This is a genomic window from Streptomyces sp. NBC_00663, assembly GCF_036226885.1.
GTDB lineage: Bacteria > Actinomycetota > Actinomycetes > Streptomycetales > Streptomycetaceae > Streptomyces.
Genome location: NZ_CP109027.1, coordinates 9,008,444 through 9,121,926 on the forward strand (window position 1 = coordinate 9,008,444; position 113,483 = coordinate 9,121,926).

Annotated in this window: 101 protein-coding genes (1 of these 101 cut by a window edge); 42 read left to right on the forward strand and 59 right to left on the reverse strand. The window is 72.3% G+C overall.

The genetic code is table 11. From position 1 onward, the window contains the following. A protein-coding gene (locus tag OG866_RS41005; protein ID WP_329342741.1) for a serine/threonine-protein kinase crosses the window boundary here: on the forward strand, window positions 1-1,399 show its 3' portion. The gene continues 482 nt to the left of window position 1, outside the view; 1,399 of the gene's 1,881 nt are visible here — the last part of the coding sequence; its start codon lies beyond the left edge, outside the window; the stop codon is at window positions 1,397-1,399. 21 nt (window positions 1,400-1,420) lie between these two features. On the opposite strand, the gene OG866_RS41010 is transcribed toward OG866_RS41005, so the two are convergent. Further along, window positions 1,421-2,092 (reverse strand): response regulator transcription factor, encoded by a 672-nt coding sequence (locus OG866_RS41010; protein ID WP_329342744.1) that lies wholly within the window; start codon window positions 2,090-2,092, stop codon window positions 1,421-1,423. 150 nt (window positions 2,093-2,242) lie between these two features. Continuing rightward, on the reverse strand, window positions 2,243-3,475 hold the full coding sequence (locus tag OG866_RS41015) for a sensor histidine kinase (RefSeq protein WP_329342746.1): 1,233 nt from the start codon (window positions 3,473-3,475) through the stop codon (window positions 2,243-2,245). 232 nt (window positions 3,476-3,707) lie between these two features. On the opposite strand from OG866_RS41015, the gene OG866_RS41020 reads away from it, so the two are divergent. Continuing rightward, window positions 3,708-4,286 (forward strand): GlcG/HbpS family heme-binding protein, encoded by a 579-nt coding sequence (locus OG866_RS41020; RefSeq protein WP_329342748.1) that lies wholly within the window; start codon window positions 3,708-3,710, stop codon window positions 4,284-4,286. An 8-nt stretch (window positions 4,287-4,294) separates the two neighbouring features. On the opposite strand, the gene OG866_RS41025 is transcribed toward OG866_RS41020, so the two are convergent. Then, window positions 4,295-4,687: an Imm32 family immunity protein gene (locus OG866_RS41025; RefSeq protein WP_329342749.1), complete on the reverse strand. Its 393-nt coding sequence runs from the start codon at window positions 4,685-4,687 to the stop codon at window positions 4,295-4,297. 156 nt (window positions 4,688-4,843) lie between these two features. Between OG866_RS41025 and OG866_RS41030 the strand changes: the two genes are divergently transcribed. The 8 genes from OG866_RS41030 to OG866_RS41065 all read left to right on the forward strand — a co-directional run bounded on the left by OG866_RS41030 (window position 4,844) and on the right by OG866_RS41065 (window position 11,379). After that, window positions 4,844-5,074, forward strand: a complete 231-nt coding sequence (locus OG866_RS41030; RefSeq protein WP_329342750.1) for a hypothetical protein — start codon at window positions 4,844-4,846, stop codon at window positions 5,072-5,074. Continuing rightward, complete coding sequence (locus OG866_RS41035) at window positions 5,052-5,639, forward strand: RNA polymerase sigma factor (protein WP_329342752.1); 588 nt, start codon at window positions 5,052-5,054, stop codon at window positions 5,637-5,639. The genes OG866_RS41030 and OG866_RS41035 overlap by 23 nt, the downstream gene beginning before the upstream one ends. Continuing rightward, the gene (locus tag OG866_RS41040) at window positions 5,639-6,625 is read left to right on the forward strand and encodes a hypothetical protein (RefSeq protein WP_329344529.1); all 987 of its coding nucleotides are present in this window, start codon (window positions 5,639-5,641) and stop codon (window positions 6,623-6,625) included. The genes OG866_RS41035 and OG866_RS41040 overlap by 1 nt, the downstream gene beginning before the upstream one ends. 71 nt (window positions 6,626-6,696) lie before the next feature. Continuing rightward, window positions 6,697-8,280, forward strand: coding sequence for an MFS transporter (locus OG866_RS41045; protein ID WP_329342754.1), 1,584 nt, complete (start codon window positions 6,697-6,699; stop codon window positions 8,278-8,280). Window positions 8,281-8,313: 33 nt separating this feature from the next. Further along, a complete protein-coding gene (locus tag OG866_RS41050) occupies window positions 8,314-9,147 on the forward strand; it encodes a metalloregulator ArsR/SmtB family transcription factor (RefSeq protein WP_329342756.1) in 834 nt (277 codons plus the stop codon). A gap of 12 nt (window positions 9,148-9,159) precedes the next feature. Beyond that, a complete protein-coding gene (locus tag OG866_RS41055; RefSeq protein WP_329342758.1) occupies window positions 9,160-9,759 on the forward strand; it encodes a dihydrofolate reductase family protein in 600 nt (199 codons plus the stop codon). Window positions 9,760-9,854: 95 nt separating this feature from the next. After that, on the forward strand, window positions 9,855-10,454 hold the full coding sequence (locus tag OG866_RS41060; RefSeq protein ID WP_329342760.1) for a cysteine hydrolase family protein: 600 nt from the start codon (window positions 9,855-9,857) through the stop codon (window positions 10,452-10,454). Window positions 10,455-10,464: 10 nt separating this feature from the next. Further along, on the forward strand, window positions 10,465-11,379 hold the full coding sequence (locus OG866_RS41065) for a GlxA family transcriptional regulator (RefSeq protein WP_329342762.1): 915 nt from the start codon (window positions 10,465-10,467) through the stop codon (window positions 11,377-11,379). Here the strand turns inward: OG866_RS41065 and OG866_RS41070 are convergent. Further along, a complete protein-coding gene (locus OG866_RS41070) occupies window positions 11,376-13,088 on the reverse strand; it encodes an IlvD/Edd family dehydratase (protein WP_329342764.1) in 1,713 nt (570 codons plus the stop codon). The genes OG866_RS41065 and OG866_RS41070 overlap by 4 nt on opposite strands. 50 nt (window positions 13,089-13,138) lie before the next feature. Here OG866_RS41070 and OG866_RS41075 point away from each other — a divergent pair, with 50 nt between their 5' ends. From OG866_RS41075 to OG866_RS41085, 3 genes are read left to right on the forward strand one after another with little or no spacing between them, the layout of a single operon-like run. Beyond that, window positions 13,139-13,984 carry an IclR family transcriptional regulator gene (locus tag OG866_RS41075; protein WP_329342766.1) on the forward strand — a complete coding sequence of 282 codons (846 nt, stop codon included), beginning with the start codon at window positions 13,139-13,141 and terminating at the stop codon, window positions 13,982-13,984. A gap of 3 nt (window positions 13,985-13,987) precedes the next feature. Continuing rightward, window positions 13,988-14,848: a fumarylacetoacetate hydrolase family protein gene (locus OG866_RS41080; RefSeq protein ID WP_329342767.1), complete on the forward strand. Its 861-nt coding sequence runs from the start codon at window positions 13,988-13,990 to the stop codon at window positions 14,846-14,848. An 11-nt stretch (window positions 14,849-14,859) separates the two neighbouring features. Then, window positions 14,860-15,876 carry a zinc-dependent alcohol dehydrogenase gene (locus tag OG866_RS41085; protein WP_329342769.1) on the forward strand — a complete coding sequence of 339 codons (1,017 nt, stop codon included), beginning with the start codon at window positions 14,860-14,862 and terminating at the stop codon, window positions 15,874-15,876. A 226-nt stretch (window positions 15,877-16,102) separates the two neighbouring features. Here the strand turns inward: OG866_RS41085 and OG866_RS41090 are convergent, their stop codons facing one another. Both OG866_RS41090 and OG866_RS41095 read right to left on the reverse strand, forming a co-directional pair. After that, a complete protein-coding gene (locus OG866_RS41090) occupies window positions 16,103-16,435 on the reverse strand; it encodes a hypothetical protein (RefSeq protein WP_329342771.1) in 333 nt (110 codons plus the stop codon). 11 nt (window positions 16,436-16,446) lie between these two features. Then, complete coding sequence (locus tag OG866_RS41095; protein ID WP_329342772.1) at window positions 16,447-17,214, reverse strand: hypothetical protein; 768 nt, start codon at window positions 17,212-17,214, stop codon at window positions 16,447-16,449. A gap of 777 nt (window positions 17,215-17,991) precedes the next feature. Here OG866_RS41095 and OG866_RS41100 point away from each other — a divergent pair. Further along, window positions 17,992-18,762 carry a carbonic anhydrase gene (locus OG866_RS41100; protein ID WP_329342773.1) on the forward strand — a complete coding sequence of 257 codons (771 nt, stop codon included), beginning with the start codon at window positions 17,992-17,994 and terminating at the stop codon, window positions 18,760-18,762. Between the two features lie 78 nt (window positions 18,763-18,840). On the opposite strand, the gene OG866_RS41105 is transcribed toward OG866_RS41100, so the two are convergent. Then, a complete protein-coding gene (locus OG866_RS41105) occupies window positions 18,841-20,100 on the reverse strand; it encodes a MalY/PatB family protein (protein ID WP_329342774.1) in 1,260 nt (419 codons plus the stop codon). Between the two features lie 141 nt (window positions 20,101-20,241). On the opposite strand from OG866_RS41105, the gene OG866_RS41110 reads away from it, so the two are divergent. The 5 genes from OG866_RS41110 to OG866_RS41130 all read left to right on the forward strand — a co-directional run bounded on the left by OG866_RS41110 (window position 20,242) and on the right by OG866_RS41130 (window position 25,018). Continuing rightward, entirely contained in the window at window positions 20,242-21,963 is a 1,722-nt protein-coding gene (locus tag OG866_RS41110; protein ID WP_329342776.1) for a serine/threonine-protein kinase, read from the forward strand. Window positions 21,964-22,180: 217 nt separating this feature from the next. After that, a complete protein-coding gene (locus OG866_RS41115; RefSeq protein ID WP_329342777.1) occupies window positions 22,181-22,753 on the forward strand; it encodes a DUF6928 family protein in 573 nt (190 codons plus the stop codon). A gap of 34 nt (window positions 22,754-22,787) precedes the next feature. Then, window positions 22,788-23,438, forward strand: a complete 651-nt coding sequence (locus OG866_RS41120) for a DUF6461 domain-containing protein (protein WP_329342779.1) — start codon at window positions 22,788-22,790, stop codon at window positions 23,436-23,438. A gap of 30 nt (window positions 23,439-23,468) precedes the next feature. Then, window positions 23,469-23,891: a hypothetical protein gene (locus OG866_RS41125; protein ID WP_329344530.1), complete on the forward strand. Its 423-nt coding sequence runs from the start codon at window positions 23,469-23,471 to the stop codon at window positions 23,889-23,891. 371 nt (window positions 23,892-24,262) lie between these two features. Continuing rightward, the gene (locus OG866_RS41130; RefSeq protein ID WP_329342780.1) at window positions 24,263-25,018 is read left to right on the forward strand and encodes a hypothetical protein; all 756 of its coding nucleotides are present in this window, start codon (window positions 24,263-24,265) and stop codon (window positions 25,016-25,018) included. A 226-nt stretch (window positions 25,019-25,244) separates the two neighbouring features. On the opposite strand, the gene OG866_RS41135 is transcribed toward OG866_RS41130, so the two are convergent. From OG866_RS41135 to OG866_RS41150, 4 genes are all read right to left on the reverse strand, one after another. Then, window positions 25,245-25,991 (reverse strand): SDR family oxidoreductase, encoded by a 747-nt coding sequence (locus OG866_RS41135; protein WP_329342782.1) that lies wholly within the window; start codon window positions 25,989-25,991, stop codon window positions 25,245-25,247. A 106-nt stretch (window positions 25,992-26,097) separates the two neighbouring features. Continuing rightward, window positions 26,098-26,481 carry a VOC family protein gene (locus OG866_RS41140; RefSeq protein WP_329342783.1) on the reverse strand — a complete coding sequence of 128 codons (384 nt, stop codon included), beginning with the start codon at window positions 26,479-26,481 and terminating at the stop codon, window positions 26,098-26,100. 35 nt (window positions 26,482-26,516) lie between these two features. Continuing rightward, on the reverse strand, window positions 26,517-27,413 hold the full coding sequence (locus OG866_RS41145; protein ID WP_329342784.1) for an RNA polymerase sigma-70 factor: 897 nt from the start codon (window positions 27,411-27,413) through the stop codon (window positions 26,517-26,519). Window positions 27,414-27,477: 64 nt separating this feature from the next. After that, a complete protein-coding gene (locus tag OG866_RS41150; RefSeq protein ID WP_329342785.1) occupies window positions 27,478-28,596 on the reverse strand; it encodes an ABC transporter substrate-binding protein in 1,119 nt (372 codons plus the stop codon). 169 nt (window positions 28,597-28,765) lie between these two features. Between OG866_RS41150 and OG866_RS41155 the strand changes: the two genes are divergently transcribed. The 5 genes from OG866_RS41155 (at window position 28,766) to OG866_RS41175 (ending at window position 33,691) form a co-directional block, all read left to right on the forward strand. Next, the gene (locus OG866_RS41155) at window positions 28,766-29,716 is read left to right on the forward strand and encodes a peptidoglycan-binding protein (protein ID WP_329342786.1); all 951 of its coding nucleotides are present in this window, start codon (window positions 28,766-28,768) and stop codon (window positions 29,714-29,716) included. A gap of 70 nt (window positions 29,717-29,786) precedes the next feature. Continuing rightward, on the forward strand, window positions 29,787-31,718 hold the full coding sequence (locus OG866_RS41160) for an SMI1/KNR4 family protein (RefSeq protein WP_329342787.1): 1,932 nt from the start codon (window positions 29,787-29,789) through the stop codon (window positions 31,716-31,718). A 201-nt stretch (window positions 31,719-31,919) separates the two neighbouring features. Continuing rightward, complete coding sequence (locus OG866_RS41165) at window positions 31,920-32,450, forward strand: SigE family RNA polymerase sigma factor (protein ID WP_329342788.1); 531 nt, start codon at window positions 31,920-31,922, stop codon at window positions 32,448-32,450. A gap of 4 nt (window positions 32,451-32,454) precedes the next feature. Further along, window positions 32,455-33,195, forward strand: coding sequence for a hypothetical protein (locus tag OG866_RS41170; RefSeq protein WP_329342789.1), 741 nt, complete (start codon window positions 32,455-32,457; stop codon window positions 33,193-33,195). A 61-nt stretch (window positions 33,196-33,256) separates the two neighbouring features. Beyond that, on the forward strand, window positions 33,257-33,691 hold the full coding sequence (locus OG866_RS41175) for an OsmC family protein (RefSeq protein WP_329342791.1): 435 nt from the start codon (window positions 33,257-33,259) through the stop codon (window positions 33,689-33,691). Between the two features lie 70 nt (window positions 33,692-33,761). On the opposite strand, the gene OG866_RS41180 is transcribed toward OG866_RS41175, so the two are convergent. From OG866_RS41180 to OG866_RS41225, 10 genes are all read right to left on the reverse strand, one after another. Beyond that, window positions 33,762-34,151 (reverse strand): VOC family protein, encoded by a 390-nt coding sequence (locus OG866_RS41180; protein ID WP_329342793.1) that lies wholly within the window; start codon window positions 34,149-34,151, stop codon window positions 33,762-33,764. A gap of 120 nt (window positions 34,152-34,271) precedes the next feature. Then, a complete protein-coding gene (locus OG866_RS41185) occupies window positions 34,272-36,077 on the reverse strand; it encodes an RICIN domain-containing protein (RefSeq protein WP_329342795.1) in 1,806 nt (601 codons plus the stop codon). Between the two features lie 32 nt (window positions 36,078-36,109). After that, window positions 36,110-38,236, reverse strand: coding sequence for a beta-galactosidase (locus OG866_RS41190; protein ID WP_329342797.1), 2,127 nt, complete (start codon window positions 38,234-38,236; stop codon window positions 36,110-36,112). 29 nt (window positions 38,237-38,265) lie between these two features. Next, a complete protein-coding gene (locus OG866_RS41195; protein WP_329342799.1) occupies window positions 38,266-39,195 on the reverse strand; it encodes a carbohydrate ABC transporter permease in 930 nt (309 codons plus the stop codon). Continuing rightward, complete coding sequence (locus OG866_RS41200; RefSeq protein ID WP_329342800.1) at window positions 39,192-40,070, reverse strand: carbohydrate ABC transporter permease; 879 nt, start codon at window positions 40,068-40,070, stop codon at window positions 39,192-39,194. The genes OG866_RS41195 and OG866_RS41200 overlap by 4 nt, the downstream gene beginning before the upstream one ends. Before the next feature lies 1 nt (window position 40,071). Next, a complete protein-coding gene (locus OG866_RS41205) occupies window positions 40,072-41,463 on the reverse strand; it encodes an ABC transporter substrate-binding protein (RefSeq protein WP_329342802.1) in 1,392 nt (463 codons plus the stop codon). 325 nt (window positions 41,464-41,788) lie between these two features. Continuing rightward, window positions 41,789-42,856: a LacI family DNA-binding transcriptional regulator gene (locus OG866_RS41210; protein ID WP_443063618.1), complete on the reverse strand. Its 1,068-nt coding sequence runs from the start codon at window positions 42,854-42,856 to the stop codon at window positions 41,789-41,791. A 192-nt stretch (window positions 42,857-43,048) separates the two neighbouring features. After that, window positions 43,049-43,561, reverse strand: a complete 513-nt coding sequence (locus OG866_RS41215; RefSeq protein WP_329342803.1) for a DinB family protein — start codon at window positions 43,559-43,561, stop codon at window positions 43,049-43,051. A 47-nt stretch (window positions 43,562-43,608) separates the two neighbouring features. After that, entirely contained in the window at window positions 43,609-44,253 is a 645-nt protein-coding gene (locus tag OG866_RS41220; RefSeq protein ID WP_329342804.1) for a dihydrofolate reductase family protein, read from the reverse strand. Window positions 44,254-44,332: 79 nt separating this feature from the next. Continuing rightward, window positions 44,333-45,265 (reverse strand): LysR substrate-binding domain-containing protein, encoded by a 933-nt coding sequence (locus OG866_RS41225; protein ID WP_329342805.1) that lies wholly within the window; start codon window positions 45,263-45,265, stop codon window positions 44,333-44,335. A 107-nt stretch (window positions 45,266-45,372) separates the two neighbouring features. Between OG866_RS41225 and OG866_RS41230 the strand changes: the two genes are divergently transcribed. Beyond that, window positions 45,373-47,076 (forward strand): NAD-dependent malic enzyme, encoded by a 1,704-nt coding sequence (locus tag OG866_RS41230; RefSeq protein ID WP_329342807.1) that lies wholly within the window; start codon window positions 45,373-45,375, stop codon window positions 47,074-47,076. A gap of 26 nt (window positions 47,077-47,102) precedes the next feature. On the opposite strand, the gene OG866_RS41235 is transcribed toward OG866_RS41230, so the two are convergent. From OG866_RS41235 to OG866_RS41285, 11 genes are all read right to left on the reverse strand, one after another. After that, window positions 47,103-47,843: a metallophosphoesterase family protein gene (locus OG866_RS41235; RefSeq protein WP_329342809.1), complete on the reverse strand. Its 741-nt coding sequence runs from the start codon at window positions 47,841-47,843 to the stop codon at window positions 47,103-47,105. Next, window positions 47,840-48,097 (reverse strand): BON domain-containing protein, encoded by a 258-nt coding sequence (locus OG866_RS41240; protein ID WP_329342811.1) that lies wholly within the window; start codon window positions 48,095-48,097, stop codon window positions 47,840-47,842. The genes OG866_RS41235 and OG866_RS41240 overlap by 4 nt, the downstream gene beginning before the upstream one ends. After that, the gene (locus tag OG866_RS41245; protein WP_329342812.1) at window positions 48,094-48,816 is read right to left on the reverse strand and encodes a nucleotidyltransferase family protein; all 723 of its coding nucleotides are present in this window, start codon (window positions 48,814-48,816) and stop codon (window positions 48,094-48,096) included. Before OG866_RS41245 ends, OG866_RS41240 begins: the two co-directional genes overlap by 4 nt. A 580-nt stretch (window positions 48,817-49,396) precedes the next feature. Then, window positions 49,397-51,286: a hypothetical protein gene (locus OG866_RS41250; RefSeq protein ID WP_329342814.1), complete on the reverse strand. Its 1,890-nt coding sequence runs from the start codon at window positions 51,284-51,286 to the stop codon at window positions 49,397-49,399. Then, on the reverse strand, window positions 51,283-54,891 hold the full coding sequence (locus OG866_RS41255; RefSeq protein ID WP_329342815.1) for a vWA domain-containing protein: 3,609 nt from the start codon (window positions 54,889-54,891) through the stop codon (window positions 51,283-51,285). Before OG866_RS41255 ends, OG866_RS41250 begins: the two co-directional genes overlap by 4 nt. Next, window positions 54,888-56,048 (reverse strand): ATP-binding protein, encoded by a 1,161-nt coding sequence (locus OG866_RS41260; RefSeq protein ID WP_329342816.1) that lies wholly within the window; start codon window positions 56,046-56,048, stop codon window positions 54,888-54,890. Before OG866_RS41260 ends, OG866_RS41255 begins: the two co-directional genes overlap by 4 nt. A gap of 128 nt (window positions 56,049-56,176) precedes the next feature. Then, entirely contained in the window at window positions 56,177-61,084 is a 4,908-nt protein-coding gene (locus OG866_RS41265) for a DNA-binding protein (RefSeq protein WP_329342818.1), read from the reverse strand. Further along, entirely contained in the window at window positions 61,081-61,947 is an 867-nt protein-coding gene (locus OG866_RS41270; RefSeq protein WP_329342820.1) for a DUF4132 domain-containing protein, read from the reverse strand. The genes OG866_RS41265 and OG866_RS41270 overlap by 4 nt, the downstream gene beginning before the upstream one ends. 284 nt (window positions 61,948-62,231) lie before the next feature. Continuing rightward, window positions 62,232-62,723 carry a hypothetical protein gene (locus OG866_RS41275; protein ID WP_329342822.1) on the reverse strand — a complete coding sequence of 164 codons (492 nt, stop codon included), beginning with the start codon at window positions 62,721-62,723 and terminating at the stop codon, window positions 62,232-62,234. A gap of 68 nt (window positions 62,724-62,791) precedes the next feature. After that, a complete protein-coding gene (locus OG866_RS41280) occupies window positions 62,792-64,783 on the reverse strand; it encodes a DUF1996 domain-containing protein (RefSeq protein ID WP_329344532.1) in 1,992 nt (663 codons plus the stop codon). 282 nt (window positions 64,784-65,065) lie between these two features. Then, the gene (locus tag OG866_RS41285) at window positions 65,066-66,151 is read right to left on the reverse strand and encodes a helix-turn-helix domain-containing protein (RefSeq protein ID WP_329342824.1); all 1,086 of its coding nucleotides are present in this window, start codon (window positions 66,149-66,151) and stop codon (window positions 65,066-65,068) included. Window positions 66,152-66,249: 98 nt separating this feature from the next. Here OG866_RS41285 and OG866_RS41290 point away from each other — a divergent pair, with 98 nt between their 5' ends. Next, entirely contained in the window at window positions 66,250-67,557 is a 1,308-nt protein-coding gene (locus tag OG866_RS41290) for an MFS transporter (protein WP_329342826.1), read from the forward strand. Beyond that, window positions 67,547-68,035 (forward strand): DUF5709 domain-containing protein, encoded by a 489-nt coding sequence (locus OG866_RS41295; protein ID WP_329342827.1) that lies wholly within the window; start codon window positions 67,547-67,549, stop codon window positions 68,033-68,035. The genes OG866_RS41290 and OG866_RS41295 overlap by 11 nt, the downstream gene beginning before the upstream one ends. A 114-nt stretch (window positions 68,036-68,149) precedes the next feature. On the opposite strand, the gene OG866_RS41300 is transcribed toward OG866_RS41295, so the two are convergent. Continuing rightward, window positions 68,150-69,193, reverse strand: coding sequence for a Glu/Leu/Phe/Val dehydrogenase dimerization domain-containing protein (locus tag OG866_RS41300; protein ID WP_329342828.1), 1,044 nt, complete (start codon window positions 69,191-69,193; stop codon window positions 68,150-68,152). A 79-nt stretch (window positions 69,194-69,272) separates the two neighbouring features. On the opposite strand from OG866_RS41300, the gene OG866_RS41305 reads away from it, so the two are divergent. After that, window positions 69,273-69,728 carry an Lrp/AsnC family transcriptional regulator gene (locus OG866_RS41305; RefSeq protein WP_329342830.1) on the forward strand — a complete coding sequence of 152 codons (456 nt, stop codon included), beginning with the start codon at window positions 69,273-69,275 and terminating at the stop codon, window positions 69,726-69,728. Between the two features lie 71 nt (window positions 69,729-69,799). On the opposite strand, the gene OG866_RS41310 is transcribed toward OG866_RS41305, so the two are convergent. Then, window positions 69,800-70,720, reverse strand: coding sequence for a glycoside hydrolase family 16 protein (locus OG866_RS41310; RefSeq protein WP_329342832.1), 921 nt, complete (start codon window positions 70,718-70,720; stop codon window positions 69,800-69,802). 178 nt (window positions 70,721-70,898) lie between these two features. Between OG866_RS41310 and OG866_RS41315 the strand changes: the two genes are divergently transcribed. Then, on the forward strand, window positions 70,899-72,056 hold the full coding sequence (locus tag OG866_RS41315; protein ID WP_329342833.1) for an FUSC family protein: 1,158 nt from the start codon (window positions 70,899-70,901) through the stop codon (window positions 72,054-72,056). A gap of 139 nt (window positions 72,057-72,195) precedes the next feature. After that, window positions 72,196-72,630, forward strand: a complete 435-nt coding sequence (locus OG866_RS41320) for a VOC family protein (protein ID WP_329342835.1) — start codon at window positions 72,196-72,198, stop codon at window positions 72,628-72,630. 6 nt (window positions 72,631-72,636) lie between these two features. Here the strand turns inward: OG866_RS41320 and OG866_RS41325 are convergent, their stop codons facing one another. Then, window positions 72,637-73,485 (reverse strand): YhjD/YihY/BrkB family envelope integrity protein, encoded by an 849-nt coding sequence (locus OG866_RS41325; RefSeq protein ID WP_329342837.1) that lies wholly within the window; start codon window positions 73,483-73,485, stop codon window positions 72,637-72,639. Between the two features lie 338 nt (window positions 73,486-73,823). Between OG866_RS41325 and OG866_RS41330 the strand changes: the two genes are divergently transcribed. Continuing rightward, window positions 73,824-75,647 carry a glycoside hydrolase family 15 protein gene (locus tag OG866_RS41330; protein ID WP_329342838.1) on the forward strand — a complete coding sequence of 608 codons (1,824 nt, stop codon included), beginning with the start codon at window positions 73,824-73,826 and terminating at the stop codon, window positions 75,645-75,647. 12 nt (window positions 75,648-75,659) lie between these two features. Here OG866_RS41330 and OG866_RS41335 read toward each other — a convergent pair whose 3' ends face one another. Together OG866_RS41335 and OG866_RS41340 are read right to left on the reverse strand one after the other, a co-directional pair. Next, window positions 75,660-76,505 (reverse strand): alpha/beta hydrolase, encoded by an 846-nt coding sequence (locus tag OG866_RS41335; protein WP_329342839.1) that lies wholly within the window; start codon window positions 76,503-76,505, stop codon window positions 75,660-75,662. A gap of 49 nt (window positions 76,506-76,554) precedes the next feature. Beyond that, a complete protein-coding gene (locus OG866_RS41340) occupies window positions 76,555-77,229 on the reverse strand; it encodes a phosphotransferase family protein (protein WP_329342841.1) in 675 nt (224 codons plus the stop codon). Between the two features lie 135 nt (window positions 77,230-77,364). Here OG866_RS41340 and OG866_RS41345 point away from each other — a divergent pair, with 135 nt between their 5' ends. After that, on the forward strand, window positions 77,365-78,147 hold the full coding sequence (locus tag OG866_RS41345; protein ID WP_329342843.1) for a DUF899 domain-containing protein: 783 nt from the start codon (window positions 77,365-77,367) through the stop codon (window positions 78,145-78,147). 30 nt (window positions 78,148-78,177) lie between these two features. Here the strand turns inward: OG866_RS41345 and OG866_RS41350 are convergent, their stop codons facing one another. The 6 genes from OG866_RS41350 to OG866_RS41375 all read right to left on the reverse strand — a co-directional run bounded on the left by OG866_RS41350 (window position 78,178) and on the right by OG866_RS41375 (window position 83,857). After that, entirely contained in the window at window positions 78,178-78,861 is a 684-nt protein-coding gene (locus tag OG866_RS41350; protein ID WP_329342845.1) for a DNA alkylation repair protein, read from the reverse strand. Between the two features lie 95 nt (window positions 78,862-78,956). Beyond that, complete coding sequence (locus tag OG866_RS41355; protein WP_329342846.1) at window positions 78,957-79,781, reverse strand: DUF1684 domain-containing protein; 825 nt, start codon at window positions 79,779-79,781, stop codon at window positions 78,957-78,959. 46 nt (window positions 79,782-79,827) lie between these two features. Further along, window positions 79,828-81,228 carry an NtaA/DmoA family FMN-dependent monooxygenase gene (locus tag OG866_RS41360; protein ID WP_329342848.1) on the reverse strand — a complete coding sequence of 467 codons (1,401 nt, stop codon included), beginning with the start codon at window positions 81,226-81,228 and terminating at the stop codon, window positions 79,828-79,830. Then, window positions 81,225-82,349, reverse strand: coding sequence for an LLM class flavin-dependent oxidoreductase (locus tag OG866_RS41365; RefSeq protein ID WP_329342850.1), 1,125 nt, complete (start codon window positions 82,347-82,349; stop codon window positions 81,225-81,227). The genes OG866_RS41360 and OG866_RS41365 overlap by 4 nt, the downstream gene beginning before the upstream one ends. A 313-nt stretch (window positions 82,350-82,662) precedes the next feature. Beyond that, window positions 82,663-82,926 (reverse strand): hypothetical protein, encoded by a 264-nt coding sequence (locus tag OG866_RS41370; protein ID WP_329342852.1) that lies wholly within the window; start codon window positions 82,924-82,926, stop codon window positions 82,663-82,665. 43 nt (window positions 82,927-82,969) lie between these two features. Beyond that, complete coding sequence (locus OG866_RS41375; RefSeq protein ID WP_329342854.1) at window positions 82,970-83,857, reverse strand: TauD/TfdA dioxygenase family protein; 888 nt, start codon at window positions 83,855-83,857, stop codon at window positions 82,970-82,972. Between the two features lie 513 nt (window positions 83,858-84,370). On the opposite strand from OG866_RS41375, the gene OG866_RS41385 reads away from it, so the two are divergent. After that, complete coding sequence (locus OG866_RS41385; RefSeq protein WP_329342856.1) at window positions 84,371-85,108, forward strand: VOC family protein; 738 nt, start codon at window positions 84,371-84,373, stop codon at window positions 85,106-85,108. A gap of 41 nt (window positions 85,109-85,149) precedes the next feature. On the opposite strand, the gene OG866_RS41390 is transcribed toward OG866_RS41385, so the two are convergent. Continuing rightward, the gene (locus OG866_RS41390) at window positions 85,150-85,521 is read right to left on the reverse strand and encodes an antibiotic biosynthesis monooxygenase family protein (RefSeq protein WP_329342858.1); all 372 of its coding nucleotides are present in this window, start codon (window positions 85,519-85,521) and stop codon (window positions 85,150-85,152) included. A gap of 124 nt (window positions 85,522-85,645) precedes the next feature. Here OG866_RS41390 and OG866_RS41395 point away from each other — a divergent pair, with 124 nt between their 5' ends. Next, on the forward strand, window positions 85,646-87,697 hold the full coding sequence (locus tag OG866_RS41395; protein WP_329342860.1) for a calcium-binding protein: 2,052 nt from the start codon (window positions 85,646-85,648) through the stop codon (window positions 87,695-87,697). Window positions 87,698-87,819: 122 nt separating this feature from the next. Here the strand turns inward: OG866_RS41395 and OG866_RS41400 are convergent, their stop codons facing one another. Further along, window positions 87,820-88,494: a hypothetical protein gene (locus OG866_RS41400; RefSeq protein WP_329342862.1), complete on the reverse strand. Its 675-nt coding sequence runs from the start codon at window positions 88,492-88,494 to the stop codon at window positions 87,820-87,822. A 352-nt stretch (window positions 88,495-88,846) separates the two neighbouring features. Here OG866_RS41400 and OG866_RS41405 point away from each other — a divergent pair, with 352 nt between their 5' ends. Beyond that, window positions 88,847-90,058: an MFS transporter gene (locus OG866_RS41405; RefSeq protein WP_329342864.1), complete on the forward strand. Its 1,212-nt coding sequence runs from the start codon at window positions 88,847-88,849 to the stop codon at window positions 90,056-90,058. Here the strand turns inward: OG866_RS41405 and OG866_RS41410 are convergent. Both OG866_RS41410 and OG866_RS41415 read right to left on the reverse strand, forming a co-directional pair. Next, window positions 90,040-90,507 (reverse strand): hypothetical protein, encoded by a 468-nt coding sequence (locus OG866_RS41410; RefSeq protein WP_329342866.1) that lies wholly within the window; start codon window positions 90,505-90,507, stop codon window positions 90,040-90,042. The two genes, OG866_RS41405 and OG866_RS41410, sit on opposite strands and share 19 nt — an antisense overlap. Before the next feature lie 98 nt (window positions 90,508-90,605). Then, window positions 90,606-91,106, reverse strand: a complete 501-nt coding sequence (locus OG866_RS41415; RefSeq protein WP_329342868.1) for a PaaI family thioesterase — start codon at window positions 91,104-91,106, stop codon at window positions 90,606-90,608. 93 nt (window positions 91,107-91,199) lie between these two features. Between OG866_RS41415 and OG866_RS41420 the strand changes: the two genes are divergently transcribed. Beyond that, complete coding sequence (locus OG866_RS41420; protein WP_329342870.1) at window positions 91,200-91,664, forward strand: winged helix-turn-helix transcriptional regulator; 465 nt, start codon at window positions 91,200-91,202, stop codon at window positions 91,662-91,664. Window positions 91,665-92,155: 491 nt separating this feature from the next. On the opposite strand, the gene OG866_RS41425 is transcribed toward OG866_RS41420, so the two are convergent. Then, the gene (locus OG866_RS41425) at window positions 92,156-93,064 is read right to left on the reverse strand and encodes a UTP--glucose-1-phosphate uridylyltransferase (RefSeq protein ID WP_329342872.1); all 909 of its coding nucleotides are present in this window, start codon (window positions 93,062-93,064) and stop codon (window positions 92,156-92,158) included. A 216-nt stretch (window positions 93,065-93,280) separates the two neighbouring features. Here OG866_RS41425 and OG866_RS41430 point away from each other — a divergent pair, with 216 nt between their 5' ends. Then, complete coding sequence (locus tag OG866_RS41430; protein WP_329342874.1) at window positions 93,281-93,484, forward strand: hypothetical protein; 204 nt, start codon at window positions 93,281-93,283, stop codon at window positions 93,482-93,484. Window positions 93,485-93,688: 204 nt separating this feature from the next. On the opposite strand, the gene OG866_RS41435 is transcribed toward OG866_RS41430, so the two are convergent. From OG866_RS41435 to OG866_RS41450, 4 genes are all read right to left on the reverse strand, one after another. Further along, window positions 93,689-94,039: an ArsR/SmtB family transcription factor gene (locus tag OG866_RS41435; RefSeq protein WP_329342876.1), complete on the reverse strand. Its 351-nt coding sequence runs from the start codon at window positions 94,037-94,039 to the stop codon at window positions 93,689-93,691. 201 nt (window positions 94,040-94,240) lie between these two features. Then, window positions 94,241-94,666 carry an ATP-binding protein gene (locus OG866_RS41440; RefSeq protein WP_329342878.1) on the reverse strand — a complete coding sequence of 142 codons (426 nt, stop codon included), beginning with the start codon at window positions 94,664-94,666 and terminating at the stop codon, window positions 94,241-94,243. Between the two features lie 3 nt (window positions 94,667-94,669). Beyond that, window positions 94,670-95,077: a pyridoxamine 5'-phosphate oxidase family protein gene (locus OG866_RS41445; RefSeq protein ID WP_329342880.1), complete on the reverse strand. Its 408-nt coding sequence runs from the start codon at window positions 95,075-95,077 to the stop codon at window positions 94,670-94,672. After that, on the reverse strand, window positions 95,074-96,726 hold the full coding sequence (locus tag OG866_RS41450) for a SulP family inorganic anion transporter (protein WP_329344533.1): 1,653 nt from the start codon (window positions 96,724-96,726) through the stop codon (window positions 95,074-95,076). The genes OG866_RS41445 and OG866_RS41450 overlap by 4 nt, the downstream gene beginning before the upstream one ends. A 1,035-nt stretch (window positions 96,727-97,761) precedes the next feature. Here OG866_RS41450 and OG866_RS41455 point away from each other — a divergent pair. After that, on the forward strand, window positions 97,762-98,421 hold the full coding sequence (locus OG866_RS41455; protein ID WP_329342882.1) for a hypothetical protein: 660 nt from the start codon (window positions 97,762-97,764) through the stop codon (window positions 98,419-98,421). A gap of 82 nt (window positions 98,422-98,503) precedes the next feature. Next, complete coding sequence (locus OG866_RS41460; RefSeq protein ID WP_329342883.1) at window positions 98,504-100,024, forward strand: helix-turn-helix transcriptional regulator; 1,521 nt, start codon at window positions 98,504-98,506, stop codon at window positions 100,022-100,024. A gap of 17 nt (window positions 100,025-100,041) precedes the next feature. Here the strand turns inward: OG866_RS41460 and OG866_RS41465 are convergent, their stop codons facing one another. Next, on the reverse strand, window positions 100,042-101,109 hold the full coding sequence (locus OG866_RS41465) for a dipeptidase (protein ID WP_329342885.1): 1,068 nt from the start codon (window positions 101,107-101,109) through the stop codon (window positions 100,042-100,044). Further along, window positions 101,106-102,434: an amidohydrolase family protein gene (locus OG866_RS41470; protein ID WP_329342886.1), complete on the reverse strand. Its 1,329-nt coding sequence runs from the start codon at window positions 102,432-102,434 to the stop codon at window positions 101,106-101,108. The genes OG866_RS41465 and OG866_RS41470 overlap by 4 nt, the downstream gene beginning before the upstream one ends. A 131-nt stretch (window positions 102,435-102,565) precedes the next feature. Here OG866_RS41470 and OG866_RS41475 point away from each other — a divergent pair, with 131 nt between their 5' ends. Continuing rightward, entirely contained in the window at window positions 102,566-103,327 is a 762-nt protein-coding gene (locus OG866_RS41475) for an IclR family transcriptional regulator (protein WP_329342888.1), read from the forward strand. After that, the gene (locus tag OG866_RS41480) at window positions 103,324-104,253 is read left to right on the forward strand and encodes an ornithine cyclodeaminase family protein (RefSeq protein ID WP_329342890.1); all 930 of its coding nucleotides are present in this window, start codon (window positions 103,324-103,326) and stop codon (window positions 104,251-104,253) included. The genes OG866_RS41475 and OG866_RS41480 overlap by 4 nt, the downstream gene beginning before the upstream one ends. 23 nt (window positions 104,254-104,276) lie before the next feature. Here the strand turns inward: OG866_RS41480 and OG866_RS41485 are convergent, their stop codons facing one another. The 3 genes from OG866_RS41485 to mscL all read right to left on the reverse strand — a co-directional run bounded on the left by OG866_RS41485 (window position 104,277) and on the right by mscL (window position 107,324). Beyond that, window positions 104,277-105,599, reverse strand: a complete 1,323-nt coding sequence (locus tag OG866_RS41485) for a lipase family protein (RefSeq protein ID WP_329342892.1) — start codon at window positions 105,597-105,599, stop codon at window positions 104,277-104,279. Between the two features lie 316 nt (window positions 105,600-105,915). After that, window positions 105,916-106,692: an esterase/lipase family protein gene (locus OG866_RS41490; protein ID WP_329342894.1), complete on the reverse strand. Its 777-nt coding sequence runs from the start codon at window positions 106,690-106,692 to the stop codon at window positions 105,916-105,918. 185 nt (window positions 106,693-106,877) lie between these two features. Continuing rightward, window positions 106,878-107,324, reverse strand: coding sequence for a large conductance mechanosensitive channel protein MscL (gene mscL / locus OG866_RS41495; RefSeq protein WP_329342895.1), 447 nt, complete (start codon window positions 107,322-107,324; stop codon window positions 106,878-106,880). 663 nt (window positions 107,325-107,987) lie between these two features. Here mscL and OG866_RS41500 point away from each other — a divergent pair. After that, window positions 107,988-109,940 carry an ATP-binding protein gene (locus tag OG866_RS41500; protein WP_329342897.1) on the forward strand — a complete coding sequence of 651 codons (1,953 nt, stop codon included), beginning with the start codon at window positions 107,988-107,990 and terminating at the stop codon, window positions 109,938-109,940. Between the two features lie 60 nt (window positions 109,941-110,000). Here the strand turns inward: OG866_RS41500 and OG866_RS41505 are convergent, their stop codons facing one another. Then, on the reverse strand, window positions 110,001-112,298 hold the full coding sequence (locus tag OG866_RS41505) for an ATP-binding protein (protein ID WP_329342899.1): 2,298 nt from the start codon (window positions 112,296-112,298) through the stop codon (window positions 110,001-110,003). A gap of 195 nt (window positions 112,299-112,493) precedes the next feature. Next, window positions 112,494-113,426: a sigma factor-like helix-turn-helix DNA-binding protein gene (locus OG866_RS41510; RefSeq protein ID WP_329342901.1), complete on the reverse strand. Its 933-nt coding sequence runs from the start codon at window positions 113,424-113,426 to the stop codon at window positions 112,494-112,496. Between the last annotated feature and the right edge of the window lie 57 nt (window positions 113,427-113,483).

Consider the following 113,483-nt stretch of genomic DNA (forward strand, 5'->3'; position numbering starts at 1 on the left):
CTTCGGCATCTCGCTGGCCGCCGATCTGACCGCGCACACGACCACGGGCGCCGCCATCGGCACACCCCAGTTCATGGCCCCCGAGCAGGCGCTCGCCACCGAGATCACGGCGGCCACCGACATCTTCGCGCTCGGCCAGACGGCGGCCTTCGCCGCCCTGGGCGAGCCGCTGTACGGCAACGGCCCCTCCGCCACCGTCCTGTACCGCATCGTGCACTCGGCGCCTGACTTGTCCGGCCTGCCCGAACCGATTCGGCCGCTGATCGCGCGGTGCCTCGCCGCCGATCCGAAGGAGCGCGTCACCGCGACCGAGGTCGTCGAGTGGTGCCGGCAGCGGTTGGGGCGGGACGCCGACGCGGGCGGTGGCCCGGCGGTGTGGCGGGAGATCACGGGCCCGGAGGTACCGGCCCCGGCTCCGGTCCCCGACCCCACGGCGGTGCAGGCACCGGTCGCCGAGGCCACGGAGGCCCAGGCTCCGGATGGAGATGCGCGCGCGGACGCGGCTGCGGTCCCCGTTCCCGGGCCGACGGAGGCTCCGGTCCCCGGTCCCGGGTCGGCCGAGGCTGCGGATGGGGTGGCGCGTGCTCCGGAGCCGACCCTGGTGTCGGCCTCCGGGCCCGCCTGGGCGCCCCCTTCGGCGCCCGCCGCCGGGTCCCTGGCACAGCAGCAGCCGCTGATCGCCCCGGTGCGGCCGTCCGCGCCGACGGTGCCGGATCAGGGGCGGGTCCGGCGCAGACGTACGGCGCTGATCGCGGCGGCCGCCGTGACCGCGACGGCGCTGCTGGTGACGGGACTGGTGTGGCAGGCCAAGAGCGGCGCCGACGAGGCTCGCGACGGGGGCACGACCACGTCCTCCACGCCGGAACCCACCCGATCCGCACGGTCGTCGGCGTCCTCCTCGGCGGCCACTGACGGCTCGGCGGACGCGGCCGACGCGGCGGCCGGTGACGGAACCGCGCAGGCGGCGGGCGGTGAGGCGACCGCGGACAAGCAGCCGCAGGCGATCCCGGGGTTCTCGCCCATGAACCTGGACGAGAAGAACTCTCTGTACCTCCACAGCGGCAAGCGGCCGGAGACCCGCGACGACCGCAAGGGCGACATCCGCTTCACCTGCGAGGAGATCGGCTGCGCGCTGGAGAGCGACAAGAGCTTGATCCTCCAGATGTTCGGCGACCCCGGCAACACCTACGAGGACTGCAAGTTCATGCTCAGTGGGGCCAAGGGCAAGGAGTTCCACAACTTCTCCCTGGCCGCGTCGGCGGCGGGCAGCGAGTTCTGCATCCAGCACCCCTCCGGTGACATCGCGCTGCTGTCGATCCAGGTGAAGTCGACCGCGCTGTGGGACAAACCCGGACTCAGCTTCATTCAGGTGGACACGACGGTCTGGCGCGCGGCGTAGGAGAGGGGCGGCAGGGCGGTCTCACGGCAGCAGCCGGCGCTCCTTGGCGACCGCCACCGCTCCCGCGCGGGTGTCCACGCCGAGCTTGTCGTAGATGCGGCGCAGATGGGTCTTGACCGTGGCCTCGCTGATGTAGAGGGCGCGGGCGATGTCCCGGTTGCCGATGCCCCGGGCCAGCTGGGTCAGGATGTCGCGCTCCCGGTCGGTGAGGGTGGGGGGCGGCTTGCGCAGGTTGGCCATCACGCGGCCCGCGACGGGCGCCGACAGGGTGGTGCGGCCCTCGGCGGCGGCGTGGATCGCCGCGAACAGCTCTTCTGGGCGCTCGGCCTTGAGGAGGTAGCCGGTGGCGCCCGCCTCGATGGCGCGGGTGATGTCGGCGTCGGTGTCGTACGTCGTCAGCACCAGGACGTGCGGGGAGGCGCCGGGCGCGGAGGTGAGACGGCGCGTGGTCTCCACGCCGTCGATGCCCTCGCCCAGCTGGAGGTCCATCAGCACGACGTCCGGCGTGAGCTTCGAGGCCAGCGCGAGGGCCTCCGCACCGGTGCCGGCCTCCCCGACGACCTCGATGTCCGGGGCGCTGTCGAGCAGCGCGAGCAGCCCGGCCCGTACGACGGCATGGTCGTCGCAGACGAGGATGCGCACGGGAGCGGACGCGGGGCCCGGGGCCATCGCGGACGCGGGGTCGGCGCTCATCGGGGTGCCTCCCAGGGGGCAGCTGCGGTCATCGGGGCGTCCGGCGGAGAGAGGTGGCCATCGGGTCGGCTTCCAGGAGGCAGGGGCGGTCATTGGGCCGACTTCCAGGGGACAGGCGGTCGGCGGGGCGTCCCGGCCGGACAGAGGTGGTCATCGGGGCGTCCCCAGAGGGACTGCGGCGGAGAGGACGGTGCCCTCGCCGGGGCGGGACTCGACGGTCAGCGTGCCGCCGAGCGCGTGCAGCCGGGCGCGCATCGCGGGGAGCCCGTGTCCGCGTCCGCCCTCGGGGGAGTCGGGGAGCGCGGAGGGGTCGAAGCCGTGGCCGTCGTCGGAGACGTCCAGGACGACCTCGTCGTCGAGGAGGGTGAGGGTGAGCGCGGCACCGCTCGCCCCCGCATGCTCGCGGACGTTGGCCACAGCGCCCTGGGCGATCCGTAGCAGGGCGGACTGGACGCGGTCGGGCAGCCTGGCGAGCCGTTCGTCGTCGGCGTCCACATGGACGCGTACGGTCCACCGCGCGCCGGACTCCCGGGCGGCCAGCGCGCGCAGCGCCTCGTCGAGGCCGCCGCCGCGGGCGAGGTCGGCGGGGGCGAGGTCGTGGACGAAGCGGCGGGCCTCGGCGAGGTTGTGCTCGGCGACGGAGGCGGCGGTGCGTACATGGCCGCGGGCCTTGTCCGGCTCGCCGTCCCACACCCGGTCCGCCGCCTGGAGCAGCATCCGCTGGCTGGACAGGCCCTGGGCGAGCGTGTCGTGGATCTCCATGGCGAGCCGTTCCCGCTCGGCGAGGGTGCCCTCGCGGCGTTCCGAGGCGGCGAGTTCACGGCGGGTGCGGATCAGGTCGTCGATGAGGGCGCGCTGACGGTCGGTCTGCCGTTCCATCTGGAGGAAGACGGCGGTGGCGAGCGCGGCGACCGCGGGCGGCGCGAGCACCAGGTTCGGGTCGAAGCGCCCGCCGAGCTGCACCTGAGCGGCCACCACGAACACCGTCAGCACCGTCACGAGGACGAGCGCCGCGCGGGGCGGCAGGGTGCGCAGCCCGGTGTAGAAGAGGGGCACCGCGCACCAGGCGAAGCTGGGCGCGAGCACCACCAGCACCATCCACACCACGAGGACCAGCGCCAGCCAGGCCGAGTGCCGTGGACCCGGGCGGCCTGCCTTCGGCCCCAGCAGATGCAGGACGACGAGCACGACGCACAGCGCGATGATCCACGGGGTGCGCGGCTCGCCGGGATGCCGCAGCAGGAACCGGGCGAGCGCGCCGCCGAGCAGCAGGAAGAACGCCGCGTGCAGCACGAGGCCGAGCCACCGGGTGTCCACGGCGCTCGGTTCGTCCGGGCGGTCCGGCGCGCGGTGCGGCGTGCGGTCCGGCGTACGGTCCGGCATCAGGGGGCTCGCCTCCCTTCCTCACTGTGGGCGCTGAACTGGGCAAACACCTCCATTGTCACCGGCGACGCGGGCCGCGCGGGTCAACCGATCGGATGACCCCCGTGTCATCCGTCCCGCGCCTCCGAGCGAGCCGGAACGTCGACCGTCCGGGCCCGGTTCCGGGCCGAGGGTGGAGAGCAGGAAACGGGACGGCAACCGGGCCGCCCGCCCACCGAAGGAGTACCGACCCATGAACGCCGTGCAGCCCCAGCACAAGAAGGTCTCCCGCCGCGCCCGTGTCGCCCTCGGCGGTGCCGTGCTCGGCGCCGTCGCCCTCGCGGGCTTCGGCGCGGTCTCCGCCAACGCCTCCGCACCGGCCGCCGCGCCCGTCGCCGCGGCCTCCGCCCCGGCCAAGGCCACCACCACGTCCACCCATCTGACGATCGACGCCGCCACCCGCGCCGCCCAGGCCGCGCTGGACGCCGCCGAGAAGGAGAACCAGCGGGTCACGGTCGCCGTCGTCGACCGCAACGGCAACACGCTCGTCACCCTGCGCGGCGACGGCGCCGGCCCCCAGTCCTACGAGTCCGCCGAGCGCAAGGCCTACACCGCGGTCTCCTGGAACGCCCCCACCTCGGAACTGGCCGAGCGCCTGAAGCAGGCCCCGAACCTGAAGGACATCCCCGGCACCCTGTTCCTGGCCGGCGGCGTCCCGGTCACCGCCCAGAACGCGCCGATCGCCGGTATCGGCGTCGCGGGCGCCCCGTCCGGCGCGCTGGACGAGAAGTTCGCGCAGGCGGGCGCGGAGGCGGTGGCCGCCGGCCGCTGACCGGTGGCTCAGCCCCTCGGCATGCCCCCGTGCGGGCTGTTGACCACCAGCGGGAGGGATCCCTCGGCCAGATAGGGGTGGTCGGGGAAGTGGTCGACGTGGAGATGACCGCCGTCCTCCGCGTCGGCCATGTCGTGCAGATTGGCCGCGAGCAGGGCCCGGGCGTCGCTGTCGCCGCCGATGAGCAGGACACGCCGGACGGGGTCGAGCGAGACGCGGACCCCAGGCCCCGGCGCGTCGCTGATCTCGACGCCCGCCAGCGCATCGCCGTCCGGCCCGGCCGCGGTCCACAGCAGGCCCTCGCCCTCGGCCACGGCACGCGCCAGCCGGCGCAGCTCGGCGGCCGGGGCGGTGAGGTCCACCTCGCCGGACGCCGGGTCGTGAAGAACCCTCGGTGACATTCCGCCCGTACTCCTCCCGATCATCGGTACAGCCTGCCCCGCGAACCCCCCTGTGACCAGCTGAATGTCACAACTCCCGGAGAAATCAGCACTGTTGTGGTGCGTTCGATGCGCGGGCGGTGCCCGGGCGAGACATCCGGAAGGGGCAGGTACGGCATGGATCCTGTGATCGTCGGAGCGGTGGTGACCGTGGCCGTCAGCGTCGTCAACGGCATGGTGAAGGTCGCGCAACGGCGGCTGAGCGCCGACGTCGAGCGGGCACGTATCGCCGAGGCCGGACAGACCGACCGGATCCGCAGCGCCACCGGTCGGACGGACCGGCACCCCCTCCCAGCCCGCGCCGGCCGGAACGGGGGGAGCGGCCATGGAGGACGCGCTCAGCACTGACATCGACACCGACGTCGATCGCGCCGACCACGTCGCGACCAGCACGGCCCCGCTGCCCGGCATCGAACTCGCCGAGGCGCTGCACCACGAGCAGTATCCGGCGCTGGTCCGCTTCCTGCTGTTCCAGGGCGCCTCCTGGGCCGAGGCGCAGGACGCCGCGCAGGACGCCTTCACGCAGATGTGCGCGCCGGGTCTGTCGATCACCCACCCGCGCGCCTGGCTGCGCAGGGTGGCCTGGCGGTCCTGGGTGAGCCAGCAGGTCAACCCCGAGGACGCCTGCGCGGAGATGCCCGAGCCCGAGACCCATCTGCGCTGGCAGACCCCGGCCCACGCGGCCGAGCTGGAGGAGGAGGAACGCGGGGTGATGGCCCTGCTGCTCCTCCTGCCGGCCAAGCAACGGGCCGCCCTGGCCTGGCACTTGGACGGTTTCACCACCGAGGAGAGCGCCCGCGCGATGGGCACGACACAGGCGGCCGTACGCCAGAACCTGGCCCGGGCCAGGGCGGCCCTCAGGGAAGGGCTGCGCCTGGAAGGCCGCTTCGACGACGAGAGGAGGGCGACGTGATGGACCGTGACCCGCGCACACCCGATCTCGACGGTCCCGACCGCCTCGACGCGCTGCTCATGCGGGCCCACCGGCGGCTCGGCACCGCCGTCACCGACCGCCTCGCCGCACTGGGCGGCCCACCCGAACTGCGCACCCCGGACCTCGCGTTGGACCGTCTGCTGGCCGCCACCCACCGCGCCGTCGGCACCGCCGTCACCCGGCGCCGCTCCCGCGAGGCCCGTGCCGCCCTCGCCCAGCGCAACCTGGCGCACGAGGCACGCCTCGCCGAGCGCGGCCCGCTCTCCAACCGCCCCTCGCCGGTGCGGGTGAAGTACCGGCAGCAGGCCCTGCGCCTCGCCCACCGCTACTGGCCGGCCGATCTGGCCGAGGGCATGCGGACCGCCGTACGTCTGGTGCAGAACCTGAGCGATCTCCTGGAGGACACCGCGCGGACGGTCGTCGATGCGGCCTCGGTGGTGGAGCAACTCCGCGAGAATCTACGGGAGTTGTCCCGGATGCCCAAGCCGCAGCGCTCTCCGGTCACGCTCACCGGACTGGACTATCTGGTGGCCGTCGAGTCGGCTCTCGCCGAGCCCGCCGAGCGGCTGCTGCACGACCTGCACCGCATCCGGCAACTGCTCGACGAGGAGCTGGCCCCGGCGATCGCCACCCTCGAACCGGCCACGCCCGCCTACCAGTTCGGGGTCGACGCCATCGCGCAGGACCTGATCGACGATCTGACCCAGGGCTGCGACCAGGCCGACGCCCTCGCCAAGGCCGTCGCCGAAGTCGAGCGGGCCAGCAGCGATTTCGTCGGCGCGGACCTCAGCACCGCGAAGCTGGACGGCGTGCGCCTCGAAGGCATCCTGTGGGACGACACCACGCAATGGCCCAGGGAGTGGGAGGACCTGATCCGGCGTGCCTCGCTGCCCTCGGGCGAGGAGCATGGCGTCCTCATCGTCGCCGCCGAACCCTCCGACACCGTCATCCACGCCCAGGCGTGAGCCGGGGGTTCGTCCAAGGGTCCCGGGCGTTCGTCCATGGACCGGCCCGCCACCCCGGGTGAGGGTGGATCATGAGCCAATTCAGGGTCGAGGTACGGACGTTCCGCCGCAAACCCACCGGACGGCTGCCGCCCGGTCTCGTCGCGCTGGCCCTCGGCGGCTTCGGCATCGGGCTGACCGAGTTCCTGATCGCCGGACTGCTGCCGCAGGTGGCCTCGGACTTCGCCGTGTCGGAGGCGGCGGCGGGGCGGCTGATCTCCGGATACGCGCTGAGTGTCGCGGTCGGCGCGATCGTCCTCACGGCGGCGACGGCGCGCCTGCCCCGCAAGTGGGTCCTGCTCGGTCTGGTGGCGTTGTTCGTCATCGGCAATCTGCTGTGCGCCGTCGCGCCGGACTATCCGGTGATGATGCTGGGGCGGATCGTCGCGGCCCTGTGCCACGGCTCGTTCTTCGGCATCGGCTCACTGGTCGCCCGCGGCCTTGTCGCGCCGGAGCGCAAGTCCCGCGCGGTGGCGGTCATGTTCGCCGGACTGACCCTGGCGAACGTGCTGGGCGTGCCGTTCGGCGCGCTGGTCGGTGAACGCTGGGGCTGGCGGTCGGCGTTCTGGGCGGTGACGGCGGTCGGCGTGCTGGCGTTGGCGGGGATCGCGGCCCTGGTGCCCACGGCTGCCCGCGGGGATGGTGCGGAGCCGGCGCCCACCGCTGCCCGCGGGGATGGTGCGGAGCCGGCGCCCACCGCTGCCGGCGAGGGCCGCGCGGAGCCGGTGCTCAGGGCTGTCGGCGGGGACGGTGTGGAGCCGGTGCCCACGGCTGTCGGAGAGGGCCGCGCGGAGCCGGTGCTCAGGGCTGCTGGCGGGGACGGTGTGGAGCCGGTGCTCAGGGCTGCTGGCGGGGACGGTGTGGAGCCGGTGCTCAGGGCTGCTGGCGGGGACGGTGTGGAGCCGGTGCTCAGGGCTGCTGGCGGGGACGGTGTGGAGCCGGTGCTCAGGGCTGCTGGCGGGGACGGTGTGGAGCCGGTTCCCACGGCTGCCGGCGAGGGCCGCGCGGAGCCGGTGCCGCCCATCGGCCTGCGCGACCAGCTCCGCGCCTTCCGCTCCTGGCAGGTCTGGCTGACCCTGACGGCCACAGCACTCGGCTACGGCGGGATGTTCGGCGCGTTCAGCTATCTCGCCTACACGTTCACCGAGGTCGGCGGCTTCTCGGCGGCGGACGTCGCCTGGCTGCTGATGGTGTACGGCGTCGGCCTCGTCGTCGGGAACGTGGTCGGCGGGCGAGCGGCCGACCGCGATCGCGACCGCACCCTGATGCTCGCGCTCCTCGGACTGGCCGTCACCCTGGCCGCGTTCGGCCTGCTGGCCGCCAACGCCCCCGCCTGCGTCGTCCTGGTCTTCCTGATGGGGCTGACCGGGTTCGCCGCCGTCCCCGGCATGATCACCCGCGTCACCGATCACGCCCACGGCGCGGCCCTCGCGGCCGGCGCCAACGTGTCCGCGTCCAATGTCGGCAACGCCCTCGGCGCCTGGCTCGGCGGACTCGCCCTCTCGGCGGGACTGGGGTACCGGGCACCGCTCTTCGTCGGCTCCGGAATCGTCGCGGTCTCCGTCGTGGTGATGGCGGTCGCGGCGTACGCGAACCGTCTTCGAGAAATTCCTTGACGAGAATATTCGTTGAGGTGAATACTCCAGGGCATGGAGCGGATCGCAGCAGCACTGGGAGACGGAGCGCGGTGGCGCATCGTCGAACTCCTCGTCGAGCGCCCCCGGTCCGTCGGTGAACTGGCGGAGCTGACCGGGTTGCGCCAGCCACAGACCACCAAGCACCTTCAGACCCTCGCCCGGGCCGGCCTCGTGACGGTCTTCCCGCTGGGGCAACGCCGGGTCTACGCGGTCGAGACCGCCCCCCTGGCGGCGCTGGAGCGACGGCTGCGGGACCTGGTCGAGACCGCCGGGGCGCACGCGGGCGAGCGAGATGTCATCGCGCGCTATCGCGCCGCCATCGAGGCGGAGACCGCGGCGGCGGACCGGGAGCGGTGGGCGGACGGGCGTACGTTCTCGTTCGAGCGTGTGCTCCCCGCGCCCCGGGATCGCGTGTGGCGGCACTGGACCGACGTGGACCTCCTCGCGTCCTGGTGGGCACCGCCGCCGATGACGATCACCGAGTGCGTCCTGGAGCCGCGGCCGGGCGGCAGGGCCGTCCTCGAGTACCGGGACGCCGAAGGGCGCTACCGCTCCGAGGGGCGGGTCCATACGGCGATCGAACACGCGCACCTCGTGTTCGACCTGGCGGTGCTGGACGCCGCGGGCGCGGTCTCGTTCACCGGCCACTACGACCTGAGCCTCGCCGACGTCCCCGACGGGACACGGCTCCGGCTCGACCTCCGCATCACCGACACGACCGTCGAAGCGGCCCCCTACATCGCCGGCATCGGAACCGGCTGGGAGCGGGTGCTCGACAACCTCGCCGACACCGTCGGCGCAGCGCACATCACCAAGGACACGACCGACGCACGTACCAAGGGATAAGGAAGCGCAGCCATGAGCAACCCGACCGCACGCAAGGTCACCGCGAACATCAGCCTCACCCTCGACGGACGGTTCAACGGCCCCGGCGGGCCCGGCGACCTCGGCGCGATCGTCCCGTACGCGATCACCGAGGTGGCGCGGAACCACCTCACCCGTCTCCACGAGAACGCGACGACCGTGCTCCTCGGCCGCCGCAACGCCGAGGGCTTCCTCGGGTTCTGGCCGTCGGTCGCCGAGGACGACAACGCCGACCCGCGCGACCGCGGATACGCGAAGTGGCTGGTCGACACCGAGAAGGTGGTCCTGTCGACCACACTGACCGAAGCGCCGTGGAGCCGCGCCCGCGTGGTGAACGCCCCCACCGCGGACGTCGTCGCCGGCCTCAAGGCCGACGGCGAGGGCGACATCCTCATCAACAGCAGCGCGAGCGTCATCAAGGCCGCCCTCGCGGCCGACCTGCTCGACCGGCTCTATCTGATCGTCTGCCCCGAGATCGCCGGGGGCGGGGAGCGGCTGTTCGACGACGGCCTGCCGGCCTCGAAGTGGACGCTCACCCACCGGGAGATCGGCGAGTCGGGCGAGATGGCCCTGACCTACGACCGGGTGCGCTGACGCCCGCGGCATCGCGCTCGTGGTGACCGGATCGGTCCGCCTCTGGACCCGATCCGGCCTGTCGCCACCCCACCCGCCCGGTCCAGGCTGGGGACATGACCCGAGCCCTGATCGTCATCGATGTCCAGGAGTCCTTCCGCGCCCGGCCGCTGTGGGAGACCATCTCCGACCCGAAGATCACCGACAAGGTGAACCGGCTGGTCCGGCTGGCCCGCGAGGCGGGGGAGCCGGTGGTGTGGGTGCTCCACTCGGAGCCCGGCAGCGCCGATGTCTTCGACCCGGCCCTCGGCCACGTCCGGCTGATGGAGGAGCTGGAGCGGCGGGACGGCGAGCCGCTCCTCCACAAGACCTCGCACAACGCGTTCACCACCACCAACCTCCAGCAGCTGCTGACCGAGCGGGGCATCCGCGAACTCACCGTCTGCGGCATCCGCACCGAGCAGTGCGTGGAGACCACCGCGCGCCTCGCGAGCGACCTCGGCTACGGCGTCACGTTCGTGATCGACGCGACCGCGACCAACCCGATTCCGCACCGCGACGCCCCCGCCGACCTGAGCGGCGCCGAACTGCTCGCCGACCCGCGCACCCTGCCCGCCGACGAGGTGATCCGCCGTACCGAGTACGCGCTCGCCGGACGCTTCGCCACCATCGCCACCGTCGACGGCCTTGAAGCCGCGGCCCGACGTCCGGCATGATGACCGGATCGTGAGCCACGTCGTCTTCTTCCTGGTGCCCGGAGTCCACCTGCTGGACCTGGCAGGACCCGCGCAGGTCTTCTCCACGGCCGCCGACTTCGGGCACCCCTACACCCTCACCTACGTCGCCGAGCGGACCCAGGTCCCCACCGCGCAGGGCCTGCCGCTGGTGGCCGGGGTCGACTGGCCCGAGCTCGGGACCGAGGACCTCGTGATCGTCCCCGGCTGGCGCGCGGTCACCCTGGCCGACTCGCCGCCGATCGGCGCCCCCGTGCTGCGGGCCCTGCGCGACCACCACGCCCGCGGCGGCACGGTGGCCAGCGTCTGCGCCGGAGCCGAGGCGCTCGGTCAGGCAGGCCTGCTCAAGGGCCGCCACTGCACCACGCACCACGACGTCCAGGACGAACTCGCCGAGCGCCACCCGGGGGCGACGGTCGTCCGCGACGTCCTGTTCACCGCCGACGACCGGGTCATCACCTCGGCGGGCATCGCCAGCGGGATCGACCTGGCCCTGCACCTGGTCGCCGGCCGGCACGGACCGGCGGTCGCCGCCAAGGTCGCCCGGGACATGGTCGTCTACGCCCGCCGCAACGGCCACGAGTCCCAGTCCAGCGCGATGTTCCGGCACCGCTCACACCTCGACGACACCGTGCACCGCGTCCAGGACCTCATCGACGCCCGCTTCGACCGGTCGCTGCCCCTGCCCGCCCTCGCCTCCGCCGCGGGCGTCAGCGAACGCACCCTCACCCGCCTGTTCACCCGCGCCACCGGCCTGACCCCGCTGCGCTACCAGCAGACCCTCCGCCTCGAACGCGCCCAGCACCTCATCAGCCACGGCGCCACCGCCGACGCGGCGGCCCGCTCCGTCGGCTTCGAGGACGCCCGCATGCTGCGCCGGCTGCGGGCCCGGACTCCCGCGGGCTAGTGCGACTCCCGGCTCACCTCGGAGCCGCTCGACCCCACCAGGAAGTCCAGGTCCGCCCCGGTGTCCGCCTGGAGGACATGGTCGACGTAGAGGCGCTCCCAGCCGCGCCGGGGGCTGGCGAAACCGGCGACGGTGGCCTTGGCGGGGGTCCTGCGGGCGAGTTCCTCGTCCGGTACGTCGACATCGATCCGGCGGGCCTCGACGTCGAGGACGACGAAGTCCCCGGTCCGCACGAGGGCCAGCGGTCCGCCCGCCGCCGCCTCCGGTGTCACGTGCAGCACGACCGTCCCGTACGCCGTACCGCTCATCCGGCCGTCGCAGACCCGCACCATGTCCCGGACGCCCTGCTCCAGCAGCTTCTTCGGCAGCGGCATGTTCGACACCTCGGGCATGCCCGGATACCCCTTGGGTCCGCAGCCGCGCAGGACGAGGACCGAGTCGGCGTCCACCTCCAGGTCCGGGTCGTCGATGCGGGCGTGGAAGTCCTCGATGCTGTCGAAGACCACGGCCCGGCCGCGGTGGCGCAGCAGATGCGGGGAGGCCGCCGCGGGCTTGACGAGCGCCCCGCGCGGGGCGAGGTTGCCGCGCAGCACCGCGATGCCGCCCTCGGCGACGAGGGGTTCGGCGCGGCTGCGGATGACCTCGGTGTCCCAGATGGGGGCGTCGTCGAGGTACTCCACGAGGGGCTCGCCGGTGACGGTCAGCGCCTGCGGATCGAGCAGGTCGCGGACCTCGCGCAGCACCGCGAGCAGCCCCCCGGCACGGTGGAAGTCCTCCATGAGGAACCGCCCGGCCGGCTGGAGGTCCACGAGGACCGGCACCCGCGAGCCGATGCGGTCGAAGTCGTCCAGGCTCAACTCGATGCCCAACCGCCCGGCGATGGCGAGCAGATGGACGACCGCGTTGGTGGAGCCGCCGATCGCGGCCAGCGCCACGATCGCGTTGTGGAAGTTGGCCCGGGTCAGGAAGGTGCCCGGCCGTCGGTCGGCGGCGACCATGTCCACGGCCAACCGGCCCGTACCGTGCGCGGCTTGGAGCAGCCGGCTGTCGGGCGCGGGCGTCCCGGCGACGCCCGGTACGACCGTGCCCAGAGCCTCTGCCACCAGTGCCATCGTCGAGGCGGTGCCCATGGTGTTGCAGTGTCCACGGCTGCGGATCATCGCCGACTCGGAGCGGGTGAACTGCTCCTGGGTGAGCGTGCCGGCCCGTACCTCCTCCGACAGCCGCCACACATCGGTGCCGCAGCCCAGCGGCGTACCGCGGAAGGTCCCGTTCAGCATCGGGCCGCCGGGCACGACGACCGCGGGCAGATCCACCGACGCGGCGGCCATGAGCAGCGACGGGATCGTCTTGTCGCAGCCGCCCAACAGCACGACGCCGTCAATGGGGTTGGCGCGGAGCATCTCCTCGGTGGCCATCGCCGCCATGTTGCGCCAGAGCATGGCCGTGGGCCGTACGTTCGTCTCGCCCAGCGACACCACGGGCAGGTCCAGCGGGATGCCGCCCGCCTCGTACACACCGTCGCGGACCGAGGCCGCGACCTCGTTCAGATGCGCGTTGCAAGGGGTCAGGTCCGAGGCGGTGTTGGCGATGGCGATCTGCGGACGCCCGCTGAAGGCGTCGTCCGGGACACCGCGGCGCATCCACGCCCGGTGGATGTAGGCGTTGCGGTCCTGTCCGGCGTACCACTGGGCGCTGCGGAGCGTCACCCGGTAGCTCCTTCCAACCATCGACACACAGGTCTAATCTGTGGAACGCCATGGAGCATACGCAGACGAACGACGGCTCGACAGACCCCGGCGACGACGACTCCCCACGCCTGGTGGGCTCGGACCGTGTGCTCGCCGTCCTCAAACAACTCGCCCACTACCCCGACGGCGTCGGCCTCGAAGAGCTGACCCGAGTGATCGGCAGCCCCAAACCGACCGTGCACCGGGCACTGGGCGCCCTGCGCCGAGCCGGACTCGCGGACCAGGACGTCCGAGGCCGCTATGTGCTCGGCGACGAGTTCCTGCGCATGGCCTTCGCCCACCACGAGGCCCGTCCGGACCACGTTCGCGTCCGCCCCCTGCTGCGGACGCTCGCCGCGCGCTTCGGCGAGACCGCCCACTACGCGGTCCTCGACGGACGCGAGGTCGTCTACCGCGCCAAGGTCGACCCGCCCACCGGCGCCGTCCGCCTCACCTCCACCGTGGGCGGCCGCAATCCGGCCCACGCGACCGGCGTCGGAAAGCTGCTGCTCGCCCACGAGTTGGACACGCTCGACGCCGTACGACACTGGATCGGCCGCACGCCACTGGAACGCCGCACGCCACACACCCGGTGCACGGCCGAGGACCTGCACCGCGACCTGGAAGGCATCCGGCGGCGCGGCTACGCCGTGGACGACCAGGAGAACGAGCCCGGCGTCAACTGCCTCGCCGTACCCGTCTACGCCACCTCACCGGCCGTGCCGTCCGGAGCCGTGAGCGTCAGTGCCCTCACCTACCGAACCCCCTCGCAGACCCTGGTCGACGCCGTCGACGAGATCCGCGCCACCCTCGGCCCCCTGAGCGCACCGCATCCACCGGTGAGCCCCCTCATGCCCCGAACCCCTGGAGACTGACCCGTGTACCTCATGCGCATCGGCGCGCCCGGCGCCGAGCAGCCCGTCGCCCGGATCGACGCCGACACCTACGTCGATCTCTCCGACACCGTCACCGACTTCGACGAGGCGTTCTTCGGCTCGGGCGGCATCGACCGCGTCCGCCCCGTCGTCGCCGAGCGGGTGGCCGCCGGGCAGCTGTCCCGCTTCGCCGGGGAACGGATCGGCGCACCGATCGCCCGCCCGCACCAGATCCTGTGCATCGGCCTCAACTACCGTGACCACGCGGCCGAGAGCGGTATGGCCGTGCCCGACGAGCCCATTCTGTTCACCAAGTCGCCCAACACCCTGACCGGCCCGAACGACGACGTACGCATCCCGCGCGGGTCGACCAAGACCGACTGGGAGGTCGAACTCGGGATCGTCATCGGCCGCCGTACCAGCTACCTGGACTCCGTGGACGACGCCCGCGACGCCATCGCCGGATACGTCGTCGTCAACGACGTCAGCGAACGCGCCTTCCAGCTGGAGCGCGGCGGTCAGTGGGCCAAGGGCAAGTCGGCCGAGACCTTCAACCCCGCGGGGCCCTGGCTCGCCACCGCCGACGAGATCGACGACGTCCTCGCCCTCGACATGTGGCTGGACGTCAACGGGACACGCCGCCAGAGCGGCAGCACCAAAACGATGATCTTCGACCCGTACTTCATCGTGCACTACCTCAGCCAGTTCCTCGTCCTGGAACCCGGCGACCTCATCAACACCGGCACCCCGCCCGGCGTCGGCATGGGCCTCACCCCGCCGGTGTACCTCCAGCCGGGAGACGTCATGGAACTCGGCATCCAGCACCTCGGCACCCAGCGCCAGCACGTGCTCGCCCCGCGGTGAGACGCCCGCCCATGCGCGCCTTCGTCCTCACCGCACCGGGGGAGTACGCGGTCCAGGAGGTCCCGGCCCCGGTGCCGGGCCCCGGCGAGGCCGTCGTCGACGTCGAACGCGTCGGCGTCTGCGGCACCGACGCCGAGTTCTTCACCGGCGCGATGGCCTACCTCCACCAGGGCCACGCCGCCTATCCGATGCGGCTCGGCCACGAGTGGGCCGGCCGCGTCGCGTCGGTCGGCGACGGCGTGGACCCCGCATGGCTCGGCCGACGGGTCATGGGGGACACCATGCTCGGCTGCGGCGACTGCCGCCGCTGCCGCCGCGGCCACCAGCATGTGTGCGACAGTCGGCAGGAGGTCGGCGTACGAGGAGATCGCCCCGGTGCCCTCGCCGAACAACTGGCCGTCCCCGCCTCGTCGTTGCACGCCCTGCCCGACACCGTCGACGCCGAACTCGGCGCCCTGGTCGAACCCGGCGGCAACGCCCTGCGCGCGGCGCGGGCCACGGCCTGCGGTTCCGGCGACCGGGTGCTGATCCTCGGTCCTGGCACGATCGGCCTGCTCACCGCGATGTTCGTCCGGGCCGCGGGGGCGGAGGTCCACCTGATGGGCGCGACCGACGCCTCCCTCGCCTTCGCCCGCGAACTCGGCTTCGAGCACGTCTGGCGGGAGGACGCCGTCCCCGAACTTCCCTACGACGCGGTCGTCGACGCCTCCAACGCCGTCCATCTGCCGGGCCTGGCACTGCGGTTGGTCGAGCCCGCGGGACGTCTCGTGTACGTGGGCCTGTCCGGCGAGCCCAGCCGCATCGACACCCGCACACTGGCCCTCAAGGACGTCACCGCGGTAGGCGTGTTGTCCGCGTCTCCCGGTCTGGAAGCGGCCATCCAGGCCTACGCGGAGGGCAGCGTCGATCCCCGCCCACTCGTCGCCGCGACGGTCGCCCTGACGGACGTCGGCGCCGTACTCGCCAAGAAGCGCCCGGCGGACGCGGGTCTCGGCCCCAAGATCCTCGTCGATCCACGCCGGAACTGACACGGTCGGGAGCACCGCCGCACCTACGGTATGCTTGATCTTGAGCCGGTCACCGCAACTGCGGCAAACCGGCACTGCGTTGGTGGTCCAAGGAAAGACGCCCCGCTTCCTGCGGGGAAATGCAGGTGCAAGGCCTGCCCGGCGCTCAAGGACTGGGGCCCGTTCCGCACGATGTGCGGGACGGGCCCTTTGTCGTGCGTCCCGCGCTGTCGCCGGCCCGCCCCTGTCAGTCCACCGAACCGAGCAGAAGGAGATAGGGCAGCACGACCGCGGGCAGGGTCAACAGCCAGGGCCTGAGCGGCCGTTCGCGTCGCAGGGGGAGCAGGACGTCGGCGATCAGGACCAGCAGCAGCACGAACAGGCCGGTCACGACGAGGAACACCAGGACGGGGCCGCTGTGGTCGATCTCGGGGTAGGTGCATCCGTCCAGGTCGGGCCGGTCGAGGTCATCGAGGCCGCAGTGCCCGTGGGCGGCGTACCAACGGGCGGACTCCCACACGGCGATCGCCGGGACGCCGATCAACAGGTTGACGAGGAGCGGCACGCCGTACCGCCCCACGGCCCGCACCGTCACCACAGCACGCCGAAGACCATCACCGCGCCGACGACCCCCCAGAACGCGCCTCCGACGACCTTGACGAAGACCCTGCCCACGACGAAGGGGAGCCAGTCCGCGTGGGCGGCCCGCACGCGTCGGGCGGGGTCGTAGGCGAGCTGGATGCGCTGGAGCGTGCGCTTGCAGGTGTAGCGATGGGTGCCGCCGTCGGCGTCGGTGTAGCCGTACACCGTCTCCTTGCCGTCCTTGCCGTCCTTGCCGTCCTTGCCGACCGCCTCGGCGAGGACGGTGATCCCGCGCCGGCTCAGCACGGCCCGGCGGACCGTCTCCGCCAGCCCGGACCCGACCATGGCCACCCCGCCCAGCAGCGGCAGGATGCCGAGGACGACCCCGAGGACCCGCGAGCCATGGGTGAAGGCGACCCACCCGGCGTACGCGAGGTAGGCGAGCGCCAGCACCGTGCCCAGCGTCATGATCGCGTACAGGCCCCAGTCGCGCGACGACTGCGTGTCGGTGACCACGGCGCCGGCATCGGGTTCCCGTTCGGCGGGCAGCAGCGGGACGAGCGCGGCGACGAAGGCGGCGGTGGCCGTCGGGTTGCCGCCCTCCACCCGGTGGGCCGTGCCGTCGGTGAGCAGGATCTCGACGCTCCGCGCCTGTGCGGCACGGACGTCCTGGATCGCCGAGAGCGGGATGTCGACCTGACGGTCGGAGCGCGTGATGTGGACTCCGTCGGAGTCGAACCGGGCGCTGACACCTCGGCCGTTGAGAATCTGGGACATGATCGCTTCGACAGCCGAGGTGGCCGAAAGGTTGCCCGTTGCCCTGGACAAGGAGATTGGCCGGGGATCCGGGTGACCGGCGTCCAGGATTCCGACGGCGCTGCCGGCCATGTGCGCGTACTCGCGGTCCTTGCAGCGATACGGCCGCCGCACGACGACCTCTGTCCTGCGGGAACCTCGCCTCCCGCTCAGGGAAGAGCAGCGCACAGGCCGGGCCAGAACCGACAGCGGCACGGCGGGGGCGACCCCACAAGGCATCCGGGAGTACGTGCAGTTGCGTGCGGTGATACGCGTCGAGGGCTTCCAGGAGGGCGCCGGCTCCCGGTACTGCTCCTCCGCTCCCAGCGGGCGCGTCGGCCGCCACATCTCGTTGGCGCGGCCACCGGCGTCGTCGGCCCGTATGCGCGCCTCGGACAGCTGGAGCAGTGCGGCCGACCGCTCGACGGATCGGCCGCGATCAGCCCGTGCGCCCAGCCCAGCCGAGCGGCCCACGCGGCATCGTCGTCCACCGCGGCGCGCGCCTGCGCATCCGATCGCTCCTCCTCCATCACACGGAAAACCATCCCATCAGCCCGGAGGGTGGTGGTCGCACCGCTGTGCAGCGCCGTGCCCGCCGGCTCCCGCTCGTCACGCTCCGCGTTTTGGATCATTCCTTCCCCTGCCCTGCATGACCGCTGCATCCGCGCTTCCCCGCCGCTGGCGAGAGTGGCAACAGCCGCTCCACCAAGGAGAAGCGGCCCTCAGCACAGCACCGCAAGCCGGAGGGGAACAGCACTCATGGGCATCACCGCACACCCACAGCGCAGGACCGTCGTCACCGGAGGCCTGGCGGCCACCGCCGCCCTGCTGACCGGCTGTTCACCGGCCTCGGGCACCCCGCAGGTCACCCAGGTCGGAGCCGCGGGCACGACCCCGACCCCCGCCGCCTCGGCGAGCACGGGCCCTTCCTCCCCCTCGGGAGCCTTCACGCGGCTCATGGAGGGCAACCGGCGCTGGGTGAAGGGCGCGCCGCTCCACCCCGACCAGGACCCTCGCCGGCGCGAGGCGGTCGCCGAGGAGCAGAAGCCGTACGCCGTCGTCCTGTCCTGCATCGACTCGCGGGTGCCGCCTGAGCTGGTCTTCGACACCGGCATCGGCGACCTGTTCGTCATACGCACCGGCGGCCAGGTGATCGCGCCGGTCGTCACCGGCTCCGTCGAGTACGGCCCCGTAACGGCAGGCACTCCACTGATCGTGGTCCTGGGTCATCAGCGCTGCGGCGCGATCAAGGCGGCGTACAAGGCGATGCACGACCGTACGACCCTGCCCGGCAACCTCCAGGCGATCGCCGACTCCCTCCGCACCGCCTACGCGGCGACGCTCAAGCAGAAGACCGACGACCCCGTCGACACCATGATCCGCGTCCACGCCCGGCAGACCGCCGCCGCCCTGCGCTCCAACACCTCCCTCGCCCCGCTGGCGAAGCGGGGCGGACTAGCCGTGGTCAGCGCCTACTACTCGCTGGACACGGGCCGGGTCGAGGTCCTGAACGGGGCGCCCACGACGTGACGCCGACGGGATCGGCCTGACGGCCACCGCGCCGCTTCACCGGTGATCCGGGTCGCGGGTGGGGCGCGGTGGGCCCGACTACAGGTCCTCGTCCAGGTCCTCGTCCAGCGCGCGCCCCATCCGGAGCACCGCCTCGCGCAGAACGGCGGGCGGCGTCGCGAAGTTGAGGCGTACGTGCCCCTCTCCGCCGGAGCCGAAGACGTGCCCTGAGCTGAGCGCGACCCGCGCCCTGTCGAGGAAGAACCTCGCGGGACCGGCCAGGTCGCTGACCACGCCGGGCCCGCCGCCGCCCTGGTCGGTGTGCAGCCCGAGCGGAGTGCAGTCCAGCCACGCCAGATAAGTCCCCTCGGGGCGATGACATCGCACGCCGGGAAGGTGTTGCTCGGCGAGGCGACCGAGCAGGGTCCGGTTGGCGTCGAGCCCGAGCAGCAGGTCGTCCAGCCAGTCACCGCCCTTGCGAAAGGCCGCGGTGTGGGCGATGACGCCGAGATGACTCGGGCCGTGGCTGACCTCCTCGGGCAGCAGCCGGAGTTCGTCGGCGGCCTCGGGGCCCGCGACGGCCAGGGCCGCCTTCAGGCCCGCCAGGTTCCACGCCTTGGTGGCGGAGGCCAGCGCGAACGCGTTCTCGGCGCCGGGCACACTGAGGAACGGAGTGAACGTGGCGCCCGGCAGTACCAGGGGCGCGTGGATCTCGTCGGACACGACCCGCACGCCGTGCCGCCGGGCGAGTCCGGCGACGGCCTCCAACTCCTCGCGGGTGTGGACGACACCGGTGGGATTGTGCGGGTTGCACAGCAGGAACACCGCACGGCGCCGCCCGTTGCCACGGGCCCGCACGAAGGCGTCCTCCAGAGCGTCCAGGTCGATCCGCAGATCGGCACCGAGGCGCGCCTCGACGACCTGACGGGCGTCGTGCGAGATGCACGCGTAGAAGGGCGGGTACACCGGCGAACACACCACGACCGAGTCGCCCGGATCGGTCAGCAGCCGCAGCACCTCGACGATCCCCAGCATCACGTCCGGCACGATCGCGGTCCGTTCCACCGGCAGCCCGTCCCATCCCCACCGCTTTGCGGCGAACGCGGCGAGGGCCTCGGCGTACGCGGTCCCGTACGGGTAGCCGGTGTCGCCCATCTCGATCGCCACCTGCAAGGCCTCGGCGACAGCGGGGGCGAGCGGTACGTCCATCTCGGCGACCCAGAGCGGAAGCACGTCCTCGGGATGCGTACGCCACTTCATGCTGGTCCGCTGCCGCAGCTGCTCCAGGGTGAGGTGGGTGAGCGGGTCGGTCCGCCGCAGCTCCGTGCTGTCGGGGGCCTGATCCATGGGTCCGGTCATTCTGCGCTCCCTGGGACGGGACGGGCGGTGCTGGGCGGGTACTGCTGTGCACCACCGAGCCAGCCGGGACGACCGAAGTCAAGCGTTGTCGCAGCCAGGGGGCGGCGCGGTGGGTCGGCGCGGACCGCTAGGCTCCGGCCCATGAGTGAGGCAGACAGACGTGCCGAACGACGCGTTGTCGACGGGCGTTTCGAACTGGAGGCCCGTCTCGGTGGCGGTGGGATGGGCACGGTCTGGCGCGCCAGGGACCTGGTGCTGCACAGGCTGGTGGCGGTCAAGGAGGTCCGCCCGCCCGACCGTGACCTCGCCGAGTACGACCCCGAGGGCGCGCGGATGCTGCGCGAGCGCGTGCTGCGCGAAGCCAGGGCGCTGGCCCGGATCGACCACCCGAACGTCGTGACCATCCATCACATCGTCGACGGAGGCGAGGGAACGTACCCCTGGCTGGTCATGGAACTGGTCAGCGGAGGCTCCCTGGCCGACCGCCTCGCCCAGGGCCCGATGCCACCGGCCGAGGCGGCACGGATCGGCCGCGGGGTGCTGGCCGCGCTGACCGCCGCCCACGACGCCGGCATCCAGCACCGGGACGTGAAACCCGCCAACGTGCTGCTACGGCCGGACGGCCGCCCGGTCCTGACCGACTTCGGCATCGCGGCGATCCGCGAATCGACCAACCTCACCGCCACCGGCTCCATCATTGGCACGGCCGACTTCATGGCCCCCGAGCGCATCACGGGCCAGGAAGGCGGCGCCGCCTCCGACCTGTGGTCGCTGGCGATGATGCTGTACACCGCCGTGGAGGCCCGACACCCCCTGCGCCGAGGCACCACCCTGGCCACCCTCGCCGCGGTCCTGCACGAGGACGTACCACCGCCGACGCGGGCCGGTGCCCTGGGCGACATCCTGATGAGCGTGCTGGTACGGGACCCGGCGGCACGTCCGTCCGCGACCGAACTGGACCGCGCACTGGCCGAGATCGAGGCGCAGGCGGAGGGTCCGACGAGTCCGGCGGGTCCGGCGGGTCCGGCGATGGTCAGGGACGAGCCGACGTCGTACCCCCTCACCCCGCCGCACGCGCCCCCGTCGACATCGACGGGCTTCGGACCGCCGCCGGTCCTGCCCGGCCCACCGGTGCAGATATCACCCCAGCCGCCCACGGCACCGGTGACGACGACCCGCAGGCGCGGCACCGGCAGCGGCAGCGGCACGGCGGTCCTGAGGGCCGTCTCGGGCGTCGCCGTCGTAGGTGCGGTGGGTCTGGCGTGGTGGCTGCTGCCCCTGGACGACAACACGGGCGGCAGTCCGGGCGCGGGCCCCTCGACCTCCAACTCCACGTCGTCGACTCCGAAGCCGACGGGGTCGCGGACAACTCCCGCTCCGTCGAGTGGGTCCGGCGAGGGCGTCGCAAGCGGCTCTATGCTGACCCCCGCCAACATCCGCAACGCCATCAAGGAGTTGAAGGAGGAGACGGGGCGGGACAGGTTCGGTGACTTTTCTGTCTACGACGACTACGTGATGGCCAATGTGATGGTCAAGGGCAGCGACACCAAGTACGACTCCTACACCTACTATCCGGGCAAGGGGGTGCAGGAAGGGGCCATCAAGAGCACCCTGATGGGCGGCGATCAGCCCTTCAGCCTCGACGGCTTCGCATGGGACGAGGTTCCCGCGCTCCTGAAGGAGGCGGACAACAAGCTGAACGTCGCGGATCCGGAACTTCGCTACGTGACGGTCCAGCCGCCGAACGATCTCTTCGACCATCCGAAGGGGTTGGCCGTCTATCTCAGCGACGACTACGGGTCCGGCTACCTGGTGGCGACCCCTGAGGGCAAGGTGACCGACGTGTACCCCGTGGAGAACTGACGAGGGACGCTTCACCGAACAGCCGCACCTCAGCAACTGGTTCGGTCGCGATGGCAAGCCGGTCCGGCCATCCGATGTCGCCCGAGCCATCGAACACGCGTTGCGCGGGGGATGGATGCCCACGGCTCACGGCCCCTACTTCCACCAGAACCCCCACTGTCAGTGCGGGCGGTTATGGTGCGACCGCCATTGATCGGGCAAGGCCAGGGGAGGGTCTGTGGGAGCCAAGACGGGACTGCTCGTGTACGCCGAAGGTGAGGTACCCGGGCTGCTGCGGCAGGTGGGGGCGCCGGACCTGGGGCGGACGTCCGAGATGATGCGACGCCTTTATCCGGGATGCGAGTTCGAGCCGTGCGAGGGTGCGCAACTGTGGGACGGCGTGTACCCACAGCAAGGCACGGCCTACGCCGCGAGCTGGCCCGGCGTGGAGGTCGTCGGCGACCAACGGGTGATGATCGACCTGCCGTCGCAGCTTCCGGAACACCTGGTCGCGGCGAGCGCCGGTCGGCGTCTCGTCCTGCACGCGATGCACAGCGTCGTCGACCCGCTGGCCTTCGAGCGCCCCTACTGGGCAGGCGAGCGTCCCGCTGACGTCATCCCATGGCCGGACGAGGACGACGAGCCGTATCCGCTCCCCTTCCACCCCCTGGAACTCGGCGAAGAGGCCCTGCGTGCACTCTGCGGATTCGTCATCGAGGGGCACCCCGAGCCCGACGACATCGACGCGAGCGCGGTCTGGTTGCACGGCTTCCGAGTGACGCAGCTTGCAGCCGGGCGGGCGGCGTCGTGATCGTGGCGGACCACCGTACGGGGAGGGTGAGTTGATGGAGCGGCGGCATGAGGGGAGCGGCCTGCGCTGGATTGCGGACGCCTACGACGTCAGCTTCACCCTCACACTGAGCGAGGGGCTCTCGCCGCAGGAACTGCTGCGCAGCGTAGGCGCAGAGGAGTCTCGTATCGTCCCGCTGACCCGCTCCGCGGCGTACGAGTTGCTGATCAGGGACCAGGACCACCACATAAGTGACCTCGACTTCCTGGACTGGGAAGACGAAGCAGCGGTCGCCCGGCTGACGAACGGAGGCTTTCTCCCCGATCCGCCGGACACCGTCGTCCGAGTGGGCTCGGTGCCGGGCTGGGCGTACGCGCTGGAGGAATTCCAGTGCCACACGGGGACTTACCTGGCCGAGTTGTCCCAGCGGGGAAGGGCGTTCACCATCCACCGCAACGCCAAGGGCTTCAGCCGTGTCGGCTATGCCCTGCACGGCGAACCGGTGACGTCCTTCGAGCCCGGACTGCCCCATCTCACGAACGGCGTCCCGGCGGAGGTGGCGCTCGGCTTCGTTCCCAGCGGAGACGAGGTGGGCGCGGTGACGTTCCTACGGTTTCTGGAACAGGAGCTGGACCTCTGGATCCCCTGGGAGGAGACAGAGGCGGAGCTGCCGGCAGCCGCGTTCACCGGACGGCGTCAAGGGTGAAAATCTCAGCCAGAAGTGGCGGTGGCCGGGATGCTCTTTGGACCACACCACCAGGAGGCACCAGTGTCGTACCGGCAACCGCTCACGCCCGAGGAGCAGCTTGCCGAGGCGAAGAGGCAGTTGAGTCTGCCGCGTATCGTCGTGATCTGCGGCTCCACCCGTTTCATGACCGAGATGGCCGAGGCCGATCTGCGGGAGACCACAGCCGGAAGGATTGTCGTCAAGCCGGGTTGCGACATGAAGTCGCCGCACGCGCTTTGGTCCGACCCTGTCGAGGCCGAGGCGCTGAAGGTCCGACTCGACGATCTGCACCGAGCGAAGATCCGGCTCGCTGATGAGGTCCTCATAGTCGGCGACTACATCGGAGACAGCACCCGAGCCGAAATCGCCTACGCCCGGTCGCTGGGCAAGCCCGTGCGGTTCACGCACCCCGAGGTCGACCCCGACGCCTGACCGCCCACGCTAGCGCTTCTTGCGTATCTTGCGCTTCTTCGCCTTGGCTTCCTTCTCCTTGCGCTGAGCCACCCCGTACGCCGACCACGACCCCTGATGCACTGGGCAGCGGGAGGTACCCGACACCACCTGCCTCTGGCATCGCCCGCCTGTCTTGGTGCGTGCGCCGCACTTGGCCATGCCCATCGCCCCCAGTTGGATGCCCAACGTCCCGACTTCAGGCACGGTGGCGCACCTCGTCTTTCCTGTGAAGGCGCAAACCGGTTCTGAGTGGTGCGCGCGGGCGCATCCGCAGAGGAATCGGCTTGGACATCGGTCGACGCCTGACACCTGCGGACAGGGAGTGTCGCGGGGCCGGTCATACTGCCCGGATGACGACGCAGGCGATGGATGACGCGCGACGCTGGCTGGGCGAGCGGGGTGTGCGGCAGGTCGGTGACGGGTGGGTCTCCGCCGAGGCGCCCGATCAGCCGCTCACCGCCGCTCAGGTCGCGCACTCCTGGGCCGGGGAGGTGTTCGCCGCCGACGATCTGGACGCGGCCGGTCAAGTGCGGCTGGCGTTCGGGCTGTTGGACCTCCTCGACGAGTACTGGGTGACGTGCGAGATCCGGTTCGCCCACCAGGACCCGGCCGGCCCTCTGCCCGTCGACGCGCTGTGGGACGGCTACCGTCGGCGGCTGGAGGCCGAGCGGGACGCGGAGACGCTCACGTACTCGCTGTGGGTCGACTGGTTCGAGGACCGCGCCACCGTCGAGACGGCCTTCGGCGAAGTGCTCGGGAACGACATCGACCGGGTGGTGGCGGAAGGCTCGGACGCCCTGGTCCGCCGGGCCCGTCGGGTGCTCGCGTGCTCGGGTCCGGTGCCGTGGCCGGTGAAGGAGAACGCCTACGACACCGCCGTACGCCTTCCCGTGCTGCACCCGGCGCTCTTCAAGGGCCTGCTGGCCGGGTACCACGACGTCTACGGCGCTCTGGAACCCGCCGCCGCGCTGGCCCTCCTGGAGCGAATGCGGCTGCCCGCGGACACCCCGCACGTCGAGGAGCTGCGTCTCGTCCTCGCCGCCGGACAGGCGAACCACCGTCAGGATCCGGGCGTCTGGGACAGTGCCGTAAGGGCCCGCTCCTGAGCCGCGCCCGGCCGGTCCGCCGCGGCCCTTGAGTCGTGCCCGGCCGGTCCGCGGCGGCCCCTGAGCCGCGCCCGGCCATCCGCCGCGGCCGCCCCTGAGTCGTGCCCGGCTGGTCCGCCGCGGCTCCTGGAGCCGTGCCCGGCTGGCCCGCCGAGTCGCCGCGCCCGGCCCCCTCCGCATCGCCGCGGGCGGCCCCCGTCTCCCGGCAGGGGCCGCTCGCGGGGGATCACGCCTGCTGGGCGAGCCAGTCGGCGAACCTGGTTTCGGCGAGGCGGGCGCCCGAGCCCGGCAAGAGGGTGTTCTCCCGCAGTTCGGCGCCCCAGTAGGTCGCCTCCGGGTCCGTCACGATCGTGCGCAGGTCGTTCTGGGCGTCGAGCCCCATGCGGATGAAGTCCTCCAGCTGGAACACCTCGGGGCCGGCGGCCTCGACCACGCCGTTCACCGGGTCGCCGACCGAGGCGTGGGCGACGGCCGCGGCCACGTCGTCGGAGACCATGGGCTGGATCTTGGCATCGGGCAGACGGACGGTGTCCCCGTCGGTCATGCCGTCGGCGAGGCCCTTCGCGAACTCGAAGAACTGGGTGGCGTGGACGATCGTCCAGGGGACGTCGGACGCCTTGATCAGCTCCTCCTGGACCTGCTTGGCACGGAAGTACCCGCTCGCCTGGAGACGGTCGGTGCCGACGACGGACAGAGCCACGTGGTGGGCCACGCCGGCCTCGGACTCCGCCTTGAGGAGGTTGGCCGTGGAGGTGCGGAAGAACTCCAGGACGGCCGCGTCCTCGAAGGAGGGGGAGTTGGACACGTCGACGACGACCGACGCGCCCTTGAGGACGTCGGCCAGCCCCTCGCCCGTGAGGGTGTTGACGCCGGTGCTGGGCGCTGCCGCGACCGCCTCGTGTCCGTGCTCCTCGAGCTTGCCGATCAGCTTGGAGCCGATGAGCCCGGTGCCACCGATCACTACGACCTTCATGGCGGAATTCCTTCCGGTGATGTGCGTGAGATTCGTTCTGCACCAGAAGAGACCGGACAGCCCGCCCGCCTGTGACACCCACTGTGCCGAGATGGCGTCCCGCGCCTCAGGAACCCGTACCGGCCCGGTCGGAATCGCTGCGCAGAACGCAGAACTCGTTGCCTTCGGGATCGGCGAGGATCGCCCAGCCCGAACCGTCGGCATTGCGGTGATCGGCGACGAAGGTGGCACCGAGGGCCAGCAGCCGCTCCACCTCCACATCGCGCGAGGTCTCGGGGCGCAGGCACAGATGGATCCGGTTCTTGACCGTCTTGGACTCGGGTACCTGGTTGAAGTACAGCACCGGGCCGTCCGCCAGTATCACCTGAGTCTCCCGGCTGCCCGGTCCGTCCTGCGGATCCAGGGGGCGGCCCGTGACGCCGCTCCAGAACCGGGCCAGTTCATAGGCGTCCGCACAGTCGATCGCCACGTTCTGCACCACCGAGACCATGACCACCAGCCTTCCTGATTGTCGTGAGCGGTGCCTCAGCCGTCCAGAGAGGCCACGAACGGTGCCAGCTTCGCCGGGTTCAGGACCCACATGAGGCGCTCGATGCCGCGCTCCGACACCTCGGCCGAGACCAGGGCCAGCACCTTGTCACCTGCCGTGACGAGGACGGCGGGCCGGCCATTGGCCTCGACCCAGCGCTCCTCGGTGCCCGGCCAGAAGCGCGGGGCGAAGGCGACGATGAACTTGGAGACATGCGGACGCCCGATGACCGGGATCCTGGAGGCTCCGCGCATCCCGCCGCCGTCGGTGTAGCTGACGACGTCCATGGTGAGGACCTCCTCCAGGACCGCCAGCTCACCGGTCCGCGCGGCGGAGAGGAACACCTCCAGCAGCCTCCGGTGAGCGGCGGGGCTCACCGGCTCCCGGCGCTCCGCCGCCAGATGCCTGCGGGCCCGGCTGACCAGCTGCCGGGCGTTGGCGTCGCTGGTCTCCAACATCTCCGCGATCCGCTGGTAGGGATAGTCGAAGGCCTCTCTGAGCACGTACGCGGCCCGTTCCACGGGGTTCAGCTTCTCCAGCAGGAACAGCACCGCCAGATCGACCGCCTCCGCCCGCTCCGCGCCCACCTGCGGATCCGCGCTGGTCTCCACCGGCTCCGGCAGCCAGGGCCCGACGTATGCCTCACGTCGCTTCGGCGCGGACTGGGCGAGATTGATGGCCAGCCGTGAGGTGACCGTGGCCAGGAACGCGGCCGGGTCCTGGATCTCGGCGTGGTCGGTGTTCTGCCAGCGCAGCCACGCCTCCTGGACGATGTCCTCGGCCTCCACGACGCTGCCCAGCATGCGGTAGGCGATGCCGAAGAGCCGCGGGCGTGCGGTCAGGAACTCGCTGGTGGCCTGGTCGAGAGAGTCCGCGTCGTCTGGGGCGCGCATGCTGACCTCCGGAAGTGGATCACCATGCTACAAGCCGACGTGCGGGCGCGGTGACGACGGCCGCTCAGCCGGTGCGCAGGACCCGGAAGCGATCGGGTCGTGCCGGGTCGCGGTCGACGACCTGGATCGATGCCCAGGCCCACTGCCAGACACCGATGCCGGGTGTGCGGGAGAACCGGATCAGGCCACGGGTGCCCTCCACCGCGACGTCCGGCCAGGACGCGGAGATCCGTGCCCGGTCCGTGCCGTGGGTGCGCAACACATCGGCGAGGACGACGATCGTGTCGTAGCCCTCGAAGGCGACGAAGGAGGGCGCGGCGGCCAGCCGCTCGCGCAGGAGCGGCTGGACCCGGGCCCCGAGGGGGGTGAGGTGCTCGGGAAGGTAGCGCAGGAAGGGGATCGCGGTGCCGTCGTCGCCCAGCAGCGCCGCCCACTCGGCGAACTCCGGCTGCCCGGCCGGGGCACCGATCAGGATCCCGGCGAGGCGCTCGTCGCGGCGGACCGACCGGACGATCGGCACGGCCGGTTCCGGATGCCCGGCCAGCAGCAGAAGCGCTGTCGCGCGCTGGTCGAGGAGCTCGTCGCAGACGGCGGCGGGGGTCAGCTCGCTCAGGTCGAGTTCGACGACCGTGCCGCCCCGCGCGGCGAAGTGGTCCCGCAGGACGCGGGTTCCGGTCGCCCAGTAGAGACTCGGCTGCGTGGCCACGGCGATGCGACGGTGGCCCGCGTCGAGGAGGTGGTCCGCGTAGACCCGCCAGCCGCGTGACTGCGGCGGGGAGAGGCGCGCGACCCAGTCCGTCGGCTGCTCGGTGAGCGCGTCGAGCACGGCCGACGAGCACAGGTACGGCAGCCCGAGGGCGTCGGCCCGGCCGGCCGCGGCGCGCGCGACCACGCTGTGATACTCCCCGACCAGGGCGGTCACCCCCTGGCCCGCCAGGTCCGTCACCGCCGCCGCGGCCTTCCCGGGGTCGGCCGCGGTGTCCCGGACCACGAGTTCGAGCGGCCTTCCGGCGATCCCACCGGCGTCGTTGACCTCGCGTACGGCCAACTCGACTCCCGCGAGCAGATGGTGGCCCGCCTCGGCCCAGCCGGGCCGGGTCAGCGGGGCGAGGACGCCGATCCGGACGGCTGACCCGTCGTGCGGCTCCGCCACGGCCGGCGAGGGCGTGGACTCGGTGTTCATGCGCGGTTTTCCTCCCCCGAGCGACTCACACCGAGGAACCTACCCGGCCCTGCCCCGGTGGCTGAATCCCGGCTGTGCGGACGTCGGCACTCCGATCCTCGAACTGTTGTGCAGGTTGTGTGTGCCGTTTCTGTCTAGACTCTGGACCTCGTACGAAGAGGGAGCACGTGTGAGTGAACAGGCAGGCCCTGTCTGCCCGGAGTGCGGAACGGCTCGCGCCGCGGACGGCACCCCGGACTGCGCCTGCGCTCGCCGTGCGTCCGACGCCCACCGTGCCGAGCGCAGCGAGGAGGCCGCGGCCGCCGAGGACTTCGATCCGGTACGCATCCGGCCGTTCGTCGAGGTCGGCACCCACACCGCGTCACTCGATCCTCCCGTGGACGCCACCGAGGACGAGGATGACCCGACGGCAGAACCGGCGGACGGCGCACGGGAGTTACGGGAGCCGCACTCCGCACCGGACGCCCCTGTCCTGACGCCTCCCTACGACTCGGCCCCGTATCACCCCGCCCCGGACGGCACCGCGCGGCAGCGCCGACGCCGGCGGGCCCTGTTGACCGCCGGCTGGGGCGGGGCCACCGCCGCCGTGCTGACGGGATGCGTCGTCGGTGGGCTCTACTGGTACGACGGCCCCGACCGCGACGCTTCCCCGTCCGGCGGTGTGCGCGCCAGCCTGCCGGAACCACAGCCCTCCGCCGACCGCCCCTCGCCCTCGGCCGGTTCGCCGACAAGGTCACCGACGCGACCGCCCGCCTCCACCGGCGGTTCGACGGACGCCTTCGCCACCCCGAGCCCGGCCACCCCGACCGACACCCCCACCGCGACGCGGACGGCGTCCGGCGCGGCTCCCACCGCCACGGGCGGCGGCCCCACACCGAGTTCCTCCGGCAGCCAGGCTCCCGTACTCCGCCTCGGCGACCAGGGACCGGAGGTCGTCGAGCTCCAACTCCGGCTGCGTCAGGTCGGTTTCTACGGCGGTGACGCCGACGGCACGTACGACAGCCAGGTCGAGAGTGCCGTCCGCGGCTACCAGGTCACGCGCGTGGTCCAGGAGGACGAGCCGGGCGTGTACGGTCCGCGGACCCGCGCCGTCCTCGAATCCGAGACCTCGGAGCCGTGACACCCGCTGCTCCTCGGCGCACACCGTAGGGACCGGGCCGTTGTCAGTGGCGGCTGGCAGCATCGTCGTCATGGCAGACATGACCGAGGAGTGGCGGCCGTTTCTGGCGCGGTGGAGTCAGGAGTGGGCGGACGCGCAGGAGTTGGCGCCCCCGCCCGGCGAGCGGAACACGGCCGACGACGAACCCGTACGGGCGCGATGGCTGGGGTTCCCGGGCGCGTCCGAGGAGCGGATCCGTGAGCTGGAGGAGCGCCTCGGGCACCGACTGCCGCCCTCCTACCGGGAGTTCCTGGCGGTGACCGACGGCTGGCGGCACGCGGGCGGGTTCGTCTGGCTGCTCGCCGGGACCGGTCAGGTGCGATGGCACCAGGACGCGGCGGGCCTGTCCGAGTACTTCCCCGGCGAGGTGGACCACCCCACGCCGGAGGACGAGACGCTCGCCGGGATGTGGGGGCGGGCCCTGCAACTCGACGTGGAATCCGACGCCGTGTACCTCCTGCTGGACCCGGGGGACGTGGGCGACGACGGCGAGTGGGCCGTGTACACGTACGCGTCGTGGCGGGCGAGCCCGCCCGAACGGTACGCCTCGTTCCGGGCGTTCATGGAAGACATGTACCGGGAGTTCCACCGCCTCCAGATGGACCGCTCCCGACGGGCCGGGACGGAGTTCGCCAACGCCACGACGCGGGCACTGGACGCGTCGGTCGAGACGGCCCGCCAGGACGCCCTGTCCGGCCGGTACGAGGAGGCCGCGGCGGCGCTGGCGGAGGCGGTCGCGTACGGCAGACCCCGAGCGGCGGGACTGCACGACCAGATCCGTCGGCTGCTGGGGGAGACCTATCTGGTGTCGTTCCACGAACTGGTGGCGGATCCGCGGTACGCGCTGGAGGCGGTGCCGGTGCTGGCCGCCGAGGGTGTACGGGTGAACCGCCAGGACGGGACGCTGGCGCAACGCCTGGGGGACGCCTCCGAAGCGGAGCGCATCGCGGTCGAGGAGGCCGTGCGGCAGGTGTGGGCCGGGACGTACCGCTACCTGCCCGAGGGTCCCTTCGGTGCCGCGGTGGAGCAGGCGCGGGAGCACGCCCGCTGGGGAGAGACGGACGCGGCCTGGCACACGCTGCGCGCCGCACTGCCCCGGTGGCAGCCTCTCGGCCCGGAGCACCTCGCCCCCTTCGGCCTGTACGCCGACCCGTTGCTCGGCCCTGTGATCACACCGGAACGGGGCCGGGAACTCCTGGCCACACCGAGGGCCGGCCACGGCGGCAGCACCCCCGCGCCCACCCCCGACCTGGACCCACCCGGCCTCGCGTGGCTGACGGACATACCGTCCGGCAACGTCCTGACGTCGTACCGCTTCCTCCTCGTCGAGGGCGTGGAACCGGCCGAACTCCCGGGCCGGATCGGCGCCGAAGGCACCACCGACCTGGACGAACCGGCGATGGTGTGGGAGTCGCGGATGCGGCCGCGCGGCGGTCAGAGCAGAGAGCCGTGGGCGGACGAGCCGCACGTCTGCGTCGGCCGGGCCGGCCAGGGCTGGAGCTTTGCCCTCCAGGCGCAGCCCGGTGCCTCCTTCGACGAGCGGTGGTTCGTCTCCCCGGGCACGGCGGCCTCCCGGAGCACAGCGGCCTCCTGGGGCACCCGGGTGGTGACGGTGTGGAGCGAGCCCTTCGGCGGACAGAGCCCCGGCCTCTTCCACCTGTCGGTCGCCGAGAACGGCGAGGAGAGGTACGCCTTCACCGTCCGAGCGACCACGACCAGCAGACAAGGACCCGTACCCAGCGCCTTGGACCCGGACCTGCTCTTCCCGCCGGACGTGCCGCGCGACCGGCGCCAGGGCGAGGCGCACGCTCTGGAGGCCCTCGCGGCCGAATTCGGCGTCCGGCTCCCGCGGTTCGCCCTCACCCAGGGACGTCTGCACACCGTCCGCACCCGCTCCTGGCGTCGAGCGCCCGGGCCGGGTGAGGGATACGTGACCATCGGCGTGGTGGGGCGGCGACCCTAGCGCTCACCCCCGGGGCCGGGCGCGCGCACCCGGATCCGCGGCGCAGGCAACCTGAGGTCTGCGTGCGGGGTGTTACTGGGAGGAGCTCACGCGCGCCTGACCTGCGCGCGGCAGCGGAACGAAAAATCGGGGGAACTCAGGGTGCGCGCGATCACCAGCCCTTGTACACCCACCGCCGATCGAAGAGAGGCGGTACAGGACGTGGACCGGGAACGGGGGGACAGTCCGCGGGACTTCGAGACGTACGCCGCCGTGCGGTGGCCGCGGCTGCTGCGTACGGCGTATCTGCTGACGAACGGGGACCATCACGAGGCGGAGGACCTCGTCCAGGTGACGCTGGCGAAGGTGTATCTGCGCTGGCACCACATACGCACGCTGGACGCGCCCGATCAGTACGTGCGACGCGCGCTGATCAACAACAACACGACCCGGCAGCGCAAACGGCGGGTCGTGCAACTCCTCACCCCCCACCTGCCCGAGCAGCGCGGCCCGTCCGGATGCGAGAACTACGAGACCCGCTCGGAGCTGTTCGACGCGCTCGCCACGTTGCCGCCCCGTCAGCGAGCCATCGTCGTGCTCCGCTACTGGGAGTGCCTGAGCGAACAGCAGACGGCGGACCTCCTCGGCTGCTCCGTCGGCACCGTGAAGAGCCAGGCCAGCCGGGCGCTGAAGAAGCTGCGTTCGAGCGCGGTCCTGTCCGAGTACGCCGACACCATGACCCACGGGGAGTAGGGGAGTGTCAGACATGCAGGCCGACCTCTCGCCGCAGCCGCCACGGCCCGAGCTGTGGCGGGCGCTGGACGAGGCCGCCCGGGGCTGCGCCCCCACGGCGTTCCCGAAGGACCGTGTCGTACGCCGGGCCGCGGCCATCAGACGCCGCCGCAGGCTGGCGACCTTTTCGCTGGCCGCGCTGCTGCTGACCCCGGCGGCCGGCAAGCTGGCCCTCGACCAGGAGCCCGCGTCCTCCCACGCGGTCACCGGAGCCGACCGGCAGCGGTCCTCACGGCCCTCCGCCTCCCCCGGGACGGCCGACGTCCGGTCCCCGGTGCGCGTCGTACGGCCCGGAGAGCGGATCGATGTCGGACTCGGTGTCTGGTATCTGCTGAAGCAGCGGGAGTTCTGCCCGAAGCACCCGATCGAGAAGCGACCGAGCTGTGTGGGGCCACTGGACCAGGAGCAGCCGGGCACCGAACCCATGACCCTCAACTGGTACCCGTTCCCCAAGGGGGTGGTGACCGTGCTCGCCTACACCGGGAAGACGCCGGCCGCCCGCATCACGATGACGGACGACGGCCGCACCACCGTGCTCCCCATCGTGCGGCTGTCCGGAGAGCCCGCCTATGTGAGTTCCCACGCCGTCAGCTCCCCCGTCGAAGGGAGCTACGAGAACAGCGCCGAGGGCTCGAAGTCGTTGGGCCTGCCCGTCTTCCGCGTCTACGGGGCCGACGGCGAGGAACTGGCGGAAATCGGGGGATGACCGGCCACGGGCGTGTGCGCGGCTGCCGGTACATCCGGGCCGTGCCCTTAATGTCGACGGCATGACCGACAACCCCGTGCGTACCGTCACCGTCGAGCGAACCAGTACCGGCCACTTCACCGCGACCAACACCCGCGGCGGCACCGTCAGCTTCGGTACCGGTGCCGACGGCGACACCCAATTCACCCCCGTGGAACTGCTGCTGGCGGCGCTCGGCGGCTGTACGGCCGTGGACGTGGACATCGCGACCAGCCGTCACGCGGAGCCCGCCGAGTTCTCCGTGGCGGTCGCCGGCAACAAGGTCGGCGACGACCTCGGCAACCGGCTGACCGACCTCACGGTCACCTTCTCGGTCACGTTCCCGGACGGCGAGGGCGCCGACCGGGCGCGTGCGATTCTTCCCCGGGCGGTCAAGACGTCCCACGACCGGCTCTGCACGGTCAGCCGCACGGTGGAGATCGGTACGCCCGTGACGGCGACGGTCGAGGACGCCTGACCGCGCGTCGCGGCGCCCGAGTGCCGAGGGCCGCACCCCGGGTTCGGGGTGCGGCCCTCAACACGTGGGGTTACTCGCCCCAGCCACCGTAGGGAACGGTGATGAGTTCCATGGCGTGGCCCGACGGGTCCATGAAGTACACCCCGCGGCCACCGTCATGGTGGTTGATGGTTCCGGGCTGCTGCCGCATGGGGTCGGCGTAGTGCTCGATGCCGCGCTCGCGGATTTGCGCGTACGCCGCGTCGAACTCCTCCTCGGAGATCAGGAAGGCGTAGTGCTGGGGGGTGATCTTCTCCGCGGGGATCGTGGCGAAGTCGAGCGTGACGCCGTTGCTGAGGGCGATCGCGATGAACGGGCCCCACTCGGTGGTGATCTCAAGACCCAGCAGGCCGGCGAAGAACTCGGCCGACTCCCGGTTGTCCCGGGCGTGCACGATGGTGTGGTTCAACTGAACGGACAAGGAATGCCTCCGAAGGCATCTCCCGACACCTCCATGCCTCACCCAGCCGGTGACCGACACGCGATGTCGCCGATCATCCTAGCCAACATCCCGCCGCCGGTCCGAACATCGTACGGCGGGCTACTCCACGAGTTCCCAGTCCTGTGAACCGTCCGACGCGGCGCTTTGCAGGGTGAGCGGGGCGTCGGCGGAGGCTCCGGTCAGATACAGGCTCGGGTTCTTGACCGACTGGAGTCTGTAGAAACCGTCGGCGGTCCTGACGAGGTTCCAGCTGCCGGTGGAGCTGTTGTCGACCCACTGGCCGATCCGCTGTCCGGCGGTGGCGTTGCCCGTCCAGATCGCCGCCGCACGGCCCCCCGCCTTGTTCAGCAGACTGACGCCGCCGTTCGGCTCGGTCACCGTGTGCCAGAACTGGGTGTCCGGATCGCCGGCGGAGCCGGCGTCCTCCAGACGGACGTCGGGCACGTCCCCGTTCCCGAGATTGGCGTCGTTGGTCTTGTTGCCGGTGCCGATCACCTGGTCGGTCCTGCGGTTCACCAACTGGAAGTAGGCGCCCGCGGAGTGCCCGAGGTCGACTTCCGCGAAGGCGATGGTCGACGTGCCCTGGTTGTTGAGGATCGCGACCCGGCCCGTGCCGTCCACGTACTGGAGATCGCGGCTGTAGCCCGCCTGGGACGTGGTCTGGTACTCCTTCCAGACGCCGTCGCCGCGACCGCCGTCGTTGACCCAGACGCTGCCGCTTCCGGCCGCGTTGTAGACCAGGCGCCCGCCGGGCAGCCGGACGAGGACCGGGCTGCCGCCGGTGGCGAGGGGACGGCTGCCGGGGTCGACCGGCAGCGAGGTGACGGCGTCGCCCGTGGGGGAGCCGGTGAAGAACGTCAACGGGTCGGCGGCGAGCCGGTACCGGGTGTTGGCGCCACCGCCCCAGTACTCGTACGTCAGCAGCCACTTGCCGTCCGTCGTCCGTACGACGTTCGCCATCCCCGGCCGCCCGCCGCCGATCTCCTTCTTGCCGCCACCCATGTCCTGGGTGAGCCCGGCGATGTCGACGACGGGGCTGCTCCACTGGGCGCTGCGGCCGTCCCAGGTCTTGTGGGCGAGGATCTGGCCGTGCGAGTCGGGGGCGGTGTCGTTGGCGGGGTCCAGGGTGGGGACGCCGGTGACCGGGTCGAAGCCGGTGTAGTCGTTCTCGTCGGAGTAGTAGCAGACCAACTTGCCCTTGTGGACCATCAGATACGGCTCCCAAACCGGGTCCACCTGCCTGGTCGTGTTCGCCGTCGCGACGTTCTGTCCGATCGCGCCCGCGCTGCCGCCCTGCCAGCCGCCCGTGGCGATGACGTTGACGACGTTCCAGGTCGCGCCGCTGTCGGTGCTGGAGTACAGGGCGATCGCCAGGTCGCTGCGGTCGCCGTCGTTGGACGGGGTCCAGTTCGGGTCGGCGGCCTTGTGCTCCTTGTAGTAGGCGTCGTCACCGGAGACGACGCTCGCGAGGAGCAGGGTGCCCTGTCTCAGGTTCCCGACGTCCTGCGGGAGCGCATAGAGGTAGGGGTTGGTCCAATTGCTCGTGTACTTGGCGTACTTGGGGTCACTGGAGAGGTACGCCGGCGCCTTCACCTCGGACAGCGGCTGCCAGGACGTGCCGTGGTCGTCGGTCTTGTAGACGGGCAGGGTCTGCCGGTCGGCGGAGCCGGTCGCCGACACGACCGTCGACTTCTCGAACGAGGCGACGAGGCGCCCGCCCGGCAGTTGCGCCGACTTCGGGTAGACGGCGCAGTTGCCCCGCCCCTTCAGACACGGTTCGCTGCCGAGCTGGTACAGGACGCCGCCCGTCGGGTTGTACGCGTGGGCACTGGCCATGGGTATCGCCAGCAGCGCCGACGCGGCCAGGACGGTGCCGAGTGCCTGGACCGGACGTCTTCTGTGCATGTTTCTCCTCCTTGAGGGCCGTGCGGGGGTGGTCAGGCGACCAGGACGCGTACGTCCCACGGGCCGAGGTCCAGCGCGGTCCCGGCGGGGACGGTCGCGCCGGTCAGGACGTCGGTGAGGTCCGACGGGGCCGGCACGGCGACCGGTTGCCAGCTCCAGTTGTGGACGACGTGGACGCGTCGGCCGTCGGTGGCCGTGGCGGTGGTCGCGGTGACGGAGTCGGGGAGGTCACGCCAGGCTCCGGGCGCCGCCGGTGCCAGCCAGGCGGCCAGTTCCCGGGCGAAGGCGCGGCCGGGGGCGGTGCCGACGCAGGTGATACGGCCCGCGCCGTGGCGTCGGGTGGTGGCCGCGGGCCAGCGGCCGAAGTGAGGGTGGTCGTAGGCGGCGAGGACGTCGGCGTCGGCGACGGTCAGACCGTCCGCCCAGCGGGTCGCCGTGGCGTCGGCGGACAGATGCAGGGGGCTGTCGGGTGCGGGGCGCACCGGGATGCCCTGGGTGAGGTTGCTGAACTCGTCGTAGGACACGCCCGCGGCCTCGGCGAGACGTCCCGGGGCGCGTTCGGCGCGGGCGCGGGCCTCGTGGTCGGCGTAGCCGGTGCGGGGGCCGAGGACGAGGTGGCCACCGGCGTGGGCATAGGCGGCGAGCCAGTCGAGGGTGGAGTCGGCGGCGAGGTACAGGGCCGGGACGACGAGCACGGGATGGCGGAGCACGGCGTCCTCGGGGCTCAGGCCCTCCCGTTCTCCTTCCGGGTCGTGGAGTTGGCGGGCGTGGACGATGCGCACCTGGCGTCCGGCCTCGAACGCGCCGCGGTAGAACGGGTCGAAGAAGCGGTGATAGGCCGCCGGGTCCGGGGTGCCGTCCGGCTGGGCCAGCGGCGGGTACTTCTGCATCAGCCACTTGCTGGGCGTCGAGTACACCATCGTGATGTCCGCGTCCGGCTCCAGCCCGGCGACGAGCGGTCCTGCGGTCTCGAACTCGGCGCCCAGACGGGCCAGTTCGGCGTACGTCCGCCCCGGCTGGCCGGTGTGCGGGAGGATGCCGCCCCAGTAGGTCTCGGCGCCGAAGTGCAGCGTGTGCCAGTGCCAGTACTCGATCATGCGGGCGCCGCGGGCGACCAGTGCCCAGGCCGCCTGACGCCACTGTCCGTCGTAGCCGGGGCGGTTGTCCCACGGGAAGCCGATGGAGCCGGCGTTGGTCTCGGTGACCAGGAACGGCTCCTGGCGGGAGGAGAACATCCAGTCGGCGGTCTGGTACAGCGCCCACACGCCGGTGGTCTTCCAGATCTGCTCGTGCGAGTCCGGCGTGGGATCGGGCAGGCGCAGGCCGTCCTGCATGTCGTAGTACGGGTTGCCGGAGGCGATGTCGAGGCGGTCGGTGAGTTCGTCGTCCGCCACGCCGGGGCGGGTGTAGGAGATGCAGGTGGTGACGAACTGCTCGGGGGAGGCGTACTCGCGGACGATGTCGGCCTGCCAGCCGATGAACTCGGTGACCTGCTGGGCCTGGAACTCCCGCCAGGCGACGTCGTACTGGGGCTGCTGGTTGTCGTCCGGCCTCCAGAGGTCGGCCCAGGTGGACAGGCGGTGGGACCAGTAGACCAGGCCCCACTCACGGTTGAGGGTCTCGACGTCGCCGTACTTGTCGCGCAGATGGTCGACGAAGCGCTGGAAGACGCCGTGGTTGTGGAAGAGGTGGAGGCCGGGCTCGTTGTCGACCTGGAAGCCGATGACCGCCGGGTGGTCGGCGTACCGGGCGACGATCTCGCGGATGACCCGCTCGGCGTGGAACCGGAACGCCGGGTGGGTGAAGTCGGCCTCCTGCCGCCCGCCCCAGCCGAACCGCTCGCCGGTCCGGCCCTCGCCGGTGATCTCCGGGTACTGGCGGGCCAGCCACGGCGGCACCGCGTAGGTCGGGGTGCCGAGGACGACGGAGATGCCGCGCTCGTGGGCGCCGTCCAGCACCGGTCGCAGCCAGTCGAGTTCGAAGCGGCCGTTCGCGGGCTCCCAGGTCGACCACACCGACTCGCCGACCCGGATCACGCTGACATGGGCGTCGGCCATCAGGTCCAGGTCGGTCTTGAGGCGTTCGGCGGGGTGGGGGTGGGGCTGGTACTCGTGGTAGTACGCGGCGCCGAACAGGACGCGGGCAGGCAGAGCCGCCATGAAGGAGACCTCCGAAGGGTGGTTGAGGGTTACTGCTTGACGCCGCCGGCGGCCAGGCCGCTCTGCCAGTAGCGCTGGAGCATCAGGAAGGCCACGACGAGCGGCACGATGGAGAGCAGTGAGCCGGTCACGACGAGCGCGAGCATGTCGCTGCTGGCACCGGCCCCGCCGTTCTGGGCCTGCGCGGCCCAGGAGGCCAGGCCGACCGTGATCGGGTACAGATTCGGGTCGTTGAGCATGATCAGCGGCAGGAAGTAGTTGTTCCAGGTCGCCACGAGCGTGAACAGCAGGACCGTGACCAAGCCGGGGCCCAGCAGCCGCAGGGCGATCCGGAAGAAGATGCGGGCCTCGCCGGCGCCGTCGATGCGGGCGGCCTCCAGGAGGCTGTCGGGGACGGCGTCGGCCGCGTAGATGCGCATCAGATAGAGGCCGAACGGGTTGACCAGGGACGGCAGGATGATCGCCCACGGGGTGTTGACCAGGCCGGCCTTCGCGAAGAGCAGATAGGTCGGGATCGCCAGGGCCGTGGTCGGCACCATGACGGCGCCGAGGACCAGGTTGAAGGCGAGCCGGTCGCCACGGAAGCGGAACTTGGCGAACCCGTAGCCGCCCGCCGCCGCGAGGAGCGCGGCCCCGAGAGCGCTGACGACGGCGTACAGGGCCGTGTTGAGCAGCCAGTGCACGAAGACGCCGTCGTCCTGGGTGAACGTGGCGTTGATGTTGGTCAGCAGTTGCGGGGCGTGGGAGAACCACAGGCCGAAGCTGTTGAACAGGTCCTGCGTGCTCTTGGTCGAGGCGATGAGCAGCCAGCACAGGGGGAGCAGGAAGTAGCCGAGCGCGGCCAGCATGGCGATGGTCAGCGGGGTGCTGCGGCGGGAGCGGCGCCGTGTCCTGCGGGGGGTGGGCTCGGGTGCAGTGGCCTTGGGGGCGGCGGTGGCCGTGGGGGTCGTGGTCGTCACGGGGTCCTCCTGCGGTTCGCGGTGAGCAGGACGGCGTAGGAGGCGATCACGATGACGAGACCGAGGAGGAAGGAGACCGTGGCCGCGTAGTTGACCTGCTGGCCGGTGAAGGCAAGGGAGTAGGCGTAGAGGTTGGCGGTGTAGGAGCTGCTGATGACGTCCGGGGCGATCTTCATCAGCAGGTTGGGTTCATTGAACAGCTGGAAGCTGCCGATGACGGAGAAGAGCAGGGTGAGCAGCAGGGCGGGCTTGAGCGCGGGGAGTTTGACGGACCAGGCGATCCGCCAGGCACCCGCTCCGTCCATCGCGGCCGCCTCGTACAGCTCCTGCGGGATCGTGCGCAGGGCGGCGTACAGGATGATCATGTTGTAGCCGACGAACTCCCAGGTCACGATGTTGGCGAGACTGCCCAGCATCCAGCCCTCACTGAGGAAGTCCGGTGCGGGCAGCCCGAGGTCGTGGCTCAGCTGGGCGAACGGGCCGAAGTCCGGCCCGTACAGATAGCCCCATATGAGTGCGGCGACCACGCTGGGCACCGCGTACGGGACGAAGATGCCGAGCCGGATCACGCGGGCCAGGCGCAGCAGACCGCTGTCGAGGGCGAGCGCGAACAGCAGCGCCAGCAGCAGCATCAACGGCACCTGGATGACGAAGAACAACGCCACCCGGCCCACACCGTGCAGGAGTTGGGGATCGCCCAGGGCCTGGGTGTAGTTGTCGAGGCCGACGAAGACGTTGCCGCCGATGAGCCGGTTCTGGAACAGGCTGAGGTAGGCGGCATAGCCGAGCGGCGCGAGGAAGAGCAGCAGGAACAGCGTCAGGAACGGGGCGACGAACAGCGGCCCCGCCATCCGGCGGCGGCGAACGGCGGTCATCTCAGCTCCCCTTGACGGTGAAGCCCTGGTTCTTGGCGTACGTCGTCAGCCGCGACTGCCAGCTGCCGAGCGCGCGGACGGTGTCGGTGTGGTCGGCGAGGGACTTGCCGACGGTCTCGGTCCAGTCGGTCGCGGCCTGGTCGAGGAACGGGGGCCACTGGAAGGAGGAGTTGACGGTGGAACTGACGTCGGCGAAGACCTGGTTGACCTTCTGGCCGCCGTAGAAGGAGGGCGTGTCCCCGACGAACTCGGTGTCCGTGAGAAGGGCCTTGGTGGCGGGGAAGAAGAACTGCTCGGTGGCGAACATCTTCGCGCTGGCCGGGTCGCTGTTGAGGAACTGCGCGAACATGGCCGCGGCGATGGGGTTCTTGGTGGAGCGGATGACCGCGGTGGTGGAACCGCCCCAGTTGCCCGAGCTCGGCTTGGCGGTGTCCCACTGCGGCAGCGGGGCCGCCCGCCATTTGCCGGCCGTTGCCTTGGCGGAGCCGGACAGGAACACCGGGCCCCAGGCGGCGGTGATCCAGGTGGCGTACTTGCCCTTGTTGAGGGCGGCATACCAGGAGTCGGTGAAGTCGGGTTCGACGCCGATGACCCCCTCCTTCGCGAGTCCGCCCCAGTAGGCGCCGAGCTTCTGGGAGACGGCGTCGTCGACGCTGATGGTGATGTCGCTCTTGCCGGAGGTCGCGTAGGGCTTGGCGCCCGCCTGCCAGAGCAGGCCGTGCCAGGCGGCGACCTGGTTGGCGGCGAGGTTGGTGAGGTAGACGTCCGGGTCGGCCTTGTGGAGCCTCCGGGCGGCGGCCGCGAACTCGTCCCAGGTGGTGGGTACATCGATGCCGTGCCGGTCGAAGATGTCCTTGCGGTACAGCATGCCCATCGGGCCGGTGTCCTGCGGTATCGCCCAGATCTCTCCGTCCGACCCGCTGACCTGACCCCAGGTCCAGTCCACGAACGTCGACTTGAGTGCGGAGGCGCCGTACGGGCGCAGATCCAGCAGGCTGTTGGTGATCGTGAAGGTGGGGATGGCCTGGTACTCGATCTGGACCATGTCCGGGGCGCCGCTGCCGGCCTTGAGGGCCGTGCGCAACTTCGTGTACTGGGGCGTGCCTTGACCGGCGTTGACGACCTTGACCTTGACGGCCGGGTACTTCTTCTCGAACAGCGCGACCTCCTTGGCGATGTTCGGGACCCACGTCCAGAACGTCAGCTCGGTCGGCGTCGTCATCGCCTTGTCGATGTCGGCCTGGCCGACCGGCTTGGCGGCGGCGGAGGAACCGCCCGAGTCGCCGCCGCCGCACGCGGTCAGGGCGGCGCCGAGCGACAGGGCGCCCGTGGTGCTGAGGAACAGCCGACGGCTCATCGGCGAAGGGGTGGACGCAGAAGCGAAGTTGGGCATGGTGAACTCCCGCCGGAGGCGAAGGTGGCGGCACGCCTGGCGAGGGCGTGCGGGCATGGTGAGGTGGAAGAAGAGGGCGCAGGGCTCGGCCGGGGCGCGGAGGCCGGAACGGGGCCGGGCGGTGCGTACGGAGTCAGGGGAGGCCGGCGCGTGCGTCGCGTACCGCGGAAGTCGCTGTCGCGGCCGGGTGGGGCGGGTCGCGGAAGGTCGGGGAAGACCTGGCGGTGCGGCCCGTCGTGTTCAGGTGCGGCTCGGGGTGGTCCGGGGCGTGGTCCCGACGGTGCGGCGGGGCGCCCGGGCCGGGGTGCCGGATGTCAGCCGGCGGTCACTGTTGGCTGGCCCGGCCTCCCTTCGCGGGCGGTGCGCTCGACGCCCGCACGACGAGGTCGACCGGTGGGTCTGCGGCCGGCATCGGTGTCGTGTCCGGGTTCTCGATGGCGTACACCAGACGCTTGAGCCCTTCCTGGGCCACGGCGTCGAAGGGCTGGCGCACCGTGGTCAGGGGAGGGGTGACATAGGCGGCGAGGGGGATGTCGTCGAAGCCGACGACGGCGACGTCCTGCGGCACCCGCCGCCCGGCCTCCGTCAACGCCCGGACGAGACCGATCGCCATGTCGTCGTTGGCGGCGAAGACGGCGGTGACCTCCGGGTCCCGGGCCAGCTCCCGGCCCGCCGCGTGTCCCGACGCGGCCGACCAGTCGCCCTCGCTGACCGGCGGCACGGTCCGGCCGTGCGCGGTCAGCGCCGCCCGCCATCCCTCCAGGCGGTCGCGGGCGGCGTACCACCGCTGCGGCCCGGCGAGGTGATGGACCGTCATGTGCCCGAGTTCCAGGAGGTGTTCGGTGGCGGCCCGGGCCATCGGTCCGGCGCCGCCCCCCGCGGTCAGCACCATGGGCGCGGTCACCGGCGAGGGCGCGCCCAGCACGAGGACGGGTACGTCGACGCGAAGGGGGGTCTCTCCCTGGTGGCCGTCCTCCTCGATGGGTTCGGAGATGACGATGCCGTCCACGCCCTGGTCCAGGAGCGAGCCGACGGCGCCGGCGACGCCCGCCGGATCGCCCTCCATCGTGTTGACCACACGCAGCGCGTACCCCATGTCCCGTACGGCCCGCTCGACGCCCATGAGGAGTGAGGCGGGGCCGTAGAGGGCCGTGCCCAGGGTGACCACGCCGATCGAACGGGTGCGCCCTGAGGCCAGTGCCCGAGCGGCGTTGTTGCGCCGGTATCCGAGCTGTTCGGCGGCGTCCAGGACGCGTCGGCGTACATCGGCGGAGACGTACGGCTCGTCGTTGAAGACCCGGGAGACCGTCTTCTGCGAGACCCCGGCGAGCCGGGCCACGTCCACGCCGCTCGGCGCCGCGGAGTTACCGCCGCGCTTCGTCCCTGGCGTCATGGTGTGTCTCCCGTCGACCGGTTGATCGCATCCGACTGTCGGCAGGCATCCTTCCAATGACTGCGCAGTCATGTCTACGCGGACATGTCTACGCAGTCATACGGGGCGCGTCAAGAGTTCCGGACGGATGAAGTCGACGGCCGGCCCCGCAGGGCTCGCCGGGGCCGGCCGGTGCGAGGGGGGTGCGTCAGGTCAGGTCAGGACCAGCCAGCGGCGACCGTCGATGAGTTCGCGTGCCGCGTCGAGATGTCCGGCGTGGCACGCGGTCTCGGCGATGACGTGCAGCAGGACGTCCCGCAGGCTGTGCAGATGAGGCTCGCCGAACAGATCGTGGGGCCACCACGCCAGGGAGGCGTCGGCAGGGGTGGACGCGATGACGGCGTCGGCGCGTTCCGCTTCCCGCCGGTAGCCGTCGAGCACCTCCGCGGCCGGCACGTCCGGAGCCACCGTCCAGGCCTCGTCGCCGCTCGGCAGGCCCAGGATCACCTGCGCGTCCCCCGCGACGACGGCCCGGAACCAGAAGCGCTCGACATCGAGCGCGAGGTGCTGGACCAGTCCGAGGCAGTGCCATCCCGACGGCAGCACGGGACGTCGTAGCGCCTGCGCGTCCAACCCGTCGAGGATGCCGAGCACATGGCGGCGCTGGGAGTGCAACACCCCGAGGAGCGCGGTGACTTCACCGTCCCGCGGTAATGATCCGTTCATGACCCTCTCTGTTCCCCCGGAGTCCGTACGGGCGTCGGCGGCGCTGGTCACTTGCGCCAGAACAGGTGGTGGGTCACGCCGCTCGAGCTGGGCACGACCTCCAGATGGAACCGGTCCCGGAGGTCGTCGGGCGAGTCCCACAGGCGCAGTCCGGACCCGAACTTCACCGGGGCGACCGCCACATGCAGGGTGTCGACGAGGTCGGCGTCCAGGAACTGGCGGACGGTGGTCACCCCACCGCCGAGCCGCACGTCCTTGCCCCGCGCCGCCTGCCGCGCCTGCTCCAGGACGGTGGCCGGATCGCCGTCGACGAAGTGGAACGTGGTGTCGGAGAGGGTGATCGACGGGCGCGGGTGGTGGGTCATCACGAACACCGGGGTGCGGAAGGGGGGTTCGTCGCCCCACCAGCCCTGCCACTCGTGGTCCTGCCAGGGGCCGCGCTGGGGACCGAACTTGTTGCGGCCCATGATCTCGGCGCCGATGTTGTGCGTGAAGTCCCGGGTGAAGTAGTCGTCCAGGCCGCGGCTGCCGCCGGGATCGGTGCGGTTGGGCCAGCTCGCCGTCGCCCCGGCCCACGAGAACAGCCGCTGGGCGCCGTCGAGACCGAACGGGTTCTCCAGGGTCTGGTCCTCGCCGGCGGCGACGCCGTCGCTGGAGACGTTGAAGTTCTGGACGCGCAGGAGCTGGGCCACGGGTACCTCCGGTGGTGTCGACAACAGTGGTGAGACTCTCCCGGTCCGGAAAACTCATCGCACCCGAGTCGGCGAGGGCTCACGTCTCCTGCGCGGGTCCGTGCTCCTGCTCCTGCCGGGCCACCGCCGCCGCGTGCTCCAGGGCGTGGTCGATGAACCGGCGGGAGTTGGCCGGCAGGGTGCGGGACGACAGCCAGGCGATGCCGATGTCCCGGCTGGCCTCCACGTCGGTGACCTGGAGATACGTGGGGGCGCGACGGGAGGGCGGCGGGGCGGCCGAGTGAGGGCGGGGGAGGAGCGAGACGCCCAGGCCCGCCGCGACCAGGCCCCGCAGAGTCGCCACCTCGTCCCCCTCGAAGCCGGCCCGCGGAGTGTACCCGACCTTCCGGCACAGGGCTTCGGTGACGGCACGCAGACCCTGCTCATGGCGCAGCATGATGAACGGTTCATCGGCGACCTCGGACAGCCGGGCCCGGCGGCGCTGGGCCAGCCGATGCCCCGGTGGCACGGCCAGCCACAGCGGCTCGACCAGCAGGCGCCGCCAGGTGACCAGGGCATGGCCGGGGTCCTCGGCGGTGAGGAGCAGGTCGGCCGTGCCGTCCAGCAGGGCCTGGAGGAGGACGGCCTCGCCGCCCTGGCGCAGTTCGAACCGGGCGAGGGGGAACCGCTCCCGGTAGCCGGTGATCAGCGGCGGCAGCAGCCAGGTGCCCAGCGAGTGCAGGAACGCGAGCGGGATCAGGCCCGACTCCGGGGACACCGTCTCCCGCACCGCCCGCAGACCGTGGTCGATCCGGTCCAGCGCCGCGTCGACGTGCTCCTTGAAGACCTGGCCCGCCGGCGTCAGCCGCAGCACGCGGCCCACCTGCTGGAACAGCTCGGCCCCCACCTCGCGCTCCAGCCGTCGCAGGGCGCGGGAGAGGGCGGGCTGGGTCAGATGCGCCTCCGCGGCGGCGTGCGTCACGGTCGCCCCCTCGGCCACGGCCCGGAACGACCTCAATACCTGCACGTCCATGAAAACCATGCTACTGACGCATGAGTTTCCGCCCATCCAGGCATTGGACGCATCGAATCCGGCAAAGCGACGATGAAAGCCGCACCCCACTCCCCTGGAGACCGACGATGAACACTCGGTGGAACCCCGAGACCCGAGGCTTCGAGACATCGGCCCGTGGCCGCGCCGTCCTCGCCGACCCCCGCCTGAACCGCGGTACGGCCTTCACCGCACCCGAACGACGCGCCCTCGGCCTCGACGGACTCATCCCGCCCCGCGCGCTGACCCTGGACCAGCAGACCGACCGCGCCTACGGGCAGTACACCGCGCAGACCAGCGACCTGGCCAAGCACGTGTACCTGACCGCACTGCACGACCGCAACGAGGTCCTGTTCTACCGGCTGGTGAGCGACCACCTCTCCGAGATGCTGCCCATCGTGTACACACCGACCGTCGGCACCGCCATCGAGCGCTACAGCAACGAGTACCGGCGCCCGCGCGGCATCTACCTCTCGGTCGACGCCCCCGAGGACATCGAAACCGCCCTGCGCGCCTCCGGCCTCACCGCCGCGGACGTCGACCTGGTCGTGGCGACGGACGGCGAGGCCATCCTCGGCATCGGCGACTGGGGCGTGGGCGGCATCGACATCTCGGTGGGCAAGCTCGCCGTCTACACGGCCGCCGCCGGCATCGACCCGGCCCGCACCCTCGCCGTCGTCCTCGACGTCGGCACCAACCGCGAGCAACTCCTCGACGACCCGCTCTACCTCGGCAACCGCCACCCCCGCGTGGACACGGCGACATACGACGCGTTCATCGACGCCTACGTCACCACCGCCGGCCGCCTCTTCCCCGACGCGCTGCTGCACTTCGAGGACTTCGGACCGGCCAACGCCCGCCGCATCCTCGACCGTTACCGCCATGAGCGGTTCGTCTTCAACGACGACATCCAGGGCACCGGCGCGGTCAACCTCGCCGCCGTCCTGTCCGGCGTCCGGGCCAGCGGACTGCCGCTGCGCGAGCACCGCGTCGTGGTCCTCGGCGCGGGCACGGCCGGCATCGGGGTCGCCGACCAGCTCCGCGACGCCCTGGCCGGGGACGGCCTCACCCACGAGGAGGCCACCGGCCGGTTCTGGGCCGTGGACCGCTACGGGCTCCTCACCGAGGACCAGGACGGCCTGCGCGACTTCCAGCTCCCCTACGCCCGCCCCGCCGCCGAGGTCTCGGACTGGCGGCGCGACGACAAGCTCGGCGGCATCCCTCTGGAGGAAGTGGTCCGCAGGGTCCGCCCCACCGTGCTCATCGGCACCTCGGGCCAGGGCGGCGCCTTCACCGAGAGCGTCGTCCGCGCCATGGCCGCGCACACCGACCGCCCGATCATCCTGCCGATGTCCAACCCGACCCGGCTCGCCGAAGCCGTCCCCGCCGAACTGCTGGACTGGACCGACGGCCGCGCCCTGGTCGCCACCGGCAGCCCCTTCGAACCGGTCACCCGGGACGGCGTCACCCACCGCATCGGCCAGGCGAACAACGCGCTGGTCTTCCCCGGCCTGGGCCTGGGCGCTGTCGTCGCCCGCGCCACCCGCGTCACCGACGGCATGCTCTCCGCCGCGGCCCACGCCGTCGCGGCCCAGGTCGACCCGACCGCCCCGGGGGCGCCCATCCTGCCGCTCACCGGCGAACTGCGCCGCACCTCCACCGCCGTGGCCGTCGCCGTGGCCCGCGCGGCGGCCGAGGACGGAGTCGCCCGCACGACCGTCGACGACACCATCGAGGAACGGGTCCGCGAAGCCATGTGGGAACCCGTGTACCGACCCGTGACCGCGGTCTGACGGCCAGGCCCGGGGCCGACCGGCTCCTACGCGCCTGCCTCGTCCGCGGTGTGCAGCTGGTACACGTTGAACGCCCGCCGGATGACCGGCTGGGCGACATTGCGGACGCGTACGCCCCCGGCCGTCGTCCCGTGCTCGGTACCCATGTGGGCGTGGCCGTGGACGGCGAGGTCGGCGCCGCCGGTGTCGATCGCCTCGGCCAGGAAATAGCTGCCGAGGAACGGGTAGATCTCCAGGGGTTCACCGGCGAGAGTGTCGGCCACGGGGGAGAAGTGGGTGAGCGCGACCCGCGCCTCGCAGCCCCGCTCCCGCAGCTCGTCGAGTGATTCCCGCAGCCCCTCGGCGCAGCGCCGGGAGTAGCGGACGAACTCCTTCATCAAGGGCTCCCCGAACTCGCCCGCGCTGCGCCCCACGAACCCGCCACCGAACCCCTTGGTCCCGGCGACGCCGACACGTGTCCCCGCGCAGTCCAGGATCGTCGCCTGTCCCTCGAGGACGGTCACGTCGGCGTCCTGGAGGATCTCGGTGACCTTCTCGGGCTGTTCGTCGTGGTGGTCGTGGTTGCCGAGCACGGCCACGACCGGCACCCCCAGCCCCCGTACCTCCCGTGCCACCACACCGGCCTCCTCCGGTGTGCCGTGCCGGGTGAGGTCCCCGGCGAGCAGCAGCAGGTCGGCACAGTCGGGCAGCGTGTCGAACGCGGGCCGCAGCAGCCCCTGGCTGTCGGCACCCATGTGGATGTCGCCCACGGCGGCGACGCGGATCACGGCAACTCCTCGGCATGGTCGGGCGAGGTGTTCTCGACGACGACGACATCGCTGTGCACGGCGAGGTCGGCCAGTTCCTGCCGGGCGGTGTGCAGCAAAACGTCCCGGCACCGGGCCGAGGGGACCGTGCCGGTGAGCAGCACCATCCGGCCCCGCACTTCCACGCGGACGCCCAGTTCACCCAGTTCCCCGGCGGCCAGGCGCTCGCGGAGGTGGGCGACGCGGTACTCGACGTTCCCGGCGGGGTCGGTCATCGGGGCACCTCTTCGCGCTGCTGGGGTGGGATGACGTCCAGCCGCTCCAGGAAGTAGAGGAAGGTGTCGGGCATCGGGGAGCCCGCGCAGGTGCGGCGTACGCCGTCCCAGTCGATCTTCTCGCGCAGGGTCCGGGCGATCGGCAGCACAGCGCCGAAGTCGCAGTGGTGCTCGGAGAAGGCCGCCATCAGGCTGCGGATGAGGTCGGTCGGAGCCAGGACCGGCATGTGCACCGACTCCACGGGCAGTTCCTCGGCCCGGGCGAGCAGCTCTGTCGTGACCGGCTGGTGGGCCAGTTCGAAGATGAGGTCGACCTGCTGTCCGAGGCAGGTGGCCTTGAGCAGCCAGTCCTCGGGCGGCCTGCGCACCGGCAGTCCCGCCGCGCGCAGGGCCTGCGCCACCGCCTCGGCGTCCTCGGGCCGGATGCAGAAGTCGACGTCGTGCTGGAGGTTCTGCACGCCGCCGTGCGCGTACACGGCGACGCTGCCGGCCAGGGCGAACGGATATCCCGCCTGTTTGAGCAGCGCCCCGGTCCGTTTCGCGGCCCGCAGGATCGCCTGGTTGCGGTCGAGCGGAAGCTCCTCGACGCCCGCGTCGTTCGCGAGGGCGTCGTGCGCGGGCGCACGGCCCCGGAGGGCGGTCTCCGGTTCCCCCGGTGCGAGGTGCAGTTCGGCCACGTCGGTGCGCCGGCCGGACGGGTCGTCGCCGTGCTGCGTCATCGCTGCCCCTTCCTGTCCGGGCGAGGCGTTCCGAGTACCCGCCGCACGGCCCCCGACACGGGCTACGCGATCAGGCCCACGGCCACTCCCGACCAGCCCGCCCCCTGGTCCGAGTCCTGTTGCCCCGCCGCGGCTCAGGGCCGGGGCTGGCCATGCCTCACGCTCCTGCGACCCCTCCGTCCCCGCCCGCGCCGGACCCCTCGTGGCGGTCGGACGACGGCCGGGGAGGACGGCCGCGTGGTCATGCGACGGTCGTGGTCGGAGGCGACGGCCGCGTCCTCACCCGACGGCCGTGGTGGGGGCGACGGCTGCGTGGTTATCCGACGGTCGTGGTCGGGGACGATGGCCGCGTGGTCATGCGACGGTCGTGGTCGGAGGCGACGGCCGCGTCCTCACCCGACGGCCGTGGTGGGGGCGACGGCTGCGTGGTTATCCGACGGTCGTGGTCGGGGACGATGGCCGCGTGGTCATGCGACGGTCGTGGTCGGAGGCGACGGCCGCGTCCTCACCCCACGGCCGTGGTGGGGGCGACGGCCGCGTGGTCACTCGACGGTCGTGGTCGGGGGTGGCGGCCGTGTGCTCATCCGGCGGTCGTGGTCGGCTGCCACGTGGCCTCCACCAGGGCCCGTTCCGTGCCGGTCAGGTAGACGGCCGCGGCGAGCCACGCTCGCGCGTAGCCGTCCGGATCGGATTGGTGGGTCCGTCCGAACGCGTCGCGGCTGCGCCGGTCGGCCTGCGCGGCGAGCGCGTCGGCCAGGTCCGCGGCCGTCCGGAAGCCGCTGCGGCGCAGGGCCGCGGCCCCCGAGGCCCGGTCGCCGTCGCGCGCGGGCTCGGCGGCGGCCCGGCGCCCACCGGACACGGCGACCTCGACCAGCCGCCGCAGCCGCCACAGCGGCGCCTGTGCCACCGGGTCCGGCGGCAGCTCGGACAGGCCCGGCACCGGCGGCAGTTCGTCGGCCGGCGGGAAGTGGGCGCCTTCGAGGCGGTCGTAGCCCAGATCGGCGTGCCCACTCCACTCGGGCGGCAGCCGCAGGGTCGCCGAGCCGAACGGCAGCGGGCCCACCGCGAGCGGCCGCAGCGTCGCGGCGCGGTCGGGATCGAGTCGCCCCACGACCCGCAACCGCAGCCCCGGCCGTGACGCCAGCTTGCGGAAGTTGACCGCATGGGCGAGGCCGGGATGGCTGTTGGCCGGCACCAGCCGGATCAGCAGGCCGCCCTCCGTGGCCGCCCCGTCGGGCCGCAGCTCCCGGGCGAACAGGTGGTCCTCGTTCGCTCCTACGACGACCAGGTCGCAGCCGATCAGTTCCTCCGCTCCCTGCCCCGACCGCTCCGGATCGGTCGCCGCGCCACCCGCGAGCCGTGCCCTCGCGGTCTCGGCCAACGGGCGGGAGAACAGCCGGGCGAGCGGGCCAGACGTCCAGGACAGACCCGGCACCGGAGTCGCCCGCACTCCCTTGCCGGCACCGAGGCGGCCGTCCGGGGAGAGGGTCGCGCCGGAGATCAGCAGCCCGCCCCGGGAGAGCTGCGCGTGATCGACGCCGCCGGAGCCGAGTGCGACGGGGGCCGTGGCGGCACCCCGCGCCCGGGAGGGGCCGCCGGGCTTGACGTCGGCCACGGAGAACCAGCGTCCGTCGTCGGCCAGGACATGGGTGACGACCCCGCCGTAACCGGTGGCCGAGATCACCGGTTCCCGGCACACCCCGTGGACCCGCAGCCCGCCGCCGGGCCGGTAGGCGCGCCGTGCGGTGCCGACCAGGGCCGGGTCGGGGTCGGCGGCGGCCAACAGGCCGCTGGTGAGCAGCAGTTCGCGCAGTGCCGCCACCAGGTCGGTCAGCCGGTGGCCGTCATGACGGGCGCGGGCGGCGCGCACCGCCCGTACGACCCGTAGGGCGGCGGCCTCCGGTCGGTGCAGTCCGGCGAGCCGGGCGGTGTGCGCCGCCCGGAGCAACTCGGCCTGAGGCACGGCGCCCGCGCCGGGCACCCCGGCGGCCAGCATCGCCGCGGTCGCGGCCCACAGCGCGGCGGCGGCCGTCACCTGCGCGGGGGCCGGCCCAGAGGCGGGCACCTCGGCCGGCTCAGCCGGTGGCGTGACGGCGTGCGTCGCCGCCTCGCCCCCGTGGGGCGTCTCCGTGTCGCCGTCCTGGGGTGGGGAGTCCGGCGTCCCGGCGGCCATGTCCGGGTCGGCCACCGGAGCGGCACCGAGGACCGCCGCGCGATGCAGACACCGGGGCGCGAGCAGACAACTGCACTCCGCCTGACCGCCGTCCGCGATCGCACCGGACGGCCCGGGCGTGAGCGTCACCTCCGCGTCCTCACCGCAGCGCACACGCCGTACGGCGCCTTCGACGGAGACGGGCAGCGCCGCGTACGTCTCGATCGCGGCGTCCAGCTTCTTGCGCAGCCGGGAGGTCAGCTGTTCCACGGCGGCGGCGACCACCTCGGGTGCCACGGGAGGCAGTTCGGCGTTCATCGGGTCTCTCCGCGCAGACGGTCGCCCACCCAGCGGGCGAGGGCGAGAGGGCTGAGGGCGGCGACCGGCATCCCGGCCGCGACGAGCTGCCGGGCCACCGGAACCGAGTAGCGCGGGGTGCCCGTGTCGTCGAGGGCGGCGCAGCCCATCAGCTGCACCCCGGAGTTCGCGAGGGCGCGTACCTCGCCGAGGAGTCCGCCGAGCGGATACCCCTCCTCGAAGTCGCTCACCACCACCACGAGGGTCCGGCTGGGGACGGTCACCAGGGACCGGGCATGGGCCAGGCCGGCCGCGATGTGCGTGCCGCCGCCGACGCGCACCTCCAGCAACAGCGACAGCGGGTCGTCGACGCGGTCCGTCAGGTCGATCACCTCCGTGGAGAAGGCGAGGAAGTGCGTGCTCAGCGTGGGCACTCCGCCGAGGACGGCCGCGGTGAGCGCCGACCAGACGACGGACGCCTCCATCGATCCGGACACGTCGACCACCAGGATCAGCCGCCAGTCCGCCTCCCGGCGGGAACGGGTGCTGAACACCGGCCGCTCCGGGACGATCAGCGTGCGTCCGTCCTCCGTCCTGCGGGTGTGGGCGAGGTTCGCCCGCAGGGTGCGCGGCAGGTCGATCCGGCCTCCCGGACGGCGCGTGGGACGCGGCGTGGCCAGGCCCGTCAGCGCTGGGCGCAGGCGGGTGGCCAGTTCCTTGGCCAGTTCGTCGACGAGGCGACGCACCAGCGGGCGCAGCCTGGCCAGTTGCTGCTCGGGCATCCCACCGGCCAGGTTCAGCACGGACGTCAGCAGGTCGACCGAGGGGCGGACGGCCTTCGGGTCGAGCTCGGCCAGGACATCGGTACGGCCCTGGTCGGCGGCCCGGGCCAGGACCTCCTCGCGGACGTCGGCGCCGAACAGCGCGTCGAGCTCCTCGGACCATTCGCGGGCGGTCGGGAAGGACGCGTCCTGCCCGCCGCCCTGTCCGTTCTCCCGGCCGAGGTCCGTGGAGCCCTCGCCGCGGCCGGTGCCGTACAGCTCGTCGAGCGCGTGCGCGTAACGGCGGGCGTGCTGCGGGAGCTTCTCGCTCTCGCGGCCGAGCAGCAGCCGCCAGCGGTCGGTCGGCGTGAGGTGGTGAGCCGAGGAGGCAGGCGGCATGGTCGGTACGTCGGAGGCCTTCGGCGCGGGCGGGTCCTCCGCCGGGGGCAGGCTCGTGCCGAGGGGAGGGCGCAGCGACTCGACCGTCCGGCGGCCCGCCGCGTCGGCGGCCGTCCACAGCGCGAGCAAGCGCGGTGAGGCCCCGAGCGCCAGGTCGAGACGGTCGCCCAGGCGCTCGGTGACGGTGTCCAGGAGCCGGTCACGGCCGGCCGGGCTGAGCGTGTCGAACCCACCGCGCAGGGCGGGCAGTCGGTCGAGGAATCCCTGGTCGGCGAGGGTGTCGATGCGGTCCATCAGGGGGTCGAGCGCGGTCGGCGCCGACTCCAGCAGCGGGGCCGCCCCGCCGAGCAGGCCGGTGAGACGGCGGCTCAGCGCATGCCGCTGGTCAGGGCCGGTGGCGGTGTCGATCCAGCCGGCGGCCCGGGAACCCAGGGTGTCCGCGTCATCCAGGTCGAGCAGGACGCGGGCGGCGAGCGCGGCTCCCTGGACGAGGGGCGATCCGGTGCGCGCGAGGTCGTTCAACGCCTCGTCCATGCGCAGGCCGAGCCGGTGTTCGCCCGCGCGCGCGGCGAGGGCGATGAGGGCGCCCGCGTCCTCGGGGTCGTCGCTGCCCGCCAGGCCCGGCAGGGAGCGTACGGCCGACTCCAGGAGCTCGGCGGCGAGTTCGGCCGCCGACCCCCGGCTCTCGGGTGTGGTGCCGGGCAGATGGCCCCGGCGCAGTGCCTCCAACAGGTCGAGGGCGGTGAGGAGTTCGGGGAGGGTGGCGCAGGCGGGGAGCACCTCGGCGGCGTCCGCGAGGCGCTCGGCGACCAGGGCGGGCAGGTCGCACCGGGCGGCGCCGCGGAGCCCCGCGAGCACGAGGGCGCTGGTGGGGCCGCCCTCCGCCGACTCCCTGCGGAAGGTCTCCCGCAGGGTGCCCTCGGCGGCGAGAGCCGCGGTGACGCCCCGGATGCCGGCCAGGTCCAGCCGGACGGGAACCGCCGGGGTCCACGCCAGCCGCCACCGGGTGGTGAGCGCGGCCCCGTCGCCCGTACCGGACACCTGGACCGGTTCGCCGTATCCGGCGCCGCAGACGGCGAGGCGTTGGAGGAGGATCTCGCGGCGGCCGTCGAGGGCCGAGCGCAGCGGGTCGAGCCGCAGTTCGCGCGCGGCGGGCTCGTCGGGTCCCGGCAGTCGCAGCGCGGCGAGTTCCGCCTCGACGGCCGGGCCGAGCCCGGAGCGGGGCGTGCCCGGGGCGACCCGGCCCCGGTCCGTGCCGACGAGAACCGTCTCCAGCGCCTGGGCGAGGGCCCGGCCGCGGCCCAGGGGCTCGCCCTGGCCCATCACGGTCGTCAGCGCCTCCAGCACCTCACCACGACCGGGGGCGGCGAGCCCCCGCAGACGGGCCAGGTCGCCCGCGACCCGCAGGGTCTCCCGGGCCTCGCCCGTGCCGGCCACGTGCCCGGCGGCCCGCAACTCCCGGCACACGTCGGTGATCGCCCGAGCGGCGGCCTCGTACAGGCGCCCGGGATCGCCCCCGGCGGTGAACACCGCCTGCTGCCAGCGCGGATCGCGGATGCCGGCCGGGTATCCGGAACGGGAGTCCAGCAGATCGAACGCGTAGGGCACGAGAGAGGTGACGACGGCGGGGTGCTCGTCCTCGGGGGCGGGCGCGTCCGACGCACCGCCCTGCGCCTCTTCGGACGACGCCGGTGCCCGGAAGCCGTCGATGACCAACGCCGGTGCGTGGAAGGCGCCGACGACGGCCGCGACCCGGCGCCCACCGCGCGCGGCGCGGGCGATCGTCTCGCGCATCCGGGCCTCGCGCGCCAGGTCCACCGCGGGCACCCCGCCCGTGGACTCGGCGTCCCGGCGCAGCGCCCAGCCGACGCCCAGGGCGGCCCGGCGTACGGCCTCGGGGGCGCACCCCGGGGCGAGGACCTCCACGGCACGGTCCCACATGTCGTCGCCGTCCCGGCCGGTTCCGGCCGCGGTGAGCGCCGCCGCGAACGCGGTCGGCGCTTCGGCGTCCGGGATGTGGGCTTCCGTGTCCGGCACGTGGGTTTCGGCGTTCGGGACGTGGGCTTCGGCGTCCGGGACGCGGATGTCCGTGGCCGGTGCGTCGCCCCATCGCGGGTCCGCCATCGGCAGGTCGCAGCACATCACCTCCACCCCGCGCTCCCGCGCCCAGCGGACCGCGGCGAGTTCGGGGGAGAAGTCGGCGAAGGGGTAGAAGCCGAGCCGCCCGCTCTCACCGGCCCCCGCCAGCGCGACCGGTGCCACGGTGCCGGGTGCGCCGAGATGGGTGAGCCAGGGCTGGAAGTCGGCGGGGAGTTCCACGCAGACCACGTCGGCACCCGACGCGTCCAGCAGGGCGGGCACCGCGGCGGCGAGCGCCGGGCTGTGGTGCCGTACGCCCAGCAGGTACGGCGCCACCGAGTCGGCGAGGGCGGTGAGGGCCGCCCTCGGTTCCTGAACGCGTGTCACCGAAGGTTCTCCCGCAGGTCCCAGAGCCGGCGCCAGGTCGCCGACCCGTCCTCGGCACGGCGGCGCACCGGGCCGTCCCAGTAGCCGAGCAGCCGCGCGTGGTCGGCCGGGTCGTCCTTGCGGACCACGCCCAGCAGATGGCCGGGGACCAGGTCGAGCGAGTCGCCGCCCGGAAGGTAAGCGGCGGCCACGCCCAGGGACGCGGCGACCTGCACGGCCTCGGCCGTGGACATCACCGTGCCGGGGCGCTCCACGTCCCAGCCCTCGACCGAGCGTCCGGCCCGCAGATCGCGGAAGACGGTGACCAGGACGTCGAGGACCGCGTCGTCGACGCCGAACGCCGCGCCCGCTCGCTCGACGGCCGCCGTGGCCTGCCGCTTGACGAGGGCGGTCTCCGCCTCGACGTCCGCGATCGGGTGCACGGTCTCGAAGTTGAAGCGGCGCTTGAGGGCTGCGGACATCTCCGACACCCCGCGGTCGCGGAGGTTGGCGGTGGCGATGACGGTGAACCCGGGGGCGGCGGCCACCTGCGCGTCCTCGGTGCCGGACAGCTCGGGCACGCTCATCCGCCGGTCGGACAGGATCGACACCAGCGCGTCCTGCACCTCGGGCAGACAACGGGTGATCTCCTCGACCCGGGCCACCTGCCCGCCGCGCATCGCGGCCAGCACCGGCGAGTCCACCAGCGCCTGCGGGGTCGGGCCCTGAGCGAGGAGCAGGGCGTAGTTCCAGCCGTAGCGCAGCGCGTCCTCGGTGGTGCCCGCGGTGCCCTGCACGGTGAGGGCGCTGCTGCCGCTGACGGCCGCAGAGAGCAGCTCGGACAGCATCGACTTGGCGGTGCCGGGCTCGCCGACGAGCAGCAGTCCGCGTTCTCCGGCGAGCGTGACCACGCACCGCTCCACCAGGGCGCGTTCGCCGACGAACTTGGGGGCGACGACCAGCTCGTCCGGCAGCTCCGGGTGCGCCTCGGGCAGCTTGAGGGCTTCGCCGCCGCTGCCGCACACGAAGGTGATCACGGCACGGGGCGTCAGCAGCCAGCCGGGCGGACGGGGACCGTCGTCGTGGGCGGCGAGGAAGGCGAGTTCGGTGGCGAAGCGTTCTTCGGCGGGCAGGGTCTGCCGGGGCGGGAGGGCCGTCACCGTGTCGGTCAGGGGCATGGAGGTCCTTGCTCGATGGATCGGTCGGTGTGGGTGCGTGTGGGTGCGTGCGGGGGATCGGGGCGCCGCCGCTGAGCGGCGCCCCGAGGGGGTGTCGCGTTCGAGGCGGCGCCCCGTGTGATGTCGCGTCAGCGGCGGCGTCCCCGCCGCGCCTTCTTCAGCTCCTCGAACCGGGGAGCGTCACCGTCCTGGACGCGCTGCCAGGCCCGGCGGTACAGGTCCGCGGCCGGCGCGAGCGGCACGATCAGGCCGAACGGCGTGTGCTCGGCGGTCGTCTCGCCGTACAGCGGCAGTTTCCAGCGCTCCAGCGGCACGCGCGGCGCCGACTGCTCGGCCCACCCGCCCGGCAGGAACAGCGACCGGCCGGCCCGGGTCCGGGTGGCCTCGACCACCAGGTCGCCGGCGGCCAGCTCGGCACGCGCCGCCTTCAGCCGGGCCGGCTTCCAGCCCGTCCAGCGGGCCGTCATCCGGTCGGTCGGGTCGGGCATGGCGAGCAGCATCAGATAGAGCGTGGCGGCGTCCTCGCCGAGGCCGTACTCCTTGGCGGCCTCCGTCACCAGCTCGGGAACCGAGCGGCTCGGGTCCTGCGGCCACCAGGTGCCGTCCTTGTCCCGGGCGCCCGCGATCGGCTCCCCGGGGTCGGCGAGAAGGGCCGCGAACTTCCGGTCGCGGACCAGACGCAGGGCCACCTCGGCGGCGTAGGGGCGCTGGTCGTCGACGCGGACCGCGGGCAGGTACGGGTCCTGGCCGGCCTCGTCGAGGAGGTCGACGCGCAGGCCCGGGGCGGGCTGGTCGTCATGGGTGGCAAGGACGACGGCGCCGTACCTCTCGAAGCCCGGGCCGGTCTCGGTGGGGCTGCCTGCGGTCTTCCGGAAGTCGGGCAGGCTGATGTAGCGGCCCAGGTCGAGCATCAGCCCGGGGTGGGCCAGCCGTTCGCGCAGCGCGGTGAGCGCCGGGGGCAGCGCGGCCCGGACCGGGTCGCCGGCGGGCAGCCGGTGGGCGAGCCAGGCGACGAGGCCGACCGATCCGGTCAGGGTGTCCGCCGTGAAGCCGTCCGTGTCGCTGCCGACGGGCCGTACCCGGTCGCCGCTGACCGCCCACGTCAGGTCGCGGCTGAGCTGCGGGGAGGAGGAGGGGTCCAGCAGCGCGGGCAGCGCCTGCCGCACCGGCCAGGACGCGTGCCGGAAGGCGCGGACCGCGTCGCTGAGCAGTTCCTCGGGCACGGCCACCCGCTTGCCGACCTTGTCGTTCCACACGGCGGCGGCAGCGGCCACGTCCGGTCCCTCGGTCCACAGGCGGGCCGGTTCGGCGGGCAGCAGCGCGCCCACGACCGCGGCCCGGACCGCGCCGTCGACGCCCCTCAGCTCGTCCTTGGCGACCGCCGCCGGGGCGACCTTCACCCCGATGTGGGTGCGGGCCTCGGTGCTCAGGAAGGTCCGCTGGTAGCCGTCGACCCCCGGCAGACCGGCGACGATCAGCCGGGCCATCGTGTCGGTGACCCCGGTCAGGCGGGCGAACTCCTCGGCGGCCTCCGGGAACCAGGGCGCGGGGCCGCGTGCCGCCAGCTCGGCCAGGAACGCGCCGAGCCAGGCCGCGTCCGGGCCTTCACCGAGCGGCGTCGACGACAGCGCCCGGTAGGGCTCGGGCGTCTCGAACCGGCCGGCGGGGTCGTGGAAGTAGCCGCTGAACCTGCCGCCGTCGTCCTCCAGCGCGAGGCGTCCGGTGACGGCGAGGAAGGCGCCGTCGGCCAGGGGCAGCAGCCCGTTCCACGAGCCGCCGCGCCAGTCGCCCGTAGGTGTGCGCAGTGGGGCCGCCGGCACATGCAGGGTCACCTTGCGCCAGCGGTCGGACGTGGCCGGGACCAGCCCGAGGCGGTCGAACTCGGCGAGCAGCACGCGCAGTACCTCACGGTGCTGCTCGGTGGTGGTGCCGGAGGCCGCCCGGTAGGCCAGCGAAGCCGTCCGCTCCAGCAGCGACTCCAGGCCGGGCTGGCCCGTGGGCAACGGGTGACCGTCGAGGTGGAGCCGGGCGTCCGCACGCTCGGGGAGCGCCGCCCCGGTGAGCCCGGCGGCCCGGGCCAGGACCCGCAGGGAACGGAAGGCGGTGTCGGCCTCGGAGTCGCCGTTCCACCAGTAACCCCGCGATGTGCCCAGTCCGTTCGTCGCCTCCAGGAGCAGGCTGTCCGCGGGACCGGCCGGCCCCTCGTCCTCCATGTCGCCTTCGAGGGCACGGGTGAGCCGGGCCGCCGCCGCGTCCAGCACGGCCTGCTGCCCCGCGGCATAGCGGGCGACCCCGGCGATGCCCTTCACGAGTGCCTCGTGCGTGACGGGCAGGAGGGACCGGACCGCGTCGGGCAGGGCCTTCTCGTCGTTGTCCGCCGCGGCGGCCAGCAGCGCCGCGGCCGTCTCCCGTTCGACGGCCCGCAGCGCCTTCGAGCCCTCCGGGTCGCGCGCGGTCAGGCACTCCCAGTACTGCACGGGCGGCAGCAGCAGCGTGCCCTCGCCGAAGACTCCGGGGGTGCGGTCGGTCTTGCCCCAGGCGGTCACGACACCGTCGGCGTCGACCACTTCGAGCTGCCAGTTGTTGCGCACCACGGCGCTGGCCCGCTCGGCACCGGGGAACATGACGACCGCGGTCGGCCGGCCCGCCCGCGCGGGCACGGTCACGGTGTGCCCGGCGAGATCCTCGGCCCGCCGGGAACCGTCCGGCAGCTCCACCACCCGCAGGCCGGTCAGTCCGTTCACCGGCGTACAGGCCGGGGTGGGCTCGGTGGTGGGGGAGGGGCGCAGCCGGCCGCCCGCGTAGCTGCTGCCCTCGGGCGCGTCACGCAGCGCGTCGGCCAGGAAGGCGGGCCTGCTCATGCGGCCGCGTTCGTCGGTGGCCGGGTCGTACTCGTACCAGCCGCGCGCCTCCTGGTCCGCGGAGTCCGCATGCCAGACCCAGTACGAGGAACCGTCGAAGAGCAGCGGCCGTTCGTCGGGCAGGGTGGTGTCCCCGGCGTGCAGGACGCCGCGCCCGGTGGTCCGGCCGCCGTCCGGCAGGGGCAGCGTGATCGGGAAGTCGCCCCGGTACCAGTCCATCTCGGTGCCCCGGGTGCGGTGGGTCCCCTGGAGGGACTCGACGCGGTCGGCCCGGGAGTGCCAGTAGCCGCGCAGACCGTCCTTGCGGGAGTTCCAGTAGACGAGGAGCTCGCCGTCCACGTGGTGGAAGCCCGGGTCGCCCGACACGTCGTTCGCGGGCAGCCGCAGGTCGTGGGTGAGCAGGGTGCCGTCGGCACCGATCACCCGGGCCTGGGCGTTGCCCGCCACGACGAGATGAGGCCAGGCGTCGGCGACGATGACGTCCTCCACCCGGTCCTTGGGCACGAGCGCGGCCGTCGCCTCCTCCCAGGCGGGCCAGCCGAGTTCGTCGAAGAGCCCGGCCCGCAGGGTGCGGGCCAGCACCGGCGCGAGGTCCGTGCCGACCGCGGCCCGGACGTCGTCCTCGGCCAGCGCCAGCGCCTCGGCGGGCAGCCAGCCCAGCCGGTTCAGCGCGTTCGGCAGGCCCGGCAGACCGACCGCGGTGAACTGCCGCACGACCGAGCTCACCCACTCCGCCAGCCAGGGGCGACCGCCGCGGGAGGCCGCCAGCAGGCGGATGGCCCGCAGGCCCTGGTCGCCGTTCTGGAACCGGTCGGCACCCCGCAGGAAGGCGTCCCGGAACCGGACGTCGGCACCGAACAGCACCAGGTCCCGCTGCCCCTCGCCCATGGCCCACGCCATCAGCGGCAGATCCTCGCCCTTGCCCGGCGCGGCCACCGGCACGTCCAGCGACAGCAGCAGGTCGATCAGGTCGATGTCGTGCCGCACCCGCAACGCGCCACCGGACGCGGTGAGTTCGGCGCGCAGCTGGTCCGCCGCCCGCTCCACCAGCGGATACAGCTCCGGCATCCGGGTGGACTCGCGCCAGGACCGGGCCCGCTCGCGGAACGCCAGGAAGCGCTCCAGCCAGCCCGCCGTGCCGTCGCCCGGCCGTTCCTCCGCGGGCAGCGCGCCGTCCCACAGCCCCGCCGTCGCCCCCGACGCCTCCAGCACCTGGAGCCACATCGCGGGCAGCTCACGGTCCGCACCGGCGGGCAGCATGTCCAGCAGAACGCCGCGCACCCGCCGTTCCCGCTCCGCCAGCGCCACCAGGGCCGTCCGATGGCCCTTCCACCAGCCGGCCGCCGCGCGCAGCGTCGCCGGCAGACCCAGCAGCTCGGCCAGGTAGTCCTGCTCCGCGCGGTCGGCGTCCTGACCCGCGGCACGGGCGAGCCGGCGCAGATCATTGGCCATCTGGGCGGACGGCGGCAGGCCGCCCGCGGTACGGCGCAGACACAGCCGGGTGAACCGGCGCAGAGCCTCCTGCGGCGACACGCGCGCGGACAGCTCCTTGCCGTACGCGGACAGCACCTTGACCGGCAGCGCACCGGCCAGCGCGAACTCCAGGAACACCGCGTCCAGGCGCTCCTCCTCCACCGTCAGCCCGTGCTCCGCCTCGGCCTTGCGGGCACGGGTGAACAACTGCGCGGCGTAGGTGGCGTTCTCCTCGGCCAGGAACACCCGTCCGGCCTGCTCGTAGAAGGTCGGCAGGAAGTGCGGGACGGCCGCGGCCAGCCGTCGGCCGAGCTCCAGATAGGCGTCGAGTGCGGCCTTCGGCCGGGACTTCGCCTGCCGGGCCGCGCGCTCCAGATCCGGTACGACGCCCAGGGCGTGGTGACCGTCCTCGGGGTGGTGCACCAGCACCCACTCGGGGAAGCCCAGCGACTGGCGCAGCCCCAGCCCCACGACGGCCGGCTCGGCGTCCTGTTCCAGGCCGAGGAACCCGGCGGCGAGGTCCTCGGCCGCGCCCAGTTCACCGGCGACCAGCCGCACCACCACACGGTCGTCGAGGCCAGGGTGGCGATAGGTGCGCGCCGTCAGCGGCACCGCGCGCTCGCCGGCCCCCTCGACGTCCGGCGGCAACACCGCGCCCGCCGACAGCAGTTCCTCGTACGACACCTGCGTCCCCCCGCTCATGCGTTCTTGCCTTCCTCGATCACGCGCCCCGCGTACAGCGCCGCGGCCATGCGCATCCCCTCCGACCAGGCCACCGGCCCCACCTCCCGCAACGGCAGGGCACGCCCGTCCTGGTCGTGCCAGGTGAGAGCGCCGGTCTCCACCGTGTCCTCCCAGTACGGCTCCCCGATCCAGACCGAGGCCTCGACGGTGCGCCCGCCGTCGCGCACCCGGGCCGTGGAGTAGCCCCCGGAGACGCGGTAGCCGAGCGAGCTCGCGCGGGCGGCGAGGGCGAAGCGGGAGCGGAAGGAGGCGCCGGTGAACTCGCGTATCTCGGTGGCCTTCGGATCGAGGTCGGCGGGCCGCTGCCAGGTCGCGCGGTGGATCTGCTCGACGCGCTGGACGATCCCCAGCTCGGCCGCGAACTCCCGGATGTCCTCCAGGTCCGGCAGCAGCACCGGGTGCGGCAGGGTGACCGTGCGCGGCGACAGCCGTACGGTCTCGCCGTCCAGGTTCACCACCCGCAGCTCGCCGTCCTCGGTGGCCCCCCGCAGGAAACCGACCTCGTCCGGGTCGTCACCCACCACGGCCATGTCCCGCAGCGCCAACTGCCAGGCCTCGTCGGGCCACACCCGGGCCAGCAGACCGGTGGGCACGGGCAGCGACGACACCATCCAGGAGTCGACCTGCGCGACGCAGGCCGTGGCGTGCCGATCCAGCCATTCGGCGAACCGGCGCAGCCGGTCCACCTCCGGATGGTCACGCAGTGCGCGCGGCAGCGACTTCAACTGCCGCCCCGCCGCCCGGCCCGAGGTGGCACGCGCCGCCACCCGCCCGTCCACCAGGGCGACTTCATACCCGTCACCCGCCGAGAGCCAACCCACGAGTCCCCGCCTTCCGCACCAAGACAGCAAGAAGAAAGCACAGTTCAACCGGGGACATCCCGGCGCCAGTGCGACGATGCGAGGAACGTTAGCGGCGATCACTGACAATCGGTCCCGCAGGCCGGTTTCAAGGCCGCGGCGGTGGAGTGCGGAGGCGGGGACCGAGCGCGTGCGCGGGGGTTGTGGGCGGGGTCCGCGACGCTCTGCGGGGGCCGTGCAGGGGCGTGCGGTTTCAGCCAGGTCGAGACACGCCGGAGGAACGCGCGGAGCGTGCCCCGGCGCGGTCAGGCGGTGTGCTTGTGCATCACCAGGAGGTAGTGGCGGTCCGGGTGCGGCACCTGGTCGTCCCGGCCGCGGAGGCCGAAGACCGCGCACACGTCGGCGGGCCGGGTGAGGATGCTGGACTGCTCGCCGAAGGTGAGCCTGTCGTTGAGGTGGCGCTCACAGCCCACGGCATCCAGCGCCGCCAGCAGTTCCTCACGCTCCACGGTGGAGGCGTACGACTCCGAGTCGGGCAGGACGAGTTCGGGCAGATGGGCGGTCGATCCGGGCCACACGTCGATCGAGATGCCGCTCACCGCACGCCGGGTGACGTACAGGTTGAGCCCTCCCCAGGCGTACGGGTAGCCGTCGATGTCGGGCCCCTTCAGCCGGATGGCCGGGTGCGGATGCCCCGGACCGAGGAGATCCTCGGCCTCGGTCAGGGGCATTCCGCACTCCAGGGGCCCGATCCGGCCGGTGCGGGCGAAGTCGACGAGCACGTCCATCAAGGTCATGCCGGCGACTGTGACAGCTCCCGCGGCCCGCCCGCACTCGGATATCGCCGCCCGGGGTACGGCTGGGTTCACATGTACCGGCGCCTGGTGCGTCGCAGGAGCACGAACCCGGAGATCAGGAGTACCGCTCCGGCCGCGGCCGGCCACAGCTGGGTGCCCGTCTCGGCCAGGCTGCCGCCGCCACCCTGCGGCTCGGTCCGGTCGTCCGCCGGAGGCTCCGTCACGACACCGGGCGACACGGTCGGGGAGGCGCCGGCGTTGCCTTCGTCCTCGGGGGACTGTGTGGCGGGCCGCTGCGTGGCCGAGGGGGAGGTGTAGGTCTTGGGCTCGTCGGCCGCGGGCGCGGTGCTTTCGGCAGCGGCCGGCTCTTCGGCGGTGGGTGTGGGCTGTTCCTGGGGCTCGTCGCCGGAGTCGTCCGAGCCGTTGCCGTTGTCGGCAGAGCCGTTGTCGCCGGTGCCCCCGTTGTCGTCGGAGCCGGAACCGGGTGCGGGAGCCTTCGTGTTGTCCCCGCCGGAACCCGGCTCCTGGGTGGCACCGTCGTCCGAGCCGTTGCCGGGCTCCTCGCCCCCGCCGTTGCCGTTGCCGTTGCCTCCGCCTCCGTCACCCGCGTCACCCGCGCCGCACTGCCGGCCGTCGTTGATGCAGCCGACCATCTTGGTCATCAGGTCCTCGTCGAAGACGTTGATGAAGTCGCCGTGGTCGGTGACGGGCTTGTGGAGTTGCTCGGGGAAGGCGTCCACGGCGAACAGCGGCGTGGTGCGGCCGCCGTCCCGCAGGCTCGGTGCGTCGATGTCGTAGACGATGCGCTGGACGAGTTGCGGAATGGCCCGGAAGCCGGCCGGGCAGGCGCCGTCGAGCTGGGCGAACGCCACATGCGTGCGGTGGTTGGCGCTGTCGATGTTGCGACCGTCCCAGCAGCTCTGGAACCTGAACGTCCGGACCACGTCACTGCCCTGCGGGCACAGCGGGTACTTGTCCTTCAACTGGCGGTCCTCGAACCCGGTGCAGCTCCAGGACGCGTTGGCGTTGGCGGTGCCGTTGACGAACGCCTTGGCGTCGCCGGTGATGATGCGCAGCAGCCGCGGCATGGCCGTGACCTTGCTGTTCGGGCTGCCGACGAAGGTGAGGGTGACCTCCTTGGGCGTGACGATCTCGCCCGCGTTGCCCTCGATGCCGCCACCGGGGGCGCCCGCGTCCTGCTCCTGGTTGCCGTTCTGGAGGCGCACGACGGGCCAGTAGTAGGAGGACTTGTCGCCCTTGTCGACGCAACTGGTGTCGCCGGCGGCCAGTTCGTCGTCGTCGGCGAAGGCGTTGTTGGCCTGGTTGCCGACGTAGTCGTGGAAGTGGTGGGCGCCGTTGGAGACGCCGGGGGCCACGATCACGTTGTCCGAGTTGAACAGGCCGTTGGCGTTCACGCCGCAGCTGGTGACGAAGGTGCCGCTGGAGGCGTCGGCGCCGGGGTTCGGGGCCTGCGCGGCGGGCGGCGCGGTGGTGATGTCGGCGTAGTCGGCGGCGACGGGCCCGTTGCCGGACTGACCGCCGTTGCCCTGCTGTTGACCGGCCTGGCCGTCCTGGCCGCCGCCTTGGTCACCCTGACCCTCCTGGCCTGCCTGGCCGTCTTGGCCTGCCTGGCCCTCCTGGTCCCCGTTGTCCCCACCGGTGGCCTGGGCTTCGGGTTCGCGCAGCGTGCACGCGGCCAACTTGTCCAAGCCCTCGGGACGTTCACCCGTGCGTTCGAGGGCGGCGGCTATGCGCTCGATCGTCGAGGCCCGGTTCTCCGAGAGCGGATCCACGATCTGGCTCTGGGCGGCTTCACGGCCCTGAACCGCCGGGTCCTGCAACGCCTGGTAGGCCTGCGCCGTCTGCTGGTCCAGCTGAGCGAGTTCCTTGTCGACGTCGGTCCTCGCGTCGTCGGGGACGCTGGTCAGCGCGTCGCCCACGTCGGGGCAGTCGATCGTGCCCGCTCCCCAACCGTCGTCGGACGACAGGGTCGTCGGAGAGGTGTCCTCGGTGGCGGAGGCGTACACGTTCGCGGCCACCAGGCCGCCACCTCCCAGCATGAGAGCCACGGCGGCGAAGGTCGCCCGTCGTGCACCTGTCGGTCGTCTGCGCTTGCTGCGTCCCACGGAAGTACTCCTGCGCGTGTCGTCCGTCCCGGCATGGAAATCCCCCGGCCCCATACGGATGCGGAGCGACCTGTGTTCAACCGCCTCGGAAATTCACAGCACCCTCATAAGCGACCTCACTGCGAAGCGGGGTTCCGTGGGAGGTCAGCGCCCCCTTCCGGCCCGTTCGAAGGCGCCTTCCCGAACGCGGTCCGGCGCCGGGGGCGTTCAGCACGCTCAGCGCAGTACCGCCGCCAGCAGATCGGTGCCCAGGGCCGTCAGGTCGGGCAGGCTGAGGGTGTGGCGGACATAGCGGCCGTGCCGGCGGGCCGTGAGCAGGCCCGCGCGGCGTAGGACGGCGAGGTGACGGGAGACCTCCGGGCGTGACAGGTCCCAGAAGTGGGCCAGTTCGCTGGTGGTGTGCGGCCCTCGGGCCAGCGTGCGCAGCAGCCGCAGCCGTACCGGATGCGCGAGTGCCTCCAGCCGGAGGGTGACCGTCTCCAGGGAGACCGGCTCGGCCGGACCCGGTGCGGCGACGGGGTACTGCACCACCGGATGCCAGCCGGGCGCGTGGACCGCCACCAGGTGCGGGCGTCCGAAGACACTGGGGATGAAGGTGACCCCGGCGTCGCGGGCGGTGGTCGCCTTGTCCTGCACCTTGTCCACGATGATGCGGTCGCCGTCCGGTGCCAGGGTGATCGCGCCGGAGACCGAGGCGAGGGCCGCTGCGACGCCTTGCCGCCTGAGCAGTTCGTTCTTGAGCCGCAGGTCGGCGGCGAGTTGTACGGCGACGCCCTCCCAGGCGCCGTCGAAGAACGCCTCGGCGCACTCCTCAAGGGTGCGGCGCACCCGTGCCCGGACCGCGGCCGGGTCCGCGAGCAGCCGTTCCGCGAACGCCTCCTGCGGCGCGCCGCGGGCCTGAGCCACGTCCAGGGCCCGCTCGCGCGCCGTCGGGTCGGTGAGCGGGGAGGCGCCGCGGAAACGGACCCGGTTGCTCCCGCAGGTGGTGACGAGCGCGGCGGTCACATACGTCTCGTCGTCGATCAGATCGACCTCGTCCAGCTCCTCGGCGAGGGTCGGCCGGGGCCGGGCGGGGATCAGGAAGTCGGCCTGTGAGGAACGCCAGAGGAACTCCGCCTCCCTCAGCCGCTCGGCGAGTTCCGGCCGCAGCCCGGCCCAGACCTCGCCCGCCCAGTCGGCGAACTGCGGATGATGGCCGGGCTCGGCCAGCACATGCAGCATCGCGGTCAGCTCGGCCAGCGGCGAGGCGGCGAACCGCAGCGGCTCGGACGACAGCCCACTGATGTCGATCTTCAACGTCACCCTTCATCATCACCGGTCGGCCGACCCGCCAGGGCGTCGGTTGACGGTATCCGTCAACCGACATGGCGGACCGGGCCGGTGGCCGCACCTTTCACCCCATGGCAACGACCACCAAGATCCGCCCCCGCGCCCTCGTCCGTGCCTCCGGCGGCCCCCGCTACGCCGTCGCACTCGCCGTGGACGCCCTCGGCACCGGCCTGCTGCGGCCCTTCCTGCTGCTGTACGGGGTGACCGTGCTGAGGCTGTCCGCACCCGCCACCGGTATCGCCATGACGGTCGGCATCGTCGCGGGGCTGGGATGCCTGCCCGCGGTGGGCCGATGGCTGGACCGGGGTGCGCGCAGCACGGTCGTGGCGGCGTCGATGCTGGTCCGGGTGGTGGGCGTGGCGCTGCTGCTGGCGACCCCGGCGGGGCACGTCCAGTCCTTCGCGGCGGCGGCGCTCTTCCTCGGCGTCGGCAACCAGTCCTGGCCGGCCGCCCACGCCGCGCTCGTGGCCACCGTCGCCCAGGGCCGGGACCGCGACGCCGCGCTCGCGGCGGGCCGCGCCCTGCGCAACGCGGGCCTGGGCGTGGGCGCGCTCATCGCCACCGCCTGCCTGGCGGGCGGCACCACCGCACTGCGGTCCCTGGCGGCGGTCACCGGGCTCGCCTACCTGATCGCGGCGGCCCTGGCATGGTCGGTCCATCTGCACGCACGTCCGGCCGCGGCCCGAGGCCAGGATCCGACCCGGCCGAACTCCGCCGAACCCGCGCCCCGGATGCGCGCACTGCTGGCCGCCAACGTGGTCTACGTCTTCTGCCTCAACGTCCCCGAGATCGCGCTGCCCCTGGTCCTGGTGACCCAGCTGCACGCCTCCCCGGTGTGGCCGGCGACGGTCTTCGTGGCCAACACGGTGCTGGTGGTCACGCTCCAGGTCCCGGTGACCGTCCTGCTGTCCCGCTACTCCCGGCGTACCGTGCTGGCGCTGGCGGGCGTGATCCTCACCGTGTCCTACCTGGGCTTCCTCGCGGCCACCTCGCTGGGACAGGGCTGGGGCGCCCCCGCCGTGGCCGCGGTGTCCGTGTTCTGCACGCTCGGCGAGATCGTCCACGCGGGCAGCGCCACCGCCCTCGTGACCGTCCTCGCCCCGGAGCACGCCCTGGGACGAACCCTCGCCCGCTTCGAACTCTCCACGGGCCTCGGCCTCGCCGTCTCCCCGGCCGTCATCACCGCACTGGCCCCGCAGGGCCCGACCGCCCTATGGGGCACCCTCGCCGCCGCGACCCTGCTGTCCGCCACCGCCGTCGCCACCGAGAAGGACCACGCGGTGATCTCCCGCCGCGGAGCAGGTGTGACGACCTGGGTACTCGGTACTCCCCGCAGACAGAAAGACCCAGCACGTCCCGGAGGCGATCATGAGCGATGAGTACACGGCGGACGACGTTCACCAGCCCACGGGCGGCAACGAGGAACAGGCGGACGCCGCTCCGCTGGATCTCCAGGACGCGGTGGACGAGCGCACCTACGACGACATGCTGGACGAGGGCTACTCGCCGCCGGAGAAGCCGCTCGGGGTGACGAAGCCGGGCACGACGGCGGCCGAGCAGCGGGAGGGGGAGTCCCTGGACGACCGGCTGCGTCAGGAGGTCCCCGAGGTGACGGAACCGGCCGGGGACGGCATCGGCGACGTACCCGAAGGGGAGGGCGAGCCGCTGGACCCGGAGACCGGCGCCGACCGCGCCGGCCGGTTGGTGGCACCGGACGAGGGAGTGCGTGAGCACAGCACCAAGGAACTGATCGCCGAGGACGAGGGCATCGACGGTGGAGCGGCGGGCGCCGAGGAGGCGGCCGTGCACGTCGTACGGGAGGACCAGCTGCCGTCGCCGGGCGACCAGGAAGACTGAGCCAGAGCCAGAGCCAGAGCCAGAGCCAGAGCCAGAGCCTGGGACTGCGTCCGCGCCTGCGTCGGAGTCCGAGACGGGGCCGCCTGTTTCCTCGTGCGACGGCTCGCATGATCCTCAGCCGACGCCGCCCCGCAGGCGGGCCTCGGCGAGCTGCCGGGCGGCCCGCAGCGGGGTCACGCCCGTCGAACGGGCCAGCTCGAGAACGTGGCTGACGGTGTCGCCGATCCCCTCCACGCGTCGGTACGCGGCCTCGTGGCCGCAGTGGTCCGATTCCCGGCCGAGCGTGTAGACGACGCCGCCCGCACTGGCGACGTAGTCGGGGATCCAGACGACGCCGTGCCGGGCGAGGGCGTCGGCTACGGAATCCTCGGTGAGCTGGTTGTTCGCGGGGCCGACGATCAGGGGCGCGGCGAGCAGGGGCACGGTCTGTTCGTTCAGGACCCCGCCCACGGCCGCCGGGACGAGGATGTCGGCGGGCACGGACAGTGCCTCGTCAGGCTCGACCCATCCGAACCCGGCGGCCAGCGCGGCGTCCTTGCGGGCCGGCGCCACGTCCGACACCAGCACCCGCGCCCCCTCGGCGGCCAGCCCGGCCGCGACGCCGCCCCCGACCGAACCGAAGCCGCTGACGACCACCGTGCGGCCGGCGCAGGAGGCGTCGCCGAAGACATGCCGGGCACCGGCGTGCAGGGCGGCCAGCACCCCGGTGGCGGTGGGGGCGCCGGAGTCGCCGGTCCCGCCGTCCTCCTCGGGCGCGCAGTACGCGTACGGCGTGAACCGCTTCAGGACCGTCATGTCCTGCGGCCCGGTGCCGATGTCGGGGCCGGTCCGGTACGACCCCTGCCAGGAGGCGACCAGTTCACCGAGGTCTTCCAGGGCGGCCTCGCGCAGGTCCGGGGTGAGGTCGGTGTCCCGGTCGAGGGCGATCACGCTTTTGCCGCCGCCGAAGTCCAGGCCGGCCACGGCCGCTTTGTAGGTCATGGCCTCCGACAGGCGCAGGGCGTCGGCGAGTCCGTCCCGCCAGGTGTCGTACCGGCGCATCCGGCACCCGCCGACAGCCGGTCCCAGCGTCCGTGAGTGGATGGCGACGATGATCGGCAGCCCGGACCGGACACCGCGGCGGACGACGACCTCTTCATGGGCGAATGCTTGGCTCATGGAGCCGAAGCTAGGGTCGTGCACGGCCCAACCGGCCTTCGGCCGAAGGAAATTCGGAATGCGACCCGTGGAGGCAGCCATGGACGAAGTTGATTCGGCGATCGTGCACCATCTACAGGTGGACGGTCGGCTCTCCAACCGCGCGCTCGCCGAGAAGGTCGGCATCGCGCCCTCCACCTGTCTGGAGCGCACCCGGCTGTTGCGGCGGCGCGGCGTCATCGAGGGATTCCGGGCGCAGGTCTCCCTGCGTGCGCTCAACCGGCCGGTCCAGGCGATGGTCGCCACGCAGATCCGGCCGCTGCGCCGCGATGTCGTGGCCGCGTTCGAGCAGTCGGTGACCCGGCTCCCGGAAGTCGTCTCCGTCTACACCATGGCCGGCAGCGACGACTTCCTCGTCCATGTCACCGCCCAGGACATCGACCACCTGCACGCCTTCCTCCTGGACCAGTTCACCGACCGCCGCGAGATCGTCGGCTTCCGCACCTCGATCATCTACCAGCACCTGACCAACCCGGTCCTCGATCCGCTGCCGTGAACTCAGCGACCAGGACATCGAGGACATCCGACGCGACACCGGGAGGCGAGCGCGTCGTCGGAGATGACGCTCTACTTCTGCCAGTCGTACGCGTACGCCGCGACCCAGGTGATGTCGAGCTGTGCGCTGCTGCCCGGTGCGGCCCCGGGGCCTTCGAGCGCGCTCTCGTTCTGGAGCACCCAGGACAGGGGCTGGTCGGGGACCTCGCGGGTGTCCTGTCCGATCCGCCGGCCGTCGACGAAGAAGCGGACGCGGCCCGGCGTCCACTCCGTGGAGACGGTGTGCCATTCGGTCCAGTCGTCAGCGCCCGGGAAGAAGCCCTGCTCTCCGCCGCCGCAGGGATGATGGAAGGCCGTCAGCGACCCGGTCCACTCGCCCTCGGGATGGTCCATCTCGCAGCCGCCGCCGTAGTGCAGCCAGGCGGACTTGTAGCCGGGAGCCGCCTTCGTCACCTTGATGCGCGCGCTGTACTTGCCGTACGCCATCTCCATCACGGCCCGCGGAACCACCGCGGCGGCGTGCACGGGACCGCCGTCGGCGGGCCGCCACATGCGGATGGTCATCCGCCCGTCGCCGTCGGCGGCGGGGCCGACGCTCACGGTGTCCTCGGGGTGGTAGACACCGACCACGTCCCGGTCCCGGCTGTTGGCGGTGTCGCGCCAACCGGTCGGATAGGCCCACCAGTTGTCGCGGTAGGTGCCGCTCAGGCCCCCGCAGTAGGCCGCGGACGTGTCGACGTGGTGCTCGCAGTCGCTGAACGCGCCCAGCGGCACCTCGTCGCCGTTGAAGTCCTCCGCGAGAACCTGCCAGAAGGGTCCGCAGTCACCCCGGGGCAGGTTCACGCTCGTGGTGCGGCAGGCGTCGGCGGCCCCGTCCGCCGAGGGTGCCCCGTCCGCGCGGGGGAGTCCCAGCAGTCCGGCCGCGGTCAGCGTGACCGCGGAGAGGACCAGAAGTCCCTTGTGGTGATGGTGCCGCGCCGCATGTGAACCCATCCCGAGGCTCCCTCGATGCTCACCGGCTCTCAAAGGCCCGAGGAAGCATCCTCGCGCGCGGGGCCGTGCCGGAGCCACCCCCGCACCGGCCCCGGAACCGGACCCCCGCACTCCGTCGCGCCGCCGCCCGCGAGATCTCGAAGGTGCGTCTCGTGCCAGACGTGGCACCTGATGTGCCATGGAGTGGATCGGCAGGACGTCCCGGGCGGTCAGGTGGCGAGCCGGGGCCGCCGCGCATGCCGTACGGCGCGCGTGGGCGGGCCCCGGGCGCGAACGGGACATGGTCGCGCAGGCCTGCAAGGCGGCGCTGGCGGCCTGGGTGGCGTGGGCCGTGGCGGGCTGGTGGCTGGCGGCCCCGATGGCGTTCGTGGCGCCGTGGGTGGCGGTCGCGCTGGTGGAGTCGACGGTGTACCGGTCGGTCGCGCACGGCTTGCAGCAGCTCGCGGCGATCGCCGTCGGTACGGCGGTGGCGACCGCCACGGCGATGCTGCTCGGGGACGCGATGGTCACGATGGCCGTCGTCCTGCCGGCGGTGCTGCTGCTGGGACAGTGGCGGCGTCTGGGGAGTCAGGGCGTCTTCGGCGCGACCGGGGCGTTGTTCGTCCTGACGAGCGGCCCGGTCACGCTCGCCGGGGCGGCGGCGCGGCTGAGCGAGGCGGTGTTCGGCGCGGTGGTCGGGGTGACGGTCAACGCGCTGGTCAGGCCCCCGACGTACCTGCGCGACACGCGCGCTGCCCTGGCGGACGCCGCCGACGAGGCGCGGGACATCCTCGACGCGGTCGCGGACGGACTCACCGACGCCGCGTGGGACGGTCACGAGGCCGGCCGATGGCACGAGCGCGCCCTGCGCCTGGGACGCCTGGTCGACCAGGCCAGGTCGGCGATCGGCTGGAGCGAGGAGAGCCTCAGGGGCAATCTCCTGCGCTCCCGGAGCCGGGGCGCCGCGCCGCACGGCACGACGTACGGCGACGCGCTGGCGGTGCTGGACTACGTCGCCGTCCATACGGCGGGCGTGACCCGCACCGTGCGGGAGGTGGCCGAGGGCACGACGGCCGAGCCGGCCGCGGACGTCACCAGCGCCTACGCCGACTTCCTCCACGACACGGCACGCGCCGTACACCTCTACGGCCGCTACCGGTTCGCAGCGCACGGCCCCGACGAGACCGCCGCCACGGCACTGCACGAAGCCGCCGCGGAACTGCGACGCACCCTCGACACCCTGCGACGACAGCTCCCGGGCGCCGCACCGGACGACCCCGACGCGCTGGTCACGTACGGAACACTGCTCGCCCAGGCGCACCGACTGGCCGGCCATCTGGGTGTGAAACGGGTGTGAGGCCGGTAGCCGGTTCATCGGGCCGTCAACGGCATCTGACCTTCCGCGTCCGCCCGCATCCTCCTCGAAGCCCTCCGTGAACCCCGCACCTGTCGTACGGCTGGATCGAATGACCGCACCCCCTTGCTAAGGTGCGCCGATGTCAACGATCAAGCAGGTCCAGGTCACCTTCGACTGCGCGTCGCCCGAACGCGTCGCCCGCTTCTGGTGCGAGGTGCTGGGGTACGTGGCACCGCCGCCACCGGCGGGGTTCGCCACCTGGGACGACTTCAACGCTGCCCAGGCCCCGGAGGACCGCGACGCGTGGTTCGCCTGTGCTGATCCCTCCGGAGTGGGCCCGCGCCTGTACTTCCAGCGCGTTCCCGAGGGCAAGGTCGTCAAGAACCGGGTGCATCTCGACGTACGGGTCGGCACCGGTCTCGTCGGGGAGGAGCGCCTGGCCGTGCTGGAGGCCGAGTGCGCACGGCTGGTCGCGCTCGGCGCGGTGCGTGTGCAACTGCTGCGCGCCGATGGCGTCAACGAGTCCTGCATCAATATGCAGGACGTCGAGGGCAACGAGTTCTGCCTCGACTGAACGCCTTCAAGGACGCTCAGGAGGGGAGCCGTCGCGCCACAGGAACCGGTCGAGGGGCGGTTCCCCCGCCAGCACGGCGCCGATCGTCACCGCGAAGGTGATCGTCGCGCACAGCACGATCAGCCAGGACAGCAGCGTCAGGACCAGGCCGAGCGAACCGTACTCGTCCAGGGTGCGGTTGAGCGCGCCGGGCATGTAGAGGCGGGCGGTCAGGCCCAGGGCGCTGGTCGCGGCCGAGGCCAGCACCGCTCCGGGCAGCAGCGGCAGCCACGGCACGCGTCCGGCCAGCAGCAGACGCTGCGTCCACAGCCACACGCCGGTGCTCGCCAGGAAGTAGAGCGGGATCCCCAGCCATCCGCCGAGGCCGAAGCCGGTGCGGAGGGGGCCCTGGAGCAGGACGACCAGCATCAGCACGAGCAGCCACACCGGCCAGCGCCAGCCCGCGACCCTGGTCCCCGCCTTCGGCAGCCGCCAGGCCCGCTCGCAGACCCGGGCCATGGCCCTGCTGAAACTGGTGGCGGACACCAGCGCTACCACCAGACCGAGGGCGCCGGTGGTCTCGCGCAGACTGTCGTCGGCGGACTGGCCCAGTACCTGCTGGAGTTCCAGGTCCGTCCCACCGGTCAGACCGAACATGGCGCGCAGCGACTCCCGCAGTTGGTCGCGGACGCCGAGCGGGGCGAAGGCGGCGAGCGCGAACAACAACGGCACCGCGGCCAGGAACGCCTGAGCGGCGAGCCTGGTCCCCGCGTCCAGCAGGTTCGCGGTCAGCAACCGGCCCGTCAGTTCGCTCACGACGGGGAACCGCTGCTCGGCACGGCCGCGCAGGCGCTCCAGACGCGCCGTCCACGCCATCGCGCCTCCCACCTGTGCGCCGCGCCGTCGAGGCCAGTCAAGGCGCGGTCCCCCGGGGCGTCGAGCGGGGCTGACCCGATCGGGGCGTCCGGCCGCCGCGGTACGCCAGGCCCCCCACCCCACCGCACATCACCCGAACGGCCCTTTCCTCGTGGTGCGCGGCACCCGTGGCGCGGAAGGTCTAACCAGGCCGGCGGACGCGGACCGGCACCGCGGCGGCCCGAGAGGGCGGAACGCGTCCATGACCACTCGGCCGTCCTCAGGGCCGCCCTGACGGCGCCGAGAACCCGCGGTCCCACGGGCAGGAACCGCACCGGACCGGACCGGAAGGAAGCCTCATGCGGCCCTATCCGCCCATCGCGGACCACGGAGTGATCGGCGACCTCCAGACCGCGGCACTCGTCTCCTCGGACGGTGTGATCGACTGGTTCTGCGCACCGAGATTCGACTCGCCGAGCCTCTTCGCGGCCCTCCTCGACCCCGACCGCGGCGGTCACTTCGCGATCACCGTGGACGGCGCGGACGTGACGACACGCCAGTTGTACCTGGCCGACACCGCGGTGCTCATCACCCGCTTCCTCACCCCCGACGGAGTCGGCGAGGTGGTCGACTTCATGCCCGTGGACCGCCCGGAAACGGCGACGGACCGCCACCGGCTGGTCAGGGCGATGCGGGTGACCCGTGGCCGGGTCCGCTTCTCCCTCGCCTGCCGTCCGCGCTTCGACTACGGCCGCGCATCCCACCTCCTCACCCTGCGGGACGGCGCGGCGCACTTTGCCGGTCCCGGCATCGACGCACATCTGCGGACGGCGGGACCGGTAGCGCTGGAGCGGGACGGCGACGACGTACGAGCCGTGGTGGAGCTGGCGCAGGGACAGCGGGCGGCCGTGGTACTCACGGTGTGCGCGGCGGGCGGCGAGCCGCCCCCGCCGCCGACGGTCGACGGGATCCTCGCCGAGTTCGAGGCGACCCGGGCCTTCTGGTACCGCTGGATCCGCCGCAGCCGCTACCGGGGCCGCTGGCAGGAGACCGTCCACAGATCCGCGATCACGCTCAAGCTGCTCACCTACGCCCCGACCGGCGCCCCCGTCGCCGCCCTCACGGCGGGCCTGCCCGAGCAGGTCGGCGGCGAACGCAACTGGGACTACCGCTACACCTGGATCCGGGACGCCTCCCTGTCCCTGCGCGCCCTCTTCGGCCTCGGCTTCGCCGAGGAGGCCCACGCCTTCCGGCACTGGCTCGGCGGGCGCCTGCGCGAGGGCCGAACCGTCACCGGCGAGCCGCTCCAGATCATGTACCGCGTCGACGGCGACCCCCACCTGACCGAGGAGACCCTCGACCATCTGGCGGGCTACCGCGGCTCCGCGCCCGTCCGTATCGGCAACGGAGCCGCCGACCAGCTCCAACTCGACATCTACGGCGAGGCGGTGCACGCCCTCGCCCGCACCGACGACCTCGCGCACTTCATGGGCTACGACGGGTGGAGGGGACTGGCCGGCGTGCTCGACTGGCTGGCGGAGAACTGGGACCGCCCGGACGAGGGCATCTGGGAGACCCGCGGCGGCCGCCAGGACTTCACCTACAGCCGTCTGATGTGCTGGGCCGCCTTCGACCGGGGCATCCGCGTCGCCACCGAACTCGCCCGGCCCGCCGACCTCACCGCCTGGACCACCGCCCGCGACACCATCCTCCGGCAGATCATGGAGCGCGGCTGGAACGAGGGCCGCAAGGCATTCGTCCAGCACTACGACACCGACGTCCTGGACGCCTCCCTGCTCCTCATGCCGACGGTCGGCTTCCTCACCCCACGCGATCCGCGCTGGCTGTCCACCCTCGACGCCATGGACGCCGAACTGGTCTCCGACAGCCTGGTCTACCGCTACGACCCCGCCGCCTCCCCGGACGGCCTGCGTGGCAGCGAGGGCACCTTCTCCCTGTGCAGCTTCCTCTACGTCGACGCCCTCGCCCACGCCGGCCGCCACGACCAGGCCCGCTATGCCTTCGACAAGATGCTGACCTACGCCAACCACGTGGGCCTGTTCGCCGAGGAGATCGGCCCCACGGGTGAACAACTGGGCAACTTCCCCCAGGCGTTCACCCATCTCGCCCTGATCACGGCGGCACTCGCCCTGGACGAGGAGTCCGACCGGGCGCAGCGCTGACGCCGGTTGTCGTCAGTGGTCCGCCCGCCACAACCAGCGCAGGGCATCGGGGAGCAGGACTCCGCCGTGGTTGGGGCTGTGGCCGCCGTCGCCCAGGACGAGGCGGAAGTCGTATCCCGCCTCCGCGAGTGCGGCGGCCACGCGCAGGTTGGCGGCGAGCCAGTTCCCCTCGGGCTCGTTCCAGCGCAGGTCGCGGTGGCCCGCCTGGAGGAAGATGCGCAGCGGTCTGCGCGGAACGCCGGGGATCAGTTCGGGGTAGGGGTTGCCGCCCGGCATCTGCGGGAAGCTGGACAGGTAGCCGATGACACGGCGGAACCGGTCCGGGCGCAGCCAGGCCGCGGTGAAGGCGCAGTTGCCGCCGCTGCTGCCGCCGCAGATGCCCCACCGGTCGGGGTCCTCGGCGATGGTGTAGCGCCGCGTCACCTCCGGGATGATCTCGTCCAGGAGGAAACCGGCGTACCGGTCGTCGAACGCGTCGTACTCGGTGTTGCGGTTCTTCGGACGTTCGGCGTCGGGGAAGACGCCGGGGTCGACGAACACGCCGATGGTGACCGGGATGTCGCCGCTGTGGACGAGGTTGTCCAGGACGATCCCACCGCGGACCTCTCCTGCGGGGTCCAGGTACCACCATCCGTCCTGGAACACCATCAGCGACGCGGGCTGCGCGGGGTCGTACCGGGCGGGCACATGCACCCAGAACTTCCGGGACGTGCCCGGGTAGACCGTGCTGTCGTGCCAGTCGAACGCGATCGTCTCGCCGGCCGGCACGCCTGGCTGGACCACCGAGTCGGGACCGTGGACGTAGCGGACGTCCGACTGATCGACCGGCAGCGACTGGTAGGGCACCTGGAACGTCACGCGGGCCAACCTAGGAGGGATCACCGGCCCGTCTCAAAGGATTTACCGCTCACTCCCGCCAGCCGCTGGTCAGTGTGGTGCGCTCGCGCCACAGCCGTACCCCCGGGCCGTCCGGCTCCTCGCGTGCGCAGAAGCGGCGCAGCGCCTCGCACCGGTCCAGCATCGCGCGCCTGCGGACCGGCCAGGGCGGCACCTGGGCGGCGTAGGCCCGGAAGAACGCCGGGAGGTGGTGGCGGTGGTGCGGATGGTGCATCCGTACGATCCACTCGCACCACGCCAGATCCTCGACCGGATCGCCGACGTGGGCGAACTCCCAGTCGACCACCGCGGTGACGGCGAAGGTACCGGGATCGAGCAGCACGTTCTGCGGACCGAAGTCACCGTGCACCAGCACCCCGCCCGCCGCCGCCTCGCCGCCGTCACCCGCCAGGACGTCCGGCGGAGTCGCGTGGATGCGGCGCAGCATCTCGCCGCAGCCCGCCAGCACGGCCGCCGGCTGCTCCTCCAGGAGTTCCTGGCCGGGTACGCCCGCCATGAGGCCGAGCGTCAGGGTCCGCGCGTCGGCCGCCCGCACAGGCGGCACGGGCAACCGGCCCTGAAGCCGTTCCAGGAGCAGGCGTTCGCCCCGTAACCGCAGGTCGGCGCCCGGGCCTTCGTAGGTCTTCGCCACGACGGTGCCATCGGTGGCGGTGCGGTTGGTGTAGCCGTGCTTGAGCGGGCGCATCCACTGATCATCCGACGTCTGCGGTCCGTCAGGCACCCCGGCGATGAGTTTCGGCCGGTCCGGGAGTCTCCTGTGGTGACTGACCGACCCAGGGCGGCGCCCGACGCCGCCCGACACCCTCCCGGAGGACCCGCCATGACGACCGCACCGGACGACCCGACCACCGCGCTGCCCGGCCGCCCGCCCGTCGTCGACATGGCGACCTGGCAGAAGGCCCGCGACGAACTCCTGGTCCGCGAGAAGGCCCACACCCGGCAGGGCGACGCCCTCGCCGCGGACCGCCGTCGGCTGCCGATGGTGGAGTTCGACGGAACCGTCGAGGTCGTGGGACCGCGGGGGCCGGTGCCGTTCCTCGACCTGTTCGAGGGGCGCGACGAACTCGTCGTGTACAAGCACATGTGGTACGACGGAGCGCCGCACCAGGGCCAGTGCGAGGGATGTACGACGACGGCCTGGCATCTGCGGGACGCCGTCTACCTCAACGCCCGCGGTGTGTCGTTCGCCGTGCTGACCACGGGGCCTTGGGAGGAGGTGGCCTCCTATGTGGAGTTCATGGGCTACACCCAGCCCTGGTACTCGGTGCGCGACCTGGCCGCCCCGGTCGGCGACGACATGGGCCACCTCACCTGCTTCCTGCGCGACGGCGACCGCGTCTTCCTCACGTACTCCACGACGGGCCGCGGCAACGAGCGGGTCAACGGCTCCCTCGCCCTGCTCGACATGACGCCCTACGGCCGCGGCGAGCGGTGGGAGGACAAGCCCGAGGGATGGCCGGCCGGGGACAACGCGTGCTGGTCCTGGCGTTCGGACGCGGACGGGAACCCCACCTGGGGCCCGACCAGCCGGCCCGTGCCCCAGTGGACCCGCCCCGGCGCGACCCCGGTGGAGACCCTCGGCCGCCAGGGCCACTGCCACTGACGGGCGCCGCCGACAGCATCGGCGAGGCGGTCAGGCTCCTGATGCCCCGCCGTGCTGTCGGCGCACCATCTCGTTGATCCAGACAGGTGCGAAGGGCGAGGTGCAGCCCGGGGGAGTCGGATAGTCCTTCAGTACTTCCAGATGCTCCCCGATGGCGATCGCACGGGCCCGATGCGCGGGATGGTCGATCCCGATCCGGGCCAGACAGTGGTTCATCGCCCACTGCTGACGCTCCGGGGCGCCCTTCATCTCCGCCTCGATGACGTCGAGCAGCCCCGCCAGGTCGAGCCCCTCGGGCTTCTTCGCCACCCGTTCCGTGGTCAGCGCCCAGCCGGCACTCGCCACCACCGGGTCCGGATCGGCGGTCCAGGCCAGACGCAGCTCCTCGGCGTGCCGGTTCTTCTTCACGACGTAGTTGACGAGCCAGTCGTGCACCTTGGGTGCGCCGGCCTCGCGCAGCATGGCGTCCAGCTCCTCGCGTCCGAACGCCTTGGGGCGGCAGACGAGGAGCGCCAGCAGCCGCGCCGCGCTGTCGCTCGTCTCCCAGAGGCGTTCGGCGAGATCCTGCTGTGTCTTGAGCCGCTTCGCGAGGGCCCGCAGCTTGCCGAGGTTCACACCGTGGTCGTCCCCGTGCCGCTCGTTCACCGCGCGCGCCTTCGGGTCCTCGAGCCGGGCCAGCTCGGCCAGCACCTCTTCGAGCGTGGTCTCGGCCACCGCGGCCTCCCGTCCGTCCCAGGCGAAATTCAGCCACGCCAGCCTACGGGGGAGGGCCGCCCGTCACCTCGTCCGGCCGTCGCCGGCACCCCGGTTCAGACGCCGCCGCGCTCGCGCGGGATCTTCAGGCCCGCCTCGATCGCCACCGGCAGGCGGTTCTCGGCGGGCGGCAGCGGGCAGGTGGCGAGGTCCGTGTAGGCGCAGGGAAGGTTGGCGGCCCGGTTGAAGTCCAGGACCACCGTGCCGTCGGCGGCGGGCGGCCCCACGGTCAGGGTGCGGTTGGCGGCGTAGGTGGTGACCCCGGACGTGGCGTCGGTGAACAGCACCGACAGGGTGCCCTCGGCATGCCCGGGGAACGCGGTCAGGGACAGCTCACGCCCCTCCAGCTCGAACGCGATCCGGCCCGGGGCGTCGTACACGTGCTCAAGGCCCTCCACCGCGGCTCCCACGGTCGTCGGACGCGGCACGTCGAAGGGGAGGTAGCGCCCCCGCACGACCCAGCGCGGGTCGGGGGCGTAGGCCGGGGTGCCGGTGAAGGCCGTGCGCAGTTCGGCGTCCGGGTGCCGGGGGCGGACGATGTCGTTGCCGCCGCGCTTGGCGACCTCGATGACGGCGTCGCCCCACACCGCGTCGACGCCGCCGCGCTCGGGCAGCACGCCGAAGCGGTGCTCGCCGTGCACCGGGGTGCCGTCGACGACCAGTTCCTCGCCCTCGCCGAGGGTGACGACGACACCTTCGGGGCCGGTGTGCCAGGCGCCGGGTGCGTCGGGGAAGCGCTGGGGCCGGTCATTGAGCCAGTGCAGTCCGGTGATGGCCAGGAACCCGTGCGGGGCGGCGAGCCGGGCCTCCTGGGCGCGGTACCACTCCAGCCAGCTCTCGGTGAAGGCCTGGAGGTCGGTGGCGGTCGCCTCGATGGTCATGAGTTCTCCTCGGGGTGCGGGGCGGGTGTGCGGTCGGGGCGTTCGGTCAGCTCGCCTGGCGCCGGTCGGGGGCGGACCGGTGGGTGAGGGGCTCGCGCAGGCCGAGGTGGCCGCGCAGGGTGGTGCCGGTGTACTCGGTGCGGTAGACCCCGCGATCCTGTAGTTCCGGTACGAGCAGGTCGACGATGTCGTCGAGGCCGTCGGGGACGAGGTACGGCGTGATGTTGAAGCCGTCGATCGCGCCGTGCCGTACGAAGTGGGCGAACTTGTCGGCCAGCGCGGACGGCGTGCCGACGTGCCCGCGCTGCGGCCCGAGAGCGATCACGGTCTCGCGCAGCGACCAGCCGTGCGCCTGAGCCTTCGCCCGCCACTCGGCCACGACCGCCCGCGGGTCGGCGATGCGCCGTGCGCCGAAGGAACCGTCGTTCTCGGCGACGACCGGGTCCTCGGCGGGCAGCGGACCGTCGGCGTCACGGTCGGACAGGTCGATGCCCCACAGCAGTGAGGCGATCCCCAACGCCGTGGCGGGGGTGACCTGTTGGAGCCGGATCCAGCGCTTCTTCTCCTCGGCCTCCTCTTCGGTCGAGCCGATGATGATCTCGGTGCCGGGCAGGATCCGCAGATCGTCGTCGGGCCGTCCGACGGCACGCAGCCGGGTGCGGATGTCCTGGGCGAAGGCCAGCGCGTCGTCGAAGTCGTTGCCGTGCGCGGAGAAGATGACGTCGGCGTTGCGGGCGGCGAAGTCACGTCCCTCGCCGGAGTCCCCGGCCTGGAAGATCACCGGGTGCCCCTGGGAGCTGCGCGGCAGGGGCGGGGCGAGTTCGACGTCGAACTGCGGGCCGCGGTGGCGGACTTGGCGTACGGCACCGGGCGCCGACCAGGCGGGCGCGCCCTGTGTTCCGGCGACGGCTCCGTCGGCCCAGCCGTCCCAGAGGGCGCGGGCCACGGTCAGGAACTCCTCGGCACGCCGGTATCGGTCGGCGTGGTCGAGGTAGCCGCCGCGGCGGAAGTTGGCGCCGGTCCAGGCGTTGTCGGTGGTCACCACGTTCCAGCCGGCGCGGCCTTCGGAGAGCAGGTCGAGACCGGAGAGGCGACGGGCGAGGTCGGCGGGTTCGTTGAAGGTGGAGTTGGAGGTGGAGACCAGCCCGATGCGGCGGGTCACGGCGGCCAGCGCGGCGAGTTGGGTGAGGGCGTCGGGGCGTCCGGCGACGTCGAGGTCGTGGATCTTTCCGTCGACCTCGCGCAGCCGCAGCCCCTCGCCGAGGAAGAAGGCGTCGAACAGGCCGCGTTCGGCGGTTTGGGCGACCTTGCGGAAGGAGGCGGGGTCGATCTGGGAGCCGCTGTCGGGGGCCGACCAGATGGTCCAGTGGTTGACGCCCTGGAAGAACACCCCGAGGTGGAGCTGGGCGTGCGGCCGGGGGACGTCGAGGGGGTCGGTGCGGGTCATCGGGCGTCCTCCTGGACCGGCTGGACCGGCTGGACCGGCTGGGCCGATGCGGCGAAGCGGGTGGCGGGGCGCTTCAGCCCCAGCGTCGAGCGCAGGGACGTTCCCGGCAGCGGGCGGGCGACGAGGCGCTGCTCGGAGAGGGCGGGCAGCACGAGACGGGAGAGGACGGGCAGATCCTCGTCCAGGACCAGTGGATGCAGCCGTACGCCGTCCACGTGGCGGCTCAACTCACCGAGCAGGGCGACCAGTTGCCCGGCCGAGCCGATGTGTCGCAGCCGTCCCCGGTCGAGCCACGGGGCATGCGCCTCCAGGTCGGCGACACGTGCGGCGGCGGTGGCGTCCGCGGTGTCGAGCGCCACCTCCACCTCGGCGAAGACGCGGGGCGTACCGGCGTCGGCGGCAGCGGCGGACACCGCCGTCAGGTCACGGCCGGCGACGAGAGCGACGTCGAGCTGCGTGGCGGGCACCCGGTCCGGCCGTCCCAGGACGACGAGCTGCCCCTGCGGCGGGCGCGGCACGATCGCGGGGCCCTTGACGGCGTACGTCTCCCCGGTGAAGTCGATGGAGTGGAGCCGGTCGCGGTCGAGGTAGCGGCTGGTGGCCACGGACCGGATGACCGCGTCGTCCTCCCACGAGTCCCACAGCGCCCGGGCCACGTCCACCCCGTCCCGGGACTCCCGGGCCCGTGCGTCGGCACCGTCGACGAGCGGGCGTCCCCAGGCGCGTGCCGCCTCGGGCTGCTCCTCCTCGGTCACCACCCACCCGGCGCGGCCCGCGGAGAGGTGGTCCAGGGACGCCAACTGGCTGGAGACATGGAAGGGTTCGGCATAGGTGAGCGGCACGACGGGCGCGATCCCGATACTGCTCGTGGACGCGGCGACGAAGGCCGCCCGCTCCACCGCGCCGATCCGGCCCACCGGGTTCGGCGCGGCCCCGGGTGGCAGTACACCGTCGTCGAGGGTGATCAGGGTGAACCCGGCGTTCTCCGCGACGGCGGCGACCTGGGCCACGCGCCGCGGGGTGAGCAACTGGTCGGGCGAGTGGGCGGCGCGGCGCCAGGCCGCGGGATGGGCGCCGTCGCCGTCGAGCTCGACGGCGAGGTGCAGGGCAGGGCCGGACAAGGGGCGTTCCTTCCGAGAACACGTGGAGACGCGCAGCCGCACAGCGCGAAGCGCGGGGCACGGAGTACGGGGCCACGACGAGACAGCCGGCGAGGCGGGCCGGCAGGGGTCAGACGTGTACGGAAGGACAGACCGCGGAGGAGGTGCGGCAGTAGTCGACATGCCGCCGGGTGATCAGCCACGCACCCGTGCACGCACCCTGCGGTGCCGCGCCAGGAACGTACATCGAGGGCCTCCACCCGTCAGGAATTCGCGAGTTCAACGTACGTCGCGTGCCCCAGCGGGTGTCAAGGGCGTCTCGGTGCGGCCCTGTTCACCGCCACCTGGGCGGAATGTTCGCGATCTGGCCGAGCAGGTCCCAGTCCGCCGGCTTGCGGGCAGGGTTGTGCCACCGGGCGCCGTGGCCGACCCACAGGCCGCGGAGTTCGCGGACCTGCATGAGGGTGTCGTCGCCGATGCCCGACTCGTTGTAGCAGCAGTCGCAGATGACGTACCGAGGCAGGCCGTGCCGGTCGAACAGCTCCTCGCCGTCGTCCAGCCCGCAGATCCGGCACGCGGTCTCGACCGAGTTCTCCATGGCCAGGAGACTACCGGCGCCCCGGGAGGCGCCGGCGTCCGTGTCAGCCCGAGACGGCTGCCGGACCTCGCGGAGTGTCGCCCCGCAAGGTGATCCGGTGCATCACCCGGCGCTGGTCCCCGTAGTCGCGATTGGCGTAGTGGGCCGTGCTGCGGTTGTCCCACAGCGCGACGTCACCGGCCCGCCAGCGATGCCGTACGACGTGCTCCGGCTTGGTGAGGTGGGCGTACAGGATGTCGAGCAGACCGCGGCTCTCGTGCTCCGAGACGCCCACGAGGTGGGAGGTGAACCCGGGGTTCACGAACAGGCCCTTGCGACCGCTCTCGGGGTGCACCCGCACCACCGGATGCTCCACCGGCGTCAGCGCGGTGAACACCTCGCCCTCCCACAGATTGCCCTGCCCCTGTCTGCGCTGGGCCAGGTAGTAGCCGAACTCGCGGCTGCCGTCGTGGACGGCGGTCAGCGTGTCGATGTGGGCCCGCAGCCCCGGCGACAGGGACTCGTAGGCGAGCTGACTGTCCGCCCAGTTGGTGTCGCCGCCGGTCGGCGGCAGCACCACGGCCCGCAGCACGGAGATCGCCGGGGGCCGCCGCACGAACGTCACGTCCGTGTGCCACACGTCGGCGAACCCGTTGTCCTGGCTGTCCAGCGCGTACACCTCGGGAGCCACGTCACCGGAGTCGTGCACGGGATGCCCGACGGTGACCTCGCCCAGCCGGCGGCCGAACTCGATCTGCGCGGCGTCGTCCAGCCCCTGCTGGTCGCGCACGAACAGCACCTTGTACGTCACCAGCGCCTCGCGCAGGGCGAGGATCTGGTCGTCGTCGAGGCGGGCGAGGTCGAGGCCGTGGAGCTCGGCACCGAAGCTCGGGCCGAGCGGGGTGAGGGGCAACTGCCCGGTCACGGACGGTCGTTCGCTGAGCATGCTCACGGGGCAACTTCCTTCACTGGATGGTGAGTACGAGGTTCAGGCCGCCGCCGCGGCCTTGACGGCGTGGGACACCCGCGCGCGCAGCTCTTCGGCGTCGACGTCACCGCGCGGCAAGGTGATCGGCAGGTCCAGGGCCACGCTCCCGGGGGCTCTTGGTCAGCACTCCTGGAGGCGCTCACGCGTCAGCGCGGCGAACGGTTCGTCCAGCAGGAGCAGGGGAGCGGGAGCTGATGTGAAGTCAGGAGCTGTGTCCTGGACGGAGGTTGTGGACACGGGCGCCTCCAGCGGGCGCCGGGGCGTCGACAACCCTCACGCGGGACGGGTCACCGCGGGCAAGGGCAAGTCAGGGAGCCGGGATCAAGGACAACAGGAGCCCGCGCGTCGGCACAGGTCGATGACCAGGCGTCGCACCAGGAGCTCGGAGATCATGGGCACAGTTGTACCGCAGCAATCCCGTCCCTCCAACAGGCGTCCCACCCTCTGGAACGGAGGGTGCCGCATAGGATCGCCGGCATGGCGCTGCGACCTGTGATGGTGAACGTGAAGGCCCTCGACGCCGCGGAGGTCGGCCGGTTCTGGGCCCAGGCGCTCGACTGGAGCGCGTACGGCGCCGGAGAGACCACCTATGTCGGGCCCGCCGGGGGTCTCGTCTGGCCGGACCCGGTCGTCCTCGGTATCGACGTCGTCCCCGTCCCGGAACCCAAGTCGGCGTCGAAGAACCGTGTGCACCTCGATCTCGCCACCACCTCGGCCGCTCATCAGGACGAGCTCATCGCGCGTCTGAAGACGCTCGGCGCGACGCCCGCCGACGTGGGCCAGGGCGACGTGCCGTGGACGGTCCTCGCCGATCCGGAGGGCAACGAGTTCTGTGTGCTGGAGCCCCGGGAGATCTACCGGGACACCGGGCCGGTCGCCGCTGTCGTGGTCGACTGCGCGGATCCGCGGGCCATGGCCCGGTTCTGGGGCGAGGCGACGGACTGGACCGTGCACGAGGTGGCCGACGACCACGCCTCGTTGCGCTCCGCCAAGGGCACGGGCCCCTATCTGGAGTTCCTCCGCACACCCGACCCCAAGACCGTGCCGGACCGCCTCCATCTCGACCTGCTGCCGTACCCCGGCGACGACAAGGCCGCGGAGGTGGCCCGGCTGCGCACGCTCGGCGCCGCCGACCTCGACGTCGGCCAGGGCGACGTGCCGTGGACATGCCTGACCGACCCGGAGGGCCATGAGTTCTGCGTCCTCGCCCACTAGGGCCGGTCCGCGTGATCCGCCGGGCAGGCCTCGGAGCGCGGTCACTCCGTCGCAGGGCCGTCCGCACGCACGAACCCGTGGCTCCGCTCCACCTTCGCCACATGCAGCGTGTAGTTCTCGTACCACTCGGCCCGTCCGTGTTGCTGCGCCGCGCGGTGCTCGGCGTGGGTGCGCCACTGGGCGAGGGCGTCGGGGTCACGGAAGTACCCGACGGTGATGCCCAGTCCGCCGGGAGTCTGCGCGTGGTCCATGCCCAGGAAGCCGGGGATGTTCCGCACCAGGTCCTCCATGCGGGCGTTGGTCTCGCCGAAGCCGCTCTGGTCCTGGGTCCGCACCGCGCTGAAGACCGCCAGGTAGTAAGGGGGTTCATGGGCCGCCACGGGCGTGACAGGCGCTTCCGGGTGATCGCTCATCACGCCACCGTAGGTCCGGACGCGCCGCCCGCTCACCCGCCCGGATGGATTCCTGCGGCCGGTGAGGGCAACCCCGCTTGTGGTGGCCGCCGGTTCGGTGGTGGGCGGCGGAAGGCTGTCGCGCATGCTCACACCTCATCTGCGACCGGTACGGCGGCGACACGGCGAGCGCCGCCGCCGGTCCTCGGCGGCCCGGGCCGGGACGCTGGCGGCGACCGTCCTGGCCCTTGTCCTGACCCTTCCCGGCATCGCGGTCGCGGCTCCGGGCGGCCTGGATCCCACCTTCAGCGGCGACGGCAAGGTGCTCACCAGCCTCGCCGACGAGGACCGCGCCAATGACGTGGCGGTGCAGTCCGACGGGAAGATCGTCTCGGTCGGCTCCTCCGCCGACTACTCGCTGGGCGAGAGCGACTTCGCGCTGACCCGCCACAACCCCGACGGCACCCCGGACGCCGGCTTCGGGGGCGACGGCAAGGTCACGACCGCCGTCAACAACATGGACCCCGGCCTCCAGTGGAGCGAGGCCCAGGCCCTGGCACTGCAAGCGGACGGCAAGATCGTCGTGGTGGGCAGCAGCTGGCGGGGGTACGAGAACTGCTGCTGGTTCACGGTGGCCCGGTACAACACCGACGGCACGCTGGACACAGGCTTCGGCGGCGGCGACGGCAGGGTGTTCACCGACTTCGGCGCCCCGGACGAGGCTCGGGACGTCGCGGTGCAGCCCGACGGCAAGATCGTGGCCGTCGGTACCGGCGGTGGCCAGGTGGCCGTGGCCCGCTACAACGCCGACGGCACCCCGGACGCGAGTTTCGGCGGCGGCGACGGCCAGGTGAGCACCGACCCGGCACCGGAGTCGCAGGAGGAGGGCGGCGACGGCCGCGCCCTGGCGCTCCAGCCCGACGGCAAGATCGTGGTCGGCGGTGAAGTCGGCACGACCCGCTTCGACTTCGTCCTCCTGCGCTACACGGCGAGCGGCGCCCTGGACACCAGCTTCAGCGGCGACGGCATCGAACGCACCGACTTCGGCGACTACGAGTCCGTGGAGGGGCTCGCGGTGCAGCCCGACGGCAAGATCGTGGCCGCCGGAGGCAGCGGCGGCCGGTTCGCCCTGGCCCGCTACAACCCGGGCGGCACCTTGGACACCGGCTTCGACGGCGACGGAAAGGTGCTCACCGCCGGTGGCAGCGCCGCGGACGTGAAGCTCCAGCCCGGCGACGGCCGGATCGTCATCGCCGGCAGCAACGGGTCCGGCGGCGACTTCGCCGTCCTGCGCTACAACACCGACGGCAGCCAGGACGGCGGCTTCGGCACCGCGGGCGTGACCACCGCCGACTTCGGCGGCAGCGACGCGGCCTACGGCGTGGCCCTCCAGCCGGACGGAAGGATCGTCGCCGCCGGAGGCGGCGGACCGAACAGCGACTTCGCCCTGGCCCGCTTCCAAGGTGGCGGCAGCGCCCCGCCGCCACCGACCGGCGTGGACCTGTCGGTGACCAAGTCCGGCCCCACCACGGCCAGTATCGGCGACCGCCCCGCCTACACGGTGCGCGTGACCAACAACAGCACCACGACCTCCGCCACCGGCGTCTCGCTGACCGACACCCTCAGCGGCGTCGCCGCCTCGGTCGTCTCCGCGACCACCGGCTCGGGCACCTGCACCATCACCGCCACCGGCGCCACCTGTGCCCTGGGCACCCTCACTCCCGGCGCCACGGCCACGGTGACGATCGCCGCCGAACCCCGCGCCACCGGCACCCTCACCGACCGGGCCACGGTCAGCGGTGGCCAGAGCGACCCGAGCACCGGCAACAACACCGCCACGGCGACGACCACCGTCAACAACGCCCGCGGCTGCACCCGCATCGGCACCAGCGGCAACGACACCCTCACCGGCACCTACGGCAACGACGTGATCTGCGCCCTCGGCGGCGACGACACCGTCAACGCGAGCTACGGCAACGACACCGTCCTGGGCGGCTACGGCAACGACCGCCTCGACGGCTACTTCGGCGACGACACCCTCAACGGGGGTCCCGGCAACGACAACCTGACGGGCAACTACGGCGCCGACAACCTCAACACCGTCGACAACGTCTCCGGCAACGACACCGCCGACGGCGGCTACAACACGGACACCTGCACGACGGACACGGGCGACACCCGCATCAGCTGCCCCTGACCCGCACTCCAGCCACACCTCGGGCCCCGCACGACGACGTGCGGGGCCCCGCTGACCTTCCCGGCCGACCCGGTCAGGCCGGCTTCCGGTCGACCCGCTGACCTTCCCGGCCGGCGGCGCGCTCACCGCTCCCCGGCGAGCAGCGTGTCGAGCGGCGCTCCCTCCGCCCAGCGGTTCAGGGCCGGGCCGTCCATCAGGACGGTCCGGCCCTCGCGCCGCGCCCATCGGACGTCGCGGGCCCGGAACGTACCCCGGTGCACGACCAGGTGGAGGAACGAGTCCGGGTCCTCCCGGTGGGCCCGGGGGTGGGGCAGGGCTTCGTCGGGGAGCGGTTCCGCCACCGGCCGGAAGGCGACGTCGAGGCGGCGCCCGTCCGGATGCCGGGCGCACAGCCGGGGCCGGTCGGGCGCCGGTAACAGCCGTACCTTCCACTGGTCCCGGCGCAGCATCCGCGCCACGGCCAGGGCCAGTCCCTGGATGTCGAGTTCGACCAGCTCCTGCGGCGTGTAGTGGCCGCGTCGACGCCGCGCGCCGGGGCGACGGCGCCTCAACGCGACCGTGAGGACGAGCGCCGGCAGCAGGACGCCGACGACGGGGACGACGACCCCGACGGTGCGGAATCCGACGACGAGTCCGGCCACGGCCGCACACACCGCCGCCGCGAGGACCGTGAACGAGGGCAGCACATCGCGGAACCTGGGCCCGTAGCGGCCCTGGGCGCGCAGCCGGCGCACCACGTCCCGCTTTCGACGACGCTGTTCCTCGACCGGATCGGACGTCCATGACGGGCGTGCCACAGTCTCAGCCCCCTGCGCCTGCCTCCCGCACCTGCTTGCGCCGACTCGGGACAAATACCCAGTACGCCGAACGAGTGCTCGATCAACGGTCGAAAACCGGCCGATGGGGCAGGCGCACGGAGGCATGGGAGGGCGCGTGAGCCGGGCGTCGGCGATGCGGGTGTGACATGAGTCATGGGCAGCGGGCCGGGATCTTGGAATGCCCGGCTCCGCCGCGCTGCTGCACTTGTTACGGGCTCACCATGCCCTGGGGGGCGCCGGGCGACGATGCCGGGTGAGGGAAGCTGCTTCCACGCGGCCTCGACCCGCCCCCTCGTACTTCTGCACCACCTCCGAAAGGTTCTCCTGCGCCATGCCACTGGCTCTCCTGGCCCTGGCTGTTGTCGCTTTCGGCATCGGTACGACGGAATTCGCCACGATGGGGCTGCTGCCCCAGATCGCGGACGGAGTCGGCGTCTCCGTGCCGCAAGCGGGCAACATCGTCTCCGCCTACGCGCTGGGTGTCGTCGTCGGTGCCCCCGTGCTGACGGGCCTCGGCGCGCGCATCCCTCACAAGAAGCTGCTGCTGCTCCTGTCCGGGCTGTTCGTCATCGGCAACGTCGCATCCGCGCTCGCCCCCAACTTCGGCCTGCTCTTCGCCGCCCGCTTCCTGGCCGGCCTGCCCCATGGGGCGCTGTTCGGCGTCGGCGCGGTCGTCGCCTCCCGCCTGGTCGCCTCCGACCGGGCCGCACGCGCGGTCTCCAAGATGTTTCTCGGGCTGACCATCGCCAACATCGTCGGCGTCCCGGCCGGAACGGCTTTGGGACAGCAGCTGGGCTGGCGGTCCGCCTATGTCGCGGTGGCCGTCATCGGCCTCGTCGCCCTGGTCGCGCTGGCCGTCTTCGTCCCCCATCAACCCCGGGGACAGCAGTCCGGCGTCGGCCGCGAGCTGCGGGCGATGGGCAACAAGCAGGTGATGATCGGCCTGGCCACGGCCGTCGTGGGATTCGGCGGATTCTTCGCCGTCTACAGCTACCTGGTGCCCATGCTGACGCACCTCACGGGTCTGTCCGACTCCTCGACCACACTGGTCCTCGCGCTCTACGGCGTCGGCATGACCCTGGGCACGCTGGTCGCGGGCCCGCTCACGGACCGCGCCCTGCGCCCGACGCTGTACGCGGGGCTCGCCCTGCTCTCCGCGGCGCTGGTGGTGTTCTACTTCACCATCCACAGCACCGTGCCCGCCCTGGTGACGATCACCTTCATCGGCGCGATGGGCGCTCTGATCACCACGCCCGTCCAGATGCTGCTCATGGCCAAGGCGAAGGACGCGCCCACCATGGCGGCGGCCTCCAACCACTCCGCCTTCAACCTCGCCAACGCGGGCGGCGCCTGGCTCGGCGGCCTCGCGATCTCCGCGGGCTGGGGCTGGGCCTCACCGGCCCTGGTCGGCGCGGCGCTGGGCGCGGCCGGACTGGGCCTTGCGTTCATGGGCGGCCGCATGGACCGGGGCGGCAGCCGCTCCGAGGTGATCACGGGCGCCCAGCCCGAGCAGGCCGCCGCCGCTCAGTCCCAGAGCGGATAGGAAACGGTCGGTCCGAACTGCTCCGGCCGCGCGGCCGGGTACTCGAGCGTGATCCGGGAGTAGTGCGCCACCTGGGGCCGCTTCTTCCAGGGCTGCGGCCGGTCGAGCCGTACGGTCACCGGGTAGGCGTGGAAATGCCCGGCCGCGCAGTACGGCTTGCAGTCGTTGACCCAGTTCACGCCCCGGGCCCGCGCCCCGTCGGCGTCCCACCGGGACCAGTGCAGCGAGGCCAGCCGGCTGTTGCCGTCACCGCAGGCCAGCATGAAGTCGGCCGGCCGCACCTGCGGGTGCCAGAGACAGTCGACCAGGACCGGAACAGCGATGCGCTGCTGGACGGTCTGGGTGACCGGGGCCGGCGCGGACCGGGCTGCGGGCGGTGTGCCCGCGGCGGTGGCGAGGGTGGCCAGCGCGAAGAGCGTGACCGTCGTGGTGAGTGCGCGTAGGTGCATGGCCGTTCCCCGCTGCCGCTGGCCGACGGATGTCCCGGTTCCGACGTTACGACCGGCGGCCCGCACCCACCACTCGAACGGCCCAGCGTGCCGTCGGCTCAGGCGGGCGTGGGCGGCAGCGGGAAGAGCATGCACGAGCTGGTCGCGTGCGCCAGCACACGGTCCTCGGCGTCGACCAGCGTGGCCTCGGCGAGAGCCGTCTGCCGCCCGCGGTGGACGATCGTGCCGATGGCCCGCACCGGCCCGGTGTCCACCGAGACCCGCTTGAGGAACTTCACGCTCAGGTCGAGCGAGGTGTAGCCCATGCCGGCGGGCAGCGTGGACTGCACGGCACAGCCCAGCGCGGAGTCCAGGAGGGTGGCGTAGACGCCGCCGTGCACACTGCCGATCGGGTTGTAGTGCTCCTCGCCCGGAACGAGCGAGAAGACCGCGCGCCCCTCGCTCACCTCGTCGAGCGTGAAGTCGAGGGTGGCCGAGATCGGCGGCGCCGGAAGCCGGGCGTGCAGGACGTCGCGCAGGAAGTCCAGGCCGGACGAGCGGCCCACGGCACCGGCCGTGACCAGCGGGTCGTCCCATGTGTAAGTACGTGTGCGTCCCATGCGCCTGCGGCCTCCCAGCTGACTTTGTACAGCGAAGCTAGCCGCGCCCGCTCCTGACTGTCAATGATGAAGCCAGCTCGCTACGATGGCTCGGTGGACTGGCTCGCATTCAGCACCGAGAACTGTTCCGTGCAGCGCACCCTCGACGTGGTCGGGGAGAAATGGACGCTGCTGATCGTGCGCGACGCCGCCAACGGCGTGCGCCGGTTCGACGAGTTCCGTCAGCACATCGGTCTGTCGGAAGCGGTCCTCAGCGACCGGCTGCGCAAGCTGACCGAGGCGGGCATCCTCGCGACCGTCCCCTACCGCGAGCCCGGCAGCCGCTCCCGCAACGAGTACCGGCTGACCCGCAAGGGCTGGGATCTGTGGCCGGTGCTGGTGGCCCTGCGCCAGTGGGGCGAGACGCACACCCCGGACCCGGCCGGACCGGTCCTGGACATGCGGCACACCGACTGCGGGTCACCTGTCCGAGCCGTCGTCGAATGCACCGGTGAGCACGGCGCGTTGACGCCCAGGGACGTGACGGTCAAGCCGGGGCCGGGGGCGAGGCTGAGGTGACCGAGGCTAATAAGACCTGGCAATGTATTCATTGCATCGAGGGGCAGAGAACACGTCTGCGACCCCCCGCAAACGCAGACCTGTCCGTTTCGGTCGGGTTCTGACCCTCACAGCGGCCATCACCGCCGTCGCCCTGTTGTTCGATGTGGTCAACCCGCCACCGGCGCAAGCTCAGACGGCGGCCACTGAGCCCCTCTGCAAGCGGACGGGCGGGCCGACGGCAAGCTGAAGGACACGGAGGAGTGGAAGAACACCCTGGCGAAGTCCATCGGCCTGGGCTTGACGATGTTCATCGTCACCTGGTCCAGCACGGCGCAGGCACTCGCCATGTTCCAGGAGTTCAAGCGGAAGGTCGTCCTGTTCGCCCGGACCGCCGAGGCCTACTTCGGTGGCACGGGAGCCGCCGACGCCGTCGAGAGCGTCCTCAACAAGGTCGAGGGGCCCCATGTGGTGGCGGTCGCGCGGCCCGCGTGCCGTTGGCAGAGCGACCGTCACCGTCGTGGAGGCTCGTCCTCCAGGCCGGTGACCAGGCCGCGCAGCAGTGGTCCGTACTCCGGGTGGGCGAGGGCGAACGCCATCTGGGCGACCAGGTAGTCGGCCGGGTTGCCGGTGTCGTACCAGCGGCCCTCGATGACCTGTCCGTACACGGCCCGGGTGGCGGCGTAGGCGTTGATGGCGTCGGTCAGATAGATCTCGCCGGTCCGGTGCTCGTACCAGCGGCGGGTCTGCTCGCGCAGTTCGTCGATGATGCCGGGGGTGACGACATAGCCGCCGATGGCCGCGTACGAGGACGGGGCGGCGGCGGGCTCGGGCTTCTCGACCAGCCCGGTGATCCGCAGCTGGCCGCCGCCGAGGTCCTCCTTGACCATCGGCACGCCGTAGCGCTGCGACTCGCCGGGATCCATCGGCAGCAGGGCCAGCACCGGGCAGCCGGTCTGCTCGTACGCGCGGATCAGCTGCTGGGCGCGGGGGACCTCGGCCACGAAGACGTCGTCCGGCCACAGCACCAGCACCGGCTCGTCACCGAAGGACCGCGCGGCGTTCAGCACCGGGGTGCCGTTGCCGTAGGGGCCGTACTGGTCGAGGTAGGTGATGTGGCCCCGGCGCGCCAGCTCCGCGACCTCCTCCACCGCCTCCGCGTACGCCGTCTTGCCGTCCTCGCGGAGCTGCTCGACGAGGGCCGGGTTGGGGCGGAAGTGGTCCTGGATGAGGCTCTTGCCGCCGGAGACGACGATGGTGATGTCGGTGATGCCGGAGTCCACCAGCTCGCGCACGGTGTGCTCGATGACCGGCTTGTCACCGACCGGGAGCATCTCCTTCGGCGTCGCCTTCGTCAGCGGCAGCAGCCGGGAACCGAGTCCGGCGGCCGGGATCACAGCCCGGCGGATCGTCGGGGACATCACGCTTCTCCCGGTCGAGCGGCACACCGCGCCGAGCGGCACGGCACATACCGACGCTATCAACGGTCGCCGTACCCCCGCCGAACGGAGTCGGAAACGACTCTCACGCCCGCTGACCACCGCGCACCCACGCACCTACTCTTGAGGGGTTCTTCGATTCACCAGGTGCGCCGGGTGCGGTCATGGTCATCGGGAATCGTCAGCGGGAGGGGCGGGATGGACGGGTCCGTGTTCGCCGAAGCGCTGCGGGAGCGGGTGCGCCAGGCCCTCGCGGCCCTCGCGGCGGCGCGGGAGGCCGATGACGCGTACGCCGTGGCGGTGGCCCAGGACGAGGTGGACGACGCGGTGCGTGTGGCGCGCGGCCACGGTCTGTACGTGGACGGCATCGGCGACGTGGAGACGGACGTCGACGAGGCGTGACCGGCCTGTCGTGGCGACCGGCCCAGATGACGACGCTCGCCGCCAGGGCCGTTCGGCCCCCTCCTCGGCACGTACGGCCCATGGGGACCTCGGCGGGCCCGGACGATCATGCGGAAGGTGACGTGGGAGGACCGCACGCCCCTGCGGCCCACCCGCGTCACCGTCACGGCGACGAGGTGGGTCGCACCCTTGCCGTGCGCCTCGTCACGACGGCGGCTTGACCTCCTGCTGGGCCGCCTGGAGGTCGGCCAGGAGTTCGGCCTGGCCGGTCAGGACGCCGGAGAGGATGGTGCGGGCCACGCGGAGCAGCTCCGCGACATGGGGGCTGGTCAGCGAGTAGTAGACGGTCGAGCCCTCCTTGCGGGTCACGACCAGGTTGGCCCGCCGCAGCACGGCCAACTGCTGGGAGAGATGGGCGGGTTCGATACCCACCTCGGGCAGCATCTCGGCCACCGCGTGCTCACGCTCGCTCAGCAGTTCCAGGACCCGGATGCGGGCCGGGTGACCCAGCGTCTTGAAGAACTCGGCCTTCAGTTGGTAAAGCGGCGTACTCACTCTGCCGTCGCCTCCCCGCCGCGGGAGCACGGCCCTGTCGGCCGGACCTCGTCCCCTCGCGTCCATCCACTCGTCAAGAACATGTGACCCATCCTCGCGTGCGCGAACGGCGGCACCGAACCCGCTCCCGGGAGTCGAGCCCAAGGTGATGAACTCGTGAATTGCCAAGATTAGCAACTTGACATGTCTCGTGGGAGGCCGTCACAGGGGGAGGGTGATCCAGACGCTCTTGCCCTGGCTGTCGGCGTCCGCGCGCACCACCACGGTGCCACCGAGGCCGAGGACCAGCTCCATCACGGTGCCGAGACCGCCGCCTCCGGTTCCGGCGGGCGGCGCGTACAGCGACGGCTGGTAGGGGTGGCGGTCATGGACCGCGAAGGCCAGACAGTCCGGGCCCGCGGCGTAGATCACGGTCACCGTGGGGGAGAGGGCCGCGGCATGGCGGACGCTGTTGGTGACCAGCTCGGCGAGGATCAGCAGCGCGGGGTCGACGGCGCGGTGGCGCAGCCCTATGCCCCACTCGACCAGTACCTGCTCGGCCGTCTCCCGGACGGTCCGTACGGCGGACGGTTCGGTCGGCAGGGTGAGCACATGCCGGTACGGCAGCGTTTCCCACTGCGTGGACACCTCTTACACCTCCCCGCGGACGAGGCGGTGGCCGGTGACCGTCCTGGGGCGCAGGCGCAGGAGGGTGTCGTGCGGGCCGTGCGTCCAGCCGGGCAGGGTCCGGTGGTGGTGGGCGGCCTCGTCGGGGTCGGTGATCACCTCGGCCGGCCCGGTGACGGTGACGGTCCAGCCAGTGCCGTGCACGGCGCGGATCTCGTCCACGTGATAGGTCGCCGCGGCGGCCACCGCCGTGGCCGTGGCCGGTGTGCGGATGACCACTCGGCCGTACTCCCACACATGCCGGGCGGGTCGTACGGTGGTCAACTCCCGCTGTGTGTACACCAGTCGGCCCAGGCCGCTGCCTTCCAGCAGCCACCGGGCCTCGGGGCCGGAGACCTCGACCGTGCGCGGCTGGACGGGAGGGGTGTTCATCGGGCGGCCTCCTGGCCGGCGGTCGGGGGTGGGGGCGAGGGGAGGGCGGGCAGGAGGCCGGCGGTGTGGAGGTGGTCGCGGGCGGCGCGGATCGCCTCGGGCGTGGTGGCGTACTCCCGGCCTTCGTGCCGCAGCAGCTCCAACGCGCCTACGGAGTCAAGTACTTGGCGCTGGCCGGGGCGGATGGCGGAGGCCAGGACGAGGATGCCGCGCCGCCGCAGTTTGTCCACCGCGTCCTTGAGGAGCAGGGCTCCGGTGGCGTCCATGGTCGAGATCCGGGACATGCGCAGGATGACGACCCGGACGTCGGCCACGTCGGTGAGCTCCAGCAGGAAGCGATGGGCGGCGGCGAAGAACAGCGGGCCGTCGATGCGGTACGCCACGATGTGCTCCGCCAGCAGGGCGTGCTCCTCGGCACTGTGGTCGCCCTGGTCCAGCGGCACCTGGTCGAAGCGGGCCTGCTTGGCCACGGCACGCAGGGCGAGGACGCCCGCGACGGCCAGGCCGATGATCACGGCGTACACGAGATCGAGCGCCAGCGTCGCCACGGCGGTCAGGACGAGGATCAGCGCGTCGGAGCGGGTGGCCTTCGCCATCGCCCTGAGGGAGCCGGTCTCGACCATGCGGATCGCGGTGGCCAGCAGGACGCCGGCGAGCGCGGCGAGGGGGATCCTCGACACGAGGGGCGCTGCCGCGAAGACGATCGCGGCGAGGACGGCGGCGTGGGCGAGGGCGGCGAGGCGGGAGCCGGCGCCGGTGCGTACGTTGACGGCGGTGCGGGCGATGGCGCCGGTCGCCGGGACCCCGCCGAACAGCGGGGCGGCGATGTTGGCGAGGCCCTGGCCGAACAGCTCGCGGTCGGGATCGTGGCGGTGCCCCACGGTCATGCCGTCGGCCACCGAGGCGGACAGCAGCGACTCCAGTGCGGCCAGCGCCGCGACCGCCACGGCCGGGGCGAACAGGGTGCTCAGTGAGCCCGGATCCAGGAAGGCGAGGGAGGGTGCGGGCAGGCCGGCGGGCAGGTCGCCGATGGGGGTGGCCGCTTCGAGAGCGAAGAGCTGGGCGACGGCCGTGGCGGCGACGACCGCGAGGAGGGAGAAGGGGAGGCTGGGCCGCCAGCGGGTGCCGGCCAGCATGACCACCGCGACCGTGACGGCGAATCCGACCGCCGTCCAGTTCGGGTTCCTCACGAACGCCTCGGCCGCCCGCCAGGCCACCACCAGCACACGGTCGCCCTCGGGCTTGGGCACGCCGAGCGCGTTGGGGATCTGCTGTAGGCCGATCACACAGGCGATCCCGAGCGTGAAGCCCTCGACGACCGGGGCGGGCACGTACCGCATGTAACGGCCGGCCCTCAGCGCGGCCAGCGCGACGAGCAGCACGCCGGCCATCAGCCCCACGGTGAGGACGCCCGTCGGACCATACGCACTCACGATGGGTACGAGCACCACCGTCATGGCGCCGGTCGGCCCCGACACCTGGAGGGTCGAACCGCCGAAGACGGCCGCGAGCGCGCCCGCGACCACCGCGGTCGCCAGCCCCGCCGCCGCGCCCAGACCGGAGGACACCCCGAAACCGAGGGCGAGCGGCAGCGCCACGATCGCCACGGTCAGCCCGGCCAGCAGATCCCGCCGTGGATCGCGCCGCATCTCGACGAGGTCGGCGCGGCCGGGCAGCAACGCCTTGATCCGGTACAGCGATACGGACACGCGCCCCTACCTCCCCCTACCTGCGGACACAGCGAGCACAGCATCTAATCAATTGCGAAATTTTGCAATTACGCATCAAGTGAAGAGCGGGATCCCGCTCCGCCGCCGACGAACAGGCCCGTGCAGACCTCCGCAGGGCGCTGCGGGCCGGCGAGCCCGTGGACGACATCACACGGGCACCCCCGGGTTCGAGCTGGTGGACGGCTGCCGATTCCTGGACCTCCACCTGAAGTAACCCCGGGGTGCCGACCTGCACTCGGCGGTGAAGGCGTGAGTCTCCCGCTGCCGACGTCGCGCCTCCGACCGCCCGTTACGCACGTGCGCAGGGTCAGAGCTCGTCCACGCGCCCGTTCAGTTGAAAGAGAAGCCATTCCAGCCGGTCCGGCGCGACCTCCAAAGCGGCGTATCGGGTGGGCCGGCGACGAGTGCCGGCTGCTTTCCAACTGGACCACCCGAGGGCGTTGAGCGAACGAAAGACTCGGTCGTCGAGGTGTCGTCGTTCCAGCCGTTCTCTTGGTCGAAGGTGCCTGCTCGGCAGCCCCGGCTTCGATCAGAACTGTGCAACCAACGCTCCCGGTCCCGGGAGTCCGTCTGATTGGGCTGCCCACACTTGGGGCATGTGTCCCGCCATCGCCTCAGTGGCGCACTCTTGAGCCTCGTGGGCCAGTTCTGCAAGTAGGGCCAGGACCGCACGCCCGGAGATGCCGGGCTCGTCATCGAGAGCCCACTGACTCTCACGAGCTGTACCGCAGGTCCCGTCACCTGTTTGGACGTCCAGCGTCCGGCATTGGCTCTGCCCCCCCGCGATCCCCATCAAGGAACCCGGTGGAAGTGCCAAGACGACGACCGCCCGTACAACGTCGTCGGACGGGCCCGGATGCGGCATCGGCTCTGGGTCTTCCGAACCGCGTGGTTGCCCGCCCCGGCGCGGGCACTCGGAGGGTGTCAGAGGACTCCTGCACGTGGAGGGGAACGATGAAGACGACGGCGCGAACCTCCCGGGACGGTCCCGGGCGGCAGAAACGGCTGGTCGTTTATCTCAACGATCATCTGGCCGGCGCGACCGCCGGTGTCGAGCTTGCTCGTCGTGCGGCCCGGGAGCATCGGGAGTCGGCCTTCGGCGAGGCGTTGGAGAACCTGCGCAAGGAGATCGCGCAGGACCGGCAGGCGCTGGTGCGTCTCCTCGGTGACCTCGACGTTCCCGTCCGGCGCTACAAGGTGTACGGAGCGTGGCTCGGTGAGAAGGCCGGACGGGTCAAGCCCAACGGGCGGCTGGTGCGCCGCTCCGGGCTCGCGGTGCTGGTCGAGTTGGAAGTCCTCCGGCTGGGGGCGCAGGGCAAGGCGGCCCTGTGGCGGGGGCTGCTCGCCGCCTCGGCGCAGGACGCACGCCTGGACGCCGACCGACTGGAGGAGCTGCTGCGCAGGGCCGAGCGGCAGATCAAGACGCTGGACGACCTGCATTCCAGGGCCGCCACGGCACTGCTGTTCCCCACGAAACCGGTGGAAGCGACGGAGCGGGCTTCTACGGCAGAAGCAGAACCAGCAGAAGAACCAGCAGAAGAACCAGCAGAAGAACCAGCAGAAGAACCAGCAGAAGAACCAGCAGAAGAACCAGCAGAGAACCGGCGGACCTGAGCCCTCCTGCGCCAACTGTCGACGGCCGGGCCGTTGTTGGACATTCTTTCAACAACGGCCCCTCACGTGACCCCGGAGACAGATGAAGTCGAACGACGAGTCCCACGGCGCATCCTCCGCGCCTGCGCCTGCTCCCGCGACCGCTCCCGCCTCCCGCCGCGCCCTCGCGGACGGCTACGCGCTGCTTCGCGACGGCCCCGTGGCAGACGCCTGTTCGGCTCTGCTCCGCGCTGCCGCCGGACTGCGGCAGGCCGATCCGGCCTCGGCCCGCGGCGCGTGGATCGCGGCGGCCTCCGCGGCATGGGCGGCCGGTGATCGTGAGAGTTACCGCCGGATCCTGACGCCGGGGCCGTGCTCGCTCTGTGGAGCCGAATCCGGGCGGGCGCTCTGCGCGGAGGGGTGCCCCGATGCCGACTGGCGGGCCCGCTGTATCGGGATGGGCGCGGTGGTGGAGGCGGACTTCCGGCGCGCCGCGGCCCTGCTCGGACCCCGGCTGCACCGGCTCACCCCGCGCGCGCAGGCCCATGAATTCCGCGACGCCGGCAGCGTGGCGCTGCTGCTCGGCCGACTCCCCACCGCACGGCGGTACTTGAGCCTCGCTCTCGCCTCCGCACGGTCCGCGCGCGTGCAGGCCGCCGTGCCCGACATCCTCGCGCACCTCGCCTACGCCGAACTGCGCGAGGGCCGCCACCATCAGGCCCGCGCCCATGCCGAGGAAGGGCTGCTGCTCGCACGGCAGTTGGGGCAGCGCAATGTGGTCGCCGACCTGTCGGCCGTGCGCGCCCTCGTCGTGTCGATCGCGGGCGACCTGGTGGCCGTACGGAAACAGGCCGCGGAGGTCATGGCCGTCGCGCAGCCGCACGGGCTGGCTCAGGCCGCCTTTCTCGCGGAGTGGGCGCAGGCGCGGGCGGAACTGGGGTCGGGCAAGGTGGAGCGGGCCGCCGCCCGGCTGGCTCCGCTGGTGCAACCCGGGGCCCGGCAGGGGCACTTCGGGCTCTGGTTCCTCGCCGTGCCCTGCTTCGTCGAGGCCTGTGTCCTGTCCGATCGTGCCGTCGACGCGACGGAGATGATCGAGCTGTTCGCCGTATGGGCGGAACTCGGTGCCGACCCACAGGCTCCGGCTCAACTGGCGCGGTGCCGTGCGCTCGTCGCGCCGCCCGAGCGGAGCGAGGAGCTGTACCGTGCCGCGCTCGCCCGCCACGAACAGGCGCCGGGCCCCTTCGAGCACGCCCGCACCCATCTGGCCTTCGGCATGTGGCTACGCCGTCGGCGGCGCCCCATCGAGGCGCGCGCACAACTGCGCGACGCCCTCCTGGGGTTCGAGCGCTGCGGTGCCGCGATGTGGGGCAAGCGCGCCGACGCCGAACTGCGGGCGGCGGGTGAGGTGTCCGGCGCCGGGGAGGCGGGGTTGCTGTCCTCGCTCACACCCCAACAGGTGCGTATCGCCCGGGATGTGGCGAGCGGTGCGACCAACAAGGAGATCGCCGCCGAACTCTCGATCAGCATCAGGACCGTCGAGTACCACCTGCGCAATGTGTTCGCGCAGCTCGGGGTCAGATCGCGCACCGGGCTCGCCCATCTGCTGGCCAGCGTCGACCACTGACCCGGATCGGGCTCCGCTCAGGCTCGCCACACCCGTTCCGCGTAGTCCACGAAGTTGCGGCCCATGATCTTCTCGATGCGGTCGCAGGAGAAGCCGCGCTGTTCCAGCAGGCGCATCAGCTCGCGGAACTGCTCGACGCCGCGCAGGTCGACGACGAAGGGGAAGGTGTCCGCCCGTTCACCGGCCGCCGACACGCCCGCTTCCTGGCGGCGCGCCACATGCTCCGCGAGACGGTCCCGGTAGGCGTCGAGGTCGTCGATGGCGGTGACCGGGCCGTCGGTGCCGATGCCGACGTGGTCCTCGCCGCAGACGTCGACGGCGTGCACGAGATGCTCGACCACGTCAGCGGCGCGCGCGTGGCCGCCGGCGTTGAGGAACGGCATGAAGTAGATGCCGACGAACCCGCCCCGCGAGGCGACCAGCCGCAGTTCCTCGTCCGTCTTGTTGCGCGGCAGATCGGTCAGCGCCCGGCATCCGGTGTGGTTGATCGACACCGGAACGCGGGAGTACGCGGCGGCGTCGAGGCAGGTCCGCTCGCCGCTGTGCGAGAGGTCGACCATCAGATGGTGGTCGTTGAGGGCGTCGACCACCTCGTGCCCGAGGGCGGTCAGTGGCGTACTGGCGGGTGCCATCGAGCCGCCGCCGAGCTGGTTGGCCTGGTTGTACGTCAACTGCACCACCCGTACACCGAGTTCGGCGAACCCGGCGACGCGGCCGGCGTCGTCCCCGACGGCCTCCGCGTTCTGGAAGCCGTAGATGACGCCGATCCGCCCGTCGCGGTGCGCGGTGTGGATGTCGGCGACGGTGGTGACCTTGAGCAGGTCGTCGGGGTGGTCGGCGACGACACGGTCCCATACGTCGATCTCGTGCAAGGTGTGCTCGTAGGGCGGGAGATCGCCCATCACATAGCCCAGGGTGATGTTGACGGCGGTCAGACCGGATGCGCGCGCCTCCGCCAACGTCCGTGTGTCGACGGTGAGTTGCTCGCCGCTCGCGTTGAGGTCGCCCGCGGCGGCCAGGGACCGTGCGGCGTTGGGGTTGTCGAGCTGGCCGAGCGCGTTGACGATCAGCGGCGTGGCGGTCAACGGTTCTCCCGGGTGCGGTCGTCGGTGTAGGCGGCACGCGGGAAGCGGTGCCCCCGCTTGACGGTCAGGGTGATGGTGCGCAGGTGGTCGATGTCGGCCAGCGGGTCGCGCGCGAAGACCGCGAGGTCGGCCAGCTTGCCCGGTTCGACGCTGCCGGTGAGATGCCCGACGCCGGCGCTGCGGGCGCCCACGAAGGTCGCCGAGCGCAGCACGTCGGCTGCCGGGATGCCGCACCGCCGTACCAGGAAGGCGAGTTCCTCGTACAGCGCCGGGAAAGGCTCCTCCGGCGGCGTCTCGTAGTCGGTTCCGGTGGCCAGGTCCACGCCGGCACGGTGGGCCTGTGCCGTCAGGGCGATCGCCAACTCGGTGTTGCGGGCCGCCTGTTCGGCCGCCTTCGCGTCGTCGCCCGCGAACTCGCGGGAGGCGTACAGCCCGGCGGTCGCGTCCAGGACGACGTCCTGCTCCCGCATCCGGGCGAAGAGCTTCTCGAGCCGCTCGTCCTCGCCGGTGACCAGGCTCGCGTGGTCGACGGGCGGCTTGTCCTTGTACGAGGTGAGCGGCGCCGTCGCCGCCTCGTGGGCGAGCAGCGTCACATGCGAGACGCTGTCCACGCCGGCCGCGACGACCTCCCCGGGGGTGGCGGGGAACACCGCGGCATGCGCCCAGACCGGGATGCCCTGCCGGTGCGCCTCCGCGGTGATCGCGGCGACGAGGGGCGCCTCCAGGTCGGCGTACACCTTGATGGCGGCCGCGGACGTACCGCGGGCCATGGCCACCGCCAGCGGCAGGTCGCTCGCGGCGGTGACGGCCTGCATCCAGGGGACCTCGCCGGGCACCGCGCCCTGGGTGACCTGGTGGGTGCGGGGATCCTCGAAGAAGCCGGGGCCCGCCATGAGCGCCGCGTAGTGGATGTCGGGAGCGGGGATCTCCCCGACCCGTGCGGCCCGTGCGAGGTCGCCGATCTGACGCAGGTCGTCGGCCATGTCCCGTACGGCGGTGACCCCGCTGTGCACGAGACGGCGCAGGACCGCTTCGGCGGCCGGACGGTCGGGCGGCGTGGCGAGGTGCTGGTGCGAGTCGACGAGCCCCGGGGTGACGAACCGGCCCGCGAGGTCGACGACTTCGGCGCCCTCGACACAGGCGGCGGCGTCGGTGTCGTCCACGACGGCCCGGATCACGCTGCCGTCGACCACGATCGACGTTCCCGGGCGGGGCGGGCTGCCGGTGCCGTCGAACAGGGTGGCTCCCCGGTAGACGACGACCGCTCCCGTCTGCGGCGGTGCGTACGGCGTCGCCGCCCCGGACCTGTCGGTCGTCAAGCTCACCACTCCTCTACGTGTTGCACTGTAAGTAACAAGTCTCTCGTCATGCGAAACAAGCGGTACCCTACCTCTGGATCCCGGCGAGCGACACGCCCCGCCGCGAGGCTCCGCCCACAGCGTTCGGAAGGGTTTTGATGGCACAGGCGCCGCGTACGGCCGTGGACAAAGCGCTGGACCTGATCGAGGCGGTCGGCCGGGCGCCCCGGCCGCCCCGGCTCACCGACCTCGCCGACGAGGTCGGGCTGCATCGGGCCACCGCCTACCGGATCCTGGTGGATCTGGTGCGCCGCGGCTGGGTGCTGCGCGCCGACGACCGCTATCTGCCCGGCACTGCCGTGCTGCTCCTGTCGGCCCGGGCCGCCCACAACTCGCTGACCTCGCTGGCCCGTCCGGTCCTGGACAAGCTCGCCGCGCACACCGGCCTGATGGTCAACCTCCAGGTGCTGGAGAGCGACGGCTCGCGGGTGGTGGACGTGGTCCGGCCGGAACGCCTGGCGATGATCAGCACCCTGCTCGGCGACCGGCTGCCCGCCCACCGCTTCGCCGGCCCGCTCGCCCTGGTCGCCGCGCTCGCACCCAAGGCGCGCGGCCCCTACGTGGACGCCGCCCGGGCGCAAGGGCATCCCGTCGACGGTGACACCGGTCTGCTCGCCGACATCGCGCGGGCCGAGGCCGCCGGATTCGCCGTCGAGCACGGGCGCAACGACCAGTTCGTCGCGTCCGTCAGCAGAGCCGTCGTACCGGCCCCCGGAGCGCCCGTCTGCGCGCTCACCGTCGTCGGACCCGCGGCTGATTTCGACGAAGAGCATCTGCGAGGAGTGCGTGCGGCACTCGCCTCGGCGGTCGACACCCTGGGCGGGCTGCTCGCCCGGGCGGGCGCGGAGGCCGACTCATGACGGGAGTTCTGGTTCTCGACGGGGCCGCCACGCTCGCGGCCCTCGATCCGCACCGCCTGATGGCGGCCGTGGCGGACGCGCTCGTCGCCGTGGCGCGGGACCGGGCGTCCGCGCCGGCGCGCACGGCGGCCTTCACGCCGTACGGGCTGCTGGGCGCCATGCCCGGATACGTTCCCGGACAGGGCCTCGCCGCGAAACTGGTGACGGTCTTCGCCGATCCCGGGCACCCCGGCCGCAGCACCCACCGCGGCATCGTCGCCCTCTTCGACGCCGAGGACGGCCGGCCCCTGGCGGTGCTGGACGCCGAGCCCATCACGGCCTGGCGCACCGCCGCGTCCGCCACTCACAGCGCCCAGGTTCTGGCCCGCCCCGGCCCCGTCGTGGTCGTCGGCACCGGAGTCCAGGCGCGCGCCCAGGTCGGCCTGCTGGCCGCGCTCCGGCCTGACGAACCCGTCACCGTGGCGGGCCGCGATGGCGAGGCCGCTCGCGCGACGGCCGCACTGCACCCCGCCGGCCGCGCGGCCGACGGCATCGAGGACGCCGTACGGCAGGCGGCGACCGTGTACTGCTGCACCGGCACCACCCGCCCCGTCGTCCGGCGCGAGTGGCTGGCACCGGGCACCCATGTGAGCTCGGTCGGCGCCTCCCAGGGACACGAACTCGACGCCGCCACCGTCCGGGACGCGGCGCTCTTCGCCGAGTGGCCGGGAGCGGCCGGCACCCCGCCGCCCTCCGGCGCCCACGAGCTCCAGGCCCTGCCGGCGGACCGCACCGTCACCCTCCTGGGCGCCGTCCTCGACGGCTCGGCCCCCGGCCGGCGGGCGCCCGACCAGCTCACCGTCTTCAAGTCCACCGGGCACGCGGCCCTGGACGTGGCGGCCGCGTACGTCGTGCACAGCGCGGTGACGGGCCGGGGCACCGGGTAGGTGGCCGGGCCCGTCGGCGCCGGTCAGGGCTGCAACGGCAGCAGACCACAGGCCGATGTCACCGGCTTGCCGTCGAGGCGGTCGGTCAGCCAGGAGATCGCGTCGCCCTGGTCGGTGAGCAGGGGAGCGAAGTGGTTGATGAGGGAGCGGCCCACGTCCGGCAGGATCACGGGCTTGTAGGTCACGTTCCCGCCCAGACGGCACCAGTCGACGCCGAGTCGGCGCGCCTGCGCGTGCGGCACCAGATTGTCGCTCGTGCCCGTCGCCAGCCGGACCGGCCCGCTCGGGCGGGCCGTGCCGATGCGCTGTTCGTCGAGGAAGGCCTGGAGGGCGGGCTCGGCGGCGATGACGTCGCTGATGGTCCTGCCGTCGGTCGTCCAGGCGGTGCTGTGCGCCGAGTTGTACGCGAACAGCGCGTCCCCCACGCACATGGTGGACAGGTCGTCGAGTGCCGCGCGGCCGGCCGCGTTGAGGTGGGCGTCGGCGATCGGCCGCAGCGTCGGGTCGGACTGGAGGAACCCGTTGACGGACCAGCCCAGTGCGCCGGCGAGGTCGCTGCCGTCGATGGCCTTGGTGACCTCGGTCAGGTCGGCGGGCGGCGCGCCCGCATAGGTCCCGGCGAGGACCACGTCAGGGGCGTAGGCGGACCGGACTTCGGCGGCCGCCGCGGTGGCGCCGCCGCCCTGGCTGTAGCCGAACAGGGCCACGCGTGAGGCGGTGGTGAGCGAGGTGCCGGGCAGCGCGCGGGCGGCCCGGACGGCGTCGAGGACGGCATGGGCCTCGTCCACCCGGTTGACGTACGTGTGCAGCCGGTCGGTGGCGCCGAGCCCGGCGTAGTCGGTGACCACGACGGCGATGCCTCTGGCGAGCAGACGGTAGATCGCCAGGTCCTCGTAACCGACGGAAACGGTCTCCCCGTTGAGCTGGAGGGGGTGTTCGAGGCCGAGGGAGGCGGCGCACTGGTCGCCCTGTCCCATGGTCCCGGGAGCCAGCGCGACCAGTGGCCGGGGGCCGCTGCCCCGCCAGGCCGCGGAAGGCTCGATGTAGGCGCCCGTCACCGCCATGGGCAGGCCGTTGGAGTCCGTGGACCGGTACATCAGCCGGGTGGCCGTGCCGGGCAGCGGGCCGTCGACGCCGGGCAGGCTCAGCGCGAGCGGCAGCGGTTCGCTGCGCACGAGTGCGCCGTTGGCGTCGGGCAGTGTCGCGGGCGGGTCGTAGAAGGTGGGGATGGTGACGCCGCGGGAGACCACGGCCCCGCCGTCGGCGGCCAGGGCCGGGACGGTCGAGGCGCCGAGGCAGGCGGCGGCCGTGACGGCCACGGCGGCGAGGCGTACGGGTGCGGGCATGAGGGACCTCCGGAGCAGGGGGAGGCCGAGCTTCATGTGCGGCTCGGGCGCTTGACGGGCCGGTCGGGCGGGTGCGGGCGCGCGGAGGCGGTCGTCCCACCGCTGTTCCGGTCGCCGCACCCGGGTGCTCTTAGACGAAGTGTCAGGACGGTAGCGCCGAGCGGGTTACCACGGGTAGCTCCCAGGAGGTTACGGTTCAGTAATATACGGCCGCGTCGGGGCGCGCAGTGTGTCGCCCGCGCGCCCCTGGCTGTTCGCCGGTCCGCCGGCGGCACGCGTGGGGTGCGCCGCCGGCGGACCGTGACCCTTCGCCTCGTCAGGAGGCGACGAAGTCGGCGATGTCACCGAGCACGGAGGTGTCGGTGAGGAAGCCGATGTGGGTCTGACAGGCCACGGGGTTGTTGGTGGCGCCGTCCAGGCGGGTGCTGGTGTACGGGATGATGACGCCGTCGCACGGCGAGTACCAGGTGGCGTACTTCGTGCTCCCCGGCGTCTCGTCGCCCGAGGTGATCTGGCCGATGAACGAGGAACCCGGGTACATCTGCTGGCAGGTCGTGTAGACGAGACAGGCGCTGGCGTACGTGGTCCCGTGGTTGGCGCCGGCGATCGAGGCGAGGTGGCTGACGCTGGTGTTGCCGCCGAGGACCTTCAGGTAGTACTGGCTGACGAGGCCGCCCATGGAGTGGTTGACGAGGGCGACCTTGCTCGCGCCGGTCTGCGACTTGACGTTGTTGACGAAGGTCGCCAGGCCCTGGGCGTTGGTGATGTTGTTGCCGTAGGAGTTGTACTCGTAGGCGAACAGGTTCGAGCTGGACCAGCCGTTGAGCCGGAAGACGCTCATGGCGGTGACCCAGTTGGACGCGCTGCCCGTGTACCCGTGCACGAAGACGACCGGTGTGCTGGTCGACAGGGTCCCGGTGGCGTCGGCCGACCTGGTGGTGCTGGAGGCGCCGGTGGCGGTGGCGGTGGCGGTGCCGCTCGTGCGGTCGGCCGCGTCGGCCGCGCCGGCCGAGGTCGCCGAGGAGAACAGGGCGAGCACGGCGGTCACGGCCGCTACGGCGCCGGTAAGTCGACGTGCTGAACGACGGCTCATGGAGCCCTCCCAACGAGGGTGCGGGTGTTTGACCCGACCAATGTCGTGGGGCGGGGCGCGGCGGACATCGGCGGAATCACCAGTCGCCGGACCGCGGAAAGAGGACTGTCCCGACCCACCAGCCGTGGGGGCGGGACAGTTCAGCCTCGGCGCGGCGCAAGCCACATGCGCGGTGCGAGGACGGGTCAGCCGACGGACGCCTTCGCCTGCGTGGGGAAGCCGGGGCGGCCGGCGAGGTCGGCGGTGCAGTAGGCACACCTGACGGCCGCCGCGGGCACGGTGCTCAGGCAGTCCGGGCAGTCGACCTTGGTGACCGGCACGTCCTTGACCGGATTGAAACGCTCCTGGAGCCGGCCCACGGGGAGCACGACGGCGAAATAGATCACGGCGGCGACCAGGACAAAACTGATCAGGGCGTTCAGGAAGGCACCGTAGGGGAATGAGGTTCCCGCGACGGTGAATTCCTGCTTGCTGAAGTCACCGACCGCGCCGGTCGCCACTCCGATCAGCGGCGTGAGGAACGCGGTGACGAAACCGGTGACGACAGCGGTGAACGCGGCACCGATGACGATGCCGACCGCCAGGTCGACCACGTTGCCGCGCAGCAGGAACGAGCGAAAGCCCTTGAACACTGAATACTCCTGATATGAGGTGTGCCGGGACACCATGGACCTGTCGGCCGGACGGCCGACGGCGGTAATGCTGCCGTTCCACTTCTCCGCCGTCCAACCGCCTCACTCGTTCAAGTGAAAAGACCGAAATCCGCTCCACGGGAAAAGAAACTCCTCCAGCCGTACGTATACGGATCCTGGCGGCATCGGATTTGACCGGCCGAACAGCCGGGCAGGATTTGTGCACTGTGTCCGATGAGTCAGGAGAATTCATGCTGGAAGCTCTCACGGCGGTAGCTCGTCTCAGCTATGAGGCGTACGTGGAACATGTGAAGGCCTGCCGGCAGTGCTGGCCCTCGCGCTGCGTGGTCGCGGAGGAGCTGTGCCGGACCTATCTCGACGAAGTTCGGCCGAGGTGACGGGAAGTCCGTATACGGAGCCGCTTGGATTCCCGCCGACTCCCGGTACGTAGTACCGCACACCCATCGTGGGAGGGATGGAAAGCATGGGTGTTCGATCGTTCATTGCGGGGTGTGAATCGGCGCTCTTCGGCGCTACCCGGCGTGTCAAGGGCGCGTTGGAGTGGCCGTGGTGCGACAGCAGTGACGGTTCTTCTCTGGGTGGTCCCGTGCTGTCGTGCCGGTATTCCATTGCATGCCGAGAGCGTTACGGGGAGATGTGAAAGTGCGGACATCTGTCGTCGGCCGGACCGGCCCGACCAACTCCAGCGATGCGGACGGCGGCCCGTTGGTCGGCCGGGACAGGGATCTCGCGCGGCTGCGGGAGCTCATGGCCGGGCACCGGCTGGTCAGCGTGACCGGCTTGGCAGGTGTGGGCAAGAGCCGGCTGGGCCGAGCGGGCATGGGCACCGGTCCGTGGCAGCGCGTGGTCTGCGTGCGCTGGAAGGGACAGGGGACGGCCGTGCCCGGAGGCCTGGGCCGCCGCGTCCTCGCGGAACTGGCGGGCGAGGCGCCGGTGTCACGGTCGGCCGACGTCTTCGACGTGGCCGCCGATCTGCCGCCTCTGACGACCCTGTTGGTCCTGGACGATGTCGACCCGGTGCACCTGGAGTGCGTGGGTCTGGTGCAGCGTCTGCTGATGGCCCTGCCGACGCTGCGTGTTCTGGTGACGTGCCGCCGCCCGCTGGGCGTGGGGGAGGAACGGGTCTTCCGCCTGGCGCCGTTGGACTGCGGTGCCCCCCGCGATACCGAACGCCCTTCCTCCGCGGCGGAGTTGTTCGTGGACCGAGCGCGCGCGGTGATGGAGGACTTCCGCCCCGGACAGGCGGACCTGGAGGTCGTCGAGCAGGTGTGCTCGGTTCTGGAGGGAGTGCCGCTCGCCATCGAACTGGCCGCACAGCAGTTGAGCGTCAGCTCACTGGCCGATCTGCCCGAACTGGTGCTGGGCAACCAGTGCCGGCTGACCGGAAGCGGTCGGACGGTGCCACGCCACCGTTCGCTGAGAGCGGCCGTGCGGGCCGACTATGTGCTGTGCGAGGAGAAGGAGCGTGCCGTCTGGCGGCGCGCCAGCGTCCTGCTGGGCCCGTTCACCGAGGAGGCGGCCGCGTTCGTGTGCGCCGGTGGGGGCGTGGCCCCGGACCAGGTTCCCTTCTGCGTGGCCCGGTTGCTGTCCTCGGGCGTACTGGAGCGGCTGGACGAGCCCGGCGCCGGGGTACGGATGCCGCGCTACCGGATGCGGCGGGCGGCCCGCGACTTCGGCTTCGAACTGCTCACCGAGGCCAACGAGTTCCCGGTGGCGGCGGAGCGGCGCCTGATCCACTGCCGTCGGACGGCGGCCGTGGCCGAGAACCTCTGGAGCACGGGCTGCCAGCGGCAGGCCGTCGAACTCGCGCAGGAACGGTACGCCGACCTCCAGGCCGCGATCAGCCACGCGCTCGCCCAGCGGGAGCATGTGGAGTGGGCTGTGGAGTCGATGGTGAGCCTGTGGTTCTGGTGGATGGTGTACGGCCGTGCCGAGGAGGGCCGCCAGGCGTTGCTGGACCTGCTGTCCCTGCCTCCGGCCGACAGTTCCGCTCGCCGCGAGGGCTGGTGGCTGGCCGCGTGGATGTGCGCGGAGAGCGATCCGGAGCGCGCCGGCCGGCTGCTCGCGCGCGCCTGGCGGGCAGCCGTACTCGCCGGCGACGACGCCACCATCGGCCGCATCGCCTACGTCCACGGGGTGCTCGCCCTGCGGCACCACGACCCCGACGAGGCCGCCGCGCACTTTCAGCAGGCCGCGGACACCATCCCGCCCGACGCTCCGGGCGGTCCCTCACCCGCCGTCAGTCTGGCCGCCCTCGCCGTGGCCCAGATCCGCAGCGCGCCGGACGACGCCCGGCACAGCGCACGCCGTGCCCTGACCCATCCGAGCGTGCGCACCGACGCCTGGGCCACCATGCTCGCCCGCCATGCCCAGGCCCTCCTCGACCACCACAACGGCTACCCCGGGCGCGCGGCGCGACGGGCCCGCCGCGCGTTGGAGGCACTGGATTCCACACTGCCCGTCCCCGACGGAACCACGGCCCTGCGTGAGCTGATCAGAGACGCGGGGGAGCAGTCCGGCCGACCGCGTCGTGGCTCCCTTCTGCCGCTGCCCCGAGGGCAGGCGTCACCGCCGAAGCGGACGGACCGGCCGTAGCCGAAGCCACCGCGGTTTCAGGGCCTCGGTCCCTCGCCCGGCAGCGAGGGACCGAGGCCTTCACCGCTCGTCCTCCGGTCCCCGCGTGAGGTCTGTCGTCGGGACGAGCGGCGCGATCTGGGTCCGGGAGGAGACACCCAGCTTCGCGAGGATGTGCTCGACATGGGTGTCGGCCGTACGTTTCGAGATGACGAGGTGTTCGGCGATCTCCCGGTTCGTCATCCCTCCGGCCACCAGGGCGGCGACCTCACGTTCACGCCGGGTCAGGCCGCCCGGCGCGGGGGCCTCCTCTCGGGCGGGCGGGGCGGTCTCGTCCGACAGGGCGAAGTCCACGATCTGCTCGTGCGGCAGGGACGCGCCGGTCCGGCGTACCTGGTGCAGGAGCTGGCTGCCCATCGCCCGGTCGAGATCCGACAGGGCCCGCTCGTGCACGCGCAGCAGCCGCGCGTTCTCCAAGGCCCGTCCCCGGCCGAGGAGTTGGAAGAGTGCGTCCGCGCCGCCGAGGACGAGAGCGGCCCGCTGATGGCGGCCGAGGTCGGTCGCGGCCCAGACGAGGAAGTCGAGGGAGAGGGCGACGCCGAGGACGTCCGCTCTGCGGTCGTGCAGCGCCAGGGCGCGGCGCGCGGCGTGTTCGGCGGCGGCGGGCCGGCCGGCCTGGAGATGGGCGACGGCCAGGAAGCCGTGGGTGTGACCCTGGACGTAACTCTCCAGGCTGTCCTCCCCGACGAGACGGAGGACTTCCTCGAAGGCACCGATCGCCGCCTCCGGCCGGTTGTGGAGGGTGTGGACGATGCCCAGCCGCAGGTTCGCCAGCGCCACGTCCAGGTCGGTCCCGTACTTCCTGAGCCGGTCCAGGGACAGGCGCAGTTGGGTTACTGCCTCCTGGGAATCGCCCGCGACGGCCCAGGCCATGCCGTGACACATCAGGGCCAGGCCCTGGAGCCTGGGGTCGTCGAGTTGCGCGGCCTGCTCCTGAAGCACGGCGGCGAGCCGGTGAGCGGCTTCCGCGTCGCCCTGGATCACGGCGAACGTGGCGGCCCACACCAGGGTCTTGACGCGGTCCTCGGAGACTTCGGGCTGCTGGTCGAGCGCGCGGTCCATCCAGTACCGGGCCTCGGCCGGATGGCCGGCACACAGCCTGTACGGCCACATGGCGGCGGCCAGCGGCAGCAGCGTGCCGTCCGCGTCGGCGTACTCCAGGGCAGCGGTGAGGTTGCGGTGTTCGGCCAACAGCGCCTTGTGCAGGGGAACTTGCTCGGAGGTGAAGAAGCGTTTCTCGAACTCCCGCAGCCGCGCGTGGAAGTAGGCGATCAGTCGGCGCCGCAGGGCGGCCGTCTCGCCCGTCTCGTCGAGGCGTCGGCTGCCGAAGTCACGGATGACGTCGAGGAAGCGGTAGCGGTCCCCTTGCCTGAGGAGCACCGACTTGTCGACCAGTCCGACCAGTGAGTCCACGACCGATCCCGCGGGCAGCTGGGCGTCGGTGCAGACCGCGTCCACCGCCGGGAGATCGAAGTCGCCGCCGAAAACCGACAACCGGGCCCACAGCAGCCGCTCGTCGGGGGAGCAGAGCTGATGACTCCAGCCGATCGTCGCCGCTATGTTCTGATGCCGTGGCAAGGCCGGTGAGCGGCCGGCGTTCAGCACGGTGAAGCTCTCGGTGAGACGCGCGGCCAGCACGCCGAGGGGCAGTGCGCGCAGTCGTACGGCGGCCAGTTCGATCGCCAGCGGAATGCCGTCCAGGCGGCGGCAGAGAGTCGCGGCGAGCCTGCGCTCCTCCGCGGTGAAGGACAGGCTGGGAACGGCGGACGCCGCCCGCTGCTCGAACAGTTGCAGCGCCTCGCCGGCTTCTTCCTCCGCCAGGCCGAGCGGCCTCACGGGCACGACGTGCTCGGCGGGGATGCCGAGGGGCTGCCGGCTGGTCGTGAGGATTCTCAGCCCGGGAGCCTGCGCCAGCAGGACGCCGACCAGCAGCGCACAGGTGTCGACCATGTGCTCGCAGGTGTCCAGTACGAGCAGCAGTTCGCGTTCGGCGACGTAGTTCACGACCGCCTCGAAGCCGGACGGGCCACGCCGGTCCGGCAGTTCGAGGGCATCGGCGACGACCTCGGGGAGTCGTTCGGGCCCCCGCAGCCCGGACAGCTCGGCCAGCCGAATCCCGTCGGCGAGGGTCGGCGCCGCCTGGGCCGCGGCACGCAGGGCGAGCCGGGTCTTGCCGACGCCCCCGGGGCCGACCAGTGTCACCAGTCGTGCTCGTCTGAACAGCTGGGCCAGTTGGGCCAGTTCGTCGTCCCGTCCGACGAAGCTCGTCAACTCCGCCGGCAGATGGCCGGGTCGACGCCAGGAGGATAAGAACCCCACCAATAGCCCCACATTCACGCTCTGTGACACGGTGTGTCGGATGGTCAGGCCGCGGACAGCGGCGGACGCGGGCCAAGGTCATCGCCCGGCCCCGCACTTACTGCGTATACGGATCAGCGGTCGTCACCTTCGGGCGCCGCTCGATGCTCTCCGCGGAGGCGGGCTCGGCAGAATCGATTCTCTCCACAGCGCCCATCACTGCCCAGCCGTCTGCTCGACGCACCCTGCGGGAGTGAGGTGACGGGAGCGCGACGACGCTTCCCGGGCGCATTCGTGCTCGTGCGCGCCCCTGTTGTCGGGCTCCGCCCGGCCGTCGGCGGTGCTGGGGCGCTCGACGGGTTCGTAGTGCCCCGGGGTGGTGGCGAGAGTGAAGGCGATCAAGGCGACAAGGGCGGCGGTCGCCAGGGCGACGGTGCGGGTGAGTGCGCGCGTACGTCGCTCACTGCCGGCGCGTACGGACCACGGCTGGGCCAGTGTCGCGGCGTGCGCCTGGTCAAGACGTCGCCGGATCCACGCCTGAGGGGCGTTCGAGCTCTCGTCCCCGAGCCGGTCGTGCAGGGCGGCACGGGCGTGCGCCAGCCTGTTCCGGGTGGCCGGGGTGCTGGCCTGCATCTCCGCGGCGGCCTCACCGACGCTCAGGCCCAGCCCGTCGCAGAGCACGACGGTGCGGCGATGCCGGGGCGGCAGCGCCAGCAGTGCCTGCCACACGGCATCGCCGGGCAACGGGTCAGGGCGGGCGACGAGCCACCGCAAGCGGTGCCAAGGGGCGAGCGCGTACTCGTGCGCGCGCTCCCGAACCCACCCCACCGGGTCGGCGTCGCACGCCACTTCCGGCCAGTGCTCCCAGGCCTGGTGGAAGGCGAACTCGGTGGACTCGAAGGCCAGTCGGCGGCGCCCGGTCAGCAGGTACGTCTGCTGCACCAGTGACGGAGCGGCGTATACGTACAGTGCGTCGAAAGCGGCCTGCGCGGTCACCGCCGCAACCACGGCCGAGGCGTGCTCGCCCTCGGACCGCCCTCCCACCGCGGGGGACACGCCGGACACGTCCAGCGCGTGCAGGATCACCCGGCGCGACCTGTGCGCCGTAGTGACGCGCACGTCCACGGAACCGGGCGGGATGCCGTACATGCGGGGATTTCCTTTTCGCCATGAGTCGTTGAGAGGAGGGGCCGCTCCTCGGTGCCG

What these genes read in the sequence shown, in the direction of transcription:
- OG866_RS41145 (WP_329342784.1), bottom strand. Translation starts at nt 27,413, where the DNA reads ATGCGCGCCCCAGACGACGCGGACTCTCTCGACCAGGCCACCAGCGAG.
- OG866_RS41485 (WP_329342892.1), bottom strand. Translation starts at nt 105,599, where the DNA reads ATGCCCGCACCCGTACGCCTCGCCGCCGTGGCCGTCACGGCCGCCGCC.
- OG866_RS41325 (WP_329342837.1), bottom strand. Translation starts at nt 73,485, where the DNA reads ATGGCGTGGACGGCGCGTCTGGAGCGCCTGCGCGGCCGTGCCGAGCAG.
- OG866_RS41240 (WP_329342811.1), bottom strand. Translation starts at nt 48,097, where the DNA reads ATGACCGACCCCGCCGGGAACGTCGAGTACCGCGTCGCCCACCTCCGC.
- OG866_RS41490 (WP_329342894.1), bottom strand. Translation starts at nt 106,692, where the DNA reads ATGAGCCGTCGTTCAGCACGTCGACTTACCGGCGCCGTAGCGGCCGTG.
- OG866_RS41370 (WP_329342852.1), bottom strand. Translation starts at nt 82,926, where the DNA reads ATGGAGAACTCGGTCGAGACCGCGTGCCGGATCTGCGGGCTGGACGAC.
- OG866_RS41015 (WP_329342746.1), bottom strand. Translation starts at nt 3,475, where the DNA reads ATGCCGGACCGTACGCCGGACCGCACGCCGCACCGCGCGCCGGACCGC.
- OG866_RS41210 (WP_443063618.1), bottom strand. Translation starts at nt 42,856, where the DNA reads ATGACGCCAGGGACGAAGCGCGGCGGTAACTCCGCGGCGCCGAGCGGC.
- OG866_RS41120 (WP_329342779.1), top strand. Translation starts at nt 22,788, where the DNA reads ATGGAGCGGCGGCATGAGGGGAGCGGCCTGCGCTGGATTGCGGACGCC.
- OG866_RS41140 (WP_329342783.1), bottom strand. Translation starts at nt 26,481, where the DNA reads ATGGTCTCGGTGGTGCAGAACGTGGCGATCGACTGTGCGGACGCCTAT.
- OG866_RS41260 (WP_329342816.1), bottom strand. Translation starts at nt 56,048, where the DNA reads ATGCCCCTGACCGACACGGTGACGGCCCTCCCGCCCCGGCAGACCCTG.
- OG866_RS41395 (WP_329342860.1), top strand. Translation starts at nt 85,646, where the DNA reads ATGCTCACACCTCATCTGCGACCGGTACGGCGGCGACACGGCGAGCGC.
- OG866_RS41060 (WP_329342760.1), top strand. Translation starts at nt 9,855, where the DNA reads ATGACCCGAGCCCTGATCGTCATCGATGTCCAGGAGTCCTTCCGCGCC.
- OG866_RS41245 (WP_329342812.1), bottom strand. Translation starts at nt 48,816, where the DNA reads ATGACGCAGCACGGCGACGACCCGTCCGGCCGGCGCACCGACGTGGCC.
- OG866_RS41280 (WP_329344532.1), bottom strand. Translation starts at nt 64,783, where the DNA reads ATGCTGGGAGGTGGCGGCCTGGTGGCCGCGAACGTGTACGCCTCCGCC.
- OG866_RS41205 (WP_329342802.1), bottom strand. Translation starts at nt 41,463, where the DNA reads ATGCCCAACTTCGCTTCTGCGTCCACCCCTTCGCCGATGAGCCGTCGG.
- OG866_RS41510 (WP_329342901.1), bottom strand. Translation starts at nt 113,426, where the DNA reads ATGTACGGCATCCCGCCCGGTTCCGTGGACGTGCGCGTCACTACGGCG.
- OG866_RS41445 (WP_329342880.1), bottom strand. Translation starts at nt 95,077, where the DNA reads ATGAACACCCCTCCCGTCCAGCCGCGCACGGTCGAGGTCTCCGGCCCC.
- OG866_RS41320 (WP_329342835.1), top strand. Translation starts at nt 72,196, where the DNA reads ATGTCAACGATCAAGCAGGTCCAGGTCACCTTCGACTGCGCGTCGCCC.
- OG866_RS41215 (WP_329342803.1), bottom strand. Translation starts at nt 43,561, where the DNA reads ATGAACGGATCATTACCGCGGGACGGTGAAGTCACCGCGCTCCTCGGG.
- OG866_RS41030 (WP_329342750.1), top strand. Translation starts at nt 4,844, where the DNA reads ATGGATCCTGTGATCGTCGGAGCGGTGGTGACCGTGGCCGTCAGCGTC.
- OG866_RS41290 (WP_329342826.1), top strand. Translation starts at nt 66,250, where the DNA reads ATGGCAACGACCACCAAGATCCGCCCCCGCGCCCTCGTCCGTGCCTCC.
- OG866_RS41305 (WP_329342830.1), top strand. Translation starts at nt 69,273, where the DNA reads ATGGACGAAGTTGATTCGGCGATCGTGCACCATCTACAGGTGGACGGT.
- OG866_RS41200 (WP_329342800.1), bottom strand. Translation starts at nt 40,070, where the DNA reads ATGACCGCCGTTCGCCGCCGCCGGATGGCGGGGCCGCTGTTCGTCGCC.
- OG866_RS41250 (WP_329342814.1), bottom strand. Translation starts at nt 51,286, where the DNA reads ATGAACGCCGAACTGCCTCCCGTGGCACCCGAGGTGGTCGCCGCCGCC.
- OG866_RS41035 (WP_329342752.1), top strand. Translation starts at nt 5,052, where the DNA reads ATGGAGGACGCGCTCAGCACTGACATCGACACCGACGTCGATCGCGCC.
- OG866_RS41275 (WP_329342822.1), bottom strand. Translation starts at nt 62,723, where the DNA reads ATGACCTTGATGGACGTGCTCGTCGACTTCGCCCGCACCGGCCGGATC.
- OG866_RS41360 (WP_329342848.1), bottom strand. Translation starts at nt 81,228, where the DNA reads ATGACCCGCACCGACCCCCTCGACGTCCCCCGGCCGCACGCCCAGCTC.
- OG866_RS41340 (WP_329342841.1), bottom strand. Translation starts at nt 77,229, where the DNA reads ATGCGCCCGCTCAAGCACGGCTACACCAACCGCACCGCCACCGATGGC.
- OG866_RS41225 (WP_329342805.1), bottom strand. Translation starts at nt 45,265, where the DNA reads ATGGACGTGCAGGTATTGAGGTCGTTCCGGGCCGTGGCCGAGGGGGCG.
- OG866_RS41450 (WP_329344533.1), bottom strand. Translation starts at nt 96,726, where the DNA reads ATGCGGCGCGATCCACGGCGGGATCTGCTGGCCGGGCTGACCGTGGCG.
- OG866_RS41075 (WP_329342766.1), top strand. Translation starts at nt 13,139, where the DNA reads ATGGAGCATACGCAGACGAACGACGGCTCGACAGACCCCGGCGACGAC.
- OG866_RS41045 (WP_329342754.1), top strand. Translation starts at nt 6,697, where the DNA reads ATGAGCCAATTCAGGGTCGAGGTACGGACGTTCCGCCGCAAACCCACC.
- OG866_RS41410 (WP_329342866.1), bottom strand. Translation starts at nt 90,507, where the DNA reads ATGCACCTACGCGCACTCACCACGACGGTCACGCTCTTCGCGCTGGCC.
- OG866_RS41355 (WP_329342846.1), bottom strand. Translation starts at nt 79,781, where the DNA reads ATGACCATCGAGGCGACCGCCACCGACCTCCAGGCCTTCACCGAGAGC.
- OG866_RS41425 (WP_329342872.1), bottom strand. Translation starts at nt 93,064, where the DNA reads ATGTCCCCGACGATCCGCCGGGCTGTGATCCCGGCCGCCGGACTCGGT.
- OG866_RS41010 (WP_329342744.1), bottom strand. Translation starts at nt 2,092, where the DNA reads ATGAGCGCCGACCCCGCGTCCGCGATGGCCCCGGGCCCCGCGTCCGCT.
- OG866_RS41160 (WP_329342787.1), top strand. Translation starts at nt 29,787, where the DNA reads ATGGCAGACATGACCGAGGAGTGGCGGCCGTTTCTGGCGCGGTGGAGT.
- OG866_RS41185 (WP_329342795.1), bottom strand. Translation starts at nt 36,077, where the DNA reads ATGCACAGAAGACGTCCGGTCCAGGCACTCGGCACCGTCCTGGCCGCG.
- OG866_RS41390 (WP_329342858.1), bottom strand. Translation starts at nt 85,521, where the DNA reads ATGAGCGATCACCCGGAAGCGCCTGTCACGCCCGTGGCGGCCCATGAA.
- OG866_RS41050 (WP_329342756.1), top strand. Translation starts at nt 8,314, where the DNA reads ATGGAGCGGATCGCAGCAGCACTGGGAGACGGAGCGCGGTGGCGCATC.
- OG866_RS41295 (WP_329342827.1), top strand. Translation starts at nt 67,547, where the DNA reads ATGAGCGATGAGTACACGGCGGACGACGTTCACCAGCCCACGGGCGGC.
- OG866_RS41055 (WP_329342758.1), top strand. Translation starts at nt 9,160, where the DNA reads ATGAGCAACCCGACCGCACGCAAGGTCACCGCGAACATCAGCCTCACC.
- OG866_RS41100 (WP_329342773.1), top strand. Translation starts at nt 17,992, where the DNA reads ATGGGCATCACCGCACACCCACAGCGCAGGACCGTCGTCACCGGAGGC.
- OG866_RS41190 (WP_329342797.1), bottom strand. Translation starts at nt 38,236, where the DNA reads ATGGCGGCTCTGCCTGCCCGCGTCCTGTTCGGCGCCGCGTACTACCAC.
- OG866_RS41085 (WP_329342769.1), top strand. Translation starts at nt 14,860, where the DNA reads ATGCGCGCCTTCGTCCTCACCGCACCGGGGGAGTACGCGGTCCAGGAG.
- OG866_RS41110 (WP_329342776.1), top strand. Translation starts at nt 20,242, where the DNA reads ATGAGTGAGGCAGACAGACGTGCCGAACGACGCGTTGTCGACGGGCGT.
- OG866_RS41460 (WP_329342883.1), top strand. Translation starts at nt 98,504, where the DNA reads ATGAAGTCGAACGACGAGTCCCACGGCGCATCCTCCGCGCCTGCGCCT.
- OG866_RS41300 (WP_329342828.1), bottom strand. Translation starts at nt 69,193, where the DNA reads ATGAGCCAAGCATTCGCCCATGAAGAGGTCGTCGTCCGCCGCGGTGTC.
- OG866_RS41475 (WP_329342888.1), top strand. Translation starts at nt 102,566, where the DNA reads ATGGCACAGGCGCCGCGTACGGCCGTGGACAAAGCGCTGGACCTGATC.
- OG866_RS41385 (WP_329342856.1), top strand. Translation starts at nt 84,371, where the DNA reads ATGGCGCTGCGACCTGTGATGGTGAACGTGAAGGCCCTCGACGCCGCG.
- OG866_RS41105 (WP_329342774.1), bottom strand. Translation starts at nt 20,100, where the DNA reads ATGACCGGACCCATGGATCAGGCCCCCGACAGCACGGAGCTGCGGCGG.
- OG866_RS41095 (WP_329342772.1), bottom strand. Translation starts at nt 17,214, where the DNA reads ATGTCCCAGATTCTCAACGGCCGAGGTGTCAGCGCCCGGTTCGACTCC.
- OG866_RS41230 (WP_329342807.1), top strand. Translation starts at nt 45,373, where the DNA reads ATGAACACTCGGTGGAACCCCGAGACCCGAGGCTTCGAGACATCGGCC.
- OG866_RS41480 (WP_329342890.1), top strand. Translation starts at nt 103,324, where the DNA reads ATGACGGGAGTTCTGGTTCTCGACGGGGCCGCCACGCTCGCGGCCCTC.
- OG866_RS41175 (WP_329342791.1), top strand. Translation starts at nt 33,257, where the DNA reads ATGACCGACAACCCCGTGCGTACCGTCACCGTCGAGCGAACCAGTACC.
- OG866_RS41020 (WP_329342748.1), top strand. Translation starts at nt 3,708, where the DNA reads ATGAACGCCGTGCAGCCCCAGCACAAGAAGGTCTCCCGCCGCGCCCGT.
- OG866_RS41430 (WP_329342874.1), top strand. Translation starts at nt 93,281, where the DNA reads ATGGACGGGTCCGTGTTCGCCGAAGCGCTGCGGGAGCGGGTGCGCCAG.
- OG866_RS41315 (WP_329342833.1), top strand. Translation starts at nt 70,899, where the DNA reads ATGGAGTGGATCGGCAGGACGTCCCGGGCGGTCAGGTGGCGAGCCGGG.
- OG866_RS41125 (WP_329344530.1), top strand. Translation starts at nt 23,469, where the DNA reads ATGCTCTTTGGACCACACCACCAGGAGGCACCAGTGTCGTACCGGCAA.
- OG866_RS41130 (WP_329342780.1), top strand. Translation starts at nt 24,263, where the DNA reads ATGACGACGCAGGCGATGGATGACGCGCGACGCTGGCTGGGCGAGCGG.
- OG866_RS41150 (WP_329342785.1), bottom strand. Translation starts at nt 28,596, where the DNA reads ATGAACACCGAGTCCACGCCCTCGCCGGCCGTGGCGGAGCCGCACGAC.
- OG866_RS41405 (WP_329342864.1), top strand. Translation starts at nt 88,847, where the DNA reads ATGCCACTGGCTCTCCTGGCCCTGGCTGTTGTCGCTTTCGGCATCGGT.
- OG866_RS41330 (WP_329342838.1), top strand. Translation starts at nt 73,824, where the DNA reads ATGCGGCCCTATCCGCCCATCGCGGACCACGGAGTGATCGGCGACCTC.
- OG866_RS41345 (WP_329342843.1), top strand. Translation starts at nt 77,365, where the DNA reads ATGACGACCGCACCGGACGACCCGACCACCGCGCTGCCCGGCCGCCCG.
- OG866_RS41025 (WP_329342749.1), bottom strand. Translation starts at nt 4,687, where the DNA reads ATGTCACCGAGGGTTCTTCACGACCCGGCGTCCGGCGAGGTGGACCTC.
- OG866_RS41040 (WP_329344529.1), top strand. Translation starts at nt 5,639, where the DNA reads ATGGACCGTGACCCGCGCACACCCGATCTCGACGGTCCCGACCGCCTC.
- OG866_RS41310 (WP_329342832.1), bottom strand. Translation starts at nt 70,720, where the DNA reads ATGGGTTCACATGCGGCGCGGCACCATCACCACAAGGGACTTCTGGTC.
- OG866_RS41135 (WP_329342782.1), bottom strand. Translation starts at nt 25,991, where the DNA reads ATGAAGGTCGTAGTGATCGGTGGCACCGGGCTCATCGGCTCCAAGCTG.
- OG866_RS41455 (WP_329342882.1), top strand. Translation starts at nt 97,762, where the DNA reads ATGAAGACGACGGCGCGAACCTCCCGGGACGGTCCCGGGCGGCAGAAA.
- OG866_RS41415 (WP_329342868.1), bottom strand. Translation starts at nt 91,106, where the DNA reads ATGGGACGCACACGTACTTACACATGGGACGACCCGCTGGTCACGGCC.
- OG866_RS41265 (WP_329342818.1), bottom strand. Translation starts at nt 61,084, where the DNA reads ATGAGCGGGGGGACGCAGGTGTCGTACGAGGAACTGCTGTCGGCGGGC.